This is a genomic window from Streptomyces sp. NPDC059092, from assembly GCF_042756365.1.
Lineage (GTDB): Bacteria > Actinomycetota > Actinomycetes > Streptomycetales > Streptomycetaceae > Streptomyces.
On sequence record NZ_JBHZEJ010000001.1, the window covers coordinates 121239 to 235046 of the forward strand.

The 113808-nt window shown below is 71.8% G+C and carries 96 protein-coding genes, 4 tRNA genes and 2 pseudogenes (1 of these 102 cut by a window edge); 56 read left to right on the plus strand and 46 right to left on the minus strand.

What is annotated here, in order from left to right; translation table 11 throughout:
• Positions 1 to 48 precede the first annotated feature (48 nt).
• The 6 genes from ACFXPL_RS00490 to ACFXPL_RS00515 form a co-directional block, all read right to left on the minus strand.
• The gene (locus ACFXPL_RS00490) at positions 49 to 414 is read right to left on the minus strand and encodes a hypothetical protein (protein WP_384910627.1); all 366 of its coding nucleotides are present in this window, start codon (positions 412 to 414) and stop codon (positions 49 to 51) included.
• 273 nt (positions 415 to 687) lie between these two features.
• Entirely contained in the window at positions 688 to 4626 is a 3939-nt protein-coding gene (locus ACFXPL_RS00495) for an ABC transporter ATP-binding protein (RefSeq protein ID WP_384910090.1), read from the minus strand.
• Positions 4627 to 4869: 243 nt separating this feature from the next.
• A complete protein-coding gene (locus ACFXPL_RS00500; protein ID WP_384910093.1) occupies positions 4870 to 5862 on the minus strand; it encodes a serine hydrolase in 993 nt (330 codons plus the stop codon).
• Positions 5863 to 5978: 116 nt separating this feature from the next.
• Positions 5979 to 7661, minus strand: coding sequence for a thiamine pyrophosphate-binding protein (locus ACFXPL_RS00505; protein ID WP_384910630.1), 1683 nt, complete (start codon positions 7659 to 7661; stop codon positions 5979 to 5981).
• Positions 7658 to 8725: an agmatinase gene (gene speB, locus ACFXPL_RS00510; protein ID WP_384910096.1), complete on the minus strand. Its 1068-nt coding sequence runs from the start codon at positions 8723 to 8725 to the stop codon at positions 7658 to 7660. Before speB ends, ACFXPL_RS00505 begins: the two co-directional genes overlap by 4 nt.
• Positions 8726 to 8921: 196 nt before the next feature.
• Positions 8922 to 10400 carry a sodium:solute symporter gene (locus ACFXPL_RS00515; protein ID WP_384910099.1) on the minus strand — a complete coding sequence of 493 codons (1479 nt, stop codon included), beginning with the start codon at positions 10398 to 10400 and terminating at the stop codon, positions 8922 to 8924.
• Between the two features lie 174 nt (positions 10401 to 10574).
• Between ACFXPL_RS00515 and ACFXPL_RS00520 the strand changes: the two genes are divergently transcribed.
• Positions 10575 to 12080 (plus strand): PucR family transcriptional regulator ligand-binding domain-containing protein, encoded by a 1506-nt coding sequence (locus ACFXPL_RS00520; RefSeq protein ID WP_384910102.1) that lies wholly within the window; start codon positions 10575 to 10577, stop codon positions 12078 to 12080.
• A 334-nt stretch (positions 12081 to 12414) separates the two neighbouring features.
• Positions 12415 to 14016 (plus strand): hypothetical protein, encoded by a 1602-nt coding sequence (locus ACFXPL_RS00525; protein WP_384910104.1) that lies wholly within the window; start codon positions 12415 to 12417, stop codon positions 14014 to 14016.
• A 141-nt stretch (positions 14017 to 14157) separates the two neighbouring features.
• On the opposite strand, the gene ACFXPL_RS00530 is transcribed toward ACFXPL_RS00525, so the two are convergent.
• Positions 14158 to 15372, minus strand: a complete 1215-nt coding sequence (locus tag ACFXPL_RS00530; RefSeq protein WP_384910107.1) for an amidohydrolase family protein — start codon at positions 15370 to 15372, stop codon at positions 14158 to 14160.
• 102 nt (positions 15373 to 15474) lie between these two features.
• Between ACFXPL_RS00530 and ACFXPL_RS00535 the strand changes: the two genes are divergently transcribed.
• A complete protein-coding gene (locus ACFXPL_RS00535; RefSeq protein ID WP_384910110.1) occupies positions 15475 to 15942 on the plus strand; it encodes a MarR family winged helix-turn-helix transcriptional regulator in 468 nt (155 codons plus the stop codon).
• Positions 15943 to 15984: 42 nt separating this feature from the next.
• On the opposite strand, the gene ACFXPL_RS00540 is transcribed toward ACFXPL_RS00535, so the two are convergent.
• Positions 15985 to 16320, minus strand: coding sequence for a hypothetical protein (locus ACFXPL_RS00540; RefSeq protein ID WP_384910113.1), 336 nt, complete (start codon positions 16318 to 16320; stop codon positions 15985 to 15987).
• 139 nt (positions 16321 to 16459) lie between these two features.
• On the opposite strand from ACFXPL_RS00540, the gene ACFXPL_RS00545 reads away from it, so the two are divergent.
• Together ACFXPL_RS00545 and ACFXPL_RS00550 are read left to right on the plus strand one after the other, a co-directional pair.
• Entirely contained in the window at positions 16460 to 17269 is an 810-nt protein-coding gene (locus tag ACFXPL_RS00545) for a helix-turn-helix domain-containing protein (RefSeq protein ID WP_384910116.1), read from the plus strand.
• On the plus strand, positions 17247 to 17486 hold the full coding sequence (locus ACFXPL_RS00550; protein WP_384910119.1) for a DUF397 domain-containing protein: 240 nt from the start codon (positions 17247 to 17249) through the stop codon (positions 17484 to 17486). The genes ACFXPL_RS00545 and ACFXPL_RS00550 overlap by 23 nt, the downstream gene beginning before the upstream one ends.
• On the opposite strand, the gene ACFXPL_RS00555 is transcribed toward ACFXPL_RS00550, so the two are convergent.
• Positions 17443 to 18456, minus strand: coding sequence for a GNAT family N-acetyltransferase (locus ACFXPL_RS00555; RefSeq protein ID WP_384910122.1), 1014 nt, complete (start codon positions 18454 to 18456; stop codon positions 17443 to 17445). The two genes, ACFXPL_RS00550 and ACFXPL_RS00555, sit on opposite strands and share 44 nt — an antisense overlap.
• Positions 18457 to 18517: 61 nt before the next feature.
• Entirely contained in the window at positions 18518 to 19084 is a 567-nt protein-coding gene (locus ACFXPL_RS00560; protein ID WP_384910124.1) for a TetR/AcrR family transcriptional regulator, read from the minus strand.
• Between the two features lie 151 nt (positions 19085 to 19235).
• Here ACFXPL_RS00560 and ACFXPL_RS00565 point away from each other — a divergent pair, with 151 nt between their 5' ends.
• The 3 genes from ACFXPL_RS00565 to tesB all read left to right on the plus strand — a co-directional run bounded on the left by ACFXPL_RS00565 (position 19236) and on the right by tesB (position 22454).
• Positions 19236 to 20174 carry an NmrA/HSCARG family protein gene (locus ACFXPL_RS00565; protein ID WP_384910127.1) on the plus strand — a complete coding sequence of 313 codons (939 nt, stop codon included), beginning with the start codon at positions 19236 to 19238 and terminating at the stop codon, positions 20172 to 20174.
• A gap of 168 nt (positions 20175 to 20342) precedes the next feature.
• Positions 20343 to 21500: an acyl-CoA dehydrogenase family protein gene (locus ACFXPL_RS00570; protein WP_384910130.1), complete on the plus strand. Its 1158-nt coding sequence runs from the start codon at positions 20343 to 20345 to the stop codon at positions 21498 to 21500.
• A gap of 9 nt (positions 21501 to 21509) precedes the next feature.
• A complete protein-coding gene (gene tesB, locus ACFXPL_RS00575) occupies positions 21510 to 22454 on the plus strand; it encodes an acyl-CoA thioesterase II (RefSeq protein ID WP_384910133.1) in 945 nt (314 codons plus the stop codon).
• A 30-nt stretch (positions 22455 to 22484) separates the two neighbouring features.
• Here tesB and ACFXPL_RS00580 read toward each other — a convergent pair whose 3' ends face one another.
• Entirely contained in the window at positions 22485 to 23264 is a 780-nt protein-coding gene (locus ACFXPL_RS00580; RefSeq protein WP_384910135.1) for a phosphatase, read from the minus strand.
• A 244-nt stretch (positions 23265 to 23508) separates the two neighbouring features.
• On the opposite strand from ACFXPL_RS00580, the gene ACFXPL_RS00585 reads away from it, so the two are divergent.
• A complete protein-coding gene (locus ACFXPL_RS00585) occupies positions 23509 to 23994 on the plus strand; it encodes a peroxiredoxin (protein WP_384910138.1) in 486 nt (161 codons plus the stop codon).
• Here the strand turns inward: ACFXPL_RS00585 and ACFXPL_RS00590 are convergent.
• Positions 23981 to 24643 carry a TetR/AcrR family transcriptional regulator gene (locus ACFXPL_RS00590; protein ID WP_384910141.1) on the minus strand — a complete coding sequence of 221 codons (663 nt, stop codon included), beginning with the start codon at positions 24641 to 24643 and terminating at the stop codon, positions 23981 to 23983. The two genes, ACFXPL_RS00585 and ACFXPL_RS00590, sit on opposite strands and share 14 nt — an antisense overlap.
• 265 nt (positions 24644 to 24908) lie before the next feature.
• Between ACFXPL_RS00590 and ACFXPL_RS00595 the strand changes: the two genes are divergently transcribed.
• The 12 genes and pseudogenes from ACFXPL_RS00595 (at position 24909) to glmS (ending at position 41007) form a co-directional block, all read left to right on the plus strand.
• On the plus strand, positions 24909 to 26510 hold the full coding sequence (locus tag ACFXPL_RS00595; RefSeq protein ID WP_384910632.1) for a carboxyl transferase domain-containing protein: 1602 nt from the start codon (positions 24909 to 24911) through the stop codon (positions 26508 to 26510).
• A gap of 28 nt (positions 26511 to 26538) precedes the next feature.
• The gene (locus tag ACFXPL_RS00600) at positions 26539 to 28740 is read left to right on the plus strand and encodes a biotin carboxylase N-terminal domain-containing protein (protein ID WP_384910144.1); all 2202 of its coding nucleotides are present in this window, start codon (positions 26539 to 26541) and stop codon (positions 28738 to 28740) included.
• Entirely contained in the window at positions 28737 to 29783 is a 1047-nt protein-coding gene (locus tag ACFXPL_RS00605) for a hydroxymethylglutaryl-CoA lyase (protein WP_384910147.1), read from the plus strand. The genes ACFXPL_RS00600 and ACFXPL_RS00605 overlap by 4 nt, the downstream gene beginning before the upstream one ends.
• A gap of 4 nt (positions 29784 to 29787) precedes the next feature.
• Entirely contained in the window at positions 29788 to 30948 is a 1161-nt protein-coding gene (locus tag ACFXPL_RS00610; protein ID WP_384910150.1) for an acyl-CoA dehydrogenase family protein, read from the plus strand.
• A gap of 247 nt (positions 30949 to 31195) precedes the next feature.
• The gene (locus tag ACFXPL_RS00615) at positions 31196 to 32116 is read left to right on the plus strand and encodes a siderophore-interacting protein (RefSeq protein WP_384910153.1); all 921 of its coding nucleotides are present in this window, start codon (positions 31196 to 31198) and stop codon (positions 32114 to 32116) included.
• 241 nt (positions 32117 to 32357) lie between these two features.
• Positions 32358 to 33800, plus strand: coding sequence for a pyridoxal phosphate-dependent decarboxylase family protein (locus tag ACFXPL_RS00620; protein WP_384910156.1), 1443 nt, complete (start codon positions 32358 to 32360; stop codon positions 33798 to 33800).
• Positions 33784 to 35079: a lysine N(6)-hydroxylase/L-ornithine N(5)-oxygenase family protein gene (locus ACFXPL_RS00625; protein ID WP_384910159.1), complete on the plus strand. Its 1296-nt coding sequence runs from the start codon at positions 33784 to 33786 to the stop codon at positions 35077 to 35079. Before ACFXPL_RS00620 ends, ACFXPL_RS00625 begins: the two co-directional genes overlap by 17 nt.
• Positions 35076 to 35669 (plus strand): annotated as a pseudogene (locus ACFXPL_RS00630) (GNAT family N-acetyltransferase); the annotation flags it as partial. The gene ACFXPL_RS00625 and the pseudogene ACFXPL_RS00630, both read left to right, overlap by 4 nt.
• Before the next feature lie 200 nt (positions 35670 to 35869).
• Positions 35870 to 37681, plus strand: coding sequence for an IucA/IucC family protein (locus tag ACFXPL_RS00635; protein WP_384910162.1), 1812 nt, complete (start codon positions 35870 to 35872; stop codon positions 37679 to 37681).
• Positions 37682 to 37790: 109 nt separating this feature from the next.
• Positions 37791 to 38690, plus strand: coding sequence for a DUF4429 domain-containing protein (locus tag ACFXPL_RS00640; protein ID WP_384910164.1), 900 nt, complete (start codon positions 37791 to 37793; stop codon positions 38688 to 38690).
• Positions 38691 to 38826: 136 nt separating this feature from the next.
• A complete protein-coding gene (locus tag ACFXPL_RS00645) occupies positions 38827 to 39102 on the plus strand; it encodes a hypothetical protein (protein WP_384910167.1) in 276 nt (91 codons plus the stop codon).
• Between the two features lie 75 nt (positions 39103 to 39177).
• Positions 39178 to 41007: a glutamine--fructose-6-phosphate transaminase (isomerizing) gene (gene glmS, locus ACFXPL_RS00650; protein WP_384910170.1), complete on the plus strand. Its 1830-nt coding sequence runs from the start codon at positions 39178 to 39180 to the stop codon at positions 41005 to 41007.
• Between the two features lie 201 nt (positions 41008 to 41208).
• Here the strand turns inward: glmS and ACFXPL_RS00655 are convergent, their stop codons facing one another.
• Both ACFXPL_RS00655 and ACFXPL_RS00660 read right to left on the minus strand, forming a co-directional pair.
• Positions 41209 to 41340 carry a hypothetical protein gene (locus ACFXPL_RS00655; RefSeq protein WP_384910173.1) on the minus strand — a complete coding sequence of 44 codons (132 nt, stop codon included), beginning with the start codon at positions 41338 to 41340 and terminating at the stop codon, positions 41209 to 41211.
• Positions 41341 to 41592: 252 nt separating this feature from the next.
• Positions 41593 to 42114 (minus strand): universal stress protein, encoded by a 522-nt coding sequence (locus ACFXPL_RS00660; RefSeq protein WP_030354999.1) that lies wholly within the window; start codon positions 42112 to 42114, stop codon positions 41593 to 41595.
• Positions 42115 to 43182: 1068 nt separating this feature from the next.
• Between ACFXPL_RS00660 and ACFXPL_RS00665 the strand changes: the two genes are divergently transcribed.
• From ACFXPL_RS00665 to ACFXPL_RS00675, 3 genes are all read left to right on the plus strand, one after another.
• Positions 43183 to 44403, plus strand: a complete 1221-nt coding sequence (locus ACFXPL_RS00665) for a GlxA family transcriptional regulator (protein ID WP_384910175.1) — start codon at positions 43183 to 43185, stop codon at positions 44401 to 44403.
• A gap of 10 nt (positions 44404 to 44413) precedes the next feature.
• Positions 44414 to 45016, plus strand: a complete 603-nt coding sequence (orn, locus tag ACFXPL_RS00670) for an oligoribonuclease (protein WP_384910178.1) — start codon at positions 44414 to 44416, stop codon at positions 45014 to 45016.
• Positions 45017 to 45113: 97 nt separating this feature from the next.
• Positions 45114 to 45186 (plus strand) — tRNA-His (locus ACFXPL_RS00675).
• 117 nt (positions 45187 to 45303) lie between these two features.
• Here the strand turns inward: ACFXPL_RS00675 and ACFXPL_RS00680 are convergent.
• From ACFXPL_RS00680 to ACFXPL_RS00695, 4 genes are all read right to left on the minus strand, one after another.
• Positions 45304 to 46050, minus strand: a complete 747-nt coding sequence (locus ACFXPL_RS00680; protein WP_384910180.1) for a sulfite exporter TauE/SafE family protein — start codon at positions 46048 to 46050, stop codon at positions 45304 to 45306.
• Between the two features lie 250 nt (positions 46051 to 46300).
• Complete coding sequence (locus ACFXPL_RS00685) at positions 46301 to 47665, minus strand: rhodanese-like domain-containing protein (RefSeq protein ID WP_384910182.1); 1365 nt, start codon at positions 47663 to 47665, stop codon at positions 46301 to 46303.
• A gap of 226 nt (positions 47666 to 47891) precedes the next feature.
• A complete protein-coding gene (locus ACFXPL_RS00690) occupies positions 47892 to 48566 on the minus strand; it encodes a rhodanese-like domain-containing protein (RefSeq protein WP_384910185.1) in 675 nt (224 codons plus the stop codon).
• A 191-nt stretch (positions 48567 to 48757) separates the two neighbouring features.
• On the minus strand, positions 48758 to 49822 hold the full coding sequence (locus ACFXPL_RS00695) for a LacI family DNA-binding transcriptional regulator (protein ID WP_384910188.1): 1065 nt from the start codon (positions 49820 to 49822) through the stop codon (positions 48758 to 48760).
• Between the two features lie 419 nt (positions 49823 to 50241).
• On the opposite strand from ACFXPL_RS00695, the gene ACFXPL_RS00700 reads away from it, so the two are divergent.
• The 4 genes from ACFXPL_RS00700 (at position 50242) to ACFXPL_RS00715 (ending at position 55169) form a co-directional block, all read left to right on the plus strand.
• The gene (locus ACFXPL_RS00700; RefSeq protein WP_384910191.1) at positions 50242 to 51576 is read left to right on the plus strand and encodes an extracellular solute-binding protein; all 1335 of its coding nucleotides are present in this window, start codon (positions 50242 to 50244) and stop codon (positions 51574 to 51576) included.
• A 3-nt stretch (positions 51577 to 51579) separates the two neighbouring features.
• The gene (locus ACFXPL_RS00705) at positions 51580 to 52647 is read left to right on the plus strand and encodes a carbohydrate ABC transporter permease (protein WP_384910194.1); all 1068 of its coding nucleotides are present in this window, start codon (positions 51580 to 51582) and stop codon (positions 52645 to 52647) included.
• A gap of 18 nt (positions 52648 to 52665) precedes the next feature.
• Positions 52666 to 53676, plus strand: coding sequence for a carbohydrate ABC transporter permease (locus ACFXPL_RS00710; RefSeq protein ID WP_384910197.1), 1011 nt, complete (start codon positions 52666 to 52668; stop codon positions 53674 to 53676).
• 83 nt (positions 53677 to 53759) lie between these two features.
• On the plus strand, positions 53760 to 55169 hold the full coding sequence (locus ACFXPL_RS00715; protein WP_384910199.1) for a GH1 family beta-glucosidase: 1410 nt from the start codon (positions 53760 to 53762) through the stop codon (positions 55167 to 55169).
• A 122-nt stretch (positions 55170 to 55291) separates the two neighbouring features.
• On the opposite strand, the gene ACFXPL_RS00720 is transcribed toward ACFXPL_RS00715, so the two are convergent.
• Together ACFXPL_RS00720 and ACFXPL_RS00725 are read right to left on the minus strand one after the other, a co-directional pair.
• Positions 55292 to 56731 carry an ATP-binding protein gene (locus ACFXPL_RS00720; RefSeq protein ID WP_384910202.1) on the minus strand — a complete coding sequence of 480 codons (1440 nt, stop codon included), beginning with the start codon at positions 56729 to 56731 and terminating at the stop codon, positions 55292 to 55294.
• On the minus strand, positions 56728 to 57441 hold the full coding sequence (locus ACFXPL_RS00725) for a response regulator transcription factor (protein WP_384910205.1): 714 nt from the start codon (positions 57439 to 57441) through the stop codon (positions 56728 to 56730). The genes ACFXPL_RS00720 and ACFXPL_RS00725 overlap by 4 nt, the downstream gene beginning before the upstream one ends.
• 113 nt (positions 57442 to 57554) lie before the next feature.
• On the opposite strand from ACFXPL_RS00725, the gene ACFXPL_RS00730 reads away from it, so the two are divergent.
• Complete coding sequence (locus ACFXPL_RS00730; protein ID WP_384910208.1) at positions 57555 to 58175, plus strand: hypothetical protein; 621 nt, start codon at positions 57555 to 57557, stop codon at positions 58173 to 58175.
• Positions 58176 to 58288: 113 nt separating this feature from the next.
• On the opposite strand, the gene ACFXPL_RS00735 is transcribed toward ACFXPL_RS00730, so the two are convergent.
• Positions 58289 to 59146, minus strand: coding sequence for a spermidine synthase (locus ACFXPL_RS00735; protein WP_384910211.1), 858 nt, complete (start codon positions 59144 to 59146; stop codon positions 58289 to 58291).
• Between the two features lie 171 nt (positions 59147 to 59317).
• Positions 59318 to 59758 carry a hypothetical protein gene (locus tag ACFXPL_RS00740; protein WP_384910635.1) on the minus strand — a complete coding sequence of 147 codons (441 nt, stop codon included), beginning with the start codon at positions 59756 to 59758 and terminating at the stop codon, positions 59318 to 59320.
• A gap of 311 nt (positions 59759 to 60069) precedes the next feature.
• On the opposite strand from ACFXPL_RS00740, the gene ACFXPL_RS00745 reads away from it, so the two are divergent.
• Complete coding sequence (locus tag ACFXPL_RS00745) at positions 60070 to 61494, plus strand: tetratricopeptide repeat protein (RefSeq protein ID WP_384910213.1); 1425 nt, start codon at positions 60070 to 60072, stop codon at positions 61492 to 61494.
• Between the two features lie 52 nt (positions 61495 to 61546).
• On the opposite strand, the gene ACFXPL_RS00750 is transcribed toward ACFXPL_RS00745, so the two are convergent.
• Positions 61547 to 62143 carry a histidine phosphatase family protein gene (locus ACFXPL_RS00750; RefSeq protein WP_384910216.1) on the minus strand — a complete coding sequence of 199 codons (597 nt, stop codon included), beginning with the start codon at positions 62141 to 62143 and terminating at the stop codon, positions 61547 to 61549.
• 215 nt (positions 62144 to 62358) lie between these two features.
• On the opposite strand from ACFXPL_RS00750, the gene ACFXPL_RS00755 reads away from it, so the two are divergent.
• From ACFXPL_RS00755 to ACFXPL_RS00770, 4 genes are all read left to right on the plus strand, one after another.
• Positions 62359 to 63396, plus strand: coding sequence for a phosphatase PAP2 family protein (locus tag ACFXPL_RS00755; protein WP_384910638.1), 1038 nt, complete (start codon positions 62359 to 62361; stop codon positions 63394 to 63396).
• Positions 63317 to 64522: a hypothetical protein gene (locus ACFXPL_RS00760; RefSeq protein WP_384910219.1), complete on the plus strand. Its 1206-nt coding sequence runs from the start codon at positions 63317 to 63319 to the stop codon at positions 64520 to 64522. The genes ACFXPL_RS00755 and ACFXPL_RS00760 overlap by 80 nt, the downstream gene beginning before the upstream one ends.
• The gene (locus tag ACFXPL_RS00765) at positions 64513 to 66177 is read left to right on the plus strand and encodes a hypothetical protein (protein WP_384910222.1); all 1665 of its coding nucleotides are present in this window, start codon (positions 64513 to 64515) and stop codon (positions 66175 to 66177) included. Before ACFXPL_RS00760 ends, ACFXPL_RS00765 begins: the two co-directional genes overlap by 10 nt.
• Before the next feature lie 136 nt (positions 66178 to 66313).
• The gene (locus ACFXPL_RS00770) at positions 66314 to 67654 is read left to right on the plus strand and encodes an AAA domain-containing protein (RefSeq protein WP_384910224.1); all 1341 of its coding nucleotides are present in this window, start codon (positions 66314 to 66316) and stop codon (positions 67652 to 67654) included.
• Between the two features lie 54 nt (positions 67655 to 67708).
• Here ACFXPL_RS00770 and ACFXPL_RS00775 read toward each other — a convergent pair whose 3' ends face one another.
• Complete coding sequence (locus ACFXPL_RS00775) at positions 67709 to 68848, minus strand: winged helix DNA-binding domain-containing protein (RefSeq protein WP_384910227.1); 1140 nt, start codon at positions 68846 to 68848, stop codon at positions 67709 to 67711.
• A gap of 157 nt (positions 68849 to 69005) precedes the next feature.
• Here ACFXPL_RS00775 and ACFXPL_RS00780 point away from each other — a divergent pair, with 157 nt between their 5' ends.
• From ACFXPL_RS00780 to ACFXPL_RS00790, 3 genes and pseudogenes are all read left to right on the plus strand, one after another.
• Positions 69006 to 69353 carry a hypothetical protein gene (locus ACFXPL_RS00780; protein ID WP_384910230.1) on the plus strand — a complete coding sequence of 116 codons (348 nt, stop codon included), beginning with the start codon at positions 69006 to 69008 and terminating at the stop codon, positions 69351 to 69353.
• Positions 69354 to 69464: 111 nt separating this feature from the next.
• Positions 69465 to 70174: pseudogene (locus tag ACFXPL_RS00785) on the plus strand (hypothetical protein).
• Positions 70165 to 70238: transfer RNA gene (locus ACFXPL_RS00790), tRNA-Lys, on the plus strand. Before ACFXPL_RS00785 ends, ACFXPL_RS00790 begins: the two are co-directional and overlap by 10 nt.
• A 64-nt stretch (positions 70239 to 70302) precedes the next feature.
• Here the strand turns inward: ACFXPL_RS00790 and ACFXPL_RS00795 are convergent.
• Complete coding sequence (locus ACFXPL_RS00795; RefSeq protein WP_384910233.1) at positions 70303 to 71547, minus strand: M6 family metalloprotease domain-containing protein; 1245 nt, start codon at positions 71545 to 71547, stop codon at positions 70303 to 70305.
• 362 nt (positions 71548 to 71909) lie between these two features.
• Between ACFXPL_RS00795 and ACFXPL_RS00800 the strand changes: the two genes are divergently transcribed.
• Positions 71910 to 74054 (plus strand): putative bifunctional diguanylate cyclase/phosphodiesterase, encoded by a 2145-nt coding sequence (locus ACFXPL_RS00800; RefSeq protein ID WP_384910235.1) that lies wholly within the window; start codon positions 71910 to 71912, stop codon positions 74052 to 74054.
• Between the two features lie 125 nt (positions 74055 to 74179).
• Here the strand turns inward: ACFXPL_RS00800 and ACFXPL_RS00805 are convergent, their stop codons facing one another.
• From ACFXPL_RS00805 to ACFXPL_RS00820, 4 genes are all read right to left on the minus strand, one after another.
• Complete coding sequence (locus ACFXPL_RS00805; protein WP_384910238.1) at positions 74180 to 75358, minus strand: serine hydrolase domain-containing protein; 1179 nt, start codon at positions 75356 to 75358, stop codon at positions 74180 to 74182.
• A 206-nt stretch (positions 75359 to 75564) separates the two neighbouring features.
• Entirely contained in the window at positions 75565 to 76662 is a 1098-nt protein-coding gene (locus ACFXPL_RS00810) for an LLM class flavin-dependent oxidoreductase (protein ID WP_384910641.1), read from the minus strand.
• Positions 76663 to 76966: 304 nt separating this feature from the next.
• The gene (locus ACFXPL_RS00815; protein ID WP_384910241.1) at positions 76967 to 77686 is read right to left on the minus strand and encodes a decarboxylase; all 720 of its coding nucleotides are present in this window, start codon (positions 77684 to 77686) and stop codon (positions 76967 to 76969) included.
• Complete coding sequence (locus ACFXPL_RS00820; protein WP_384910244.1) at positions 77683 to 78720, minus strand: aspartate/glutamate racemase family protein; 1038 nt, start codon at positions 78718 to 78720, stop codon at positions 77683 to 77685. The genes ACFXPL_RS00815 and ACFXPL_RS00820 overlap by 4 nt, the downstream gene beginning before the upstream one ends.
• A gap of 187 nt (positions 78721 to 78907) precedes the next feature.
• Between ACFXPL_RS00820 and ACFXPL_RS00825 the strand changes: the two genes are divergently transcribed.
• Positions 78908 to 79858, plus strand: a complete 951-nt coding sequence (locus ACFXPL_RS00825) for a D-2-hydroxyacid dehydrogenase (RefSeq protein WP_384910247.1) — start codon at positions 78908 to 78910, stop codon at positions 79856 to 79858.
• A gap of 16 nt (positions 79859 to 79874) precedes the next feature.
• Entirely contained in the window at positions 79875 to 81323 is a 1449-nt protein-coding gene (locus tag ACFXPL_RS00830; protein ID WP_384910644.1) for an amidase, read from the plus strand.
• Positions 81324 to 81448: 125 nt separating this feature from the next.
• On the opposite strand, the gene ACFXPL_RS00835 is transcribed toward ACFXPL_RS00830, so the two are convergent.
• Positions 81449 to 81946, minus strand: a complete 498-nt coding sequence (locus ACFXPL_RS00835; protein WP_384910249.1) for a DUF3830 family protein — start codon at positions 81944 to 81946, stop codon at positions 81449 to 81451.
• 107 nt (positions 81947 to 82053) lie between these two features.
• On the opposite strand from ACFXPL_RS00835, the gene ehuB reads away from it, so the two are divergent.
• The 6 genes from ehuB to ACFXPL_RS00865 all read left to right on the plus strand — a co-directional run bounded on the left by ehuB (position 82054) and on the right by ACFXPL_RS00865 (position 86224).
• Complete coding sequence (gene ehuB, locus ACFXPL_RS00840; RefSeq protein WP_384910253.1) at positions 82054 to 82956, plus strand: ectoine/hydroxyectoine ABC transporter substrate-binding protein EhuB; 903 nt, start codon at positions 82054 to 82056, stop codon at positions 82954 to 82956.
• Positions 82953 to 83645 carry an ectoine/hydroxyectoine ABC transporter permease subunit EhuC gene (gene ehuC / locus ACFXPL_RS00845; RefSeq protein WP_384910256.1) on the plus strand — a complete coding sequence of 231 codons (693 nt, stop codon included), beginning with the start codon at positions 82953 to 82955 and terminating at the stop codon, positions 83643 to 83645. The genes ehuB and ehuC overlap by 4 nt, the downstream gene beginning before the upstream one ends.
• Positions 83642 to 84295 carry an ectoine/hydroxyectoine ABC transporter permease subunit EhuD gene (gene ehuD, locus ACFXPL_RS00850; RefSeq protein ID WP_384910259.1) on the plus strand — a complete coding sequence of 218 codons (654 nt, stop codon included), beginning with the start codon at positions 83642 to 83644 and terminating at the stop codon, positions 84293 to 84295. The genes ehuC and ehuD overlap by 4 nt, the downstream gene beginning before the upstream one ends.
• Entirely contained in the window at positions 84285 to 85067 is a 783-nt protein-coding gene (gene ehuA / locus ACFXPL_RS00855) for an ectoine/hydroxyectoine ABC transporter ATP-binding protein EhuA (RefSeq protein WP_384910262.1), read from the plus strand. Before ehuD ends, ehuA begins: the two co-directional genes overlap by 11 nt.
• Before the next feature lie 220 nt (positions 85068 to 85287).
• Positions 85288 to 86046, plus strand: coding sequence for an IclR family transcriptional regulator (locus tag ACFXPL_RS00860; protein WP_384910265.1), 759 nt, complete (start codon positions 85288 to 85290; stop codon positions 86044 to 86046).
• A gap of 104 nt (positions 86047 to 86150) precedes the next feature.
• Positions 86151 to 86224 (plus strand) — tRNA-Lys (locus tag ACFXPL_RS00865).
• Between the two features lie 154 nt (positions 86225 to 86378).
• Here ACFXPL_RS00865 and ACFXPL_RS00870 read toward each other — a convergent pair.
• The 4 genes from ACFXPL_RS00870 to ACFXPL_RS00885 all read right to left on the minus strand — a co-directional run bounded on the left by ACFXPL_RS00870 (position 86379) and on the right by ACFXPL_RS00885 (position 91140).
• Complete coding sequence (locus tag ACFXPL_RS00870) at positions 86379 to 86870, minus strand: phospholipase (protein ID WP_384910268.1); 492 nt, start codon at positions 86868 to 86870, stop codon at positions 86379 to 86381.
• Between the two features lie 272 nt (positions 86871 to 87142).
• A complete protein-coding gene (locus ACFXPL_RS00875; RefSeq protein WP_384910271.1) occupies positions 87143 to 87733 on the minus strand; it encodes a lytic polysaccharide monooxygenase in 591 nt (196 codons plus the stop codon).
• Between the two features lie 165 nt (positions 87734 to 87898).
• Positions 87899 to 89179 (minus strand): SPFH domain-containing protein, encoded by a 1281-nt coding sequence (locus ACFXPL_RS00880; RefSeq protein ID WP_384910274.1) that lies wholly within the window; start codon positions 89177 to 89179, stop codon positions 87899 to 87901.
• 587 nt (positions 89180 to 89766) lie between these two features.
• The gene (locus ACFXPL_RS00885) at positions 89767 to 91140 is read right to left on the minus strand and encodes a peptidoglycan-binding protein (protein ID WP_384910277.1); all 1374 of its coding nucleotides are present in this window, start codon (positions 91138 to 91140) and stop codon (positions 89767 to 89769) included.
• A gap of 251 nt (positions 91141 to 91391) precedes the next feature.
• Between ACFXPL_RS00885 and ACFXPL_RS00890 the strand changes: the two genes are divergently transcribed.
• From ACFXPL_RS00890 to ACFXPL_RS00900, 3 genes are all read left to right on the plus strand, one after another.
• A tRNA-Lys gene (locus ACFXPL_RS00890) sits at positions 91392 to 91465 on the plus strand.
• Between the two features lie 479 nt (positions 91466 to 91944).
• On the plus strand, positions 91945 to 93978 hold the full coding sequence (locus ACFXPL_RS00895) for a glycosyltransferase family 2 protein (protein ID WP_384910280.1): 2034 nt from the start codon (positions 91945 to 91947) through the stop codon (positions 93976 to 93978).
• Positions 93975 to 95933, plus strand: a complete 1959-nt coding sequence (locus ACFXPL_RS00900; RefSeq protein ID WP_384910284.1) for a galactose oxidase-like domain-containing protein — start codon at positions 93975 to 93977, stop codon at positions 95931 to 95933. Before ACFXPL_RS00895 ends, ACFXPL_RS00900 begins: the two co-directional genes overlap by 4 nt.
• Positions 95934 to 96010: 77 nt before the next feature.
• Here ACFXPL_RS00900 and ACFXPL_RS00905 read toward each other — a convergent pair whose 3' ends face one another.
• From ACFXPL_RS00905 to ACFXPL_RS00935, 7 genes are all read right to left on the minus strand, one after another.
• On the minus strand, positions 96011 to 96676 hold the full coding sequence (locus tag ACFXPL_RS00905; protein ID WP_384910287.1) for a nucleoside/nucleotide kinase family protein: 666 nt from the start codon (positions 96674 to 96676) through the stop codon (positions 96011 to 96013).
• Between the two features lie 200 nt (positions 96677 to 96876).
• A complete protein-coding gene (locus ACFXPL_RS00910) occupies positions 96877 to 97956 on the minus strand; it encodes a glycoside hydrolase family 6 protein (RefSeq protein WP_384910290.1) in 1080 nt (359 codons plus the stop codon).
• A gap of 138 nt (positions 97957 to 98094) precedes the next feature.
• Positions 98095 to 98799 carry a class F sortase gene (locus tag ACFXPL_RS00915; protein WP_384910293.1) on the minus strand — a complete coding sequence of 235 codons (705 nt, stop codon included), beginning with the start codon at positions 98797 to 98799 and terminating at the stop codon, positions 98095 to 98097.
• 82 nt (positions 98800 to 98881) lie between these two features.
• Positions 98882 to 99697 carry a hypothetical protein gene (locus ACFXPL_RS00920; RefSeq protein WP_384910296.1) on the minus strand — a complete coding sequence of 272 codons (816 nt, stop codon included), beginning with the start codon at positions 99695 to 99697 and terminating at the stop codon, positions 98882 to 98884.
• A gap of 93 nt (positions 99698 to 99790) precedes the next feature.
• Positions 99791 to 100570 carry an HAD-IIA family hydrolase gene (locus tag ACFXPL_RS00925; RefSeq protein ID WP_384910299.1) on the minus strand — a complete coding sequence of 260 codons (780 nt, stop codon included), beginning with the start codon at positions 100568 to 100570 and terminating at the stop codon, positions 99791 to 99793.
• A 156-nt stretch (positions 100571 to 100726) separates the two neighbouring features.
• Complete coding sequence (locus ACFXPL_RS00930; RefSeq protein ID WP_384910302.1) at positions 100727 to 101770, minus strand: hypothetical protein; 1044 nt, start codon at positions 101768 to 101770, stop codon at positions 100727 to 100729.
• Between the two features lie 187 nt (positions 101771 to 101957).
• A complete protein-coding gene (locus tag ACFXPL_RS00935) occupies positions 101958 to 103250 on the minus strand; it encodes an ROK family protein (RefSeq protein WP_384910305.1) in 1293 nt (430 codons plus the stop codon).
• A 147-nt stretch (positions 103251 to 103397) separates the two neighbouring features.
• Between ACFXPL_RS00935 and ACFXPL_RS00940 the strand changes: the two genes are divergently transcribed.
• Together ACFXPL_RS00940 and ACFXPL_RS00945 are read left to right on the plus strand one after the other, a co-directional pair.
• Positions 103398 to 104498, plus strand: coding sequence for a Gfo/Idh/MocA family oxidoreductase (locus ACFXPL_RS00940; protein WP_384910308.1), 1101 nt, complete (start codon positions 103398 to 103400; stop codon positions 104496 to 104498).
• Complete coding sequence (locus tag ACFXPL_RS00945) at positions 104495 to 105001, plus strand: heme-degrading domain-containing protein (RefSeq protein WP_384910312.1); 507 nt, start codon at positions 104495 to 104497, stop codon at positions 104999 to 105001. The genes ACFXPL_RS00940 and ACFXPL_RS00945 overlap by 4 nt, the downstream gene beginning before the upstream one ends.
• A 236-nt stretch (positions 105002 to 105237) precedes the next feature.
• On the opposite strand, the gene ACFXPL_RS00950 is transcribed toward ACFXPL_RS00945, so the two are convergent.
• From ACFXPL_RS00950 to ACFXPL_RS00965, 4 genes are all read right to left on the minus strand, one after another.
• Positions 105238 to 106098 (minus strand): fumarylacetoacetate hydrolase family protein, encoded by an 861-nt coding sequence (locus ACFXPL_RS00950; protein WP_384910315.1) that lies wholly within the window; start codon positions 106096 to 106098, stop codon positions 105238 to 105240.
• Between the two features lie 104 nt (positions 106099 to 106202).
• The gene (locus tag ACFXPL_RS00955) at positions 106203 to 106982 is read right to left on the minus strand and encodes a YidC/Oxa1 family membrane protein insertase (RefSeq protein WP_384910318.1); all 780 of its coding nucleotides are present in this window, start codon (positions 106980 to 106982) and stop codon (positions 106203 to 106205) included.
• Between the two features lie 165 nt (positions 106983 to 107147).
• A complete protein-coding gene (locus ACFXPL_RS00960; RefSeq protein WP_384910321.1) occupies positions 107148 to 107468 on the minus strand; it encodes a DUF6412 domain-containing protein in 321 nt (106 codons plus the stop codon).
• Between the two features lie 140 nt (positions 107469 to 107608).
• Positions 107609 to 108364 (minus strand): TetR/AcrR family transcriptional regulator, encoded by a 756-nt coding sequence (locus ACFXPL_RS00965; protein ID WP_384910324.1) that lies wholly within the window; start codon positions 108362 to 108364, stop codon positions 107609 to 107611.
• Between the two features lie 71 nt (positions 108365 to 108435).
• On the opposite strand from ACFXPL_RS00965, the gene ACFXPL_RS00970 reads away from it, so the two are divergent.
• The 5 genes from ACFXPL_RS00970 (at position 108436) to ACFXPL_RS00990 (ending at position 113134) form a co-directional block, all read left to right on the plus strand.
• On the plus strand, positions 108436 to 109086 hold the full coding sequence (locus ACFXPL_RS00970) for an O-methyltransferase (protein WP_384910328.1): 651 nt from the start codon (positions 108436 to 108438) through the stop codon (positions 109084 to 109086).
• Between the two features lie 147 nt (positions 109087 to 109233).
• Positions 109234 to 110235, plus strand: coding sequence for a tetratricopeptide repeat protein (locus ACFXPL_RS00975; protein ID WP_384910331.1), 1002 nt, complete (start codon positions 109234 to 109236; stop codon positions 110233 to 110235).
• A 169-nt stretch (positions 110236 to 110404) separates the two neighbouring features.
• Positions 110405 to 110794 carry a very short patch repair endonuclease gene (locus ACFXPL_RS00980; protein WP_384910334.1) on the plus strand — a complete coding sequence of 130 codons (390 nt, stop codon included), beginning with the start codon at positions 110405 to 110407 and terminating at the stop codon, positions 110792 to 110794.
• A gap of 19 nt (positions 110795 to 110813) precedes the next feature.
• Positions 110814 to 111821 carry a DNA cytosine methyltransferase gene (locus tag ACFXPL_RS00985; protein ID WP_384910337.1) on the plus strand — a complete coding sequence of 336 codons (1008 nt, stop codon included), beginning with the start codon at positions 110814 to 110816 and terminating at the stop codon, positions 111819 to 111821.
• Positions 111818 to 113134 carry a DNA cytosine methyltransferase gene (locus ACFXPL_RS00990; RefSeq protein ID WP_384910340.1) on the plus strand — a complete coding sequence of 439 codons (1317 nt, stop codon included), beginning with the start codon at positions 111818 to 111820 and terminating at the stop codon, positions 113132 to 113134. Before ACFXPL_RS00985 ends, ACFXPL_RS00990 begins: the two co-directional genes overlap by 4 nt.
• Here ACFXPL_RS00990 and ACFXPL_RS00995 read toward each other — a convergent pair.
• Positions 113103 to 113808, minus strand: partial view of a DUF6339 family protein gene (locus ACFXPL_RS00995; protein ID WP_384910343.1) — the 3' portion only. Its footprint extends 182 nt past the window's final position; only the last 706 of its 888 coding nucleotides appear in the window; its start codon lies beyond the right edge, outside the window; it ends in the stop codon at positions 113103 to 113105. The two genes, ACFXPL_RS00990 and ACFXPL_RS00995, sit on opposite strands and share 32 nt — an antisense overlap.

Genomic DNA, 113808 nt, shown 5'->3' on the forward strand with positions numbered 1-113808 from the left:
GCCCGACCCGCCAGACCCGCACCCCGAACTACCGGCTGGCACCCGCGATCAGCAGAGGATCCACCCCGTGGATGCCTTCTTCCCGGAGACCACGCCGGAGGCCCGTACGCAGCGGTTCAGCGCGTGCACCGTGACCGGCCCCGCCTGGCGCGTGAAACTCCCGCTGTCCACCACCGGGTTTCCGCCGCGCGGCTGGAGGCTGACCGACATGGAGCGCTTCTTGCCCGGGTTCTTGGCGACGGTGATCGCGCAGGCGTAACCGCGTGCCTTGTAGACGCGCAGCTCGCCGGTGGCGAACGGCACGGTCTTCTCCGGCCGCCCCGAGCAGACGGACACCGCCTCGGCGCGCGGCGAGCCCGGGGCGCCCACCACGAGGGCACCGGTGGCGGCCAGCGTCACCAGGCAGTGCAGCAGGACCCTGTCCGCCCGCGCGGCACCGCCCGCCGCCTCTCTGCCGACTCTGTCGCCGGCGTCCCTGCGGCCAGCAAATGCGAACACACGCGCCCCCTGGGGTATTCGGGTGTACATATGTACGACGCCCGACGGGGCCCGGACGGTTGCGCACGGCGCGGTACGCAGGCGCGGAGATACAGAGGTAAGGAGCGCTCCGCAGCGCTGCGTATGACGCTCCGCAGCGCTGCGTATGACGCTCCCCGCCGCACTATGTATGACGCTCCGCCGCGCGGCTCATGAGACGACCGCGGGCTCTTCCTCCCCGATGAAGCTCCGCCACAGCCGCGTGTACCGGCCGTCCAGCGCGAGCAGTTCCTCGTGCGTCCCGTCCTCGACCACCCGTCCGTGGTCCATCACGACCACCCGGTCCGCGCGCGCCGCCGTGGTCAGCCGGTGCGCGACGATCAGGGTGGTGCGGCTCGACGGAGCGTCGTCGCCGGGCGTACGGCGTCCCGCGAGCCGGTCGGTCGCCTGGTTGACCAGGGCCTCGCTGGCGAGGTCCAGCGCGGCGGTCGCCTCGTCCAGCAGCAGGACGTCCGGGTCGACCAGTTCGGCGCGGGCCAGCGCGACGAGCTGGCGCTGCCCGGCCGAGAGGTTACGGCCGCGCTCGGCGACCTCGTGCAGGTAGCCGCCGTCCAGCGTGGCGATCATCTCGTGCGCGCCGACCGCGCGCGCCGCGGCCTCCACCTCCGCGTCGGTCGCCTCGGGGCGCCCGTACGCGATGGCGTCCCGGACCGTACCGGCGAAGAGGTACGCCTCCTGCGGGACGACGCCGAGCCTGCGGCGGTAGGCCGTCAGGTCCAGGTCGCGCAGGTCCGTACCGTCCGCGGTGACCCGGCCGCCGGTCGGGTCGTAGAACCGCGCGACCAGCTTGACGAGCGTCGACTTGCCCGCGCCGGTCTCCCCGACGAAGGCGACGGTCTGCCCGGCCGGGATGTGCAGGTTCACGCCCTTGAGCGCGGTCTCCCCCACCTCACCCGCACCGGCGTCCGGAGAGCCGTCCGCCCCACCGTCCGCCCCGCTGTCCGTCCCACCGTCCGAACCGGCGTCCGTCCCACCGTCCGCTCCGCTGTACGCGAAGTCGACGTCCTCGAAGGCGATCTCCCCGCGCAGCGACAGCACGTCGAGGGCCTTCCGCGGCGCCTCCGTCGACGTCCGCTCCCGCAGCAGCTCCTGGATCCGGCCGAGCGAGACGGTCGCCTGCTGGTAGCCGTCGAAGACCTGCGAGAGCTGCTGCACGGGTGCGAAGAACAGGTCGATGTAGAGGAGGTACGCGACCAGCGCGCCCGTCGTCAGCGTCCCGGCCTCCACCCGCCCCGCGCCCACGATCAGCACGGCCGCCGCGGCCACCGACGACAGGAGCTGGACGAAGGGGAAGTAGACGGATATCAGCCACTGGCCGCGCACGCGCGCCGCGCGGTAGTGGTCGCTGCGGGCGGCGAAGCGCTCGCCGCTGTCGCCCTCGCGCCGGAACGCCTGGACGATGCGCAGCCCGGACACGGACTCCTGGAGGTCGGCGTTGACGACGCTGATGCGCTCGCGCGCCAGCTCGTACGCCTGGACGCTCTTGCGGCGGAAGAAGACCGTACCGATGATCAGCACGGGCAGTGTCGCGAAGACGACGAGCGCCAGCTCCACGTCGATCACCAGCAGCACCACGAGGATGCCGGCGAAGGTGACGACGGAGACGAACGCGGTGACCAGCCCGGTCTGGAGGAACGTCGACAGCGCGTCGACGTCGGTGGTCATCCGGGTCATGATGCGGCCGGTCAGCTCGCGCTCGTAGTAGTCGAGTCCGAGCCGCTGGAGCTGCGCGAAGATCTTGAGGCGCAGGGAGTAGAGAATCCTTTCGCCAGTGCGTCCGGTCTTCCGGGTCTCGCCGATCTGCGCCGCCCACTGGACCAGTACGGTCAGCAGGCCGAGCGAGGCGGCCACCCAGACCGCGCCGAGCGCGAGCTGTTCGACGCCCTGGTCGATGCCGTGCCGGATGAGGACCGGCAGCAGCAGCCCCATCCCGGCGTCCACGGCGACCAGCGCCAGGCTGACCAGCAGCGCCGGCCAGAAGCCGCGCAGCAGCCTGCGCAGTCCGTACGACTCCTCGGCGGCGACGGCGCGTGCCTCGTCGATCTCGGGGACGTCGGTGGCCGGGGGCAGCGCCTCGACCTGGGCGAGCAGTTCGGGGGTGGCACCGGCGGCCGTCGTGTCACCGGCGGCGGTGTCGTCCCGTACCCACAGGGCGGAGGTGACCCCGCGCTCCGCGTCGAACTCGGCGTCGATCTCCTGCTGGACCTGGTCGACCTCCGGCTGGAGCGGCTGGGCCGACTGGGCCTGCCGGCGGGTGAGGTCGTCCGCCGGGCAGTCGTCCGTCACCGGACATCCGTCCTGCGTACGCGCCTCCGCCGCGACGGAGCCGCGCGTACCGCCCGGCGAGGTGCCGGCCAGTTCGTCGGGCTCGGTCAGCAGCCGCCGGTAGAGCGCGGAGCGCCGCTGAAGCTCCTCGTGGGTGCCGACGTCGGAGAGCCGCCCGCCGTCCAGGACGGCGATACGGTCGGCAAGGCCGAGGGTGGAGCGGCGGTGGGCGATGAGCAGGGTCGTGCGCCCGGCCATCACCGCGCGCAGCGCCTCGTGGATCTCGTGCTCCACACGGGAGTCGACGGCGGAGGTGGCGTCGTCCAGGACGAGCAGCCGGGGGTCGGTGAGGATCGCGCGGGCGAGGGCGATGCGCTGGCGCTGGCCGCCGGAGAGGGTGAGGCCCTGTTCGCCCACCGCGGTGTCGTAGCCGCGGGGCAGCTCGCTGATGAAGCCGTGGGCCTGGGCGGCGCGCGTGGCCCGGAAGATCTCCTCGTCGGTGGCGTCGGGTTTGCCGTACGCGAGGTTGGCGCGAATGGTGTCGGAGAAGAGGAAGCTGTCCTCCGGTACGAGGCCGATCGCGGAGCGCAGCGAGGCGAGGGTGAGTTCGCGGACGTCGTGGCCGCCGACGAGGACGGCGCCATGGGTCACGTCGTAGAAGCGGGGCAGCAGGAGCGAGAGGGTGGACTTGCCGCTGCCGGAGGCGCCGACGACGGCGACGGTCTCGCCGGGGGCCAGCTCCAGCGAGAAGCCGTCGAGGACGGGGCGGCCGTCCTCGTACGCGAAGGACACGTCGTCGAACTCGACCGACGCCTCGGCGGTCGCGGCCAGCTCCTTCGTCCCGTCCTGGAGGGTGGGCTCGGTGTCGATCAGCTCCAGTACGCGTTCGACGCCGGCCCGTGCCTGCTGGCCGACGGTCAGGACCATGGCGAGCATCCTGACGGGTCCGACGAGCTGGGCCAGATAGGTGGAGAAGGCGACGAAGGTGCCGAGGGTGATCTGGCCCCGGGTGGCCAGCCAGCCGCCGAGCGCGAGCATCGCGACCTGCCCGAGCGCGGGGACCGCCTGGAGGGCGGGGGTGTAGCGGGAGTTGAACCGGATGGTCCGCAGCCGGCCCGCGAACAGTTTCCGTCCGGCCTCGCGGAGCTTCCCCGTCTCCTGGTCCTCCTGGCCGAAGCCCTTGACGACCCGGACACCGGTGACGGCGCCGTCCACGACCCCGGCGACGGCACCGGCCTGTGCCTGCGCGTACCAGGTGGCGGGGTGCAGTTTGGTACGGCTGCGGCGGGCGATGAACCAGAGGGCGGGCGCGACGGCCAGGGCTATCAGGGTGAGCGGCGGCGACAGCCACGCCATGATCACCAGGGACATCAGGAAGAGCAGGACGTTGCCGATCGTCATCGGCAGCATGAAGAGCAGCCCTTGGATCAGCTGGAGGTCGCTGGTGGCGCGGCCGATGACCTGCCCGGTGGAGAGGGTGTCCTGACGGCGTCCGTCGAGCCGGGCGATCGTGGCGTACATCTCCGTACGGAGATCGTGCTGGACGTCGAGCGCGAGCCGTCCGCCGTAGTACCGGCGGACGTAGGTGGCCGCGTAGACGATGAGCGCGGCCCCGACGAGCAGTCCGGTCCAGACGAGGAGCGAGCGGTGTCCCGCCCCGATCACATCGTCGATGACGACCTTGGTGATCAGCGGGACGAGGGCCATCACCGCCATGCCGACGAGTGACGATCCGAGCGCGAGCACCACGTTGCGCCGGTACCGCCACGCGTACCCGGACAGCCGCCGTGCCCAGCCCTGTCCTGCCGACGCCTCCGCCACCATGTGCCTCCGTCATCCCGCTGAACCGATCGCCGATCCGATCGTCACGCTGATCTGATCGTCATGCTGATCGTCCTGATCTGCCGGAAGGCACCAACGCGGGGAACAGCGGATTTCATCCCTCCGCAACAAAGACGGGTCCCGGGACCTAGGACCCGGGACCCGCACATTCGTTCGATCATCAGCGGAACGCCCCGGCGCGTGGCTCCGCGGCGCGGCTCCATGGCGCCGCTCCGGGACGTCGCCTCAGCGCGTGGCGGGGACTGCCTCCCTGGCGGCCTTCTCCGGGGTCGCCGGGACGGCCTCGTACGGTGTCGCGGGTACGGAGTGGACGGCGGCCCCGGCCGTCTTCACCGCCGGGTTCAGGTCCTTGTGGACGGCCTTCGCCACGGCCTGGACGGTGTTGACGCCGTCGTTCATCGTCTTGTTGTCGTGGGTGAGCACGCTGATCGTGTAGTCGTGCCCCTTGCCGGTGAACGCGCCGACGCTGTGCACGCGCCAGCCGTGGGTGGAGCGGGAGAGCCAGCCGCTCTTGAGCTGGACGGTGGCGGTCGCCGGGGCTCCGGCGGGCACACCCCAGCGCTGGGACGTGACGACCTTGCGCATCCGCTCCAGGAGGAAGGCGCGCGCGTTGTCGCTGAGCACGGTGTTCTTCGCGGTGGCGAGGGCCAGCAGCTTCTGCTCGTCCTGAGCCGTGATCTGGGTGAGGCCCCAGTAACCATCGGCGCCGGGAACGGTCTGGGTCATACCCGCGGCCTTGATGAACCCCTTGATCTTCGTCAGGCCGAGCTGCTTCCACAGGGTGGTGGTCGCGGCGTTGTCCGACTTGGTGATCATGGCCGTGGAGAGATCGATCTCGCGCTGCGTCAGGTAGCGGTTCGTCTTCTTCGCGTCCCAGAGCAGGGTGGCGAGGACGGTCACCTTGACCACGCTGGCGGAGTCGAACTTCTGCGTCGCCCGCAGGGTGCAGCTCGTTCTGGTCGTACGGTCCAGGACGGCGACGGCGGTCGTGGACTTCCTGTTCTTGAGCGACGCGGTGATGTCCTTGGTGAGCTGGGCGGCGAGCCCCGCCTTGCCCGAGGTGCAGACGACGGCGGGCGCGGCGGCAGCGGCGGGCGCGGCTCCCGCGACGGCGGCGACCGGGACGAGCACACCCGCGGCGAGCGCCACGGAGAGCGCGCCACGGGCCCGCCGGGAGGGACGCCCCGCTATGTGCGCCGGTATCTGCTGGTGAGTCATGTCGGCTTCCCGCCCCTTGGTGTCGGTGGGTGCGCCCCCGCGACACACCCACCGGTATGACACACCGGCGTCAGGGAACGGTTGTACGGGACAAGGTCACGCTTCCGTACTGAACGTCATCGAGCGTCCAGATGGGTCGGGGCGAACATCCGCAGCAGCGCGGGGAGTACCACGACGGAAGGGCCCGGCTCCGCGAGCGCCTTCGCCAGGTCCTCGCGCAAGGACTCGGGTGCCGTACGGACCGCCGGGACGCCGAAGGACTCCGCCAGGGCCACGAAGTCCGGCCGGGACAGCTCCGTTCCCGCCGGCTCGCCGAAGGCGTCCGTCATGTACTCGCGCAGGATGCCGTAGCCGCCGTCGTCCACGATCAGCCACGTGACCGGCAGGTCGTACTGGCGGGCGGTGGCCAGCTCCGCGATCGAGTACATCGCGCCGCCGTCGCCCGACACCGCCAGCACCGGTCGCGTACGGTCGGCCACCGCCGCGCCGAGCGCGGCGGGGAAGCCGTAGCCGAGACCGCCCGCGCCCTGACCCGAGTGCATCGGGCCCGGCCAGGCGGACCACGCCCAGTAGGCCAGGATCGTCATGTCCCAGAAGCTGGGGGACGCGGCGGGCAGGGCCTCGCGGACCGCGGCCAGCACCCGCCGCTCCAGCGTGAGGTCCTGGGCCGCGATCCGCTCCCGTACCCGCTCCAGGACGGCGGCCACGGCCGCGGCGGCGGCCGGGTCCTCACGGGCGCCGACCGACTCCAGCAGCGCGGCCAGCGCGTTCCTGGCGTCGGCGTGGATGCCGAGCGCCGGGTGGTTGGACTCCAGCTTGCCGAGGTCCGCCTCGATCTGGATCACCCGGCCGCGCGGGCGGAACGTGTGGTAGTTCGAGGACAGCTCGCCCAGCCCCGAGCCGACCACCAGCACCACGTCCGCGTCCTCCAGGAAGTCCGTGGTGTGCCGGTCCTCCATCCAGGACTGGAGGGACAGCGGGTGCTCCCAGGGGAACGCGCCCTTGCCCCCGGCCGTCGTGACGACCGGCGCGTCCAGCTTCTCGGCGAGCGCCCGCAGCTTGCCGGACGCGTCCCCCCGGACCACCCCGCCACCGGCGATGATCACCGGCCGTACCGCGTGCGACAGCGCGTGCGCGGCGACGGCGGTCAGCTCGGGGCGCGGGTGCAGCTCACGCGGGGTGGCGTCCATCGCCGTGACGAGGGGCAGCGAGACCTCCGCGAGCAGCACGTCCTGCGGGATCTCCACCCAGACCGGGCCGTGCGGTGCGGTGAGCGCGGACTCCCAGGCTGCGGCGATCGCGGACGGGATCTGCGAGGGCGTACGGACGGGGTGCACGGACTTCACGATGTCGCGGAAGGACGCCTGCTGGTCGCGCAGCTCGTGCAGATACCCGTGGCGCCCGCCGCCCAGACCCGCCGCCGGGATCTGGCTGGAGATCGCCAGCACGGGCGCCGAGGCCGCCGCCGCCTCCTGGAGCGCGGGGAGCGCGGTCAGCGCGCCGGGGCCGGTGGAGAGCAGCAGCGGGGCGACCTCGCCGGTGACCCGGCCGTACGCGTCGGCGGCGAACCCCGCGTTGTTCTCCACGCGCAGCCCGATGTACCGGAGCGAGGAGCGGCGCAGCGCGTCGAACATGCCGAGGGCGTGCTGCCCCGGCAGGCCGAAGACGGTCGTGGCGCCGAGGCCGTACAGCGTCTCGACGACGAGATCGCCGCCGCGCCGGCCGGACGGCGGGGCGAGGGCCGCGGCGGTCTGTTCGGGGGTGAGACGTGCGGGTTCGTGGTCGTGGTCGTGCATCAGCGCGCCTCCGCCGCGGAGCCTTCGGCGGCCTCGGCGGCCCGAGCAACCTCGGCGGCCTCGGCGACCGCCGAGCCCTGTGCCGCCCCGGAAGCCCGGGCGATCTGGCGGGACATGACCGTCGTCAGTTCGTACGCCGTGTGGGAGGCGGCGACGGCGGTGATCTCCGCGTGGTCGTACGCGGGCGCGACCTCCACCACGTCCGCGGAGACGAGCCGGCAGGAGGCCAGCCCCCGGATGATCTCCAGGAGCTCCCGCGAGGTCAGCCCGCCCGCCTCGGGGGTGCCGGTGCCCGGGGCGTGCGCCGGGTCCAGGACGTCGATGTCGACGGAGATGTACAGCGGCCGGTCCCCGATGCGCTGCCGGAGCTGGTCGGCGATCTCGTCCACGCCCCGGCGCATCACATCGGCGGACGTGACGATCCCGAACCCCATCCTGGCGTCCTCGTCCAGGTCCCGCTTCCCGTACAGGGGGCCGCGCGTACCGACGTGGGACAGCGCCTCCGTGTCGAGAATGCCCTCCTCGACGGCCCGGCGGAACGGGGTGCCGTGCGTGTACTCCGCACCGAAGTAGGTGTCCCAGGTGTCGAGATGGGCGTCGAAGTGGAGCAGCGCGACCGGTCCGTGCCGCTTCGCGACCGAGCGGAGCAGCGGGAGCGCGATCGTGTGGTCACCGCCGAGGGTCATCAGCCGCGCACCGGTCCCGAGCAGATCGTCGGCCGCCGCCTCGATCGTGTCGACCGCCTCGTTGATGTCGAACGGGTTGGCCGCGATGTCCCCGGCGTCCGCGACCTGCGCGAGCGCGAACGGCGAGGCGTCCTGCGCCGGGTTGTACGGACGCAGCAGCCGCGACGCCTCCCGTATCGCGTTGCCGCCGAAGCGGGCGCCGGGCCGGTAGGAGACCCCGGTGTCGAAGGGGACGCCGACGACGGCGACATCGGCCGTACCGACCTCGTCCAGCCGGGGCAGCCGGGCGAACGTGGCCGGTCCCGCGTACCTCGGGACACGGGACGAGTCGACGGGCCCGCGCGGGCCGTTCCGGTGTCCGTGGTGTCCGTTGCTGCTCATCGTCGGGCCTCTCCGAAAATCGTCGTACCGCTGTATCGGTGTATCGCTGTATTGGTGTGTCACCGCGTCGCTTGCGTCGCCGCGTCGCGTCGTGCGGCCCCGCACCGCGTGACCCGCTGACGCACCGACGCACCGACGCACCGACGCACCGACGCACTATGACCGTTCTGCGGCACTCTGCCGCAAGTGCTCCGTCTCAAGAATGGACCAGCCCACTGACAGTGGACTCCCCGGCCTCCTCCGGCGTCTCCCCGGCGAGCCGGGCGCGCCAGGCCGCGAGAACCGCCTCGTCCGTCGGTGGCGTCGCCAGGCTGACGATCACGTACGAGGCGAGCGAGGCCAGCAGGCCGTAGTAGATGGGCTGGTTGGCGAGGATCCCGTACGCCGCCATCAGCCCCACGACCGTGCCCCCGCCGACGACCACGGCGGTCAGCGCGCCGTACACCGTGCCGCGCCGCCACAGCAGCCCGCCCAGGATCGGTACGAGCAGTCCGCCGACGAGCAGGTTGTACGCGACGGTCAGGGCCTCGACCACGTTGTTCAGCGCGATGGCGACGCCGATCACACCGACGCCCATGACCAGGATGAACAGCCGGTTGCCCCGCACCTCGTCCACCTCGCCGCGCTCGTCCCCGCCCCGCCCGACGGCTCCGCGCAGCCGCGCCCAGATGTCGTTGTTGGCCACGGTCGCGCAGGCGATCAGCGCGCCGGAGGAGGTCGACATCACGGCGGCCAGGGCGGCGGCCAGCACCAGCCCGCGCACGCCCACGGGCAGTTCGTCCTTGACGATGGTCGCGAACGCGTCGTCCGCGCTGCCCAGGTTCGGGTAGAGCACCTTGGCGGCCGTGCCGATGACCGCGCCGGCCAGCGCGTACAGCAGACAGTACGTACCGGCGACGGTGCCGCCCCAGCGCGCGACCTTGTCGCCGCGCGCGGTGAACACCCGCTGCCAGATGTCCTGTCCGATCAGCATGCCGAAGGTGTAGATCAGGACGTACGTGAAGATCGTCTCGCCGCCGATGCCGAACGGCGAGAAGTACTCGGAGGGCAGCCGCTCCTTCATCTCTGCGAAGCCACCGGCCTTGACGACCGCTATGGGCAGCAGGAGCAGCAGCACCCCGATGGTCTTCACGACGAACTGCACCATGTCCGTCAGCGTGATGGACCACATGCCGCCGAGCGTCGAGTACGCGACCACGACGGCCCCGCCCAGGATGATCGCGACGGTGCGGTTCAGGTCGAAGAGGACGTCGAAGATCGTGGCGTACGCGATGGTCGAGGTGACGGCGAGCATCAGGGTGTACGCCCACATCACGATGCCCGAGATGAGCCCGGCCCGGCCGCCGTACCGCAGGTCGAGCATCTCGGAGACGGTGTAGACCTTCAGCCGGGCGATCCGCGCGGAGAAGAAGACGGAGAGGGCGAGCAGCCCGAGGCCGATGGCGAAGACCATCCAGGCACCGGAGAGGCCGTGGCGGTAGCCGAGGCCGACCCCGCCGATGGTCGAGGCGCCGCCCAGGACGATGGCGGCCATGGTGCCGGAGTACATCCAGGGGCCGAGCCTGCGGCCCGCCACCAGGAACTCGCTCTTGGACTTGGCGCGGCGCATGCCCCACCAGCCCATGGCGAGCATGCCGGCCAGATAGACGACGATCACCGCGTAGTCGACAGCCATGGGCTTCCTCCGTCTCGTCTCACACCTGAGGGGGCTCGTGTCCGTACGCGTACGCGGAGAAGTGGGCGTACGCGGCGGTGGCCGAGCGTGTGGGTCATGACGGTAGGTGGCCGGAAAGCGGCGCTGAAGTGTACGTTTCATCCATTCTTTCCGCCGAAGATGGATGGACCATCCATGCCGGACACCACCGCCACCCCCTCCACCGCCTCGTCCTCCCCGCCCACTCCCCCGGTCCCGCTCGCCGATCTGCTGGCGGACCGGACGCTGGGTCTGCGCCGGATCGCGGGCCCGCCGGACGACGGTTCCCAGGTGGTGCACTGGGCGCACACCTCCGAAATGGCGGACCCGTACCCGTATCTGCTCGGCGGCGAGCTGCTGCTGACCGCGGGCGTCCAGCTCACCGACGCGTACGCGGACGCCTACGTGGCGCGCGTGGTCGAGGCGGGCGCGGCGGCGCTCGGCTTCGGGGTGACACCGGTGTACGACACGGTGCCGCCCGCCCTGATCGACGCCTGCGACCGGCACGGCCTGCCACTGCTGGAGGTGCCGCCCCCTACCCGGTTCACGGCGGTGGCACGCGCGGTGTGGCGGCTGATGGCGGAGGCACGCCACCGCGAGCTGCGCCGGGTGACCCGGGCCCAGCAGGGTCTGGCCGCAGCGGCGGCCAGACAGGACCCGGTGCCCGCGGTGCTGCACCAGCTCGCCGTGGGGCTCGGGGGCCGCGCGGTCCTGTTCGCCCCGGACGGCGCGGAGCTGCACTCGACGGGCCGCACCCCGACCCCCGGCGCCCGTACGGCGCTCGCCCGCCTGGCCAGGGTGGTCAACCCGGCCTCCACCCCGTCCCCCTCGTCGGCCACGGACACGACCCAGGGCGCGCATCTCGCCGCGTACGCGCTCGGCGGCGGCCAGGGCCTGGTGCTCGGTGTGGCGGCCGAACGGCGCGAACCCGGCGACCACACCGTCGCGGGCGTCGCCGTCGTCCTGCTCTCCCTGTTGACCGCGCCCCATCAGGGCGCGGCGGAGGCGGGCCGCTCGGCCGCGCTGGTACGGCTGCTGCTCGGCGCCACCCCCGCCGAGGTGGCGCCGCTGCTCGGCCCCGGGCCCTGGCGGGTGGTCCAGGGACGCGGCGGCGCCACCCCCTTCGCGGCGGGCGCGCTGGCCGCGGCCCTCGGCAGCGCGCTGGCCGACACGGACGGCACGACGGTCCGCGTCCTCACCGACCGCGAGGTCACGGCCCGGCCCGGCTGGACCCTCGGCGTCAGCGACCCGGTCCCCCCGCAGGAACTGGCCGCCGCCGACACCCGCGCGCTGCGCGCACTGGGCCGCGCGGAAGCCACCGGTACCCCCCTCGTACGCCACGACCCGGCCGGCCCGGCGGCCGGCCTCGCCGCCCTGATCCCCCCGGAGGAGGCCGCGTCCCACGCCCGCACCCTCCTGGCCCCGCTCCTGGCGGCCCCGGGCGCCCCTGCCCTGACGGAGACGCTGCGCGCCTGGCTCTCGCTGCACGGAAGCTGGGACCGTACGGCGGTGGCGCTGACCGTGCACCGCAACACGGTCCGCCACCGCATCACCCGCTGCGCGGCCCTGCTGGACCGGGACCTGGACGACCCCGACGTACGGATGGAGCTGTGGTTCGCGCTGCGGGAGCCGCCCGCGGCCGACGGCGCCCCGTCCCGGTAGTGCCGGGTCCCCCGTCACGAGCCTTCCGGGCGGACACACGTATGCGCCGACACGCGTTCCCCTTTCCACGGATTCGGCCCCGCCCCGACGGTGTTCACCTTGCCGCAGCACCCGCTTCACCTGGCCTTTCACCGTCCGACACCGCAGGACCCAAAGGGTCCGCGCAGCCTGGCGAATTGGGGTCCTGACTGGGTCCCGGGGCCCAAGCCGTCGCAGTTCCCCGCTCCGTAGCGTTCGGTCAGGACCGAATCGTCAGCGGGGGATGAGAGGCAAGGACATGCGGAGGAACGGTTGGAGACGCCCCTCATTCTCCCGGGCCGGTGGGCAGACATCGGTGGAATATCTCGGTCTGCTCGGCATCGTGGTGAGCCTGGTGCTGACCCTGGCGCTCACGCCGGTCGGAACCCAGGTGACCGGTGGACTCCACCGTGCGATATGCCAGTTGGTCGACAAAGGCCCTTGCCCGTCGGGCCCGGGTTCCGAGAACGGCGGGGACAGCGCGCTGCCGGATCCGGACGGCACCGGCTCCGGGGACGACGGAGTGTCGACGCTGCCGGGGCCGGGTGACGGGGACGACAAGACGAAGGCCGAAGATGTGGCGTTCGAGCCCGACAAATGCATCCTGGCGTCGGAGACCGACAAGCAGAAGACCGTGATGCGCATTCTGTTCATCAAGATCAGTTCCAGCAGTGAAATGAAGGTCACCCAGTGGTCCGACGGGTCGGTCACCCTCGATTCCACGGGAACGGTGCAGGGCGGGGTGGAGGGCGGGATCGACTTCCCCGGGCTCAAGAAGTGGGGCGGCAGCGCCTCGCTGAGCGGTAGCTACACCAAGGGCGGTGGTGGCGGCGGGCGATGGCTGTTCGACGGGCACCAGAGCGACGACCCGCAGAAGGACCTGGAGAACAACTACAACGACGCCAAGCAGTTCGCGGAGTACCTGAAGGGCGCCGCGAAGTGCAACAGCGGTCCGCCCCGGGCGTACGGCACCGAACTGGGCATGATCTGCAACCACTCGAACGAGAAAAAGCTCCCGAAGTTGGAGCCCGACCGGCAGCCCGACCTCGACATCACCAAGACGACCAGCGAGAAGTCCGGTGACGTCAAGTTCGGCAAGAGCCTCAGGACGGGCAAGGAGAACAAGAGCGTCGGCCAGCTCACCGGCAAGGGCGCCCAGGGCACCTGGATGAACGACACCCTCGTCATGCGCGGCAACGGCGAGATCACCTTCGTCTACACGATGGAGATCAACGGCCGGATCGGCAACGCCTATCAGGGCGAGGGCAGCCACATGCAGCAGTTCTACGTGACGTACAACGCGGAGGACTACGACAAGGAGGAGAAGGAGGGCAAGGCACACCGCCCGACCAGGCTCAGGATCTCCACGGCCGAGCGCGGCATGAGCGGCAACCCGGGCGTCGACATACGCGGTTCGGTACCGGCGGGACCGTTCACCATGCATGTCGAGGGCGGCGGCGGAAAGACCGACACCGAGGTGCACACCGAGGTGGCGGAGCTGGACCTGAAGGACCCCAAGGACAGCGAGACCGTCGAGAACTACCTGCGCAACGGGGAGGACGGCGGCGACAGCGGGATCAAGCAGATCCACAACGCGGGCATCCCCTCCCCGCACTCCGCCTCCGAGCCGCTGGACTCCGACGCGACCCCCTTCGAGACGCTGCTGCACGACAAGGGCAAGCTCAGCAGCCTCGACTACAAGGTCAACATCGACTGGTGGAAGGCCGGCTTCGCGCTCAGCCTGGGCACGTCCCTCCACAAGCTGAGCACGGGCTTCAAGCTCTTCGGCCTGGAGACCAGCCACGAGCACGAGGAGCAGAAACTGATCGGCGACCCGACCTACGCGGGCGCGCCCCGCGAGGACGGAAACCGCCCCTGGCTCCCGTTCAAGAAGTGCAGCTCGGTCAAGCCGGTCTGACTCCCGCCGGACACACGGGCGGCATCCACCTGTTCGAATGCCGGGCATGCCCGGACAGGCCCTTCGAGTACCGCTCCGACTGCTCCTGAACACGGGGCCTGGTCGAGTGGATGGGGGGCGGGATCCGGGGAGGGACCTCGGTCATGCCGCCAGGCGGCTGCCGCGCCGCCAGACGGCACGGGTGTTGAGGGTGTCGCCGATGTTGCTGGTCGGGTCGCCGTCGACCAGCAGGAGGTCGGCCCGGAGGCCCTCGGCGATGCGGCCCCGGTCGCTGAGGCGGAAGCGGCGGGCCGTGGTCGCCGTGGCCGCGCGCAGGGCTCGTGCGGGTGTGAGGCCGGCCGCCACCAGGTACTGCAATTCGTGGTGCAGGCTCGCCCCGTGCGCCAGGCCCCCGAAGAACGTCTCGGGCATGGAGACGTCGGTGCCGGCCAGTACGTCGACACCGGCGGCGTCCAGCGCGCGCACGGTGTCGTACACGTCGTGGAGCTTGCCCTGCGGGAAGCGGTTGTAGCTGGAGCGCAGGGTCCGGTCCCAGTCGGCGTCGAGACGTGCGGCGACCCGGGGGTCGTCGGCGAGTTCGCTGCCGTCGATCCCCATCATCGAAGCGTTGAGAGTGACGCAGGGGATGACGAACATGCCCGCGTCCTTGATCAGGGCGATGATCTCGGCGGTGTGCGGCTGGTCCATGAACACGTGGGTGACGCCGTCGACGCCGGCTTCGGCGGCCGTCCTGGTGGCCTCCACGGTGAGCGCGTGGGCCACGGTCAGGGCGCCGTACTTCTTGGCCTCGGCGACACCGGCGTGCACAGTGGCCCGGTCGAGCACGGGCAGCCCGGGGTGTCCCTCCACGCTGCCGTCGTCGATCATGAACTTGATGAAGTCGGAGCCCCGGGCGAGGAGTTGCGGCACGAAGGCGGCGGCCTCCTCGGGCGTGGTGGAGAACGGCATCAGGGGCATCACCGGGGGAAGGTCCCACTTGGGCCGGAACCCCTCGGGCATCAGCTCGCTCGGGTGTCCGCCGGGCGGTGTGATGGCGAATCCGGAGGAGCGCACGTCGGCCTGTGTGTCGTCGTCGGTGATGGCCCCCCGGTTCTCCCGGGTGTTCATCCCCTGCATCTCCAGTTCGGTCGTCACCCCGAACCGCAGGGCGAGCGCCAGGGAGCCCGGGGCGGAGTGCACATGGGCGTCGATGAGTCCCGGCAGCAGTGTGGCACCACTGCCGTCGACGATCTCGCTGCCCTGCGGAGCCTCGCCACCGACACGGGCGATCCTCCCGCCGTCGATGACCACGGTCCGCACGCCGACCGACCTCTCCCCGTCGAAGATCTGCGCGTTGGTGATCGCGGTGAGCGCCATGACGGTCCGCCTCATTTCGTGGTTCGTTCAAGATTTACATACCCAATGCTATGCACTTGTTGAATGGTATGCAAATGTGCCGGCCGGGCCTAGACTCGGCACATGAGCAGCACGCCCCTCTCCGAGCAGCCCCCCGACGACCCGGCGCTGGATCAGATCGGCCCGTCACTGTCCCGTCTGCGGCGACGCGCACCGGCATCGGGCAAGGACCTCTCCCGCAACCTCGTGCTCAACGTCATCGCCGACGCGCCGGGCGAGACGACCGTCGGCGGGCTCGCCGCCGAGATGGGCGTCGCGCAGCCGGTGGCCAGCCGGACCGTCGCGGCCTGCATAGCGGACGGGCTGCTGCGGCGGGCGGCATCCCAGTCCGACGGACGCCGCACCGTGCTCGAACTCACCGAGCACGGCGAGGCCGAACGCAACCGCTTCGCCGCCGAACAGCGAAAGGCGTTCCTGGAGATCACCGTCGCCTGGTCACCGGAGGAGCGGACCCAGTTCGCACGACTCCTGACCCGGTACGGAGCCGACGCCACCGCCTGGTCCAGGAGACAGGCCGCACACCGCGATTGAACGAGCAGCGCCCCGCAGGGCCGACCGACCGGCAGCCGGGGGTCACCCCTCGGAGTCCTCCGCATCGGGACACGGAGGCTCCGGAATACGGGCACCCCTGCTCTCCGCCACCCGGCAGACATCGCGCAACGCCTCGGACATGCGGGCCGCGAGGAAGCGGAGCTGTACCGAGGTGGTCCTGGAGTCGGCGAGCATGTCGGCCGCGTGGCCCAGGATTTCAGCAGCCATGTCGAGCTGCGCATCCTCCATCTCGTCGGCCATCCGGGAGATGTAACCGTTCCCGCCACCGGCGAGATAGCACGGCTTGCCATCCTCACCGGACCACGGAAGCAGGCGCAACGCCTCCCCCGAGCCATTGAGGGCAGACACACTGAACACGTCGTCAACTCCTGTTGCTTGAAGGGCACGCCCCACAGGAATGCCCTGTGTAGCGATTCCCTCACACAGTGCGACCGCGCTCGCTAGGCTCGCCAGAGGATTGCAGGTGACACCGCGTCTGTCGCAAGGGAGTCGGCACATGGGAAGCATCTACGGCGATTGGCTCAAGGAACAGCGAGTAGCGGCGGGGCTGACGCAACAGGAACTGGCGGACGCCGCGATCATGACTCGTTCGCACATCTCGCACATCGAGGCCGGGCGCCGTGTCCCGTCCAAAGAGGACGCGCAGCGGCTCGACAGGGCCCTGAATACGGGGAATGTGCTGCGCAGCTTTCTGCCACGAGACGACTCGGTTGTCGCCGATCGATTCGAGGTCGCACGACAACTCGAACAACAAGCCACCACAATCCGTGAGTTCGCGCTGTCCCTCGTGCCTGGAATTCTTCAGACCGAACGCTATATGCGCGCGGTTCTCGACACGGCTTCGCCGCCTTGGAGCAAGGAGGAGTGCGACAGGATCGTCGTCACGCGGCTGGGGCGGGCCAAAATCCTCGACTCCCCGGTAACCCCCGTAGTGTGTGCCCTGCTTGACGAATCGGTGCTACGTCGTGCAGTCGGCGGGCCGGAGGTCATGGCAGAGCAGATGAACCACATCGTGCACTTGGCGGAGGTTCGACGCGTACGGATTCACGTGCTGCCGCACAGCCTGGGGGCCCACCCGCTCCAGCAGAGCATGCTGTCGCTGATGTGGTTCGAGGATCAACCGCCCGTGGCGTACTCCGAAGCCATTTACATGGCCAAGCTTCACGATGACCCCACCATGGTCGAACGGATCCAAGCGGCCTACGCTCTAGCGCTGGGCGACGCGCTGCCCACAAGGGAATCGCTTGCCCTGCTCAGGGCAGCAGCAGAGGAATACGGACACAATGACCGAGATGACCGCCCCTGACGCCACCGGCACAAACCGCTGGCGCAAGTCGTCCTACAGCGGAAACGACGCGGACAGTTGCCTCGAAGTACTCGACAACCACCCCTCCGGTGTCCCCGTCCGCGACTCCAAGACCCCGCACGCCCCCGCCCTCCTCTTCCCCCAGGCGCCCTGGATCTCCTTCGTGGCCGCCGTCAAGAGCGAGGCGTTCCCCGGCCGAGCGGGCGCGCGTACGTGACGGCTTCGCGGGTCGCCGCGAAGCCTGACCTCTCGTACATGCCCAGCGCTCCCGACGGGTTGTCCGTGTCGACGGTCAGCGACACCGTGTCGTAACCGGCGTCGCCCGCCGTGCGCAGGACGTCCGTCAGCAGTGCCTGCGCCGCGCCCCGGCCGCGCCAGGAGCGGCGTGTTCCGAGGTAGCCGACGTGGCAGTCGCGGCTGCCCGTCGCGGCCGTCTCCGCCTCGCTCTCCTCCGCGAGGAGGTACGCCACGACCTCGTCGCCCGCGATCAGCAGCCGGGACATCGCGGGCCGGAACGAACCGGCGCCGGTGACCCAGGTGCGCCAGTCGGTGGCGTCGAACGGGGTGAAGTTCCAGTGGTCGCGGAACGCGTCGTTGTGGGCCAGCCGGGTGGCCTCGTCGTACGCCGCCTCGAACGCGGCCAGAAGGGTGCCCTCCGGGGCGGGCCGGGGCTCCGGGCGGTTGTCGCCGGTGGTCGCCGGCTGCTTCATGTCGAACCACCAGCGGCACGGCCGGAAGCCGTGCCGCTGGGCGAGTCTCAGCAGCCCCGGGTCCCCGGCCAGCCCGTCCAGCAGCAGTTCGCCGCGTAGGGCTGAGAGCTGGGCGTCCTCCTGGAGGCGGGCTTGCGCGCGGGTCTCCAGCCAGTCGACCAGCCGGGTTCCGATGCCGTGCCGCCGCCGGTCGGGGTGGACCGCCGCGTCACCCTGGAAACGGGCCACCTCCGGTGCGCCGTGCGGTGTGTGCAGGACCGCGTACGCGACGAGGCGCGACCCGCTCCACAGGCCCAGGCTGTCCCGGGCCGGGTCGAGCTTGGGGTCCTCCAGCACCTCGACGAGGTCTTCGGCGCTGACGTGCTCGCCGGTCCGGTCGACGCTCTCGATCTCCGCGCGGAGTGCCTGCCAGACGGCGACGGAGCCCTGGTCCAGGGGGCGGGCCTCCAGGTCGTCCGCGATGTGCTGTCGCGCCATGTCCATGGTCCTTTCGCGGATCTTCGCCGCCCCGGTTTCACCGTATTTCACGCGCGCGCCCTCAGCTCTTCGGGCTGAGTCCCGCCACCGTCAGGCCCAGCAGCCGGTGCGCCTCGGCGGCGGGGTCCTGGTGGTGTTCCGTGGCCCAGACGATGCCGGCGATCAGGGTGAGCAGGTCGGCGACGGTCAGGCCGGGCGCCACCGCCCCGTCCCGTTCGGCGCGGCGCAGGAGCGGGTCGAGCGCCTCGGTGAACTTCGCCGCGCAGGCGTTCAGGTGCGCGGCGTCGGCGGAGATCGGCGCGTCGGGGGTCAGGGCGACGGCCAGGCCCCGGGCCGAGGCGGCGTACGCGGTGACGGCGGTCAGCCACTCCAGGAGCGCGGCGCGGGCGTCGGGCGAGCCGGACAGTTCGTGGGCGCGGACGCACAGGGCGTCGAGCCGTTCGTGGAAGACCGCGTCCAGGAGGGCGCGGCGGCTGGGGAAGTGCCGGCGCACGGTGGCGGATCCGACGCCCGCGACGCGCGCGATCTGCTCCAGGGAGGCGTCGGCGCCGTGCTCGGCGACCTCAGCCTCGGCCACGGCGAGGATCCGCGCGTAGTTGCGCCGGGCGTCCGCGCGCTGGACGGGCATGGCGTCATCTCCGGGGTCGTCGAGTGGGGTCGCTCAGCGGGAGTTGCTAAGTGGCGGGGCCCTCCGTATCTTACCGAAGAAGAAACGGCGGGCCCCGCCGTTTAGCATCGGCGCCGGTCACGCGCCGGCCGCCCCCTGCCCGAGGAGTGCCATGTCCGCAGATGCCGTACCCACCGGATCCACTCCCGTCCTGGTCACCGGCGCCACCGGCCGGCAGGGCGGCGCCACCGCCCGCGCGCTGCTCGCGGCGGGCGTCCCCGTCCGGGCGCTGGTCCGCGACCCGGCGACCGCGCGGGCGAAGGCCGTCGAGGCGCTCGGGGCCGAGCTGGTCACCGGTGACCTCCTCGACCGCGCCTCCGTGACGAGGGCGGCCGAAGGGGCCCGCGCCGTCTTCTCCGTACAGATGCCCGCGATGAGCGAGGACGGCATCGACTTCGAAGACGAGCTGACCCAGGGCGTCAACCTGATCGAGGGCGCGAAGGCCGCCGGGGTGGAGCAGTTCGTGCACACCTCCGTCTCCGGCGCCGGGCAGCACACCGAGGCCCCCGGCTGGGCCGAGGGCCGCTGGGCGGCGATGGAGCCGTACTACACCACCAAGTCCGGGCTCCAGGACCGGGTGCGCGAGGCGGGCTTCGCACACTGGACGCTCATCAAGCCGGGCTTCTTCATGGACAACTTCCTGCCCTCCATGGCGTTCCTGTTCCCGCGCGGCGTCGCGGGCGGCCTGGTGAGCGTCGTGAAGCCGGGGACCCGCCTGTCGCTCGTCGCGGTCGGCGACATCGGCCGGGCGGCAGCCGCCGCCGTCGCCGAGCCGGAGCGGTTCGACGGGGTGGAGCTGGAGCTGGCGAGCGACTACCTGACGATGACGGACATCGCGGCGGTCCTCTCCCGGGTCCTGGGTACGGAGCTGACCGCGCCCGACATGACCGAGGAGCAGGCGCTCGCGGCCGGGATGCCGGCGATGGGCGCCGGGCACGAGTTCATGAACGTGGCAGGCCAGCCGGCCCGCCCGGAGTTCGCGCGGGCCCTCGGCATCCCGCTCACCCCCTTCGAGAAGTGGGCGCGGGACCACATGCGGGCCACCGCGTGACCGGTGGACGCCATCTCCGCCTCTGGACACCCGAACGAACCCCCGGGTAACTTGGGCCTGAGCAACCGCTTAGATTCGTGAACCGTAACCACCCATTGAGCAACCCCGACGGCGAGCAACCGCGTCCGCGAGAGCGGCGGCGGTTTAGCCGCAAAGGAGGGCTTTCCCGTGCGCCGTACCGTTTACAACGAGGACCACGAGGCGTTCCGGGAGACCATACGGGCCTTCGTCGAGGCCGAGGTCGTCCCGGTGTACGACGAGTGGTACGCGGCGGGGCAGGCGCCCCGCGACTTCTACTACACCCTCGGTGAGCTGGGCATCTTCGGGATCGAGGTGCCCGAGGAGTACGGCGGCGCCGGCGAGGAGTCCTTCAAGTTCCAGGCCGTCATCACCGAGGAGTGCGCGCGGGCCGGGGTCTCCTTCGGGGGGTCGGGCGTGCATGTCGCGCTCTGTCTGCCGTATCTGAAGGCGTACGCCACCGAGGAGCAGAAGAAGCGGTGGCTGCCCGACTTCGTCAGCGGCCGGACGATGTACGCGATCGCCATGACCGAGCCCGGCACCGGCTCGGACCTGGCCGGGATGAAGACGACGGCCAAGCTCTCCGAGGACGGTACGCACTACGTCCTCAACGGCGCGAAGACGTTCATCACCGGCGGTGTCCACGCGGACCGCGTCATCGTCTGCGCGCGGACCGCCGCGCCGACGCCCGAGGACCGGCGGTACGGGATCTCGCTGCTGGTCGTGGACACGAAGGCGGAGGGGTACGCGGTCGGCCGCAAGCTCGACAAGCTGGGCCTGAGGACCTCCGACACCGCCGAGTTGTCCTTCACCGATGTGAAGGTGCCGGTCGGGGATCTCCTCGGGGAGGAGAACAAGGGCTTCTCCTACCTCGGCCAGAACCTGCCGCAGGAGCGCCTGGGCATCGCCATGGGGGCGTACGCACAGGCCGCTGCGGCGGTCCGGTTCGCACAGGCGTACGTGCAGGACCGTACGGTCTTCGGCAAGAGCGTCGCGTCCTTCCAGAACACCAAGTTCGAGCTGGCCGCCTGCAAGGCGGAGGTGGACGCGGCGGAGGCCGTCGTGGACCGCGCGCTGGAGGCGCACGACCTGGGCGAGCTGTCCGCCGCCGAGGCCGCCTCGGCGAAGCTCTTCACCACCGAGGTCGCGCACCGCGTGATCGACAAGTGCCTCCAGCTCCACGGCGGCTACGGCTACATGAACGAGTACCCGATCGCCCGCCTGTACGCGGACAACCGCGTCAACCGGATCTACGGCGGCACCAGCGAGGTCATGAAGATGATCATCGCCAAGTCGATGGGGCTGTAAGCCACACCGATGAACGACGTCCCCGGCTCTCCGGACGCTCCGACCACACCGGACGCCCCGGCGGCTCCGGACGCTCCGGACGCCCTGTCCGCGCTGCTCGATCTGCTCGACCTGGAGCGGATCGAGCAGGACATCTTCCGCGGACGCGGCTCCTCCGCGTCCGCGGTCGTCCCGCGCGTCTTCGGCGGGCAGGTCGCCGCCCAGGCGCTGGTGGCCGCGGGCCGTACGGTCCCCGCCGACCGTACGGCCCACTCCCTGCACGCGTACTTCCTGCGGCCCGGCGACCCCGGCGCGCCGATCGTCTACACCGTCGACCGGATCAGGGACGGGCGCTCCTTCACCACGCGGCGAGTCGTCGCCGTCCAGCACGGCCGGCCCGTTTTCCATCTCTCGGCGTCCTTCCAGACGTACGAGGAGGGGCTCGATCACCAGTCGGAGATGCCGGGGGCGCCGGATCCGGAGACGCTGCCGACGGGCGCGGAGCTGCTGCCCCGGTACGCCGACCGGTTCGTCCACCCGGGCGTGGTGGACCGGCTGCTGGAGGCGCGCGCGGCGGTCGATCTGCGCTATGTGGACGCGCCGCCGTACGCCGGGGTGGGGGAGCCGCGCGAGCCGCGCTCCCAGGTGTGGTTCCGTACGGCGGGGAAGCTGAGCGACGATCCCCTGCTGCACGTCTGTCTGGCGACGTACGTCTCCGACATGACGCTGCTCGACTCGGTGCTGCTGGCCCACGGGCGGGGAGGCTGGACGGTCGGGGACGTGGTGGGGGCGAGTCTGGACCACGCGATGTGGTTCCACCGGCCGTTCCGGGCGGACGAGTGGCTGCTGTACGACCAGCAGTCCCCGTCGTCCTCGGGCGGGCGCGGGCTGGGGCAGGCGCGGATCTTCACCCGGGACGGCAGGCTGGCGATCTCGGTGATCCAGGAGGGTCTGATCCGGGTACCGCGCGACTGAACCGGCCGTCCCGCCCCGGGGGCGGCGCCGTCAGAGCAGCCCCGCCGCGTCGAGCAGGTAGGCCGTCATCGGGTCGTAGAAACGCGGGTCCGTCACATGGTCGTCCAGCGGGACCGTCACGCTGAGCGTGCCCTCCGCCTCGCCGAGGAAGAGCGCGGGGTCGTTGCAGTCCGCGTACCCCATCGAGTCGAGCCCGCGCTGTCCCGCGCACCCCGCCCAGCCGTGGTCGGCGACCACCAGATCGGGCTGTGGTCTGCCGTCGCGCTCCAGGCCGTCGAGGATCGCCCGCATCGGCTCCGGGGAGTGCGTGTGCCACAGGGTGGCACCGCGCTCCAGCACCGCGACATCGGCGAACTGGAAGACCATGCCCTCGTCCGCCGTGAGCCCGGCGGGGATCGTGACGATCTCGCACCCCGCGGCCCGCAGGGCGTCGGCGGTCTGCCGGTGCACGTCGAGCAGCCCGCCCGGGTGGCCGGTCGCGAAGAGGACGCGCTCCTTGGCGGCGGCGGCCTTGCGCAGCCGGGCGGCCATCCGCTCCAGGGCGTCGACGGTCAGCTCGGGGTCGATGGTGTCCTGGCCGGCGCGGTGCTCCGGGTCGTCGCTCACGCCGCAGCGTTCGGCCATCACGGCGAGCACGTCCTGCTCGTCGGTCCAGCGGTCGCCCAGCTCCAGGCCCAGCCAGTAGTGGCGGTCGCCGTTGGCGAGCTTGCGGTAGTGGCGGAGGTTGTTGTCGCGGGGCGTGGCGACATTGCCCGCGATGTGCGTACGGACGAGGTGGTCGACGAGGGCGGGGCGGCTCGGTATCGGCATGTGCCCATTGTGCCGTCAGGTCCGCTGCGCCGTCAGGTCCGCTGTGCCGTCAGGACCGCTGTGCCGTCAGGACCGCACGGCGCGCCGGGGGCCCGCGCCCCGGGGGCCGGCCTCCCCGGCAATCCGGCGGGACCCCGGCGCCGAATGCCCTGCGGGTAGTGGTCCACTGTCCGTAGCTCCGTCCGTACATCTGTACGTCCGTCCCACCTCAACGCTCGACCCAACCCTCAACCGGGAGTGTTCTGTGGCAGCTTCACCCGATCTCGGCCGTCCCGTAGAGCCCTTCACGCTGCCGGGCGGCGTGTTCGACGGCGACACCTTCGTACGGCGGGAGTACCGGCTCGAAGAGCGTCAGGGGCATCCGCTGGTCCTCGCCTTCTACCCCGGGGACGACACCACCGTCTGCACCAAGCAGCTCTGCTCCTACTCCAGCGGCCTGGAGACGTTCACGGACCTGGGGGCCGAGGTCTGGGGCGTCAGCCCGCAGGACGTCGACAGCCATGAAGCCTTCGCACGTAAGTACGATCTGCGGATTCCGCTGCTCGCCGACACCGACCGGTCGGTCGCGAAGGCGTTCGGGGTGGCCGCTCCCGGGATCGGGGTGCGCCGGTCGGTGTTCCTGATCGCGCCGGACGGCTCGCTGCACTGGAAGCACGTCGCGCTGCTCGGGGTGACCTTCCAGCCCGTGGAGACCCTGGCCAGGGAGCTGTCGGGGCTCAAGGCCGTCTGAAGCGCTCCGCCTCGTCACCGACGGCGCCCTCGTCGCCCAGTGCGGCGAAGGCGCCGTGGGCCAGGCGTCGCAGCAGCGCCTCCGTCTTGGCGCGGCCGGGCAGGCCGCCACCGTACGAGCCGAGGTGCGGCGTCGAGTTGAGCAGCCCGAAGACGGCGTGCACGGCGCCGCGCGCCTGCGCCTCCGGTACGCGTGGGTACAGCTCCCGCACGACCGTGACCCACAGCTCCACGTACTGCCGCTGGAGCTGACGCACCAGCTTGCGGTCGCTGTCCCTGAGCCGGTCCAGCTCGCGGTCGTGGAGGGTGATCAGCGGGCGGTCGTCCAGCGCGAAGTCGATGTGCCCGTCGATCAGCGACGCCAGCAGCGCGGCCGGATCCCGGCCCTCCCCCGTAACCCCCGCGGCTCCGTCCGCCTCCCTGACCCGCAGCCGCCCGCCGTCCAGCAGCCGGCCGCTGATGCCGACCAGCAACTCGGCGAGCATGGCGTCCTTGCCCGCGAAATGGCGGTACAGACCCGGTCCGCTGATACCGACGGCCGCCCCTATCTCGTCGACGCCCACGCCATGGAAACCACGCTCGGCGAAGAGGCGCGCGGCCTGCTTGAGGATCTGTTCGCGGCGGGTCGGCGCGGCGGTCCGGGTGCTCATGGGAAATCATTCTAGACAGGGCCGTTAGCGATCGTTAACCTGGGTGACGTGAGGTTAACGCTCACTAACGTCTGGGCAGGTACACGTGGGCGGACACGTGGGCAGGTACACGTGGGCAGCGACCTGCGCGGACGGCAGGGGCGGTACGGGCGGAAACACGCGGGCCGGAGCGAGGGAGCTACCAGCGATGCAGCAGCCGACGAGGCGGGTGACCGGGCGGGCGGCGGTGCGGGAGGCCGCACGGCCGGCGGCGCAGCGGGCCCCCGTGCTGACCAGTTCCGCCGACCCGGCGTCCGCGGTCTGGAAGGCCAACGAGGTGGCGCACGGCGCGCTGGCCGACGCGCTGCGCGCCCGGCTCGGCGCGGCCCGGCTGGGCGGCGGCGAGAAGGCCCGCGCCCGGCACACCGCGCGCGGGAAGCTGCTGCCGCGCGACCGGGTGGACGCGCTCCTCGACCCCGGTTCGCCCTTCCTGGAGCTGGCGCCGCTGGCCGCGGAGGGGATGTACGGAGGGGCCGCCCCGGCCGCCGGGGTGATCGCCGGGATCGGCCGGGTCAGCGGCCGTGAGGTGGTGATCGTCGCCAATGACGCGACGGTCAAGGGCGGCACGTACTACCCCATGACGGTGAAGAAGCATCTGCGCGCCCAGGAGGTGGCCCTGGAGAACCGGCTGCCGTGCCTGTATCTCGTCGACTCGGGCGGCGCCTTCCTGCCGCTCCAGGACGAGGTCTTCCCGGACCGGGACCACTTCGGGCGGATCTTCTACAACCAGGCCAGGATGTCGGGCGCCGGCATCCCGCAGATCGCCGCCGTCCTCGGCTCCTGCACGGCGGGCGGGGCGTACGTCCCGGCGATGAGCGACGAGGCGGTGATCGTGCGCGGGCAGGGCACGATCTTCCTGGGCGGGCCGCCACTGGTGAAGGCGGCGACGGGCGAGGTGGTCACGGCGGAGGAGCTGGGCGGCGGCGAGGTCCACTCCCGTACGTCCGGGGTGACCGACCATCTCGCGGAGGACGACGCGCACGCGCTGCGGATCGTGCGCACCATCGTCTCGACGCTGCCCGCGCGCGGGGCGCTGCCCTGGTCGGTGGAGCCGGTCGAGGAGCCCGCGGTGGATCCGGCGGGGCTGTACGGCGCGGTGCCGGTGGACTCCCGTACGCCCTACGACGTGCGCGAGGTGATCGCGCGGGTGGTGGACGGCTCGCGGTTCGCCGAGTTCAAGGCCGAGTTCGGTACGACGCTGGTGACGGGGTTCGCGCACGTCCACGGCCATCCGGTCGGGATCGTCGCCAACAACGGCATCCTCTTCTCCGAGTCCGCCCAGAAGGGGGCGCACTTCATCGAGCTGTGCGACCAGCGCGGCATCCCGCTGCTCTTCCTCCAGAACATCTCGGGCTTCATGGTCGGCCGGGACTACGAGGCGGGCGGGATCGCCAAGCACGGCGCCAAGATGGTGACGGCTGTCGCGTGCGCGCGGGTGCCGAAGCTGACGGTCGTGGTCGGCGGTTCTTACGGAGCGGGCAACTACTCGATGTGCGGCCGGGCCTACTCCCCCCGCTTCCTGTGGATGTGGCCCAACGCCAAGATCTCCGTCATGGGCGGCGAGCAGGCCGCCTCCGTCCTCGCGACGGTCAAACGGGACCAGATCGAGGCGCGCGGCGAGGAGTGGGGCTCCGAGGACGAGGAGGCGTTCAAGGACCCGATCCGCGCGCAGTACGAGACCCAGGGCAACGCCTACTACGCGACGGCGCGCCTGTGGGACGACGGCGTGATCGACCCGCTGGAGACCCGCCAGGTGGTAGGTCTCGCCCTGACCGCGTGTGCCAACGCCCCGCTGGGTGAAGCGGGCTTCGGCGTCTTCCGGATGTGAGAGGGCGATGGTGAGGGTGGGAGCAGGAATGTTCGACACGGTCCTGGTGGCCAATCGCGGCGAGATCGCGGTCCGCGTGATCCGTACGCTGCGCGCCCTCGGCGTGCGGTCGGTCGCGGTGTTCAGCGACGCGGACGCGGACGCCCGCCATGTGCGCGAGGCGGACACGGCGGTACGGATCGGGCCCGCGGCGGCGTCGGAGAGCTATCTCCGCGCCGACCGGCTGCTCGAAGCGGCGGCGCGTACGGGCGCGGAGGCGGTCCACCCGGGGTACGGCTTCCTCTCGGAGAACGCGGCGTTCGCGCGGGCCTGCGCGGAGGCGGGGCTGGTCTTCATCGGGCCGCCCGCCGCCGCGATCGAGCTGATGGGCGACAAGATCCGGGCGAAGGAGACCGTACGGGCGGCGGGCGTCCCGGTGGTCCCCGGCTCCTCGGGCAGCGGGCTGACGGACGCCCAGCTGACCGAGGCGGCGGCCGGGATCGGGATGCCGGTGCTGCTGAAGCCGTCGGCGGGCGGCGGCGGCAAGGGCATGCGGCTGGTGCGCGCGGAGGCGGCGCTCGCCGAGGAGATCGCCGCGGCGCGGCGCGAGGCGCGCTCCTCCTTCGGGGACGACACGCTGCTGCTGGAGCGGTGGGTGGACCGGCCGCGCCATATCGAGATCCAGGTCCTCGGCGACACGTACGGGAACGTGGTGCATCTCGGCGAGCGCGAGTGCTCGCTCCAGCGCCGCCACCAGAAGGTGATCGAGGAGGCCCCGTCCGTCCTGCTGGACGCGGCGACGCGCGCGGCGATGGGCGCGGCGGCGGTGCGGGCGGCGCGCTCGTGCGGCTACACGGGGGCGGGGACGGTCGAGTTCATCGTCCCGGGCGACGACCCCGCGTCGTACTTCTTCATGGAGATGAACACCCGCCTCCAGGTCGAGCATCCGGTCACGGAGCTGATCACCGGCCTCGACCTGGTGGAGTGGCAGCTCCGGGTGGCCGCCGGGGAGGAACTCCCCCTCGCCCAGGAGGACATCACCTTCACCGGCCACGCGGTGGAGGCCCGGATCTACGCGGAGACGGTGTCCGTGAAGGAGGGCAGCCGGGGCTTCCTGCCCTCCGGGGGTACGGTGCTGGCGCTGCGCGAGCCGCAGGGCGGCGGAGTACGGACGGACTCGGGCCTGGCGGTCGGCACGGAGGTCGGCAGTACGTACGACCCGATGCTGTCGAAGGTCGTCGCCCACGGCCCGGACCGCGCCACGGCGCTGCGCACCCTGCGGGCGGCCCTCGCGGACACGGTCACGCTCGGCGTCCCGACGAACGCCGGGTTCCTGCGCCGGCTGCTGGCCCATCCGTCGGTGGTCGCGGGCGAGCTGGACACGGGGCTGGTGGAGCGCGAGATGGCCGGCCTGGTCCCCGACGGGGTGGCGCCGGAGGTGTACGCGGCGGCGGCGGCCGTCCGCCAGGCGGAGCTGGAGCCGGGCGCGGCCTCGGGAGCGGCCACGGGGTGGGTGGATCCCTTCTCCGTACCGAACGGCTGGCGGCTGGGCGGCGCGCCCGTGCCCGTACGGCACGCGCTGCGTGTCGCGGGACATGAACCCGTTACCCAGGAGGTGTCGTCCTCGGACGTGTTCCGGGTGGAGCCCGGCCTCGTCACCGTCACCCTGGACGGCGTGACCCACACCTTCCACCGGGCGGGGCACTGGCTCGGCAGGGACGGCGAGAGCTGGCACGTACAGGACTTCGATCCGGTGGAGGCGGCGCTGCGGGGCGCCGGGGCGGCGGGCGGCGTGGACGCGCTGACCGCGCCCATGCCGGGGACGGTCACCGTCGTGAAGGTGGGCGTCGGGGACGCGGTCGTGGCGGGGCAGAGCCTGCTGGTCGTGGAGGCGATGAAGATGGAGCACGTCATCTCCGCCCCGCACGACGGGACGGTCGCCGAACTGGAGGTCGCCCCCGGCGCCACGGTCGCCATGGACCAGGTGCTGGCCGTCGTCACCCCGGCCGGGCCACCCCGGGAGCCGGTCACCGAACCGGCCGACCCGCCGGTGCCCGACCTACCGGCGTCCGACCCACCGGTGTCCGCCGTACCGACTTCCGGCGCGGAGGCGTCCGGGGCGTCCGGGTCCGGCGCGGAGGCGTTCGGCGCATCCGTCTCCGGGGCATCCGGGGCATCCGGGGCATCCGGGGCATCCGGGGCATCCGGGGCATCCGGGGCATCCGGGGCCGGCGTACAGGAGGGGCCATGACCGACGGGCTGCCCATGGCCGTTCCCGCGCAGGGGCTGCCGCCCCGGGTGCGTATCCACGAGGTGGGCGCGCGGGACGGGCTCCAGAACGAGAAGGCCGTCGTACCGACCGAGGTGAAGGCCGAGTTCATCCACCGGCTCGCGCACGCCGGGCTGACCACCATCGAGGCCACCAGCTTCGTCCACCCGAAGTGGGTGCCCCAACTGGCCGACGCGGAGGCGCTCTTCCCGCTGGTGGCGGATCTCCAGGGCGAGGTGGCGCTCCCGGTCCTCGTGCCGAACGGGCGGGGTCTGGACCGTGCGCTGGCGCTCGGGGTCCGCCGGATCGCCGTGTTCGCCAGCGCCACCGAGTCCTTCGCCAAGGCCAACCTGAACCGGACCGTGGACGAATCACTCGCGATGTTCGCGCCGGTCGTCGCCCGCGCCCGTGACGAGGGGATGCGGGTCCGGGGCTATCTCTCCATGTGCTTCGGCGATCCGTGGGAGGGGCCGGTCCCGGTCCACCAGGTCGTCGGCGTCGCCAAGGCGCTCAGGGACCTCGGGTGCGACGAGCTGAGCCTCGGCGACACCATCGGGGTCGCCACCCCCGGCCATGTCCAGTCCCTGCTCGCCGAGTTGAACGAGGAGGGCGTGCCCACCAGCGCCCTCGCCGTGCACTTCCACGACACCTACGGCCAGGCGCTCGCCAACACCCTCGCCGCGCTCCAGCACGGCGTGACGACGGTGGACGCGTCGGCGGGCGGTCTGGGCGGCTGCCCGTTCGCCAGGAGCGCCACCGGGAACCTCGCCACCGAGGACCTGGTGTGGATGCTCGAAGGTCTCGGTGTGGAGACCGGTGTCGATCTCGGCCGGCTCACCGCCACCAGCGTCTGGCTGGCCGGGGAGCTGGGCCGCCCCAGTCCCTCCCGTACCGTCCGCGCGCTGGCGGGCCGGACGGCGTCCGCCACGGTCCAGTCCCCCACCTCCCAGTCCCCCACCTCCCAGTCCCCCACCTTCCAATCCCCCACGGCCCGGTCCGCCACGGCCAGGTCCCCCAAGGAGTGACCCGATGCCCCTGGACCACCGCCTCTCCGTCGAACACGAAGAACTGCGCCGCACCGTGGAGGAGTTCGCCCGCGAGGTGGTCGCGCCCAAGATCGGCGACTTCTACGAGCGGCACGAGTTCCCGTACGAGATCGTCCGCGAGATGGGGCGGATGGGGCTGTTCGGGCTGCCGTTCCCGGAGGAGTACGGCGGCATGGGCGGCGACTATCTCGCGCTCGGGATCGCGCTGGAGGAGCTGGCGCGCGTCGACTCGTCGGTGGCGATCACCCTGGAGGCCGGGGTCTCGCTGGGCGCCATGCCCGTGTACCGGTTCGGCACGGAGGAACAGAAGCTCGCGTGGCTGCCCCGGCTCTGCTCGGGCGAGATGCTGGGCGCGTTCGGGCTGACCGAGCCCGACTGCGGTTCCGACGCGGGCGGTACGCGCACCACGGCCGTGCGTGAGGGCGACCAGTGGGTGATCAACGGCACCAAGTGCTTCATCACCAACTCGGGGACGGACGTCACGGGCCTGGTGACCGTCACCGCCGTCACCGGCCGCAAGGCGGACGGGCGTCCGGAGATCTCCGCGATCATCGTCCCGTCCGGCACCCCCGGCTTCACGGTCGCCGCCCCGTACTCGAAGGTCGGGTGGAACGCGTCGGACACCCGGGAGCTGTCCTTCTCCGACGTACGGGTCCCACTGGCGAACCTGCTCGGCGAGGAGGGCCGCGGATACGCCCAGTTCCTGCGGATCCTGGACGAGGGCAGGATCGCGATCTCCGCGCTGGCGACGGGACTCGCACAGGGGTGTGTGGACGAGTCGGTGACGTACGCCCGGGAGCGGCACGCCTTCGGCCGGCCGATCGGCGCCAACCAGGCGATCCAGTTCAAGATCGCGGACATGGAGACGCGCGCGCACATGGCGCGGATCGGCTGGCGGGACGCTGCCTCGCGGCTGACGCACGGGGAGCCGTTCAAGAAGGAGGCGGCGATCGCGAAGCTGTACTCGTCGACGGTCGCCGTGGACAACGCCCGTGACGCCACCCAGATCCACGGCGGCTACGGCTTCATGAACGAGTACCCGGTGGCCCGGATGTGGCGCGACTCCAAGATCCTGGAGATCGGCGAGGGGACCAGCGAGGTCCAGCGGATGCTCATCGCCCGGGAGTTGGGCCTGCCGGACTAGGGCGTGTTTCGAAAGTCCCGCCTGGCCCGCGACGCTCGGTGGGGGCCGGCCGAGCGGCGCCCTGATCTTCCGCGTCCGGGTGACGGACGCACCCTGGGATACTCGGTGAGGTTAGGCTAACCTACCTCCGAATGAGCAACCTGGCCGTGACAGGCCGTACCCGCCGCCCAGGGAGGGAAACCGTCATGCCCACAGACTCCGGTCCGGCCCAGGCAACCGAAACCGCGAGGAAGGTCGGCTGACCCCCATGAAGACGGCTGAGACAGCCCCGTTCCGTTTCTTCTCCCTCCAGGTCGTACGGACGCGGCGCCTCGGTCCGTCCCTGGTCCGCGTCACCTTCGGCGGCCGGAACGGCGGCGATCTCGCCGAGTTCTCCGCCGGGGGCCGCGACCAGAGCCTGTCGCTCTTCCTCCCGCACCCGGGCCAGACCGCGCCCGTCGTGCCGGTCGAGGAGGGGGAGGGCTGGTGGACGGCCTGGCGGGCGCTGCCCGACGACGTACGGGCCGTGATGCGCTCATACACCCTGCGGGAGCAGCGCCGCGGCCCGGACGAGGTCGACATCGACTTCGCGCTGCACGCCGACGGCGGCCCCGCGTGCCGCTGGGCGGGCCGGGCGTCGCCCGGTGACCAGGTGCTGGTGCTGGGGCCGGCGGTGGCGGACAACACGGCGGTACGGTTCCGGCCGCCGGCCGACGCCGACTCCGTACTGATCTGGGCCGACGAGACGGCGCTGCCCGCCGCGTCGGCCATTCTGGAGTGGCTGCCCGCGGGCCTGAAGGCCGACGTCTGGATCGACGTGCCGCACACCGCGGACCGGCAGCCGCTGCCCACCGCCGCCGACGCCAGGATCACCTGGCTGGTGCGGGACGAGGGCGCGCCGTCCGCGCTGGAGGCCGTACGCGCCTTCGAGCCGCGCGGGAGCGCCCCGTACGCGTGGATCGCCGGAGAGTCGGGCACGGTCAAGGCGTTGCGCCGCCACCTCGTGCACGAGCGGGGCGTCGACCGGCGCCGGGTGACCTTCGTCGGCTACTGGCGGCTCGGGCTGAGCGAGGAGCAACTGCGCGAGGCGGCGGGCGAGTCGGCCAGAGCAGCCGCCAGGGACGCCGCCGAGAAGGCGGCCGGGGAGAGGGGCGCGCGGGTCGCCGAGGCCGCGCGGGCCGCCGCGTAGCTCCGTACGCCTACAGCCGCACGTGCGGCTACGCGCCGCCGTTGCCGTACTCGCACACGTCCCAACGCACCACAGGTACACCCTCGTCGCACCGATGGCGGGCGGGGCCGGTTCGATGCGGGATTGAAATGTGAAGTTAGGTTAGGCTAACCTAACTACGCCTCATCACGCCCTACCCCGTACCCCGTGAACCCCCGTACCCCCTGAACCCCCGCACCCCCACATCCGGGAGGACCCCAGCATGCGTGCGCACCTGCTCAATGGCGCGACGGCGGACCGCTATCGGCGCTCCGTGACCGAAGGAGTCGAGCGGGTGGCGAACCGACTCGCCACAACGGAGAGGCCGTTCAGCGGCATCACCCCCGACGCACTGGCCCCGGTGGTCGCCGCGGTCGACCTGGACCGGCCGCTCGGAGATGCCTCGGCCGCGCTCGACGAGCTGGAGAGCGTCTATCTGCGGGACGCCGTCTACTTCCACCACCCGCGGTATCTCGCGCACCTCAACTGCCCGGTCGTGATACCCGCCGTGCTCGGCGAGGCCGTGCTCTCCGCCGTCAACTCCTCCCTGGACACCTGGGACCAGAGCGCGGGCGGCACCCTGATCGAGCGCCGGCTCATCGACTGGACCGCGCAGCGCATCGGGCTCGGCGCCGGTGCCGACGGCGTCTTCACCAGCGGCGGTACCCAGTCCAACCTCCAGGCGCTGCTCTTCGCCCGCGAGGAGGCCAAAACCGACGAGCCGACGAAACTGCGCGTCTTCGCCTCCGAGTGCAGCCACTTCAGCGTGCAGAAGTCGGCCACCCTGCTCGGGCTCGGCCCGAACGCCGTGGTCTCCATCCCCTGCGACCGCGAGAAGCGCATGCAAACCGTGGTCCTCGCCGCCGAGCTGGAGCGCTGCCGCGCCGAGGGGCTGACCCCGATGGCCGTCGTCGCGACCGCGGGCACCACCGACTTCGGCTCCATCGACCCGCTGCCGGAGATCGCCGCGCTCTGCGAGGAGTACGACACCTGGATGCACGTCGACGCCGCGTACGGCTGCGGGCTGCTGGCCTCCCTCACCCGGCGTCCGCTCCTGGACGGCATCGAGCACGCCGACTCGGTCACCGTCGACTACCACAAGTCCTTCTTCCAGCCGGTGAGTTCGTCGGCCGTGCTGGTACGGGACGGCGCCACCCTGCGCCACGCCACGTACCACGCCGACTATCTGAACCCGCGCCGGACGGTCGAGGAGCGCATCCCCAACCAGGTCGACAAGTCCCTACAGACCACGCGCCGCTTCGACGCCCTCAAACTGTGGATGACCCTGCGCGTCATGGGCGCCGACGGCATCGGGGAACTCTTCGACGAGGTCTGCGACCTGGCGGCCGAGGGGTGGCAGCTCCTCGCCGCCGACCCGCGCTACGACGTCGTCGTGGAGCCCCAGCTCTCCACGCTCGTCTTCCGCTACATCCCCGAGCACGTCGCCGGCCCCACCGAGATCGACCGCGCCAACCTGCACGCCCGCAAGGCGCTGTTCGCCTCCGGTGAGGCCGTGGTCGCCGGGACGACCGTGGACGGCCGTCAGTACCTGAAGTTCACCCTGCTCAACCCCGAGACCACCGTGCTCGACATCGCCGCCGTCCTCGATCTGATCTCCGGCCACGCCGAGCAGTACCTGGGAGAGAACCTTGTCCACGCTTCCTGAGCGCAGCGCGCCGTACGACTTCGTCGGCATCGGGCTCGGCCCCTTCAACCTGGGACTCGCCTGCCTGACCGAGCCGATCGACGAACTCGACGGCGTCTTCCTGGAGTCGAAACCCGACTTCGAATGGCACTCGGGGATGTTCCTCGAAGGCGCCCACCTCCAGACGCCGTTCCTCTCGGACCTGGTCACCCTGGCCGACCCGACCTCGCCGTACTCCTTCCTCAACTACCTGAAGGAGTCCGGGCGGCTGTACTCGTTCTACATCCGCGAGAACTTCTATCCGCTGCGGACCGAGTACAACGACTACTGCCGCTGGGCCGCCGCCAAACTCTCCAGCGTGCGCTTCAACCGTACGGTGACCTCCGTCTCGTACGAGGAGGAGAGCGAGCTGTACGTGGTCCGCACCGCTGACGAGACCTACCGCGCCCGGCGCCTGGTGCTCGGCACCGGGACCCCGCCGTACGTCCCGGAGTCCTGCCAGGGGCTCGGCGGTGACTTCCTGCACAACTCCCGCTATCTGCAAGGGAAGGCGGAACTCCAGAAGAAGGAGTCCATCACCCTCGTCGGCAGCGGGCAGAGCGCCGCGGAGATCTACCACGACCTGCTCTCCGACATCGACGCGCACGGCTACCAGCTCAACTGGATCACCCGGTCGCCGCGCTTCTTCCCGCTCGAATACACCAAGCTGACGCTGGAGATGACCTCCCCGGAGTACATCGACTACTTCCACGCGCTGCCGGAGGCCACCCGCTACCGGCTGGAGTCGGGGCAGAAGGGGCTGTTCAAGGGCATCGACTCGGATCTCATCAACGAGATCTTCGACCTGCTCTACCAGAAGAACCTGAGGGGCCCGGTCCGCACCCGGCTGCTCGCCAACACCGCGCTGACCTCGGCATCGTACGAGCACGGGACCTACACGCTGGGGCTGCGCCAGGAGGAGCAGGAGCGGGACTTCTCGCTCGCCTCCCAGGGCCTGGTCCTCGCCACCGGCTACAAATACGTCGCCCCCGCCTTCCTGGAGCCGGTCGCCGACCGGATCAGGCTGGACGGCCACGGCCGGTACGACGTCGCCCGCAACTACAGCATCGACACGACCGGGCGCGGGATCTTCCTCCAGAACGCCGCCGTGCACACGCACAGCATCACCTCGCCCGACCTGGGCATGGGCCCGTACCGCAACGCGTACATCATCGGTGAGCTGCTGGGGCGGGAGTACTACCCGGTCGAGCAGGCCATCGCGTTCCAGGAGTTCGCCGCACCGGAAGGCACCGTCCGATGACCGGGCGCACGGAACACCCCGGGCACGCGGCGGGACCGGAAATCCTGTTCTCCCGTACGGACGAACGGCTGGGCCTCTTCGAGGTGCGCGCCGTCGACCCGTTCGCCGACGTCGAGCTGCTGCACGGCTGGGTCACGCACCCCAAAGCGGCCTTCTGGCTGATGCAGGGCGCCACGCTGCCGGACGTCGAGCGCGAGTACATGGGCATCGCCGCCGCCACGAACCACGACGCGTTCATCGGGCTGCACCACGGCGTCCCCGCCTTCCTGATCGAGCGGTACGACCCGGCCGAGGTGGAGCTGAAAGGCCTGTACGACGCCGAGCCCGGCGACATCGGGATGCACTTCCTGGTCGCCCCGGTCGACGGCGCGCGGCGGCTGCACGGCTTCACCCGCGCCGTGATCACGACGGTGATGGCGCTGCTCTTCGACGACCCGTCCGTACGGCGTGTGGTCGTCGAGCCCGACGTGCGCAACACCGCTGTCCACGCACTCAACGAGGCGGTCGGCTTCCGGATCGAGGAGAAACTCGAAAAGCCGGAGAAGGACGCCTATCTGAGCATCTGCACGCGCGAGATGTTCCACGCCGCGCTCGCCGCACAGGCCGAGCGGACCGACGAGGCCGAGCGGACCGCACGGGCCGCGGAGGCCGCAGAGGCCGAGCAGGCCGCCCCGACCGCACCGACCGCCCCGGCCGAGCAGAGCGCTCAAGCAGCACGAGGAGTCACCCGATGAGCAGCCCGACCGCTTCCCCCGGCAAAGCACCGGCGAAAGCACCCTTGAATGCACCCGTGAATGCACCCGCCCACGCCGGCGCCCCGGCGAAAACCACGGCCAGCGTCGCCCACCTCACCCCGGCCCTCTGGGAGCAGGCCGGCCGGCTGCTCCTCCGCAAAGCCCTCGCGGAGTTCTCCCACGAGCGCATCCTGACGCCCGAATCCCTCGGCGGGGACCGCTACCGGGTACGGAGCGACGACGACGCGACCGAGTACCACTTCACCGCGCGCCGGTTCGCCCTCGACCACTGGCAGATACCCGCCGACTCCGTACGGCGCCACCGTGACGGCGCCGAACTGCCGCTCGACGCGCTCGACTTCTTCATCGAGCTGCGCGAGACGCTGGGGCTCTCCGCCGCGATCCTCCCGGTCTACCTGGAGGAGATCTCCTCCACCCTCGCGGGCACGGCGTACAAACTGACCAAGAAGCCGGTGACCTCGGCGGAGCTGACCACCGCCGGATTCCAGGAGATCGAGACGGGGATGACCGAGGGGCATCCCTGCTTCGTCGCCAACAACGGCCGGCTCGGCTTCGGCGTGGACGAGTACCGCGCGTACGCCCCCGAGGCCGCGAGCCCGATCCGGCTCGTCTGGCTCGCCGCGCGCCGCGACCGGGCCACCTTCACGGCGGGCGCCGGGCTCGACTACTCCTCCCTGATCCGCGAGGAGCTGTCCGCCGGGACCCTGGAGCGGTTCGACGGGATCCTGCGTGCCCAGGGGCTCGACCCGGACGGCTACTTCCTGATCCCCGTGCACCCCTGGCAGTGGTGGAACAAACTCTCCGTCACCTTCGCCGCCGAGCTGGCACAGCGCCATCTCGTCTGCCTCGGTGAGGGCGAGGACGACTACCTGGCCCAGCAGTCGATCCGTACCTTCTTCAACACGAGCGACCCGGCCAAGCACTACGTCAAAACGGCGCTGTCCGTCCTCAACATGGGCTTCATGCGCGGCCTCTCCGCCGCGTACATGGAGGCCACGCCCGCGATCAACGACTGGCTCGCCGGTCTGATCGAGAGCGACGGCACCCTGCGCGCGGCCCGCTTCTCGATCATCCGCGAGCGCGCGGCGATCGGCTACCACCACCGGCAGTACGAGGCCGCCACCGCCAAGGGCTCCCCGTACCTGAAGATGCTGGCGGCGCTCTGGCGCGAGAGCCCCGTGCCGTCGCTGCGGGGCGGGGAGCGGCTCGCCACGATGGCGTCGCTCCTCCACACCGACCGGGAGGGCTCGTCCTTCGCGGGCGCGCTGATCGCCGCGTCGGGGCTGGCGCCGGCCGACTGGCTGCGCCGCTACCTGGACGCGTACCTGGTGCCGGTGCTGCACTCCTTCTACGCGTACGACCTGGTGTTCATGCCGCACGGCGAGAACGTCATCCTGGTCATCGAGGACGGTGTCGTCCAGCGCGCGATCTTCAAGGACATCGCCGAGGAGATCGCGGTGATGGACCCGGACGCGGTGCTGCCGCCGGCGGTCGAGCGGATCCGCGCAGACGTCCCCGAGGACATGAAGGTCCTGTCCCTCTTCACCGATGTCTTCGACTGCTTCTTCCGCTTCCTGAGCGCGGACCTCGTCTCGGACGGCACACTGCCGGACGAGGACACGTTCTGGCGTACGGTCGCGGAGTGCGTCCGGGGGTACCAGGAGTCGCTGCCGCACCTCGCGGACAAATTCCGCCAGTACGACCTGTTCGACGCGGAGTTCGCGCTGTCCTGCCTCAACCGGCTCCAGCTCCGCAACAACGAGCAGATGGTCGACATCGCGGACCCGGCGGGCGCCCTCCAGCTCGTCGGTACGCTGCCCAACCCGCTGGCCCGGTTCGCGAATTAGCCGGACGGGACAGAGGGACCGACATGACCAGGGCGCCGGAGATTTGGCAGAATCTCCGGCGCCCGTTTCCGTCTCGCCCTTCCGCCACGCCTGATGGAAGAATCCCGGCATGGCGGAAATCATCCAGAAGGACGGCACCTGGACCTTCGACGGGAACACGGTCCGCATCGTGCCCGGCAAGGACAAGGGGGTGAGCCTGCTCCGCAGGACGCTCGGCGAGACGGCCGTGCCGCTGGAGGCACTGGCGGGGATCTCCTTCGAGGAGGGGCGCAAGTCCGGGCGGCTGCGGCTGCGCCTGCGGGACGGCGCCGATCCGCTGCTGCGGATCGCCGGCGGGCGGCTGGACGACGACTCCGAGCCGTACCGGCTGACGGTCGAGAAGGACCGTTTCGGCGTGGCCGAGTACCTGGTGGACGAGGTACGCAACGCGCTCCTGCTCGACCAGGTGGACCCCGGGCCCGTCGGCCGCTACCTGCTGCCGGGCCCCGCCCTGCCGATCACGGTGGGCGCGGGCGACGCGACCGTCTCCTTCGACGGGGAGCGGATCCGGCTGGAGTGGAACTGGAAGACCGAGGATTCAAAGTCCTCCGGCGGCCCCCGGACGCTCACCCTGGACGACGTGGCGGCGGTGGAGTGGCAGCCGAGCCGGGGACTGGAGAACGGCTGTCTGCGCTTCCTGGTGACGCGGATGCCGGCCTCGACCCCGGCCAAGTACGACCCGCACGCGGTGGATCTGTACGGGTTCCGGAAGGACCCGCTGATGGCGCTGGTGGGCGCTGCGGTGGTGGCCCGGCTGCCGCACCCGCTGGCGGCTCCGTCCCCGGACGGTGATCTTCCGGGCGCCAGGCCGGTGGAGGTCCCCGTCACCGCCACCGAGGCGGCCGGGGGCGGCGACGATCATGACGCCCTGCTGCGGCGGCTGCGGGAGCTGGGCGAGCTGCATCAGTCGGGGATACTCACCGCCGAGGAGTTCGCCACCGCCAAGAAGGCCGTCCTCGGACGCCTCTGACCGGACGGCCGGAGCGCCCCGTCTCCCCCGGTTTCCCCCTCCGCCCTTCCCTCATTCAGCTCTCACTTTCAGCGGATCCTGCCCGATTCCGGGCAGGAATGTTGCAAACACCCCCTCGCGCCCGCAATATCGACGAGTGCTCGAACGCCGACCGTCGTACGACGACCTCATCGACCATCTCGTGCGCTCCACCGCGCTCCAGCGCGGTGAGGCCGCCCGTGTGGTGCTCGACGTGCTGGCGTACTTCGACGAGACGGCCGAGGAGTTCGTACGCCGCCGCCACCGGGAACTGCAGTCCGGCGGGGCCGCCAACGCGGAGATCTTCGAGCGGATCGCGGCCGAACTGCCGCACCGCGCGGTGGCGCCCCCGGAGCTGTCGCTCCGGCAACTGCGCCGCATCGTCTACGGCTGACGCGGCCGCGGCCCTCACGGACCGCCGCCGCGTCCGGGCACACACCGTGAGAACTTCAGGAGGGGCAGAGACCGTATGTGCGGAATCGTCGGATACATCGGCAAGCGTGATGTGGCACCACTGCTGCTGGAGGGCCTGCAGCGACTGGAGTACCGCGGGTACGACTCCGCGGGCATCGTCATCACCGGCAAGCCGGCCGCGGGCAAGGCCGCCACGCTGAAGATGGTCAAGGCCAAGGGCCGCGTCCGCGAGCTGGAGGCCCGCGTCCCCAAGCGCTTCGCCGGCACCAGCGGTATCGCGCACACCCGGTGGGCCACGCACGGCGCCCCGAGCGACGAGAACGCGCATCCGCACATGGACGCCGAGGGCAAGGTGGCCCTCGTCCACAACGGCATCATCGACAACGCCTCCGAGCTGCGCGTGAAGCTGGCGGCGGACGGGGTCGTCTTCCTCTCCGAGACCGACACCGAGGTGGTCACCCACCTCATCTCCCGCTCCCAGGCCGACACCCTGGAGGAGAAGGTGCGCCAGGCGCTCCAGCTCGTCGAGGGCACGTACGGCATCGCCGTCATGCACGCCGACTTCCCGGACCGTATCGTCGTCGCCCGCAACGGCTCCCCCGTGGTGCTGGGCATCGGCGAGAAGGAGATGTTCGTCGCCTCCGACGTGGCGGCGCTGGTCTCGCACACCCGCCAGGTCGTGACGCTGGACGACGGCGAGATGGCCACCCTCAAGGCCGACGACTTCCGTACGTACACCACGGAGGGGTCGTCCACCTCGGCCACGCCGACCACGGTGGAGTGGGAGGCCGAGTCGTACGACATGGGCGGCCACGACACGTACATGCACAAGGAGATCTCGGAGCAGGCCGACGCCGTGGACCGCGTGCTGCGCGGCCGGATCGACGACCGCTTCTCCACCGTGCACCTCGGCGGGCTGAACCTGGACGCCCGCGAGGCGCGCGGGGTGCGCCGGATCAAGATCCTCGGCTGCGGCACCTCGTACCACGCGGGTCTGATCGGGGCGCAGCTCATCGAGGAGCTGGCCCGGATCCCCGCCGACGCCGAGCCGGCCTCCGAGTTCCGCTACCGCAACCCGGTCGTGGACCCCGACACGCTGTACGTGGCGGTCTCGCAGTCCGGTGAGACGTACGACGTGCTGGCGGCGGTGCAGGAGCTGAAGCGCAAGGGCGCCCGGGTGCTGGGCGTGGTCAATGTCGTGGGTTCCGCGATCGCCCGGGAGACGGACGGCGGGGTGTACGTGCACGCCGGCCCCGAGGTCTGCGTGGTCTCCACCAAGTGCTTCACCAACACCGTGGTCTCGTTCGCGCTGCTGGCGCTGCACCTGGGCCGGATCCGCGACCTGTCCGTGGCGGACGGCAAGCGGATCATCGCGGGGCTGCGCAGGCTGCCCGAGCAGATCTCGGAGATCCTGGCGACGGAGAACGAGATCGAGAAGCTGGCCGCCGACTACGCGCAGGCGAGTTCGATGATGTTCATCGGGCGGGTACGGGGCTACCCGGTGGCGCTGGAGGCGTCGCTGAAGCTGAAGGAGATCTCGTACATCCACGCCGAGGCGTACCCGGCGTCCGAGCTGAAGCACGGTCCGCTCGCGCTGATCGAGCCGGCGCTGCCGACGGTCGCGATCGTGCCGGACGACGAGCTGCTGGAGAAGAACCGGGCGGCGCTGGAGGAGATCAAGGCGCGCAGCGGTCCGATCCTGGCGGTGGCGCACCAGGAGCAGGAGAAGGCCGACCACACCATCGTGGTGCCGAAGAACGAGACGGAGCTGGACCCGATCCTGATGGGGATCCCGCTGCAGTTGCTGGCGTACCACACGGCGCTGGCGCTGGGCCGGGACATCGACAAGCCGCGTAACCTCGCGAAGTCGGTCACGGTCGAGTAGCAGCCGGTCACGGTCGAGCGGGCGGGCGCCGCGGCCAACCCAGCCAACCCGGTCGGCCCGGCCAACTCACTCGGCCCGGCCGGCCCGGTCGCGGTGAGAGCGCCCCCAGCGCGTGCCACCCATCACGCTGAGGGCGCTCTCCGAAGGGGCCGGCGCTTGCCCGGGCGCCGGCCCGCGGCCTTGGGGCCTGTGGCCTGTGTCCTAGCGGGTGGCTGTGACGCGGTCCACGACGCCGCTCAGGCCGATGCCGCAGGCGAGCGGGACGGGGCCGGGAGCAAGTTGGCCGAGAATGGAAGCGGAATTGGTGCTTCCCGCAGAGATGTCGTTGTCCACGGCGGGCTCCCTTCACGGCGTGCGGGCGCGCTGAGTCCCAGCGACCGTTATGTACCCTGCACGAGCGCGCGACGCACCTCTACGCGTGAGTAAATTCACGCTGCGGCCAAGAGAGTTGACGGCGTCTCGGAGCCGACCGGCCGCCCTCCGGGAATCGGCCTCCTGACGGGACGTCTCCTGAGGGGGACGTCTCCCGAAGGGGCCGTCCGCCGAGGGGGCCGTCCGCCGAGGGGGCCGTCCGCCGAGGGGCCGTTACGGGATGACGACGACGGGGCGCTGTGCGCGGCGGGCGAGCCGCCCGGCGACGGAGCCGAAGATCCGCCCGACGATGCCGTGGGTGGAGCCGACGACGATCGCGTCGGCGGAGTACTCCTGACCGACCTCTTCCAGTTCGTGGCAGATGTCGCCGCCGCGCTCGACCAGGATCCACGGCACCTCGGCGAGGTAGTCCGCGCAGGCCAGTTCCAGCCCGAGCACCTCGGTGCGGTGGTCGGGCACGTCCACGAAGACGGGGGGTTCGCACCCCGCCCAGACCGTGGTCGGGAGCCGGTTGGCGACATGGACGATGATCAGGCCGGAGCCGAGGCGCCGGGCCATGCCGATGGCGTACGCGAGCGCGCGCTCACTGGACATCGAGCCGTCGAAGCCGACGACCACTCCGTGCCGGAAGGCCGGATCGCAGGAGGCGCGTGTCTGTTCCGCCGCTTGCAGGTCCGACAGGGGGTCGGCTACCTGCTCGCGGTCTGCGGGTTCTGGGATTTCGTGACCGGCCATGGATGTCTCGGCGAAAGAAGTCCTCTTGAGAAGGAGCAACGAGTGGCGGGGCGGACGGAGCTGTGTCCGGGAATCATCTTCCCAACCCCATACCCCAAAGGGTACGGCGACACTCCTCTCATGCCCAGAGCCCGCCGCGTCACACGCGGCGTTCCAGGGAGCATGCACGAGGCGGTCCCGGATCGCAATGCCGGATGGCCCCTACAGGCTTCCCACGCGATGCCCCGGCAGCCCTGAGGAGATCCAGGATCACCCCCACGGGTGACCGGACGGTTCCGCTCCCCGTCGGCCGTCGGCCACGCCGCCGCCCCCGGGGAACCCCCGCGCCCGCACCACCCGGCACCCGCCCCTCACGGGCGCCACGCGCCACGGTGCGCGCGGCCGCCACGAAGGGGCCCCAGGCCCGCCCCCAGGCCCCTCCCGGGGTCCGGGAGGCCGGGTCGGCACGGAATACTGGGAGCGGTCCCACGGGCCTCCGGCAGGCCCGCCAGGGCCCGCCACGGGGGCCGCACGGATTCGCGCCAACCGGAGCAGGCCCCCGTCGGACACGGTGGCGTCGTACGTAAGGATGTACGGAACGTACGGACCGTCCGGAAGCCATCAGTCGTGGAGGGTTCAACCAGATGGACAGGGGGCGCGGGAGGTCTCACGCGCGTACGAGGGTGGTGCGCCGGGAGATTGAGCGCATCGCACAGACGCACCCATCACTTTTCAGCCAACTTCGCACTTGGGCCCAACCTTTGATGAAATGGCCTGCCAACCCCCTTGCCACCAGGGAAGAAAGGACCGCTACGGCCCTCCGCACCCTACGGGGATGGGCCATGCACGCGAGGCCCACTTCCACTCTCGGCTCGCGAGTGGAACGCTTCGTGATCGAATGCTTCGCGCCAAGTTGCCTTGTCGACATAGCGCCGGTTGGAGAACTTGTCACGCCGGCACCACGGAACACAGTAGATTCGATCATGAGGATCGACGGCTGGGGACCCGTGCAAAACCGAGGGGAATCGTGCAGGAGCGAAAGGCCCGACAAGAACGGGGAGACGAGAACACCGAGGGGGGCTTAGCGCCATGAGCCAGGACTCCACCGCCGTACCGGAGTCAGTACGGAAGCTTTCCGGGCGTCGACGCCGGGAAGTCGTCGCCGTGCTGCTCTTCAGCGGCGGCCCCATCTTCGAGAGCTCCATTCCGCTCTCGGTGTTCGGAATCGACCGCCAGGACGCCGGAGTTCCCCGTTACCGCCTGCTCGTCTGCGGTGGGGAGGACGGCCCGCTGCGCACCACCGGCGGGCTCGAACTGACCGCGCCGTACGGCCTGGAGGCGATCAGCAGGGCAGGCACCGTGGTCGTGCCGGCATGGCGGTCGATCACATCACCGCCACCACCCGAGGCACTGGACGCACTGCGCCGTGCCCATGAGGAGGGCGCCAGAATCGTCGGACTGTGCACCGGCGCGTTCGTACTCGCTGCGGCCGGACTGCTGGACGGCCGCCCGGCCACCACGCACTGGATGTACGCCCCGACGCTCGCCAAACGCTATCCGTCCGTCCATGTGGACCCGCGGGAGCTGTTCGTCGACGACGGAGACGTACTCACCTCCGCCGGAACGGCGGCCGGAATCGATCTGTGCCTGCATATCGTCAGGACGGACCACGGCGCGGAGGCAGCGGGGGCCCTGGCCCGCCGGCTGGTCGTACCGCCGCGCCGCAGTGGTGGGCAGGAGCGCTATCTGGACAGGTCTTTACCAGAGGAAATCGGCTCCGACCCGCTCGCCGAGGTCGTGGCCTGGGCGCTGGAACATCTCCACGAGCAGTTCGACGTGGAGACCCTCGCCGCCCGCGCGTACATGAGCCGCCGCACCTTCGACCGGCGGTTCCGTTCGCTCACCGGAAGCGCGCCGCTCCAGTGGCTGATCACCCAGCGGGTGCTTCAGGCACAGCGGCTCCTGGAGACCTCCGACTACTCGGTCGACGAGGTCGCCGGCCGCTGCGGCTTCCGCTCCCCTGTGGCGCTGCGCGGGCACTTCCGGCGGCAGCTCGGCTCCTCCCCCGCGGCATACCGGTCCGCCTACCGGGCCAGGCGCCCGCAGGCCGATCCCATGCCACCGGGGGTCATGGAGTCGATGGTGCCCGCCCAGGCGTCCGCGCACTCCAGGCGGGCGGCGGCGGCCTCCAGCGCACCGGGGCATCCGGCGGCGTCGGCGGCGCTGCCGGACCACGGAAAGGCCGGTCCCGACATGTACGCGACAGGCCCGGCCCGTCCGAGTCTGCCCGGCCAGCGGAGCGCCCCGTAGGGTAAGGCGTATGAACGATCGAATGGTGTGGATCGACTGCGAGATGACCGGGCTCTCGCTGACGGAGGACGCACTCATCGAGGTGGCCGCGCTGGTCACCGACTCGGAGCTGAACGTGCTCGGCGAAGGGGTGGACATCGTGATCCGCCCGCCGGACGCTGCGCTGGAGACCATGCCCGAGGTGGTGCGGCAGATGCACACCACCTCGGGGCTCCTCGACGAGCTGGCGGGCGGCACCACGCTCGCCGCCGCCGAGGAGCAGGTCCTGGCGTACGTACGCGAGCACGTGAAGGAGCCCCGGAAGGCGCCGCTGTGCGGAAACACGGTCGGCACCGACCGCGGTTTCCTGCTCCGCGACATGGCGACGCTGGAGGGCTACCTCCACTACCGCATCGTCGATGTCTCCTCGGTCAAGGAACTGGCCCGCCGCTGGTACCCGCGGGCCTATTTCAACAGCCCCGAGAAGAGCGGCAACCACCGCGCGCTGGCGGACATCCGCGAATCCATCGCGGAGCTGCGCTACTACCGGGAGGCGGTCTTCGTACCCCAGCCGGGGCCGGACTCCGACCGGGCCAAGCAGATCGCCGCGAAGCACGTCCTGCGTGCGGAGTAGGACCCCGTTCCACGCCCGGAACAACGCGGGTGCGAGCACCCTCGCGGACCCTGTACACTTTTTCTCGGCCGGTCAGTGAAGGAAAAGACCGGTCGTGGTGGGTATAGCTCAGATGGTAGAGCACCTGGTTGTGGTCCAGGATGTCGCGGGTTCAAGTCCCGTTACTCACCCTTGAGAGATCGCCCCCGGAGCCTGTATGCCAGGCACCGGGGGCGATCTTCGTTTCCGGGCCGGGGCCCGGGGAGTTGTCGCCGGCCTGAGCTGCCATCACGTCATGCCCTGCCACGTCATGCCACGGCGTCGGCCAGCATGAAGGCGGCCACGGCCAGCAGGACCACCGCGAAAACGCGCCGCAGACGGGGCCCGGAGACCTTCGCGGCCATGCGCCTGCCGTCCCGGGCGCCCAGGATCGCGGCTCCGATGAACGGGCCGACCACCGCCCAGTCGAGCGAGGCGGCGCCGGAGCGAGTGGTCAGGGAAGCCAGCGAGTTGGCCGTGATGACCAGCAGGCTGGTGCCGATCGCGGCCTCCATCTCGAAGGCCAGGACGGTGACCAGGGCGGGGACGGCGAGAAAGCCGCCGCCCACACCGAGCAGTCCGGTCAGCGCGCCCAGGCCGGCCCCGGCCCCGGCCGCCTTGACCGGCCGTACGTCGCCGCCGCTGGGCCGGGCGGCGTCAGCGGGCCGGAGCATTCCGACGGCGGCGAGGATCGCCACAGCGGCGAAGGAGACGGTGAGGACGGCTTGGGGGATGCGGGCGGCGGCGGCACCGGCGGCCGCGGCCGGGAGGATCCCGGCCGCCGCGAACGCGGCTCCGGCCTTCCACCGCACCTGCCCGGCCCTGGCGCGCGCGTACAGGGCGGTCAGGGATGTGGCGGTGACGATGATCAGGCCGGCGGTGGTGGCCGCGGCGGGGGTGAAGCCGAGCAGGTAGATCAGCGCGGGCACCGCGAGGACGCTGCCGCCGCCACCGAGGGCGCCGAGCGCCAGGCCGACGACGGCTCCCGCGGTCAGGGCCAGGATCAGGGCGCTCACGCTATGCGCCCACGGCTCGGGTCCGGGTAGGCCGGCGGCAGCGGCAGGCGCACGGCACCGGGCGCGTGTCCGGCCCGCCGCCCGGGGGCCTGGCGCACGGCCGGCGGCACGGTGACGCGGGGGCGGGTCCGTTCGGGGCCGAGGCGGCCAGGACGGCCGGAATGGCCGGGACGGCCAGGGCGGCCGGAACGGCCGGAGCCGTGGCGGGAGAGGAACATCACGTGCCTTCTGTGCGGGTGGCGGAGGGGGTTCAGGGCCGGGTGACGCTCAGGCCCGCTTCGGCGGCGGCCTCGAAGCCGTCGTCGACGGCGACGACCTTCCGCCCGGTCGCGTCCAGGAGGGAAGCGGCGATCGCCGCGCGCATCCCGCCCGCGCAGTGCACCCACACCGTGCCGTCCGGCACCTCGCCGGCCCGGCCGTGCAGCTCGTGGAGCGGAATGTGCACCGAACCCGCGATGAAGCCGTCTCCGCGCTCGGAATCCCGGCGCACATCCAGCACCACCACGTCCTCGCCGCGCTCGTGGGCATCGGCGAGGCCGGCGAAGCGGGCGCGGGGGAAGGAGGCGAGCTGTTCCCCCTCACGGACCCAGGTGGCCGGATCTCCGGTGGCGGCGGCGGCCGGGCGGTCGATGCCGACCCGGGTCAGCTCCCGCTGCGCGTCGGCGACCCCCGCCGGGGTGTCGGCGAGCAGGGTGACCGGCTTGCCCCACGGGATCAGCCAGGCCAGATAGGTGGCCACCTTGCCGGTGCCCTCGAAGTTGAACGATCCGGCCACATGGCCGTCGGCGAAGGCGACCCGGCTGCGCAGGTCCACCACCCACTCGCCCGCCGCCAGCCGTTGGGCGATCCGTGCGGCGTCGGCGGGCTCGGGCGGGGTCAGGTCGACGGGCGCGGGCCCGGCGGCGTTGGCCGGCCCCATGTGCGCGTAATAGGCGGGTACGTCGTCCAGCCCGGCCAGGACCCGCTGCACGAAGGTGTCCACGTCCAGGGTGAGAGCGTCGTTGCTGACGCGTTCCCTGCCGATCGTGGTCGCATCGCCCTCGGCCTGGGAGGAGGAGCAGAAACTGCCGAAGCCGTGCGTGGGCAGCACGGGCACCTCGTCGTCGAGCGTTGCCGCCAGCCGGTGGGCGGAGGAGTGCTGCGCGCGGGCCAGGCGCTCGGTCAGCCGCGGGTCCACCAGGTCCGGACGCCCCACGGTGCCGATCAGGAGCGAGCCGCCGGTGAAGACCGCCACCGCGCGGCCGTCCTCCTCCAGCGCGTACGAGGTGTGGTGCGGGGTGTGCCCCGGGGTGGCGATCGCCCGCAGCACCAGGTGCTCGTCCACCTCGGACAGGTCGCCGTCCATGACGGGGGTGCGGGGGAAGGCGACGTCGGCGTCGGCCGGGACCAGATAGCGGGCGCCGGTGAGACGGGCCAGCTCCAGCCCTCCGGTGACGTAGTCGTTGTGCACGTGCGTCTCCGCCACGCAGGCGATGCGCACCCCACGCCGGGCGGCGGCGGCGATCATCTGATCGACGTCCCGCGGCGGATCGACCACGATCGCCGCTCTCGGACCGCCGGCCAGGTAACTGCGATTACCCAGACCCTCGAACTCCAGGGTGTCGACGAAAAACACGGTGTGGCTCCTTTCAGGAAATGGTGTACCCGGGGAATTCCCGTCCCGGGAGACCGCCGCCACAGCTCCGGAACACTCGCGCCGCCCAGAGCCGCGCGTGATATCCGCGGCCCTCATGTCATGACCCGTTTCACGAACGGTCAGCGTCTGAAAGGGCGGTGGGAAATGTCCCGAAGGGCGCGAGGCGGACGGCGTGGGCGACGGTGGTTCGCCGGTTCCGCTGTCGTCAGTCCTCGCGTACCGCGGTCTCGGTACGGCCGCCGTTGTCCGCCGCGTCCTCGCGGTCGGGGCGGGTGACCGGCAGCCCCGCCGCTTCCCATGCCTCAAGGCCGCCTGCCACGCTGTGGACGGGGGACCGGCCCGCGCGGATCGCCTGCGCGCCGCCCCGCACGCTGCGCGTGCCCGTACGGCAGACGAAGGCCAGTGGCCCTTCGGGCAGGTCCGGCAGCGAGGCCGGCAACGTGCTGAGCGCGGCGTGGACGGCGCCGGCCGGGTGTCGCAGCGCCCATTCGTCGTCTTCACGGACATCGACGAGCGTGAGGTTCCCGTCCACGACGCGGCGGTGCGCCTCGGCGGGAGACAGGTCCGCGGGCGTGCGGCCGCCGCCGCCCAGGGGCTGCTCCGTGGTGGGCAGGACCGTCCGGATCGCCTCGTAGTTCGAGGCATGGGCGACGGCCAGCCGCTGCCCCATCATCGGGCAGACGTTCATCGCCTCTTCCCAGTGAGAGGTGGACTCCCATTCCGCCACATTGACGAGAGAGAACGCACTCCCCGGAACGATCGCGCGGAACATGTACGTCCGAATGAAACCGGGCTGAGCGGCCATCACTTCCGCGGCGTCCTGCCAGGCGTCGAGATACGCGCTTTCCTTCTCCTCGTCGATCTCGATCGGAATGATCACGACATGGCGATTTTCCATCTGCTGCCTCCGGCTTCGCGTGGTGAGCCAACGCTTTCCGGACGCAGCCTGCGCGCACGTATCCCGGAGCGGCAAATGTGTTTGCCGAACCGGCAAGCCGGACCTGACGAGCGAGTTGCCCGTTCGGCGCGTGTCCCGGTCACACCCCTACGGGCCGCGCCGGCGCCGGGGCGTCAGGACGAGTCGCGTACGACCAGTTCCGTCGGGAGGATGATCTGCCGGGGCCCCGGCCCCGCCCGGCGCGTTCCCGCGCCGTTGCCGCGGGCCGCGATCTCCGCGAGGACCAGGCGCGCCATCGCCCGTCCCATCTCCTCGATCGGCTGGCGGACGCTGGTCAGCGGCGGGTCCATCAGGCGCGCTGTCGCCGAGTCGTCGAAGCCGACCAGGGCCACGTCGTCCGGTGTCCTGCGGCCCGCCGCGCGCAGGACCTGGCGGGCGCCCGCCGCCATGACGTCCGAGGCCGCGAAGACCGCGTCCAGGTCCGGGCGGCGGGCGAGCAGTTCGGTCATCGCCCGGCGGCCGCCCTCCTCGGTGAAGTCGGCCACGGCGACCAGACCCTCGTCGGGCGCGTGGCCCGCCTCCGCGAGGGCCCGGCGGTAGCCGTCCAGGCGGCAGGCCGCGCCGTACACCGCCAGCCGGCCGGTGATCGTCGCGATGGTGCGGCGGCCCCGGGAGAGCAGGTGCGTCACGGCCGTACGGGCGCCCTCCACGTTGTCGGAGTCGACCGAGGGCAGCGGCTCGGCCTCGGACCTGCGGCCGCTGATGACGGTCGGGATGGGGATCCTGGCCAGCAGCTCGGGCAGCGGGTCGTCCGCGCGCACGGAGACCAGCAGGACGCCGTCGGCGCGGTGCGCGGCCAGGTACTGGGCGAGGCGGCGTCGCTCCCTGGCGCCGCCCGCGAAGGTGAGCAGGAGCTGCATCCCGGTCTCGGACAGGGCCTCGCCGACCCCGCTGACGATGTCCGAGAAGTACGGCTCGGCGAAGAACCGCGCCTCCGGCTCCGGTACGACCAGGGCGATCGCGTCGGCGCGGTTGGCGGCGAGCGCACGGGCCGCCCGGTTGGGCACGTACCCCAGCTCACCGATGGCGCGCTCGACGGCGGCCCTGGTCCGGGCGCTCACCTTGGGGGATCCGTTGATCACCCGGGAGACCGTGCCCCGGCCGACCCCGGCGCGCGCCGCCACCTCTTCGAGCGTGGGCAGCTTGCCGCCCCGCGGCCGGTACATCCGAGACGTCATCCGTGCCTCCCCTGGATTCGACGAAACCCGCACCCGCCCACCCTCGCCCGAACCTGCCGGCCCGCGCCCGGACCTGCCCGTCCGAAGCTGCCCGCCCGCGCCCGCCCGCGCCCGGACCTGCCCGCTCGCGCCCGCGCCCGCCCCGGACGGGTCGTCCCGTACGCCCGGTCGGGCCGTCGAGACCGTCCGTCCGAGGAATCCGTCCCGAGTCCAGCCCGGTCCCTTGACACCCCTACGGGGACCCGAGACCCTTCAACACATCACATGTGGGAGCGCTCCCACCGTACCTGACCCATACATGCCCCGCACGTGGCCCGACCGCGCCGGATCCCCCCTCGCACCGCGGACAGCGGCACACAGCACCAGCGCGCACGCGGTTGGCCGGAGGCCGGCAACGTCGGTGGCACTAGGAGGACGTCATGCGTACACGTACTCGTTCGTCCCGTCGGCTCGCGGCCCTCGCCGCCGCCGCGGCCCTGGCCGCGGGCACCCTGGCCGGCTGCGCCGCCGACGACGAACCCTCCGGCGGCGCCGCGAGCGGAGGCGACGGCGGAGGCAAGGGGAAGACCACGATCACCGTGGGTGTCTTCGGTGCCTTCGGCCTCAAGGAGGCCGGGCTCTACGACCAGTACATGAAGCTCCACCCCGATGTCCTGATCAAGCAGACCTCCATCGAGCGCAACGAGAACTACTACCCGCAGCTCCTCACACACCTGGGCTCCGGCAGCGGACTCGCGGACATCCAGGCCGTCGAGGTCGCCAACATCGCCGAGGTCACCGCCACCCAGAGCGACAAACTGGTCGACCTGGGCAAGGCGCCCGGCGTCCAGAAGGACAGCTTCGTGCCGTGGAAGTGGGAGCAGGCCACCAACAAGGCGGGCCGGACCATAGGGCTCGGTACGGACATCGGCCCCGAGGCCATCTGCTACCGCAAGGACCTCTTCGCGCGGGCGGGGCTGCCCACGGACCGCGCCGAGGTCGGCAAGCTATGGGCGGGCGACTGGCAGAAGTACCTGGACGCCGGGAAGAAGTTCAAGGCCAAGGCCCCCAAGGGGACGGCCTTCGTGGACTCGGCGAGCGGGGTGATGGCCGCCGTCATGGGCAGCTCCGCCGAGCGCTTCTACGACGCGGACGGCAAGGTCGTCTACAAGACCAACCCGGCGGTGAAGGCCGCCTGGGACGAGGCCGCCGCGTTCGCCGGGAACGGACTGACCGCCAAACTCCAGCAGTTCACGCCCTCCTGGGACCAGGGCTTCTCCAACAACGCCTTCGCCACGGTCTCCTGCCCGCCCTGGATGCTCGGCTACATCCAGGACAAGGCCGGGGACGCGGGCAAGGACAAGTGGGACGTGGCCGCCGCGCCCAAGCCCGGCAACTGGGGCGGTTCGTTCCTCACCGTGCCCGAGGCGGGCAAGAACAAGGAGGCCGCCACCCGGCTCGCCGCCTGGCTGACCGCGCCCGAACAGCAGGCCACGCTCTTCGAGAAGCGCGGCAGCTTCCCCAGCTCGCAGGCCGCGTACGCGCTGCCCGCGGTCTCCGGCGCGAAGCACGCCTACTTCGGCAACGCGCCGATCGGGGAGGTCTTCGTCCAGGCGGCCAAGGGCGTGCCGGTGCAGGTCCTCGGCCCGAAGGACGGGATCATCGCGCAGAACCTGGCCGATGTCGGCATGCTCCAGGTCGACCAGAAGGGAACCTCGCCGAAGGACGGCTGGAACGCGGCCGTGAAGGCGATCGACAACGCACTGGACCAGTGACCGATGGCCAGTGACGCACCCGCCGCCGCGCCCTCCGAGGAGGAGGGCGCGGCCCCGGCCCCCGGTACCACCGCTCCCGGCGGCCGGCGCGCGCGGACCCGTCCCGGCGAGGGGGACGGCGAGAGGGACGGTGAGAGGCACGCGCAGGACGAGCGGCGCAGGGAGCGGCGCAGCCGCTGGTACCGCCGCGACGTGCGGTGGAGTCCGTACGCCTTCGTCGCGCCCTTCTTCGTCTTCTTCCTGGCCTTCGGCCTCTTCCCGCTCCTCTACACCGGCTGGGCCTCGCTCCACCGGGTGGAGCTGACCGCGCCCGGCGACATGGAGTGGGTGGGGCTGCGGAACTTCTCCCGGCTGCTGGGCGACGAGTTCTTCTGGAACGCTCTGAAGAACACGCTCACCATCGGGGTCCTGTCGACCGTTCCGCAGCTCCTGATCGCGCTGGGCATCGCCCATCTGCTCAACTACCGCCTGCGCGGCTCGATGTTCTTCCGGGTCGCCGTGCTCACCCCGTACGCCACCTCGGTGGCCGCCGCGACGCTCGTCTTCGTGCTGCTCTTCGGCCGCGACTACGGGATGATCAACTGGGCGCTGGGGATGGCCGGGATCGATCCGGTCGACTGGCAGAACGGCGCGTGGACCTCGCAGCTCGCGGTCTCCACGATCGTCATCTGGCGCTGGACCGGCTACAACGCGCTGATCTATCTGGCGGCGATGCAGTCGATCCCCGACGATCTCTACGAGTCGGCGGCGCTGGACGGGGCCTCGCGCTGGCAGCAGTTCATCCATGTGACCGTGCCGTCGTTGCGGCCGACCATTCTGTTCACGGTCGTGGTCTCGACGATAGGGGCGACCCAGCTCTTCGGCGAGCCGCTGCTGTTCAACGGCGCCGGAGGCGCGAACGGCGGGGCCGACCATCAGTTCCAGACGCTCGGGCTCTATCTGTACGAGCAGGGCTGGGTGAACCTGCACCTCGGCCGGGCCTCGGCGATCGCCTGGACGATGTTCCTGATCCTGCTGGTCGTCGGCGCGGTGAACTGGCTGATCAGCCGTCGTCTGCGCAAGAGCTCGTAGGGCCGGTGAGGGAGACGCATGTCCACGACGACACAGTCACAGTCATCAGAGTCGAAGCCGGAGCCGGAGCCAGGGGCGGGCTCGGGCTCGGGCTCGGGCTCGGGGTCGGGGTCGGGGTCGGGCTCGGAGAGGGAGTCCCCGGCGGGGGCCCGGGTACCGGGACCGCCGTCCGAGGGAGCCGGGCGTCCGGGCGGGCGCGGCGCGGGGCGGCAGCTCCACGGTGGCCGGATCACGTACGCCGTGCTGATCGTGTTCACCGTCGGCTCGCTGTTCCCGCTGGTGTGGACGGCGATCGCGGCGTCCCGTAACAACACCCGGCTCGCGCAGACGCCGCCGCCGTTCTGGTTCGGCGGGAACCTGTTCAAGAATCTGGAGATCGCCTGGACCGACGCCAACATGGGGACGGCCCTGCTCAACACGACGGTGGTCGCCGGTTCGATCGCCGCAGGTACGGTGCTCTTCTCCACGCTCGCCGGATTCGCCTTCGCCAAACTCCGCTTCCGGTTCAAGAACCTGCTGCTCCTGCTGGTCATCGGCACGATGATGGTGCCGCCGCAGCTCAGCGTGGTCCCCCTGTACATGCTGATCGCCGAGCTGTCCTGGACCGACCGGCTCCAGTCCGTCATCCTGCCCACCCTGGTCAGCGCCTTCGGCGTGTTCTTCATGCGCCAGTACCTGATCGGGGCGCTGCCCACCGAGCTGATCGAGGCGGCCCGGGTGGACGGCGCGGCCAGTTGGCGGGTGGTCTGGCACGTCGTGTTCCCCGCCGCGCGGCCCGCGATGGCCGTCCTCGGGATGCTGACGTTCGTGATGGCCTGGAACGACTTCTTCTGGCCGATCATCGCGCTGACCCAGAACGGCAGCCCCACCGTGCAGGTGGCGCTGACCGGGCTCGGCCGCGGCTACATCCCCGACCAGTCGGTGATCATGGCGGGCGCGCTGCTGGGCACGCTGCCGCTGCTGATCGCCTTCGTCCTGTTCGGCAAGCACATCGTCGGCGGCATCATGCAGGGCGCGGTCAAGGGCTGACCCCGCGCCCCCGCCCGCCGGGTTTCACCGCATCTCACCCCCCACCCACACCCCCCATCCCTACGGTCAATGGGAGCTGCACCATGTCCGAAACCTTCCCGCCGGGCTTTCTCTGGGGCACCGCCACCGCCGCGTACCAGATCGAGGGCGCGCCCCAGGAGAACGGCCGTACGCCCTCCATCTGGGACGTCTTCAGCCATACACCCGGCAAGACGCTGAACGGCGCCACCGGCGACGTCGCCGTCGACCACTTCCACCGCCGGGCCGAGGACGTCAGGATGATGGCGGACCTCGGCGTGAACGCGTACCGCTTCTCGGTCTCCTGGCCGCGCGTGCAGCCCACCGGGCGCGGTCCCGCCGTCCAGCGCGGCCTGGACTTCTACCGCGAGCTGGTCGACGATCTGCTCGCCCACGGCATCGAGCCCGTCCTCACCCTCTACCACTGGGACCTCCCGCAGGAGCTGGAGGCGGCGGGCGGCTGGCCGGAGCGCGAGACGGCGTACCGCTTCGCGGAGTACGCGCGGTACGTCGGCGAGGCACTGGGCGACCGGGTGGAGCGCTGGACGACCCTCAACGAGCCCTGGTGCAGCGCGTTCCTCGGGTACGCCTCCGGGGTGCACGCCCCGGGCCGTACGGACCCGGTCGCCGCCCTGCGCGCGGCGCACCACCTCAACCTCGGCCACGGTCTCGCCACGCAGGCGCTGCGCTCGGTGCTCCCGGCGCGGGCGCAGGTCTCGGTGAGCCTCAACCCGTCCTGTGTACGGGCCCGTACGCAGGCGCCCGAGGACCTGAACGCCCGGCGCCGGATCGACGCCCTCGCCAACCGGATCTTCACCGGGCCGATGCTCGCGGGCGCGTACCCGGACGATCTCTTCGCCGATACGGCGCGGCTCACCGACTGGTCGTTCGTCCACGCGGGCGACGCGGCGGTGGCCCGGCAGCCGCTGGACTCGCTGGGCGTCAACTACTACGCGCCCGCCGTCGTCTCGGCCGCCGCCGGCGCCGGTCAGGAGCGGCACGACGGTCACGGCGAGAGCGACCACTCCCCCTGGCCGGGCGCGGACGACATCGCCTTCCACCAGCCGCCCGGCGAACTGACCGACATGGGCTGGTCGGTGGATCCGAGCGGGCTGTACGACCTGCTGATGCGCTATTCGCGCGAGGCGCCGGGGCTCCCCCTGATGATCACGGAGAACGGCGCGGCGTACGAGGACAAGCCGGCCGCCGACGGCGCGGTCCACGACCCCGACCGGATCCGCTATCTGCACGGCCACCTGTCGGCGGTGCGGCGCGCGATCGGGGACGGGGCCGATGTACGCGGCTACTTCCTCTGGTCGCTGCTGGACAACTTCGAGTGGGCGTACGGGTACGAGAAGCGGTTCGGCGCGGTCCACGTGGACTACGAGACGCAGCGCCGTACGCCGAAGTCGAGCGCGCGGTGGTACGCGAAGGTGGCGGCGACCGGTGAGCTGCCGGAGCCGCCGCTCGGCTGAGCGGGGCGGGAGACGCCGGCGGGGGCTGGGGCGGGAGTAGCCAGGACGGGGCGGGAGGCGCCGGGGGCGGGGCGGGAGGCGCCCCCGTCCCCGGCGGCCGGTTCATGCCTCGTGCCGCCGGTTCACGCCTCCGCGCCTTCGGACGTGCGCGTTCCCCGGCCGGGCCGCCCCGGCCACCTGCCGCCGCGCCCGCGCCCCCGTCCGCGCAGCCGGTGGCCGCGCCCCTCGTCCGGGGAGCGCCAGCCGTCGAGGCCGATCCAGATCCGTATCTCCGTACCGCCGAGCACCGAGCGGCCGATCCGTACGTCGCCGCCCGTCGACTCCGCGACCCGGCGCACGATGTCGAGCCCGAGACCGGTGGAGCCCTCGCGGGCCCCGCTGTTGCCCCGGGTGAGCGCCGCCTCGGGGTCGGCGATGCCGGAGCCCGCGTCCGAGACGAGGACGATCACCGCGTCCTCGCCGTTGTGCACGTCGACGGAGAAGGCCGTGCCCTCCGGGGTGTGCCGGAAGACATTGCCGAGCAACGCGTCGAGGGCGGCGGCCAGTTCGGTCCGTACGACCGGGGCGCGCACCGGGCGGCCGATGCCGGCGACCCGTACCGTACGGTCCTCGTCCTCGGCGAGCGCGGACCAGAAGTCCATGCGTTCCCGCACCACTTCGGAGATGTCGCAGCCGCCGGCCGGTCCCGCGGCGACCGTCTGCGGCTTGGACTCGCGGGCCGTCCTGATGATCGTGTCGACCTCGCGTTCCAACTGCGCGACCGCCGACCGGGTCTGGTCGGCGGCCGGGCCCTCGCCGAGCGACGCGGCGTTGAGGCGGAGCACGGTGAGCGGGGTACGGAGCCGGTGCGAGAGGTCGGCGGCGAGTTCGCGCTCGTTGGCGAGGAGCTGGACGACCTGGTCGGCCATGGAGTTGAACGCGACGGCGGCGGAGTGGAGTTCGGCCGGCCCCTCCTCGGGGACGCGCGCCCCGAGCTTGCCCTCGCCGAGGGCGTGCGCGGCGCCCGCGAGGCGCCGCGCGGGTTCGACCATCCGTACGCCGAGCCGGTCCGCCACGGCGACCGAACCGATGATCAGGGCGACGCCGACGCCCGCGAGGACCAGCCAGGCGGTGGTGACGCCGTTGGTGACCTCGTCCTGGGGGACGTAGATCTCGACGATCGCGATCCGGCCCGCGCCGAGGGCGGTCGGCTGGAGCAGCACCGAGCCGCCCGCGACCTCGGCCATGGCGGCGCGCGGGGCGCGCCGTACGGTCTCCAGGTCCGCCGGGCCGGCCCGGCGGGTGCCGATCTCCACGGCCGCCGCCTGCTTCTCCCCGGCCGCCGGGACGTGGACGGCCATCCGCCCGTCGGCGCCCGCCTGTGTGGAGGCGACGGCGCGTTCCAGTTCGGCGCGGTCGGTGGTGATGGAGAGGGTGGGGCCGATGGCGGCGGCCTGCCGCTCGGCGTTGGTGAAGGCGCGGTCCCTGGCCATCTCCTTGATGACCAGGCCGAGCGGTACGGCGAAGGCGACGACGACCATCACGGTGACGGCCAGCGAGACCTTGACCAGGGCCCATCTCACCGGCGCGGCTCCCCCGGGGACGCCACGGGCGGCTCCAGCTTCACGCCGACGCCGCGCAGGGTGTGCAGATAGCGGGGCCTGGCCGCCGTCTCGCCCAGTTTCCGCCGCAGCCAGGAGAGATGGACGTCGATGGTCTGGTCGTCGCCGTACGACTGCTGCCACACCTCGGCGAGCAGTTCCTTGCGCGGTACGACGACCCCGGGGCGCCCGGCGAGGAAGGTCAGCAGATCGAACTCGCGGCGGGTGAGGTCCAGCGGCCTGCCGTCCAGCTCGGCCTGGCGGCGCAGCGGATCGATGGCCAGCCCGCCCACCCGCAGGACGTTCGGGGCCGGCGCGTCGCCCCCGGCGGCGCGGGAGCGGCGCAGGACGGCCGCGATCCTCGCCGAGAGGTGCGCCACGGAGAACGGCTTGGTGAGGTAGTCGTCGGCGCCGTCGTTGAGCAGCCGGACGATCTCGGTCTCGTCGTCCCGGGCCGTCGCGATGATCACGGGGACGTCGGTGATGCCGCGCAGCATCTTCAGCGCCTCGGACCCGTCGAGGTCGGGCAGTCCGAGATCGAGGATGACCACGTCGAACCGGAAATGGGCCACTTCACGCAGCGCCTCCAGGGCGGTGCCGACGCTCCGTACGGTGTGGGAAGCCTCGGTCAAGTGCCTGATGAGGGCGGAGCGTACGAACTGGTCGTCCTCGACCACGAGCACACTGGGCATGGGCGGCACCGTACGCCATCGGGAAGACGCGGGGAGACTGGTCCACCGGGTCGGGCGCCGAACTGTGGTGACCGGCGGGACAGCGGTGTCGTACGTGGTGCACTATGGCCCCGATGCGCAGAGGACTCGTACACGCGATCGCCTGGCTGCTCGCCACCGGCGCGGCGACCACGCTGACCTGGTGGGGCGTCCACACGGTCATGGCGGGGACGGCGTACGACCCGCCGCGCGCGCTCCTGTTGCCGGTGAGCGGCTCGAAGGAGGTGTCCGCCGCCTCGCGCGCGCCGCTGGACTCCTCGACGCGGCGGCCCCGCACTCAGTCGGCGCGGCCGCCGGCTCCCTCGCCCCCGGCACCGGAGGCCGCGGAGCGCGACCGGACCGCGTCGCCCTCCGCGGCCCCGGAGCCCGGGGCGAGCCAGGAAGCGGGCCCCGGGGCGAGTCCGGAACCGTCCGCGTCCACCGGGTCCGGATCCGGGTCCGGCTCCGGGTCCGGCTCCGGGTCCGGCTCCGGTGGCCGGGTGGAGAGCTATGCGGTCGACGGCGGCCGGGTCGTTCTGGAACTGGGCGCCTCTTCGGCCGAGTTGGTCTCCGCCACGCCGAACGCGGGGTGGCAGGTGCAGGCGTGGACGGAGGAGTACTGGATCCGGGTGACGTTCACGCGGGACGGCCGGGAGGTGTCGGTGTTCTGCACCTGGCACGACCATCCGCCGACGGTGGAGTTCGACGACCGCTGAGACTCCCGTGCCCGCCGGGGCCGCTTCAAACGTCCAGGCGCTCAGGCGCTCAGGCGCTCAGGCGCTCAGGCGCTCAGGCGCTCAGGCGCTCAGGCGCTCAGGCGCTCAGGCGCTCAGGACGCGAACGTACCCGGCGGGGGCAGCGGCGACGCCTTCGCGCCCGTGTCCGTCACGACGGCCGCCCCGCCGCTGAAGTCGGCCAGCGCGCGCCCGTGTTCGACGCGTCCGGGGTGCGGATCGCTCGCGACCCTGCGGGTCAGTTCCGCGACGGGCAGTTCCCGGTCCGAGGCGAGCAGGACCGCGTTGCCGAAGCGTCGTCCGCGCAGCACGGCCGGGTCGGCGGCGAGCGCCAGCCGCTCGAACTCGCCCGCGGCGGTGGCGATCTGGCCCCGGAGGTGGGTGAGCGGCGGGCCGTCCGCGATGTTCGCGGCGTACCAGCCGTCCGGCTTCAGGGCCCGCCGTACGTCGGCCAGGAACTCGGCGCTGGTGAGGTGGGCGGGGGTGCGCGTTCCGCCGAACACGTCGGCGATCACCAGGTCCGCCCAGCCGTCGGGCACCTTGGCGAGCGCGGCGCGGGCGTCGGTGGAGCGGACGCGGATCCGGGCGGCGGGGTCCAGCGGCAGGTGCTTCCGTACGAACTGGACGAGGGCCGCGTCCACTTCGGCGACCTGCTGGGTGGAGCGGGGCCGGGTGGCGGCCGTGTAGCGGGCGAGGGTGAAGGCGCCGCCGCCGAGGTGCACGACGTGCAGGGGCCGTTGGGCGGGGGCCACGAGGTCGATGGCGTGGCCGAGCCTGCGCTGGTACGCGAAGGAGAGGTACGCGGGGTCGTCGAGGTCGACGTGGGACTGCGGGGCGCCGTCGATCAGCAGTGTCCAGGCGCGGGCGCGCTCGCGGTCGGGGGTCAGCTCGGCCACACCGGCGTCGACGCTCTCGACGACGGCGTCCGCCCGGTCCCGCCTGCCGCGTGCCACGCCCCCATTATCGGGGAGGCGGGGGCGGGGCGGAAACGCGGGTCCGCGCCGGGGCGGAAACTCCCGCGCGGGAGCGCCCGTTCAGAAGCGCCTGGGGAGCGCCCGGAGACAGCACGTGGGAGCGGGACCCGTTCAGGAGCGCCTGTGGGTGGACGCTGGAGGGCCGCCCGTTCAGGAGCAACGGTCCGCGGCCTCGATCAGCCGCGCCGCCTCCCCCAGCGCCGCCCGCAGCACCACCGGATCCGTGACCGGGCCCGTCGCATCGGGTGGCAGCAGCCAGCCCGATCCGGTGACCGGCGGCTCCGACGGGATCCGCAGGCCCCGGCCGAAGGTCTGCGTACAGGCACTGCCCGGCAGGTCCCAGCCGGCCGCCGTGCCGGGCGGCACGAGGAAGCCGAGCGTGTCGCAGGAGCCGTCGTGCAGCACCGGCCCCACCCGGGGGGCGGCGCCCGCCGGGGCCGGGCCGCGGCGCAGGATGTCCACCGCCTCCAGCCCCTGGCGCGCCGGGACGGTCACCAGGTCGCACGGCTCCCCGGCGTCGTAGGGGCGCGCGCTGGACTCCTGGTGATGTGCGTGCTGAGCAGTCGTGCGTGAGCCACCGCTGGCCTTCATACCGACCTCCCACTCCCACTCCCACTCCAACAAGGCAAGCCCTCCTCGTCGAACGCAGACACGTTGAGCGTCTCCGTCAGGTTCAACGCGACGCGGTGTCAACGGCTACGGCGAAACGCCGCCGCAAAGGATGGCAGTTCATGGCGGATCGTGGGCGAGAAATCCGATTTGTGGGCAAACGCTGCGTATAAGCACCGTCACGGACGGTACGTTCGTGCTCTGCCGGGACCAACAGCCGCACACCGGCCGTATCCGGCGGTACCCCGGCCGCACTCCGGCTGTCCATCGGCTGCACCAGGAGAGGCTCGGCCATGACGTCGTCCCGGGCAGTTCCCAACCTCGTCTTCCGCCGGCTGCGCGGACAGCGCTCGCCGGGGGAGTTCGCCGCCGCCGTGCGCAGGGCCGCGCGGGAGATCGGTGAACACGTCGCGTGCGACGCACGTTATATCGGACGGGTGGAGGCCGGCGAGATCCGCTGCCCCAACTACGCGTACGAGCGGGTCTTCCTGCACATGTTCCCCGGGCTGACCCTGCGGGAGCTGGGCTTCTCGTCGCGCGAGGACGTACGCGGCAGAGCCGCGCGGGTCACGGCCCAGCGCCGCCCCCCGTCCGTCCCTCCCCCCGCTCCTTCCCCCGCCCCTTCCCCCGCCCCCACGCCCGTACCGACCTGGACCCCCGTATCCGTGACCCCGACGAACCACCCCAGCGACACCAGCGAGGAGAGCGACGTGCTGCGTCGCGCATTCATGACGTCCGGCCCCGCCACGGTGATGGCCGCCTCCCTCGGGCTCGGCGGTACGGCCGTCGCCTCCGTCCCCGCACCCCGGCGGGTCGGCGAGGCCGAGGTGCACGCCGTCGAGGAGGCCGTACGGCGGATCCGGCTGCTCGACGACCGGCACGGCGCCGACGGTCTCTACCGGAGCGCCGCCCAGCCGCTGCGCGCCGCGTACACCCTGCTCGACGCGGGTACGACGACCCGGCGCGCCACCGCCGACCGGCTCTACTCGGGCGCGGGCGAGCTGTCGATCTCGGTGGGCTGGCTCGCCCACGACTCCGGCCGCTTCGACGAGGCGCGCTCGCACTACGCGGAGGCGCTGGCCACGGCGCGGATCGCGGGCGATCACGCCCTGGAGGCGCACGCCTTCTGCAACACGTCGTTCCTGGCCAGGGACGCGGGCCAGTACCGGGAGGCCGTACGCGCCGCACAGGCGGGCCGGCGGGCGGCGGGGCGGCTCTCCTCGCAGCGGCTGCTGTCGCTGCTCGCGCTGCGGGAGGCGGGCGGCCGGGCCTGGCTCCGGGACCGTACCGGGTGCGAGCAGGCGCTGTCCCAGGCCCACGGCTACTTCGAGCGCGGGCCCGCGGACTCCGATCCGGAGTGGATGTCGTTCTTCGGCGAGCCGGAGCTGGAGGCGCAGGAGGCGCTGTGCCACGCGGCGCTGGGCGACTGGGCGCGGGCCGCGCGCCACGCGTACCGCGCGACGGTCCTTCAGCAGCCGCACTTCGCCCGCAACCTCGCCCTCTACCGCGCGGAGCTGGCCACGGACCTGGCCCGCGCGGGCGCGCCGGACGAGGCGGCGGCGGCCGGGCACCAGGTGCTCGACCTGCTGGACGACGTCCAGTCGTCGCGCATCCTGACGAAGCTGGCCGCGACGGCGCGGGTGCTGCTGCCGCACCGGCGGGTGCCGGAGGTGGGCGCGTTCCTGGAGCGCCACGCGTCGCTCGACGCACGCCGGTAGGCCGCCGGGCGGCCCCCGGAGCACGGCCGCCGGACCCCGGCCCCCGGACCCGTCAGGCGGCGAGGTGGCCCGTGTCGTTCCAGACCTGGATCGCGGGCAGGTCGTACGCCCAGCTCAGCACCGATATCGACGTCGGGTCGAGCCGGATACGGGCCGCGAACGCGATGTCCTCGCCCAGCCAGCGCGCCCCTATGGCACGCAGGATGTGGCCGTGCGCGAAGACCAGGACGTCGCGGTCGGCCGAGCGCGCCCAGGCGACGACCTCGTCCGCGCGGGCGGCGACCTGCGCCAGGCTCTCGCCGTCCGGGACCCCGTCGCGCCAGATCAGCCACTCCGGGCGGTCCGCCTTGATCTGCGCCGGGGTCATCCCCTCGTACGCGCCGTAGTCGAACTCCATCAGCGCGTCCCAGGGCTCCGCGCGCTCCCCGAACCCCGCCAGCGCGCAGGTCTCGCTCGCGCGGGCCAGCGGGCTGGTGCGTATCTCCGCGTCCGCCAGCCCCGACCAGGGCTCGCGGTGCAGCCGCTCGCCGAGCAGCTTGGCGCCCCGGCGGCCTTCTTCGAGCAGGGGGACGTCCGTCCGGCCCGTGTGTTGTCCGGACAGCGACCAGGCGGTCTGGCCGTGCCGGGCGAGCAGGATGCGCGGTGCCATGGAAATGCTCCCTGAGGTTCACATTGGTGCCGTTCCATCATCGCGCACCTGAACGAACGGCGACTTCCAGGGGGCAACCTCCCGACGCGTACGGGCGTCCCACACTCCGTCGGGGGTGATGTTGTCGAACACGGATTCCCGGGTACACCCGGCCGAAGGCGCGCACCGCCTACACCGTACGGTTGAACGTCGGCCGAAGGCCGCATGAAAACATGATGGAGACCGCCCGGATGCCGTACCGCGCCAGCGCCAGCGCCACCCGTGCCGCCCGTGAAGACACGGAAGCGACGCACCGCCCGCGCCCCCGCTGGTGGACCGAGCTGGCACTGCTGGTCGTGGTCTACGCCGCGTACTCGGCGGGACGGCTGCTGGCGCGCGGAGACGTGACGACGGCGGTCGACCACGGCCTCGCGATCCTCCGAATAGAGAAGGCGCTGCTCCTCAACGCCGAGCATCCCCTCAACCGCCTCTTCACCAGCACCCCGGCGATCGGGATACCCGCCGACTTCGTCTACGCCTCGCTGCACTACCTCGTGACCCCGGCGGTCCTCGTCTGGCTCTTCCGCCGCCGCCCGGCCCGCTACCGGGCCGCCCGTACCTGGCTGATGGTCTCCACCGTCCTCGGACTGGTCGGCTTCACGCTTCTGCCCACCTGCCCGCCCCGGCTGCTGGACGCGGGGTACGGCTTCGTCGACACCATGGCGCAGTACAGCTCGTACGGCTGGTGGGGTACGGAGGCCAGCGCGCCACGCGGGCTCGGCGGGATGACCAACCAGTACGCGGCGATGCCGAGCCTCCACGTGGGCTGGGCGGTGTGGTGCGGGGTGCTGCTGTGGAAGCACGCGCGCACCCCGCTGGTGCGATGGCTGGGGCTCGCCTATCCGCTGGTCATCACCGTGGTGGTGATGGGCACGGCGAACCACTACTTCCTGGACGCGGTCGCGGGCGCCGCGGTGATGGGCGCGGGGGCGCTGCTGACGCGGCCGGTGACGCGCGCCGTGCAGCGCGTAAGGACCCGGCTGATGCCGGGGACGGTTCCCCTTCCGTCGCAGGCACCCTCCCCGTCGCAGGTGTCGTCCACGTCGCAGGCGCCTTCCCCGTCGCAGGTGTCGTCCCCGGCCCGTTCCGCCCGCTCAGCCCCGATTGTCAGCGGTGGATGCGAGACTTCGGCGGGTGAGCGATTCCCTGGGCAGCGGACCCGCAGCAGCACCAGCACCTCCTCCGCAGACGACACTCCGGCGACGGCTCGCTGAGCTGCGCGGCCCCACCGTCGCGCCGCATCCGCTCGACGCCCGCGCGCTGGCCGCCCTCGCGGCCAACCCCGGCTGCCGGCGCCGTGCGCTGCTCGACGGCGCGGGCGTCGACAAGGCGGCGCTCGCGACGGCGCTGGGCTCACCCGCGCCGTTCGGGCAGTCGCAGTTCGCGTTCATGCGCGGCAACGCCTTCGAGGCCAAGGTCAAGGCCGACGGCGGTACGGAGCTGATGCGGCTGGTCGCGGAGCGCCTCGGCGGTGCGGCGCCACCGCCCGGCGCGGGCGAGGTCCTCGTGCCTGACCTGTCGGCGGCCGGTCCCGAGGGCCGCGTGGCCCGTACGGCGCTGGCGCTGCGCGAGGCGACGGAGGCGGCGGCGTGGGCGCTGTTGGACCATCCGCTCCTGGCCCTGGAGGTCGCGGGCTCCCCGGCGTATCTGGAACCGGACGCGGTGGTGGTGCGGCCCGACGGCCGGTGGACGGTCGTGGAGATCAAGTCCTTCCCGATGATCGACGGTTCTGCGGACGCCGCCAAGGTCGGCGCGGCGGCCCGGCAGGCGGCGGTGTACGCGCTCGCGCTGGAACGGGTCGCCGCGGTCACCGAGGGCGCCGAGGTGGGCCACCGGGTGCTGCTGGTCTGCCCCAAGGACTTCTCCAACCTGCCGACCGCGTCCGTCGTCGACATACGCAAACAGCTCTCGGTGACGCGCCGCCAGCTCGCGCGGCTCACCAGGATCGAGGAGATCGCCGAGGCGCTCCCCGAGGGCACCACCTTCGATGTGGAGCGCTGCTCGGGCGCGGAGCTGACGACCGCCGTCGAAGCGGTCTCCGCGGCGTACGCACCCGAGTGCCTGGCCGCCTGCGAGCTGGCCTTCCACTGCCGTTCGGCGGCGCGCGTGGACGGCGCGGTGGAGGCGCTGGGCCGTGGCGTACGGGGAGAGCTGGGCGGGCTGACGACGGTCCCCGCCGTGCTGGCGGCGGCGCGCGGGGAGGCGGGCGACCCGGCGGACCCGACGGTCGCGACGCTCCGGCGGGCGGCGGCGCTGCGGGCGGAGGCCCTGGCGGAGGGGCGGCGACGCGCCTGTGCGAGCGCGACGGAAGATGTCCTGGAGGAGGTCCCGTGTCGCTGATCGGTACGCTCGCCCGGCTGGAGGCCACGGAGAGCGGGCGCGCCCAGCCGCTGACGACCGTCCGGCACCGCCGGATCTCCGACCGGCCGCTCGTGCTGGTCCCACTGACCACGGCGGGCGAGGCGGGCGCACCGCTCGGCGCGCTCGTCGGGACGGACCGGGACGCGCCCCGGCTGCTGACCGTGGCGCAGCCGCGCGACCGCGATCTGCGGTTCGCGTTCCTCGGCGAGCTGGCCGAGGCGGTCCTGCCGTACCTGGACGCGTACGCCGATGTGATCGAGCCCGCCGAGCGGAACGAGACCGACCCGGAGACCGGGAAGCGGGTCAAGGTCGAGGTCGAGCTGTGCGTGGACGCGCCGCAGCTGATCGTGCCGAACAGGCCCGGCACCGACTTCGTCCGGCTGCTGGGCCGGTCGATGCGGTTCCGGCGGACGGCGGAGGACGACCCGGACGCGCCGTACCCGGCGCCGCCTCGGGTGCCGCTGCTCGGCCGCTGGCTGACGCATTACGGCGAGCGGGCCCGGGTGCCCGGCTCCTCGCTGCTGCTCGCGACGACGGATCTGCTGAACCGCCACTGGGCGACGGGCCAGTCCAACCTGGAGGACCAGCACCTGGGCGCGCTGCTCGCCTGGCTCGATCCGCCGGACGGCGCCCCGGGCGCGGAGGCGGCGCTCCGGGCGGAGCTGGCGCGGGACGGGGAGGGGCAGTTGGAGTGTCCGCCGGCCGGTCCCGCGACGGACCCGGCGTTCGACAACCGGCTGCTGGCGCCCGCGATCGAGGCGTACGACCGGGCGCGCGGCGCGCTCGCGGCGGCGGAGGACGGGCCCGGCGCGGAGGAGCAGCTGGCGAGGCTGACCGCGGCCGAGCGGCGGATCCGCGCGCTGCTGGAGTCCGTCATGCGGCCCACGTGGGACGCGGTCTGGCAGGGCCTCGACCTGCTGCGCGCGCTGCCGGAGGGGGAGCGCGTGGGCGAGCGCTGGACGCGTGACCGCTGGTCCTTCACCGGCCACCGCGACCGGGTGCGCGCCGGGGAGCCGCCGCAGCCCCGCAGGGACGACGCGGTGACGGCGGCCCAGAAGCTCGCCTCGCGGGAGACGGCCCAGGGCCAACTGGAGGCGCAGGAGGCGCTGGACGACCCGCTGGTGCTGGCGGGGCGGCGGCTCGCCGGGGAGGCGTTCCTCGGGGAGGTGACGGAGGTGGAGATGGCGTACAGCGAGAGCAAACGGCCGAGCCCGCGCCCCCTGGTCACGCTCCGCACCGACGACCGGCCGCAGCTCGGCGCGGGGGTGAAGGTGTTCCGCTCGCTGGACGGCAAACCGCAGTCGGCGGAGTTCGTGCGGTACGAGGAGTCCGCACCGCACGAGGAGGACGGCGCGGCGCGGGGCCCGGCGGAGGACGGAAGCGGCGTGCTGGTGGTGCGGCTGACCGACCGCATGGGCCGGAGCAAGGAGCCCGCGCCGGGCTCCGTCCCCGCCAAGGGCGACCGGATCGTCTGGACGCTCTTCGAGCACGCCCAGCGCGGCGGCCCGAAGCTGCCGGACCCGGAGCACACGCCGTGGACCCACGGCGGCCCGCCGGCGGGCCCGGAGGGGACGCTCGACGGCACGGGCCCCGCGCCGGTGCCTGACCCGGTGACCGAGGAGGACTTCCTGTGAGCCCCGCCAGGACCGGCCGCCACGACGGCCGTCTTCCGTGCCACCCGTCCCGCACGCGATCCCGCACGCCCACCTCGCCCCGTACCCTCACCCCACCCCGCTCCCGCATCCGATCCCGATCTCCGGAGCCCCGCCGATGAACCAGCCCACCGCCCTGGATCCGGGTGCCGCCGCGACCCGGGCCACCGACGCGATCCTGCGCGACACGCTCCACGGCGCGCACCGCGGTGTCGTCGTCGACTCCCCGCCCGGCGCGGGCAAGTCGACGCTCGTGGTGCGGGCCGCGCTGGAACTGGCCGCGGCGGGACGCCCGCTGATGGTCGTCGCGCAGACGAACGCGCAGGTGGACGATCTGGTCGCCCGGCTCGCCGAGAAGAACCCCGAGTTGCCCGTCGGCCGGCTGCACAGCAACGACCCCGACCCGTACGACAAGGCGCTGGACGAGCTGGCCAACGTACGGAAGTCGGCGAAGGCCGCCGACCTCGCCGGTCTTGACATCGTCATCTCGACGGCCGCGAAGTGGGCGCACGTCCAGGGCGTCGAGCCCTGGCGGCACGCCATCGTCGACGAGGCGTACCAGATGCGTTCGGACGCGCTGCTCGCCGTCGCCGGGCTCTTCGAGCACGCGCTGTTCGTCGGGGACCCTGGCCAGCTCGACCCGTTCAGCGTGGTGGGCGCGGACCAGTGGGCGGGGCTCTCGTACGACCCGTCGGCGAGCGCCGTCTCCACGCTCCTCGCGCACAACCCCGAGCTGCCGCAGCACCGGCTGCCGGTCTCATGGCGGCTGCCCGCCTCGGCGGCGCCGCTGGTCTCGGACGCGTTCTACCCGTACACGCCGTTCCGCAGCGGTACGGACCACGGCGACCGGCGGCTCGCGTTCGGCGTCGCGTCCGACGGGTCGGGGCCCGACCGGGTGCTGGACGAGGCCGCCGCGTCGGGGTGGGGGCTGCTGGAGCTGCCCGCGCGGCGCACGCCCCGTACGGATCCCGAGGCGGTAAGGGCCGTGGCTCTGGTGGTGCGCAGGCTGCTCGACCGGGGGGCGGCGGCCACCAGCGAGCGCGCTCCCGGCCCGGTGCCCGTGACGGCGGACCGGATCGCGGTCGGCACGGCCCACCGCGACCAGGCGGCGGCGATCCGGGCGGCGCTGGCGGAGCTGGGGGTGAGCGGCGTCGCCGTGGACACGGCGAACCGGCTCCAGGGCCGTGAGTTCGACGTCACGGTCGTCCTGCACCCGCTCTCGGGCCGCCCGGACGCCACCGCCTTCCACCTGGAGACGGGCCGGCTCTGCGTCCTGGCCTCGCGCCACCGCCACGCCTGCGTCGTGGTCTGCCGGGCGGGCGTCGCGGAACTCCTGGACGAGCACCCGTCCACCGAACCGGTCCAGCTCGGGGTGACGGTGAAATTCCCGGACGGCTGGGAAGCCATGCAGTCGACCTGGGCACAGTGGTCCAACCACCGCGTCCCGTGGCGCCCCTGAGGCCGGCGCAGCCGCCCGGACCGGCGGACAGGGCCGGGCGCGGCCGACGGGCCGTCAGCCCTTGACGATCCGGGTCTCGACACCGGGGAACCCCTTGTCCCACCAGTGTCCGTAGCGCCCGTAGACGGCCGGGTCGCGGTCGGCGAGAAACGCGGACAGTCTCTGCGCCTCCTCGGTCAGCCCGCGCCACGCGGCCTTGCCGAGGGTGCGGAAGGCGGTCAGCTCCAGCCCGCCGCCGCTCGCGCGCCACACCCCGGCGACCTGCCCGTCGACGAGCAGGCAGGGCAGCATGTCGCCGTTGCGCCGGACGACCAGCGGCCGGTACTCCGGGGGCATGAGCCGCCCGGGGAGGGCGTGGGCCAGCAGTGTGCTGTCCCACATCGGCAGCAGCCGCGGCGGCACCGGGGTGTCCTCGGCGGGCACGGCCGCCCCCGCCAGGTCGAACAGGGCGGCGCGGCCGGGCCCCGCGACCGGCACCACCCGGTCCTCCAGCTCCTTCAGCGCCCGCGTGATCACCTGGCGTCCCAGCAGGGTGAACCGGGCGATGTCCTGGGCGGTGGCGGGCCCGAACGCGCGCAGGTGGGCGAGGATCAGCCGGAGCGCCCCCGACGCCGCGTCCGGCGGCCCGTCCCCGGGCGCCGGGGGCGAGGCGAGATAGGCGTTGCGCTGCGTGAACGACCACGGGCCGCCGGTCGGTGCGTGATGTATCGGCGCGTACGTCCGCAGCGCCCACCACATGAGGTGCGCGTGCGCGCCGAACCGCCCCGTGACCTCCCGCTCCACCTCGGCGCCGGTGCGTGGCCGCGCCAGGAATCCGGCCAGCTCCGGCAGGAGCGCGTCGGCGTCTTCCAGGGTCAGCCCCGTCGAGGTGAAGCGGCGGTCGTGGAGGCGGGCCGCGCGCAGGGTGCTCTCCATGGCGGCGTGGTACGGCGCGTAGTCCTCGGCGTGGACGGCGTGCAGCGTGCCCCGCAGGAGGGTCGCCTTCACGACCCGGCGGTCCGCGAACGCCGCGTCGAGATCCCCGGGTGCGAAGTCCTGGACACGGTTCCACAGGGCCAGGTACGGCGACGCCGGTGTCTGCGCCTGCACGGCGCAGATCCGGCGCACCGCCTCGGCCACCTCGATACGGCGGCGTTCGAGCAGGAGCTGACGGTCCAGGGTGGACAGCAGAAGCTGTCGCGCGGTAAGGCTCATGGCCGGATTATGCCGACCGGCGCTGACATCGGTGCCGGACCCGGTCCGTACCGCCGCCCGACGTCCCGGCCCCCCTCGGCCCGAGGCCCCCTTGCGGCGGGCGGGACAATGGACCGTGGCCCGAGGGCCCGGTACACGCACGAGCAGGAGGAGAGACATGGCGGATCCCGAGCGGAGCGAGCGGCGGCTGCGGCCCGCGCCGTTGCTCTTCGAGCCCTCCGAGGCGGCCACCGACCCCGAACACTTCTTCGATCTCGAATCGATGGAGGACCCCGGCGAGCTGCTCGCCCGGGCGACGGAGCTGGCCCTGGCGTTCCGTGCGGCGACGGACCGGGCGGTCGAGTTCCAGGCGGTCGCCGCCGCGCAGCTCGCCGATCCGCGCCGCTTCGACCGGCTCACGACCGCGGACATCGCCGAGCGCGCGGAGTGGACCGAGGACTACGCGAAGAGGATGGTCGAGTTCGGCAGGGGCCTGCTGGCCGGGGATGTACAGCCGGGTCAGTGACCGGGATCCGTGGCATATGCCGGGGTGCAGGTTACGCCCCTCTGCGGAGCCTGTCCCGGTTTCCGGGAACTCTGGGAAACCGACTCGTTACTCCCGGTAGATCTGACTCCCATGAGTGCATGGGTACGAGATGAATCCCCGCTGAGCCCCGGCACAGGCGACGACGAGCGACGCACCGACATCTTCGGCCTCCTCCATGACGAGGACCGCCACCAGGCGGCCCAGGTGACCCCGGCCGGCGCGGACTGGCTCGCCTCCGCCGGCCCCTACCCCCGGTCCACCCTGTCCCTGTGGGCCGCCCGCCCGGCCGCCCCCGGCGTACTGCCCTGCGGCTCGGCCTTCGACGTGGTGAGCGTGGAGTCGATGTTCGGGCGCCGCATGCTCGACCGGTTGTGGTGCGACGGCCCCGGCTCGGGTCCGGTCGCCGCGCACCGGGGCCGCACCCTGCTGTTCGCGGCGCCCGGCACCGCCCAGCGGCTGCCGTCGCTGCTCGCCTGGGAGGAGTGGGGCCGCCGGGGGCCCGACGGGCGGGACGCCGAGCCGCCGCCGCTGCTCTGCCACGGCGCGGGCGACGCCGTGACCGTACCGGCGCTCACCCCCGGCGCCCGGTCCGGGCCGCGCTGGGTGGTCGCGCCGGACACCCGCCATCCGTGGCTGCCGGGGCCCGATGTGCTGCTGTGGGCGTGCGTCCGGGCGGCCCGTACGGCGGCGCGCACGACTCTCGGCCGCCTGCGCTGACCTCCGCGAACGCCTCCGCACGATCGATTTTTCTTCGTGCCGATCCGGGTGCTAAGGTCTACGACGTCAGCAGGCGCCGCTAGCTCAGTTGGTTAGAGCAGCTGACTCTTAATCAGCGGGTCCGGGGTTCGAGTCCCTGGCGGCGCACCGACGGGAAAGGCCCCTCGCTCCGGCGAGGGGCCTTTTCGTATGCCGTCATCCACCGGTGCTGTCAGCCGTCCGGTGTGATCTTGACGGTGAAGGCGCCCGAGGACGTACGGTCGGCCACCTGCACCCGGGTCCGCTCCCCCGGCACCGTGAACGTCTCGCCGACCTCCAGCGGCGCGTCCGCCAGCGGCGGGTAGACCGACCGCTCCCAGCACGCGTCGCTGTCCGGGTGCGTGTCCACCACCTCGACCGGGCCGCCGCCCGACGCCTTCCCGCTCCGCACCCGGTAGATCAGCACCCCCTCCGTACAGGTGTGCAGGTCGTTGCCGGTGGCGGCGCGCGCCTCGATCGCCAGGGCCGAGTCCGCGCCGGTCCGCACCACCGCGAGCCGGGTACCCGCACCGCCGCCGAAGGAGGGCTCGGCGGCGACCGGATCGAGGGTGAGCAGGGTCGTACCGGTGGGTGGGACACAGCTCACCTGCCGCCGGTCGAGCCAGCCCAGCTTCCACTTGTGCCAGGCGAAGAAGTCCGGCGCGAGACCGAACTGGCTGCCCATCACGTCCCAGTCACCGACGTAGGTGTCCCAGTCACCCTTGTCGTTCGTCGGCCGGTGGTAGAGGTCGGCCAGGTCGAAGACGTGACCGGTCTCGTGGGCCAGCACGTTGCGGTCGGGGGGATGCCGTTCGAAGACGGTGACGACGCGTTTGATGTCCGTCCCGTCGGCGCGCATCGGCTCGTCGAAGTTGACCACCTTCGTGGCGTCGGAGTCGACGCCCGGCGCGTCCGGGTCGGCGACGAAATAGACCACGTCGTAGCGGGAGAAGTCGATCTCCGGGTCGGCGACGGCCAGCGCGTCCCGCAGATAGGCGGTGCGCCGCGCCGGCTCCCAGTCGCGCCGTATCCCGTAGGAGGTGGAGGGGCGCGGCATCGCGAACCAGCGGAGCTGCGGGTGCGCGCGGAGCGTGAACCTGCCGTACGAGGCCCGCTCGTAGAACCGGCTGGTGGCCGGGAAGTGGTCGGCCACCAGGGCATCGGTGGTGGCGAGCGGCCGGGAGTCCGGGAAGGAGAGGAAGATCATGACCGCGTCGAGGGAGCGGGCGGGGCGCGGATAGGCGTCGTTCCAGGTGTCCAGGCCGAGGGAGTGGTGCGCGGCGGTACGGGGCAGGGCGCACGGCCCCTGCGCGGTCGCGGTCGCGGCGGGCCCGGCCACCAGGGAGGTGGCGGCGACCGCCATGAGGGAGGTGAAGGCCGCAGCGGCCCTGCGCAGCCGGGGCCTTTCCACTGCCTCGGGTGGCTGCGGACGCTCCACATCGACCTCCGGCTGCGGATGGGGACACGGCGGTACGGCAGGTACGGCGACGCGGGGACACGTCGCACTCCACCTTGTGATGTTTTGTCGGTTTACGCCCTGTTGGGCTGCCCCACGCGGGTGAGCGCGGCCCGACACCCCGGGCGCGGCGGCGAAGTCACAGCCGGTCACCGCGGCGTGGCCCGGTGCCACAGCCGTGCAGAAACGATCGCGCGATGGTGAGGGAACTCCTCTTCGGGGCCGTCTCCGGTACGGGGGAGCTGGAATGGCCACCCGGCCTACCTCTATGATCGGCACACTTTCTCTGGCTGACCCGTCTCCACCACCCCCTGTACAACACGACTGCACCGCGGGAGCGAGCCGTGAGCGGAACCTCCGAAGGGCCGCGTCCAGCGGCGGTCGCGGCGGCGGGCGGCGGGCACCCGCCGAACACGGAGCGTGCGCACCGTGCGGAGCGCACGGACCGTACAGAGCGCGCGGACCGTGCGGACCTCGCGGGACGTGCGGAAGCTACGGCGCGTGCGGAACCTACGGTGCGTCAGGCCGTGGGCCGGGCCGTCCCCGACGACGACACCGAACGGCACGACCGGACCACCGCCGAGCAGACCGAGCGCACCGAGCAGCGCGCGCCGCACCGGGCGAGTGACGCGCACGACTACCGCGCCGCGTTCCACGTCTCCCGGCTCGCCATGGCCCTGCTCGACCGCGAGGGCACCGTCCTCGACGCGAACGACGCGCTCGGCGCGCTCCTCGGCACCGGGGCCGACGCGCTGCCCGACCAGGCCGCCGCCGACCTCCTCGACCTGGCCTCGGACGCCCGCACCTGGCACGCGTACCGCGACGCCCTCGCCAGCCTGCGCGCCCGCTTCCGCTGCACCCGGCGGCTCAAGCACCCCGACGGGCGGACTTTGTGGGCCGAGGTCACGGTGGCCCCCGTACCGGACACCGAACGCGTGCTGCTGTCGGTCACGGACATCAGCGACCGGCGCGAACTCCAGGCGCGGTTGCGCCATCTCCAGCAGCACGACCCGGTGACCCGGCTGCCCAACCGCACGCTCTTCTTCGAACGGCTCACCTCTGCACTGGAGGCGTCGGCGTACCACGCCGGAGCGTTCGAGGGCGGGACGTACGGCAGCAGGACCTACACCACGGGCGCGGCGGCGTACGGCACGGGCGTCGCGTACGGGGTGTCGGCCTCGTACGCCGCGCGTGGGCACCACCGCGGAACGGGAAACGGGAGAGGGGATGGCAGAACAGGGCGGATCGGTCTCTGCTACCTCGATCTCGACGGTTTCAAGGCCGTCAACGACACCCTCGGCCACCGCACCGGCGACCGGCTGCTGGCCGCCGTCGCCGGCCGGCTCACCGAGTGCGCCGACCACGGCGGGTACACGCGCAGCGGCGGCCACCTCGTGGCCCGGCTCGGCGGCGACGAGTTCGCGATCCTCGTCGAGGACTCCACCGGTACGGAACAGCTCGCCGATCTCGCCCGTTCCGTGCTCGCCGCGCTCCAGCGCCCCTTCGACCTCGCCGGGCAGCGGCTCTCGGTGTCGGCGTCGATCGGGGTCGTGGAGCGCGCCGCGGAAGGCACCACCCCGACCGGTCTGATGCAGGCCGCCGACACCACGCTGTACTGGGCGAAGGCCGACGGCAAGGCCCGCTGGACCCTCTTCGACCCGGAGCGCAACGCCCACCGCATGACCCGGCAGGCGCTCACCTCCGCGCTGCGCCCGGCCGTCGAGCGCGAGGAGTTCGTCCTCCAGTACCAGCCGCTCGTCGGGATGGCCGACGGGATCGTCCGGGGTGTGGAGGCTCTGGTCCGCTGGAACCACCCGCAGTTCGGGACCCTGTCGCCGAATCGGTTCATCGGTATCGCGGAGGAGGACGGCTCGATCGTCCAGCTCGGCGGGTGGGTGCTCCGTACGGCCTGCCGACAGGCGCGGCGCTGGCAGCTCGACCACCCGCACGCCCAGCCGCTGTTCGTCAGCGTCAATGTGGCGGTACGTCAGGTGTGGGACTCCGATCTGGTCGGGGACGTGGCCGGGATCCTGGCGGAGACCGGGCTCTCGCCGCACCTGCTGCAACTGGAGCTGACGGAGTCCGCGGTGATGGGCTCGGCGGGCCGCCCCCTTCAGGCGCTCCAGGCGCTGAGCGACATGGGCGTGCGGATCGCGATCGACGACTTCGGCACCGGCTACTCCAACCTCGCCTATCTGAGCCGGCTGCCGGTCTCGGTCCTCAAACTGGACGGTTCGTTCGTCCGGGGGTTCCGGTACGACGAGGGCGTGCACCCGAGCCCGGCGGACGAGACGATCGTCGAGGCGCTGATCCAGCTCGCCCACCGGCTGGGGCTGACGGTCACGGCCGAGTGCGTGGAGACCTCGGGGCAGGCGGCGCGGCTCCAGCGGATCGGCTGCGACACGGGGCAGGGGTGGCTGTTCTCGCGTCCGGTGGCGCCGGAGCGGATCGCGGAGATGATCGCGGCGGTGAGCCCGAACGGCGTGTGACGGGCCGTGGGGTCCGTGAAGGTCCGCCCGGTGCGGGCCGGGCCGATGGGCCGGCCCGCACCGGACCGCCGAGGGCCGTCGAGGCCCGTCGACATCGAGGCCTGTAGGCGGTCCCGGCCCCTCCCTCAGCTCGTCAGGGCCGCCGCTATGCGCTCCACCATCCGCGACTGCTCGGCGTCGCGCCGTACCGGCGTGTAGGACCAGACCAGCCGCAGTCGCCGGTCCAGGGTCCCGAACGCGCCCGAGTGGTATCCGTAGCGCTCGCCGGTCTTGCCCCAGAACGTGACGCCGTTGACGGTGACCGTCTGGAGCCCGGCCGAGTAGCGGGCCGGGGCGCCGTCGACCATCCGTACCTCCGGCGGCGGCAGGGTGAACATGTGCTCCAGGAGGTGCGGTGGCAGCAGTTGGCCCGCGAAGAGGGCGGCCAGGAACGTCTCCACGTCGCGGGTGGTGGAGACCATCTCTCCGCTGCCGTAGGCGGCCGACTGGTTGTAGACGGTGGCGTCCTCCAGTCTGCCGTCGCTCATCTCCTGGTAGCCGTGGACGTGAGGGCCGTGCAGATAGGGATCGTCGCTCGCCGGTACGGACGTGCCGGTCAGCCCCAGTGGCCGGGCGATCCGGCGGTGGACCTCCGTACCGTACGACCGGCCGGTGACCCGCTCGACGACCATCGCCAGCAGGACGAAGTTGATCCCCCGGTACTCCTGTGCCGTGCCCGGGTCGAACTTCATCCGCTTCGTACGCGTGACCCGCGCGACCAGGCGCGGCGGCGTCCAGCGGTCGTACCGGTGGGCGAGGATCAGCTCGGGCGTGCTCCGGTCCGGCAGGTCGGGGCCGCTCTCGTCGGGCAGGCCGCTGGTGTGGTTCAGCAGGTGCGAGAGCCGGATCTCCGGATACTCGACGGGCAGCAGATCCGGCAGGTACCGCTGGACGGGAGCTTCCAGGCGCAGCCGCCGCTCACCCGCCAGTTGGAGCACGACGGTCGCGATGAAGGCCTTGGAGATGCTGCCGGCCCGCACCTGGTCCCCGGTCCTCGCCGCCCGCCCGCTGCGCAGATCGGCGACGCCCGACGTGCCGTACCAACGACCGGCCGCGCCACCCACGCGGAGCTGCGCGCCGGTGGCCCTCGGGTGCTCCAGATCGTCGATGGCGGCCTGTAGGGCCTTGGTGTCGAGGGACGGGTGCGACGGAGCGGCAGGGTACCCGGCAGGCCGCGCGGACGCCCGCGCGGGAACCGCCGCGGCGAGCGCGGCGGTCACCGCGCCGGCGACGACGACCCGGCGGGAGACCGGACGCGCGGACACCGGTGAGGCAGGTGACACCGGTGACGCGGGGGACGTGGGCGACGGAGGACGTAAGGAGGATTCGGTCATGTCTCCAGACTGAGGCTCCGCCCACCCCGCCGGATCCGGGCAGTCCCTGATCCCACCCCGACGTTCCACCCGCCACCCCCCAGGTGACACCCCTGAGACGAAGGGGCGTCACTGTGGTCGGAGGCGAGGTCGGAGGATCAGGCCGACCCCGGCAAGCCGTACCCGTCCGCGATCAGTTCGTAACTGCGCAGCCGCGCCTCGCCGCCGTGCGCGTTGGCCGTGATCATCAACTCGTCGGCGCCCGTGCGCTTCTGAAGGTCGTTCAGCCCGGCGATCACCGCGTCCTTCGTGCCGTGCACGATGTTGGTGAGCCAGCCGTTGACGAACTCCTCCTCCATCGGGCTGAACCGGTACGCCTCGGCCTCCTCCGGCGTGGGGACGAGCCCCGGCCGGCCCGTCCGCAGCCGCACCATCGAGAGCGCGCCGCTCAGCACCTGACGGCGGGCCTCGCGCTCGTCGTCGCTCGCCAGGGCCGCGACGCCGATCAGGGCGTACGGCGCGTCGAGGAGGGCGGACGGCTTGAACGACTCGCGGTAGAGGTCGAGCGCCGGGATGGTGTTCTGCGCCGAGAAGTGGTGGGCGAAGGCGAACGGCAGCCCCAGCATCCCGGCCAGCCGGGCGCTGAAGCCCGACGAGCCCAGCAGCCAGATCGGCGGGCGGCCCGTCGGGCCCTGGACCGGTCCCGGCACGGCGTGGATACGGGAGTACGGATGCCCGTCGGGGAAGTCGTCGTCCAGGAAGCGGGTCAGCTCGGCGAGCTGCTTCGGGAAGTCGTCGGCGCCCTCGTTCAGCCGCTCGGAGCGGCGCAGCGCGGCGGCCGTCGCGCCGTCGGTGCCGGGTGCGCGGCCCAGCCCGAGGTCGACGCGGCCGGGGGCGAACGCCTCCAGGGTGCCGAACTGCTCCGCGATCACCAGCGGCGCGTGGTTGGGCAGCATGACGCCGCCCGAGCCGAGCCTGATGCGCTCGGTGTGGGCGGCGAGATGCGCGAGGATCACGGCGGGCGAGGTGGACGCGACGCCCGGCATGGAGTGGTGTTCCGCGACCCAGTGCCGGTGGAAGCCCCGGCGCTCGGCGAGCCGGGCCAGCGCCACGCTCGTACGGAGCGCTTCGGTGGCGGTGGAGCCGCTGCCCACGGTGACCAGGTCCAGCACGGACAGCGCCACGGGCGCGGTGCCCCGCACGGCCCCGCGGATGGGGTCGGCACCGTCCCGGATCGCGCCGGCGTCGTCCCGGATCGGGTCGGCACCGTCCGGGGTCCGGCCGTCGGCGGCACCCGCGGTCCGGCCGTCGGCGGCGTCCGGAGTCCGGCCGGCGGTCCCCCGGCTCGTATCGCCGGTCGCCCGCCCCGTCCCCGTCGCGTCCGTCGCGTCCGTCCTGTCCGTCGCGCCTCGATCCGTAGCGCCTCGGCTCGCCTCGTCCACCGGTCAGACCCTCCTGCTGTGCGTACGTGAAGTCACTGCTCCGCGATCAACAGGAGGGTATCTCCGTTTATTCCCGCGCCGGTGCCGCGCCGGTCGCGAGCCGGTCCCGCGCCGGCGGCTACCCCCGGCTCGCGAAGAGCGTGCCCAGCTTCGGCGCCCACGCCGTGCGCTCCGCCAGCCGCAGCCCTTCCCAGACGCTGACCTGGTTCGCCGTGAGCACCGGCTTGCCGAGCGCCTCCTCCAGCTCCGGCAGGTACGCCGCCGTGTGCAGGGCCGTGTCCGGGAGCAGGACGACCTCCGCGTCCGGGTGGTCGCCCGCGCGGGCCAGCTCCAGCACCTGGTCCCGCTCCCACGTGCCGACCTCGGCGGCCGTGATGATCCCGCTCGCCCGGTCGGCCACCACCTCGATGCCCGCCGACTTGAGGAAGACCCCGAAGTACTCCGTGACGTCCTGCGGGTAGGTCGCCGCGACGGCGACGCGTTCCGCGCCCAGCGCCCGTACCGCGTGGGCGAACGCGAACGACGTGCTCGACGCCGGCAGCCCGGCCGCCAGGGCCAGGGCGCGCGTCTGTTCGTGCGCGCCCTCCCACCCGTAGACGAAGCTGCCGCTGGTGCAGGCCCAGACCACGGACTCGGCCCCGGCCAGCCTCAGCTCCTCCACCCCGGCCGCCAGCCGGTCCCCCGCGCCCATCTCCAGCAGCGCGTCGACGCGGTGGGCGTCCTCCCCGATGTCGGTGTGGACGACCGGCAGTCTGATGTCGCCGCCGAGCAGCATCTCGAAGCGCGGGTAGTCGTCCTCGGCGGAGTGGCCGGGATAGAGGAATCCGACGGTGGTCATGTCCATCCTTCCGTATCGTCCGACAGGGGCGGCGGAACGGGCCCGCCTGGGCCTGCCGGTGCGCCGGGTGGCGCCGGGGCGACCGATTCCGCCGTAGGCACGGACTCCGCCGCCGGCAGGCCCTCAACGGGCGGGGCGGGCGAAGCCGGCGCCGGGACCGGGACCGGCGCCACCGACTGGGCGGGCACGGCCGGAGAGATCGGCGTGACCGGAGAGATCGGCCGGGCCGGCGGAATCGAGGTCATCGGCGAGATCGGCGTGATCGGTGCGATCGTCGTCATCGGCGGGGCCGCCTGCACCGGCGGGTCGAGCAGCAGCGCCTGGTACGGGCCGACCGCGTGGGCGCCGAGCCTGCGCAGCGCGGCCCACATGGTGACCTGGTTGGCGGAGAGCACCGGTATGCCCAGTTCGGCCTCCAACTGCGGAATCACGTCGTACGTCGGCAGATTCGTGCAACTGATGAACAGCGCGTCGGCCGCTCCGACGACCGCCTGTCGCGCCATGTCCATCACCGACCGGTACGGAACCTTCCAGATGTCCCGTGTCAGTCCGAGAAAGGCGCGACCCGTCACGGCTACCCCCACCTCCGCCAGATACTCCTCCAGCGACCGCGTGACGGACTCCGTATAGGGCGTGACCAGCGCGATCCTGCTCGCGCCCAGTTCCTCCAGCGCCTCGACGAGGGCGCCGGTGGTGGTGAGCGACGGCACCTCCGCGGCCCTGGTCATCGCTTCGCACATGGCCCGTTCTCCGGCCGGGCCGCCGACGAAACTGCCCGACGTGCAGGCGTACGCGACGACCTCGGGCTCGGAGACGCCGAGCGCCCGGACCGCCTCCCCCAGAGTCTCGTGCTCACTGACCAGCCTGGCCAGGTCGAGGGAGACCTCGACCGGCACATAAGGCGTCCTGGTCAGACGCAACGAGATGTTGTCGGGCACCCACCGCCACAGTTCTCGGTCGAGTGCGAAATCGAACGGAGCGACCACACCCACACCACGCTGTGGTTGTGGTCCGCCCAGAAAGGAGACATCCATTGCCGGCCCCCTTGCTCACGCCCGCGCTGACAGGGTTCAGCTCTTGTTGACGACGGTAGGAGCGAGATGCGAGCGTGGTCAATCGGTACATCTCAGACGTTGCACGGAATTTTCCAACGGGAAACTCCGCTCGGCCCGCGCCCGGCATCCGCCGGGTGTACCGGCACCGGCAGAAGGGCTGCTCCCCATGCCCCCACCCACCCTCCTCGTCCTGACGGCGGACCCGCCGCCGCGCCTCGGCCGGCTCACCGGACGGGCCAGGATCACGTCGGTCGGAGCGGACGGTCTCGCCGCGCGACTCCCGCACGCCGACGCCCTGCTGGTCTGGGACTTCACCTCGGACGCGGTACGGGAAGCCTGGCCGGGTCCGGGCCCCCGGCCCCGCTGGGTGCACACCGCGAGCGCCGGGGTGGACCGGCTGCTCTTCCCCGAACTGATCGCCTCGGAGACCGTCGTCACCAACGCGCGGGGCATCTTCGAGGAGCCGATCGCCGAGTACGTGGCGGGGCTCGTCCTGGCCATGGCCAAGGATCTTCCCGGCACGCTGGAGCTCCAGAGCCGGCGCCGCTGGCACCACCGCGAGGGGCTGCGGGTCGCGGAGAGCCGGGCCGTGGTGGTCGGCGCGGGCCCGATCGGCCGGGCCGTGGCCCGTACCTTGCGGGCGCTCGGCGTGACGGTGGCCGTCACGGGCCGGACGGCGCGCCCCGGCGTGTACGGCGCCGACCAGCTCGACCGGCTGCTGACCCGGGCGGACTGGGTGATCGGCGCGGCGCCGCTGACGGACGCGACGCGCGGCATGTTCGACGCCCGGCTGTTCGGTCTGATGCAGCCGTCCGCGCGGTTCATCAATGTGGGCCGGGGGCAGCTCGTCGTGGAGGACGACCTGGTCGCCGCGGTCTCCAAGCGGTGGATCGCGGGCGCGGCGCTCGACGTCTTCGAGCGGGAGCCGCTGGATCCCGGGAGCCCGCTGTGGGACGTCCCCGGGCTGATCGTCTCCCCGCACATGAGCGGCGACACGGTCGGCTGGCGGGACCGGCTGGGCGCGCAGTTCGTCGATCTCTACGAACTGTGGGTGGCCGGAAAGCCTCTTCCCAACGTGGTGGACAAGAAACGTGGGTACGTCCCCATGCATGACTGATCGCATCGGAGGCCACATGACGAACAGCGGCGCCAGGGATCACACGGCTACGGATCGCACCTTCCTCACCGACCTCACCGCGGACGCGTTGCTGACGGGGTACGCGCGGCGCGACTTCTCCCCCGTCGAGGTGACCCGCGCCGTACTGGACCGGATCGAGGCGGTGCAGCCATTGGTCAACGCGTTCGTACGGGTGGACTCCGAGGCGGCGCTCGCGCAGGCGGCGGCCTCGGCCGAGCGCTGGCGCAGGCAGGAGCCGCAGGGGCTGCTCGACGGGGTGCCGGTCTCGGTGAAGGACCTGTTCCTCCAGCGTGGCGGGCCCACCCTGCGCGGCTCCCGGGCCGTACGGCCGGGGGGCGCGTGGGACGAGGACGCCCCGGCGGTCGCGCGACTGCGGGAGCACGGCGCGGTCCTGGTCGGGAAGACGACGACCCCCGAGTTCGGCTGGAAGGGCGTCACGGACTCGCCGCTGAACGGGGTGACCCGTAACCCGTACGACCTCTCCCGCACCTCCGGCGGGTCGAGCGGCGGCAGCGCGGTGGCGGTGGCGCTGGGCGCGGCGCCGCTCTCCGTCGGTACGGACGGCGGCGGCTCGGTCCGTATCCCGGCGTCCTTCTGCGGGATCTTCGGCCTCAAACCGACGTACGGGCGCGTACCGCTCTATCCGTCCAGCCCCTTCGGCACGCTGGCGCACGCCGGGCCGATGGCCAGGGACGCGGCGGACGCCGCGCTGCTGCTGGACGTGATCAGCGGCGCGGACTCGCGGGACTGGTCGCAGCTCGCCCCGGCGCCGGCCGCGCGCGAGGCGCTGAGCGCGGGCGTGGACGGGGTGAAGGGGCTGCGCGTCGCGTACTCCCCGTCCTTCGGCGGGCAGGTCGCGGTGCGCCCGGCGGTGGCCTCGGCGGTACGGGCGGCGGTGAGCCGGCTCGCGGAGCTGGGCGCGTACATCGAGGAGGCCGATCCGGACATCAGCGATCCGGTGGAGGCGTTCCACACCCTGTGGTTCACGGGGGCGGCCCGGCTGGTGGCACCGTTCGGGAAGAAGCAGCGCGAAGGGCTCGACCCGGGGCTGCGGGAGATCATCGCGGCCGGTGAGCGGCGGAGCGCGCTGGACTATCTGGCGGCGGTGGACGCGCGGATGGAGCTGGGGCGGCGGCTGGGCCGGTTCCACACGTCGTACGACCTGCTGGTCACGCCGACGCTGCCGATCACCGCGTTCGAGGCGGGCGTGGAGACCCCGAGGGGCTCGGGGCAGCGGCGCTGGACGGCGTGGACGCCGTTCACGTACCCGTTCAACCTGACGCAGCAGCCCGCCGCCACGGTGCCGTGCGGGGTGGACGCGGACGGGCTGCCGATCGGGGTGCAGATCGTCGCGGCGCGCCACGCGGACGAGCTGGTGCTGCGCGCGGCGCACGCGCTGTACGAGTCGGGCGCGGCCCGGATCCCGGCGCCCGCCGGGGCCTGAGCACGGGGGCCTGACCACGGGGGCCTGACCACGACGGCGGGGCGCTCCGGTAGCCCGCGCGCCGGGGCCCTCGCTCCGGAGCCCGCGCCTCGGGCCTCGCGCCCCGGCACGCGCCTCCTCGCGCCCTACTCGCGCCGGAAGCTGAGCGTCTCGCCGATGGCCCCCGCCCGCCAGAGGTCCTGGCAGGCGTCGGCCATCCGGTCGAGGCCGTCGACCACCGTGCCCCAGACGATGCCGGGGATCCACCCCATGTCGCCGTTGATCAGCAGGTTGTTGCGCTCGTAGAAGAGGGCGAGATCCACGACCGTGCGGCGGCCCGCGGTGGCCTTCTCCTCGTATCCGTACGACGACGTGCCCAGCTCCGTGTCGGAGAAGGTGAAGTAGCACAGATCTCCGGGGATCGGAGTCACGGTCGGATTTTCGAGGGGTGGCTCCTCGGCGGCGAAGGCCGGAAACAGTGCGTAGATCTCGTTGCGCGCGTACTTCGCGTGGTACACGTCCGAGCCGAGCGGCAGCGCCTCCCACACCGCCGCGCAGGTGACCGGGGCGCGGTCGTCCAGCAGTTTCGCGGTGCAGTGCACGCCGCGCTTGTCCAATGACACGGTGACAAATCGATCGGTCATGTCTTCATCGTCCTCGTCCGGTCCGTCGAGTCAAGGGCACACCAGGTGGGCAAGATCGGCTCAAATTGATATGCATAACCCGGATGGAGTCGGGTAGCCGCGCGCCCATGGCTTCACCACCTGAGAACACCACGGAAAGAGCACCAAATCGGTCCATACGCAGACGCTCCTTGCTTCTGGGTACGGCCGTGCTGGGCGCCGCGGGGGCGCTCGGCGCCGCCGGATGCAGCCGGGTTCCGACAGGAGACACGCTCGCCCGGCTGAAGTCGCAGCGCACGGTGCGGCTCGGTATCGCGGGCGAGGCACCGTACGGGTACGTCAACGACGAGGGTGAATTCACCGGCGAGGCGGTGGAGCTCGCGAAGGTCATCTTCAAGCGGCTCGGCATCGGCTCCGTACAGCCCGTCGCGACCGACTTCTCCTCACTGATACCCGGTCTCAACTCGCAGCAGTTCGATGTCGTTTCGGCCGGAATGTACATCAATGCGGACCGGTGCAAGCAGGTCATCTTCGCCGATCCCGAGTATCAGATGCTGGATTCCTTCATCGTGCGCAAGGGAAATCCGAAGCAACTGCTCTCCTATCAGGACGTGGTGCGCGGCAAGGCGAAACTCGCCACGGGAACCGGCTACGCGGAGATCGATTACGCGATATCCGCCGGTATACCCGAGAAGGAGATCGTCATTCTCCAGGACCCGGTCGCGGGTCTGAACGCCGTCGAATCAGGCCGGGTCGACGTCTTCGCCGGTACGGCGCTGACCGGGCGCGAAGTGGTGAAGAACAGCCGCAAGGCCGAGGCGACCAAGCCGTTCGCGCCGGTCGTGGACGGCGAGAAGAAGGTCGACGGCGGCGGTTTCGCCTTCCGCCCCACCGATTCCGGTCTGCGGGACGCCTTCAACGTCGAGATCCACAAGATGAAGAAGAGCGGCGAACTGTTCCGCATTCTCAAGCCGTTCGGCTTCGCCGAGTCGGAGATGACCACCATGACGGCAGAGGAGCTGTGCGCATGACAGCCGGCCTCTGGACCCACTGGGTGCTTCCCGGTATCTGGATCACCGTTCAGCTCACCCTGTACAGCGCGGCGCTGGCCACCTTCGTGGCATTCGCCGTGGGAATGGCCCGTACGCACCGTTCGCGTACCGTCCGCTTCCTCGCGGGCTTCTACACGGAGATCTTCCGCGGCACCTCGGCGCTGGTGCTGATGTTCTGGCTGTTCTTCGTGATGCCGAGCCTGTTCGGCTGGGCCCTCGTCCCGATGTGGGCGGCGGTGCTGGCCCTGGGCCTGTCGTACGGGGCGTACGGCGCCGAGGTCGTGCGCGGCGCGCTGAACTCCGTGGTGCCCGCGCAGCGCGAGGCGGGTATCGCCCTCAACTTCACGCCGTGGCAGCGCATGCGGCTGATCCTGCTGCCGCAGGCGATACCGGAGATGATCCCGCCGTTCGGCAATCTCCTCGTCGAACTGCTGAAGGGCACGGCGCTGGTGTCGCTGCTCGGAGTGGCCGATGTGTCGTTCGCCGCCTATCTGGTGCGGCTGGCCACGCAGGAGAGCGCGCAGATCTACTCGGTCACCCTGGTCATCTATTTCGTGCTCGCGTTCGTCCTCACACGCGGCATGAAGACGCTTGAGCGGAAGACGAAGGCCGGAATCGGCATCACCATGACACCGGGTACGCCGGGAACACCGGGAGGCACCCGATGAACAGTTGGGACTGGTCCGCCGTCGCGGACTTCATGCCACGTTTCTGGGACGGGCTGCTCCTCACCCTTCAGGTGCTCGTCGTGGGCTCGCTCCTCTCCTTCACCCTCGGTCTGGTCTGGGCGATCGGATTCCGGGCGCCGACGCGTCTCATCCGGTGGCCGGTGCATGTCTTCACCGAATTCATCCGGAACACCCCGCTGCTCGTGCAGCTCTTCTTCTTCTTCTTCGTCCTGCCCGAGTGGGGCGTGCAGTTCTCCGGGCTGACGACCGGCACGCTCGCGATCGGGCTGCATTACTCGACGTACACCGCGCAGGTCTACCGGGCCGGGATCGACGCCGTGCCCGCCGGGCAGTGGGAGGCGGCCACCGCGCTCAGTCTGCCCGTCGGCCGGACGTGGATCTCGGTGATCCTGCCGCAGGCGATCCGGCGCATCGTGCCGGCGCTGGGCAATTACGTCATCTCGATGCTGAAGGACACCCCGCTGCTCGCCGGGATCAGTGTGCTGGAAATGCTCCAGCAGTCCCGGCTGGAGAGCGCTGCCACCTTCCAGTACACCGAGCCGCTGACCGTGGTCGGTGTCGCCTTCATTCTCATCGCCTATCCGGCTTCTCTTCTCCTGCGCACCCTGGAGCGTCGTCTTGTCCGCTGACAGCAACCCCCCGAGCACCGAGGAAACCGCCGCGGACACCGAACTGATCCGCTTCGAGAACGTCACGAAGAGATTCGGGACGAACACCGTCCTGGACGACCTCTGTTTCTCCGTACAGCCGGGAAAACACGTCACCCTGGTCGGCCCTTCCGGATCGGGCAAGACGACGATCCTGCGACTGCTGATGACCCTGGTCAAGCCTGACGAGGGCACCATCACCGTCAACGGCGACAAGCTGTTCCCCGCGAACCAGAAGCACGTGCGCGAGGTGCGGAAGAACATCGGCATGGTCTTCCAGCAGTTCAATCTCTTCCCCAACATGAACGTCCTGCGCAACATCACCGAGGCGCCCGTACGGGTGCTCGGGCTCGGCAAGGACGAGGCCGAGGAGCGCGGCCGTGAACTGCTCGATCTCGTCGGGCTCGGTGACCGCTGCGAGGCGAAGCCGACCCAGCTCTCGGGCGGGCAGCAGCAGCGCGTGGCCATCGCCCGCGCGCTGGCGATGCGGCCGCGGATCCTGCTGCTGGACGAGGTCACCTCGGCGCTCGACCCGGAACTGGTCGCCGGGGTCCTGGACGTGCTGCGGGACATCGCCCGCACCACGGACATCACGATGCTCTGTGTGACGCACGAGATGAACTTCGCCCGGGACATCTCCGACGACGTGATGATGTTCGACGCCGGGAAGGTCATCGAGTCGGGTCCGCCGGAGAAGATCTTCACGGACCCGGAGCACGAGCGTACGCGCGAGTTCCTCGGCGCGGTGCTCTGATTGCGCCCGGCGCACATCCGGACCGCGTCCGGCACGCCCTGACCTGCGCGGCAACCTCACATTCTGTTGAAAACTATCCCTCTGGCATATGCCAGAGTGGCGCGGCCCAGTACAGAGACCTGGGCCGCGCCGAATTCGGTGGTCAACCGCGGCCCTTTTCCCCACCCTTGACGGTTATCGTGGTGGTGAGCTTGCGGTAACAACCTGCCAAGGGGGGACCGTGGTGCTGAAGCCGGAGCCGACCGCGCCGTTCCATTCGGTGCGGTACGTCCTGCGTGTGCTGGAGTCGGTGTCCCGGCACGGCGGCGGCGTGACAGCGGCGCGCATAGCCAGCGAGAGCGGGCTGCCGGCCGGACATCTCGCGCCGCTGCTCGCCATGTTGCGCCGCGAGGGCTACGTGGAGCAGGCGGCGGACGGTGCCTACGTGATCGGCGACTCGCTGACCCTGCTCGGCTCCGGCGCCGACCGGGCACAGGTCCTCGAAACACGGCTCCAGGACACCCTCACCGAGCTGCGCGACGCGATCGGCGCGGCCATTTACGTCAGCCGCTACGTCGACGGCGAGATCAAGATCACCCAGGTCTCCGAAGGCCCCCTCACCCCCGCGGTCAACGAGTACGTGGACTTCCGCACGACGGCTCACGCGAGCGCGATCGGCAAGTGCCTGATGAGCCAGCTCGACCACGGGAGCCGCAAGGAACACCTCGCCCGCCACAAGATCGCGCGGTTCACCTCCCGCACGATCACCAGTGAGCGGCTGCTCCTCTCCCGGCTGGACGGCCATCCGGCCACCGTCCCCGTACTGGACCTCCAGGAGTACGCGGTCGGCACGGTCTGCGCGGCCGTCCCGCTGACGGCCGGCTCCGCGGTCGGGTGCCTCGCCCTCTCCCTCCCGCTCGAACACGCCCACCGGCTGCGCGCGGCGGCGGAGTCGCTGAACCGCGGGGCGACCCCGGTGGCGCTGGCCCTGACGATCTAGGGTCTTCGGTTCGGATCCGGCCGGGCTCGCGTGGCGCCGTACCGCCGGTGGACGCGCTGGTTCCGAGCACCCCCGGGCACCGGGTATTATTTTCGAGTCAGCAGGCGCCGCTAGCTCAGTTGGTTAGAGCAGCTGACTCTTAATCAGCGGGTCCGGGGTTCGAGTCCCTGGCGGCGCACCGACACAGGAAGGCCCCTCGCGCGAGCGGGGGGCCTTCCTCGCGTCCGGATGTGGGGATCAGGCCGCGCGGGACCAGGCTGTCCCGGGATCGGTCCGGGCCGGGATCAGGCCGTCCCAGGATCGGTCCGGGCCGGGATCAGGCCGTCCCGGGATCAGGCCGCGCTCTTCGCGCCTCCGCCCTTCTGTCCGTCCACGCCGAAGATGTCGACCGCGTGGTAGTACGTCCACGCCGTGCCGTCGCAGGACGCCTTCTGCGCGCCCGAGTACGCCGCGCACACCCGCTTCAGGTCCGCGTAGAACGCGGAGTCGAGCCGGGCCTTGTTGGGCTCGAACTGCCCGGCGGCCTTGTAGTTGCGGTAGCCGAAGTCATGGCGGGCGCAGGAGGTCTGGAAGGGGAAGCCGAACGGGTTGTCGGGCGAGGACGAGCAGTAGTCGGTGGACCAGTCGAAGGCGTACGACGACCAGGCGCCCTGGTTGCCGCGGGCGGCGACCCAGGAGTTGTAGCTCGCCGCGCTCTCCTGGGTCCAGCCGCTGAGCACCTGCGGCTTGTCGGCCGGTGCGGCAGTGGCCTGGGTGGCTGTCAGGAGTGCGGTGGGGAGGGCGAGTACGGCTGCTGCGAGCGGAAGTGCCAGACGTCTGCGCATGACGGAAAACCTCCGGGCATATGGGGGGAAGCGCTCCCTGACCGGGGTGACAAGGAGCGCCCACAGCGTGAACTCCGCGGCTGTCGCACGGGTCTACGCGCGATGACCGATGCGGGAATGGTCCCCCAATTCCAGCCATCGGCAAACCCCTTGGGCGCCCTCACATGCCTTGGGAGCGGCGCGAGTTGACGGCCCGTCCGCGCGTGCCCCGCTCAATTCCGGGCCGGCGGCGCCGTACTCCCAAGGCTGTGACGAGGTGACGTTCCGTCAGATCAGAACTGGACGTCGGAGCAGGCGTAGAACGCGTTCGCCGTGTCCGCGACCGTCCAGACCGCCAGGATCATGTGGCGCCCCGACTTCGAGGGGAGCGTGCCCGCGTGCGAAAGCGTGGCGGGCGGCTGCTGGTTGTTGTACGGCACGGTCAGGAACGGCTGGGTGTCCAGCGCCGCGCGGGTGAGCGGCTGTGAAGGGTTCCAGCCGTTCTTGGTGATGTAGTAGCGGAAGTCGGTCGTCGCGTGCCGGGCCGTGAACTGCCAGCGGAAGGTGTGGCTGCTGCCGCTCGTCAGCTTGGTGGTGGGCCACCCCGTACCGCCGCGCGGGTCGTCGAGCTGCGCGAACTGGCTGTTGCCGCCCGAACAGATCTTGCCGTCGGCGGGACCGGCCGCCGGGAAGCCCTTGAGCCCCTCGACGCTCTGCGGTTCCCACTGGATGTTGCCGCAGTTGGCGACGGTCGCGTTGGCGCAGAGCTTCTGGCGGCTGATCGGGGAGTCGGTGTAGCCATGGCTGCTGGCGCTGCCGGTGGCGAGCAGGGAGACGGCGGTGACGGCGAGGCCGACAACGGCCGCGCCCATCTTCTTTCGCATGCTTCGCTCCAGAGAACGTGGGGGAGTTCGGTGAGCCGTACCGCACGCGCGCGCAGTCAAGAACGACTGTTGGTCTGGACCAAGTCCCAGAGTATGGAGGAATTTTGACCGTGTCCATATCAACTCACCAGGCGGTCCAGACCACTTGGGCGGCCCCCGGGGCGCTCACAGCCGCTCCCCGACCCCCTGCCGGCCCGTGTAGAACGCGACGGTGAGGTCCTTCACCAGCGCCTTGCGCTCGTAGTCGTCCAGTTCGACCAGGCCGCGCGTCGTCAGCCGGTGCACCGTGTCGTCCACCGCGTCCACCACCGACGTCAGTACGGAGTCCCGGTGCCTGGCGTCGATCGCGGCGATCCGGCTGCGCTGCATCGCCGCGGCGATCTCCGGCGCGTACTCGATCCGCGTCGGCTGCGCCGAGAAGACCTCGACACCGACGGGCCGGCCTTCCGCCGACAGCATCCGGGTCAGCGCGTTCCCGACCGCCTCCGCGTTGCGCAGGGTCGGCGCCTCTTCGTGGAACGCGTCGGCGGGAAGCTGCGAGAGCACCCGCGCCATCGCCGCCTCGACCTGCTCCCGCAGATACTCCTCGTGGTCCTGGACGCCGAGGGCCGCCCGTACGGTGTCCCGCACCCGCCAGACGACGAGGACGACGACGCGCAGCGCCGTACCGTTCGCGTCGACGGCGGGCATCGGCTCGCTGCGCCAGTGCCGCAGCCGTACGTCCACCCGGCGGCGCAGCAGCAGCGGGCTCACCCAGAGCAGTCCCGTACGGCGCACGCTCCCCCGGTAGTCGCCGAAGAGCGTCAGCACCCACGCCTGGCCGGCCCGGCCGCGGCCGAGCCCGCCGAAGGCGAAGAGCGCGACCGTCACACCGAGCCCGAACAGCGCCCACTCCTCCGCCCTGATGCCGTCGTACGGGAACGGGGGCAGCCGCAGCGCCTCCGTCACCGCGGACGGCAGGACCCCGGCCCACCAGGCCAGGGCCGCGCACCCGAGCAGCGCGGCGAGGCCGATGAGCACGGCGGACCAGCCGGGCAGGGCGGGGCCCGGCCGCTCGGTGAGGTGCGGATCGCCGGACGGCGCTCCCCGTACGGGAACGACGGGCGCGGGCGCCGGAGCGGGCCGGATCCGGCGCTGCTCGCCGGTCCCGAGCCGGCGCCCGACGACGGTGGGCCTGACCGGTCCCCCGGGGGCCGGTGGCGCCTCGGCCTCGTCGCGGAAGAGGAGGTGGACGGGGATCTCGTGGGTGGCCTCGCCGACGATGAGCGGGCTCCAGCGGGGACGGTCGCCGGGGTGCGCGGGGCGCGCGGACCGTACGGAGACCCCGTGGCCCCGGCCGAAGGCGCCGGGCTCCAGGTCGAGCACGGGACGCCCGGCGGGCGGAGCGGCGTCCGCCGGAAGGGACCAGGGCAGGTCGGCGGCGCGGGGCGGGGCAGGCGGGGCCATGGGGGGCGTCGGGGGCGCAGGGGCTGTCGGGGCTGCTGGGGTCGCTGGGGTCGCGTGGGTCTCCGGCGCCGTCGGGGCTGCTGAGGTCATTGGGGTTGCGTGGACCTCCGGAGCCGTCGGTGCTGTCGGGGTCGCTGGGGTTTCCGGTACCTCCAGGGCCGCTGGGGCTGCCGGGACTCCCGGGGGCACGGCGTCCACCGTGCCGGGGGCGGCCTCCACCGCCTCGGAGCCGACGGCGCCCTTGAGCCTCTCCGGCTTCTCGGACTTCTCGAACCTCTCAGGCCCCTCAAGCCTCTCGGGGGCGGGTCCGGGTTCGGGTCCGTCCGCAGCCTCCCCGGAGATCTCCGCCGGCGCGGGAGCCAGCGCATCCGGGCCGCGCTCCTCCCGTACCGGCGCGGGCAGCGGCTCGGATTCGGACGAGGGGGCGGGCGCGGGGTCGGGCGAGGGGGCAGGTGAGGGTTCGGGCGCGGACACGGGCTGAGTCCGGGGCTCGGGACGTACCGTGAACAGCCCTCGCAGGCCGTCCTCGTCGTCGTTCGGTTGCGGGGTGGTCGTCGTCGTCATCGTCACCGTCATCCTCGTGTCCGTCATGCGAAGAGTCGCCGCCAGGTCGCCGGGCCCGGGTAGCCGTCCGCCTCGGCGCCGCGCCAGCCCTGGGCCCGCTGGAACGCCTCGACATTGCGCCGGTCGGCCTCCGTCCACCGCGCCCCGGGGCCCGTGGTGTAGTGCCGGCCGAAGCCCCGCTTCACGAGCTGTTTGCCGAGCCGCAGCACGTACGGGTTGGTCGCGCCGGGCCGGAAGTACGCGCTCCCGGGGAACGCCGTCGCGTGCGGCGCGGTCGGCCGCGCGGGACCGGCCGGCCCGCCCCCGCCCCCGGCCGGGCTCTGACCGCTGGTACCGCCCTTGGCCGGCGCGGGCGGGATGTTCTTCCCGAGGCCCTTCAGCAGATATCGCCAGGTCCCCGCCCCCGGCAGCCCGTCCGCCTCCGCTCCGCGCCAGCCCTGCGCGAGCTGGAACGCCTGGGTGGCCCGCCGGTCCGCCTCGCCCCACTGGGGGCCGGGCCCCTGGCCGTAGAAGCGCTTGCCGCCGCGCTTCACCAGCATCCGGCCGAGCTGGGTGACGTGCTCGTTGTTGGCCCTGGGGCCGAAGGCGCCCGTCCCGGGGTACCCGCCGGACGCGCCGCCCGTGGTCCCCGTACCCGCTGCGTGGCCCTTGCCGTCGGGGCTCTCGATCACGCCCTTGTAGCGGTACGGGATGTAGCGGCCGGAGTTGCTCCAGTACGCCGTGGGCGTGGACCGCAGCCGGGCGTTCGGCTTGGTCTGCTCGTACGCCATGTAGTGGGTGTGCGTGTAGTCGGTCCAGCCGCCGAAGAGCGTGACGTGCGACCCCTTGTTCGGGTCGGCCGGGTTGTGGAAGAGCAGCATGTCGCCCGGTTGCAGTTCTTCGCGCTCGATCCGTACGCCGAACTCCGCGAGGCTGCCCGTCCATTCGTTGCCGGTGAGGTTCCAGGCCATCGAGACGTAGCCGGAGCAGTCCTGGCGGTACCCGTCCGACCAGTACTTCTCCATGCTGTACGGCACCTTGGCGGCCACCCACAGTTTGGCGCGGTTGATGATCTCGGCGCGGGTGGACGTACGCGGCTCCACCGGCGGCCGGCTGGAACCGGGGCCGGGCAGGGGCCGCCCGTGGAGCGGTCCGCTGCCTCCTTGCGGCGTCTCGGGTTCGGGGTCGAAGGCCGCCTGGGCGGCCGTGCCCACGGCGCGCGCCGGCTCCACACCCGCCGCGCCGAGCGCGACCCCGGCGGCGGTCATCAGGACCAGCGCCCGCCGGGCGCCGTGCGCGGCCGGGTGGCCGCCGGACCGTACGGGCAGGCCTTTGGCCAGATCACGCCGCCGCTCGGCGCAACCGGCGCAGGGACAGTCGAGAGCGGGTTCGTACTCCTCGAAGACCGGGACGGTCATGCGATCCCCTCCACACTCATCCTCATCAAGAAACTCTTCGAACTTTTCGGGACTCTTCGGACTCTTCGCACTCACCGAGCCCATCGTTCAAGATCTTTCAGCCCCGTCGCAGGGGCGTCACCATGTCAACTGTCCGGACAAATCGCATTTTGACGGATCGAAGGTAAGAAAAGACAATCCGACAGGCCGCAACAGCCATCAAATGGTCGGAGCCACTCCCCCTCGTCCGGTAGAGTTCTCCAGGTCAGCAGGCGCCGCTAGCTCAGTTGGTTAGAGCAGCTGACTCTTAATCAGCGGGTCCGGGGTTCGAGTCCCTGGCGGCGCACGCACAGTGAAGCCCCCTCACTCCACGTGAGGGGGCTTCACTCATTCCCGCATCGAGCGGCGACTCGCAGAACCCGCCAAACTTGGCGACTGTTCGCCATCGCATCCGTCACACCGAACATATAAATCGCCTGAATGAGCAGCAATCAGCTCTTCTCTGCCTTGCGATCCGGACGATGGTCGGACAACCTATCCTCAACTCATCGCCATCAAAGGAACACGCGATCCGCACAGTTGTGCGTGGCGCGTCGAGTTGTTCCAGCGATGGCGGTGCGGCGGGGCGGGGGCCCGTAGGGATACGGCTTGCGCGGTGCCGCCGGCGACATCACGCAACCGGATCGGCCGCTTTTCCGGTCAAAAGGAGACAGAGGCCGCGATTCACACGTCCGGAGCGACGGCCAGGGGCCCGCTGCGGACGGAACATCCGGACGGAACAACTCGATCCATCACGCAGTACGCGTGCGTGCGGGGGGATGACTCATGACGTCGACGCCAGACGGGCCGGACGGCGACCGGCAGGAGACGGCCGCGTCCCGGACCACCCAGCTCCGCATACCCTCGCACCTCAGAAGGGCCGGACAGCAGCGGCCCCGGCCCGCGAAGAACGTCCTGCCGAAGTACGACTACGAGCACTACAGCCGGCTCGCCGGGCCGCTGACCAGGCCCGACGCGGACAAGCCGTACACCGTGCAGTACCGCTCGCTGCTCTCCCAGGAGACGCACCGCATCCGGGCCGCCCTGCTGCTCGGCGCGGCGCCGCTCCTCTCGCTCGGCCTCTTCGCCTGGCTGATGCAGCCGCAGCACTGGACCGAGCGCGACCCCAACCTCAAGAACGACACGCTCCTCGTTCTCGACATCGTGATGCTCGTCTCGATCGGACTGATCGAGCTGTTCCGCACCATGAATGTCATCTCGAACGCGCACGCGACGCTGGTGGCCCGTGACCCGGTCCCCGTCGTGCCCGAGAGCGGGACGCGCGTGGCCTTCCTCACCTCCTTCGTGCCGGGCAAGGAGCCCCTGGAGATGGTGACGAAGACGCTGGAGGCCGCCGTCCGCATCCGGCACCGCGGCGTGATGCACGTCTGGCTGCTCGACGAGGGCGACGACCCGGCGGTCAAGGAGGTCTGCGCCCGGCTCGGCGTGCACCACTTCTCCCGCAAGGGCGTCGCGAAGTGGAACCAGCCCAAGGGCGCGCACCGCGCCAAGACGAAGCACGGCAACTACAACGCCTGGCTGGACGCGCACGGCGACGACTACGAGTACTTCGCCTCCGTCGACACCGACCACGTACCGATGCCCAACTATCTGGAGCGGATGCTCGGTTACTTCCGCGACCCGGACGTCGGCTTCGTCATCGGCCCGCAGGTGTACGGGAACTACGACTCGTTCGTCACGAAGGCCGCCGAGTCGCAGCAGTTCCTCTTCCACGCGCTGATCCAGCGCGCGGGCAACCGCTACGGCGCCCCCATGTTCGTCGGTACGAGCAACGCCGTCCGGATCAGCGCGCTCAAGCAGATCGGCGGCCTGTACGACTCCATCACGGAGGACATGGCGACCGGCTTCGAGATGCACCGCCACCGCAACCCCGGGTCCGGCAACAAGTGGCGCTCGGTCTACACCCCCGACGTACTGGCCGTGGGCGAGGGCCCGTCCGCGTGGACGGACTTCTTCACCCAGCAGCTCCGCTGGTCGCGCGGTACGTACGAGACGATCCTCAAGCAGTACTGGAAGGGCTTCTCGTCGCTGCCCCCCGGCAAGCTCTTCAACTACACGATGATGATCATCTTCTACCCGATGTCGGCCCTCAACTGGATTCTGGCCGCGCTGAGTTGCGCGCTCTTCCTGGGCATGGGCGCCTCGGGTGTCCAGATCGACCCGGCGATCTGGATGATGCTGTACGGGAACGCGTCGGCCCTCCAGATCGGCCTCTACATCTGGAACCGGCGCCACAACGTCTCGCCGCACGAGCCGGAGGGCTCCGGCGGGCTCGCCGGAATGGCGATGTCGGCCATGTCGGCGCCGCTGTACGCCCGTTCGCTGATGGACGCCGTACTGCGCCGTAAGAGCAGCTTCGTGGTGACGCCGAAGGGCGACTCGTCCAGCCCGGACACGCTCTTCGGCACGTTCCGGGTGCACTTCTTCTTCATCCTGGTCTTCGGCGGTTCGGTGATCGCGTCGTTCGTCTTCGGGCACGACCATCCGGCGATGCTGACGTGGGCGACGCTGGCGATGCTGATCACGGCGGCGCCGGTCTTCATCTGGTGGTGGTCCCTGCGCCAGGAGAAGCGCGCGAAGCGCAGGCGCGGCGCGCATCGTGGCAGGCGTGGTCCCGGCGGCCCGGGTGCGCCCGCGGGCCCGGACCAGGCCCTCCCACCGCTGGACCGTACGGCGCCACTTGACCGTACGGCGCCACTCCCGCAGATGCCGCACCACGGGGCGCCGGCCCAGGCCCCGGCGCCCGCAGAACCCACCGCACAGACCGCACGGATTTCCCTTGGGGGACGTAAGAAATGAGCGCGATTCCCGTCCGGCAGAACCACCGCAGGAACCGGGCCAGGCGTATCGCGATCGGCGCCGCGGTCGTCGTCGCCGTGGCCGGGTTCAACGGACCCGCGCTCTACCGCTTCGGCTCGGAGCAGTACCACGAGTACAAGATCAACCGCCCGGACTACAAGGCGGCGAACGGCCATTGGGACTTCCTGGACGTCCCTGCCAAGTTCAGGATCAACTCGATCCACGCCTCGCTGCTGCACACCGGCAAGGTGCTGCTGATCGCCGGCTCGGGGAACAACCAGAAGAACTTCGACGCGGGCACGTTCGAGTCGGTCCTCTGGGACCCGGCGACCGACGCGTACAAGAAGATCCCCACCCCCAAGGACCTGTTCTGCTCCGGGCACAGCCAGTTGCCCGACGGGAAGCTGCTCATAGCCGGCGGCACGAAGCGGTACGAGAAGCTCAAGGGCGACGTCACCAAGGCGGGCGGCCTGATGGTCATCCACAACGAGGATCCGGACAAGCCGATTACGCTGCCGGCGGGCACGGTGTTCACCGGCAAGGAGAACGGCAAGACCTTCGTCTCCAAGGACCCGGTCCTGGTGGAGAAGGCCACGAAGGTCTTCGACGACGAGACCGGCGCGTATCTGCGCAACGACGCCGGTCTGGGCCGGGTCTACGTCGAGGCCCGCGAGTCCGGCGTGAAGTACGAGACCGGCGCCGAGGACAACTACCGGGTGCACGGCATGAAGGGCTCCGACGCCCGCAACGTGTACGGCATCGGGCAGAAGATGGCGCTCGACAAGAAGGACTTCCAGGGAATCAGGGAAGCGTACGAGTTCGACCCGGTCGCCGAGAAGTACATCAGCGTCGACCCGATGAACGAGGCCCGCTGGTACCCGACGCTGACCACGCTCCAGGACGGCAAGGTCCTCGCGCTCTCGGGGCTCGACGAGATCGGCCAGCTCGTCCCCGGCAAGAACGAGATCTACGACCCGAAGACGCGGACCTGGAAGTACACCGGGGACATCCAGAAGTTCCCCACGTACCCCGCCGTCTTCCTGATGGACAACGGGAAGCTCTTCTACAGCGGCTCCAACTCCGGTTACGGGCCCGCCGATGTCGGCCGTGACCCGGGGATCTGGGACCTGAAGACCAACAAGTTCGACAAGATCCCCGGCCTGAGCGACCCGGACCAGATGGAGACCTCCGCGACGGTGATGCTGCCGCCCGCCCAGGACCAGAGGTTCATGGTGATCGGCGGCGGCGGGGTCGGCGAGTCGGAGAAGTCCAGCGACAAGTCCCGGCTGGTCGACCTGAAGGAGGCCGACCCGCGCTTCAAGGACGGCCCGACGCTGGAGCGGGGCACCCGCTACCCGAGCGCGTCCCTGCTGCCCGACGACAGCGTGCTGGTCACGGGCGGCGCGGAGGACTACCGGGGACGCGGCGCCTCGAACGTGCTCCAGGCGCGGAGGTACGACCCGGCGTCGGACTCGTACACGCGGATGGCCGACCCACGCGTGGGCCGCAACTACCACTCCGGGTCCCTGCTGCTGCCGGACGGCCGCGTCATGATCTTCGGCTCGGACTCGCTCTACGCGGACAAGGCCAACACCAAGCCGGGCGTCTTCGAGCAGCGCATCGAGATCTACACACCGCCGTACCTCTACCGGGACGCGGAGACGCGGCCGGAGGTCACGGAGGGGCCGAAGACGGTGGAGCGCGGCGGTTCCGCGGTCTTCAAGGTGAAGGACCCGGGCGCGGTCACGACGGCGAAGCTGATGCGGCCGAGCGCGGTCACGCACGTCACCGACGTCGAACAGCGCACGGTGGCGCTGGACGTCGAGAAGACGGCGGACGGCGTCAAGGTCACGGTGCCGAAGAACAGCGCGCTGGTGCCCGCGGGTTGGTACATGCTCTTCGTCACGGACGGGGAGGGCACACCGTCGAAGGCGGTGTGGGTGGACGTGCGGTAGCGGGACCGGCCGCGCACCGGCGTGGGCGAGGGGACGGCGTGGGCGAGGGGGACGGCGTGGGCGCGCGCCGTCGGACGTCAGCGGCTCGGGAGTCGTACGACGAGGTCGGCGTGGGCGCGCGTGGCCTCGATGACCGCGGCGTTCTTCTGGTCGGTGCCGTGCGCCCAGGCGTGGGCTTCCTCCGGGTTCTTGCCGAACTCCACGTGCCGGGCCACCAGTCGGCGCAGCCGCAGGGCCTCGTCCGGGTCGACGTACCAGGTCTCGTCCAGCAGTGGCCGTACCCCGGCCCAGGGGCCTTCCGGGAGCAGCAGGTAGTTGCCCTCGGTGATGACGAGCCGGGCCTCGGGGGCGATGGCGATCTCCCCGGCGACGGACTCCTCGATCTCCCGGTGGAACCGGGGCGCGTAGACCGTCCCGGCGCGGGTGCCGGTACCGGCCTGACCGGTCCCCGCCGGGCCGGCCGCGTCCCGTAGGCGGCGCAGGAGGGCGACGTACCCCTCGGCGTCGAAGGTGTCGGGGGCGCCCTTGCGGTCCCGGCGGCCGAGGGCGAGGAGTACGGAGTTGGCGAGGTGGTAGCCGTCCATCGGCACCAGGCAGGCGGCCGGGCCCAGCTCGCGGACGAGCAGTTCGGCCAGGGTGCTCTTGCCGGCGGCCGGGGCGCCGACGATGCCGAGGACCGTACGGCCGGGGCGCTCCAGGAGTCCGCGGGCCCGGTCGAGGAGAGCGGCGGGACCGGTCTCCACGGGAGGCTCCGTAGGGGACTCCACTGGGGGCTCCGCCTGAGGCTTCACTGGAGGCTCCATGGGGAGTCCGGGTGTCGAGGGATCGGTGGTCGGAGGGTGGTGCACCGGGGATCTCCAGTAGGGGTGAGGGCGGGACGGCCGCGTACCGAAGGCCCTGCCCCGGGAGGGCGAATTCCCGGGGCAGGGCCTTCGGTACCTGTCTACTTCGCGTTGCGCGCCAGGTCCAGGGCGTACTTCGCGTACCACTCCCCCGCCTTGGGGCCGCCCTTGCAGTCGCCGTCGGACTCGCCCGGGCGCTTGATCCACAGGTACGCCTTGACCAGCGGGTCACCGGTCCGGACGGTCGGCCGCTCGCCGAGGGCGCGGCCCGGGGGGTTGCACCACTTCTCGTCCGAATCGCCTTCTGTGTAAGGCCCGTTGCCGTTGCGGCTGGTGTCGACGACGAAGGGCTTGTTCCCGACCTTCGCGGAGAGCCGCTTGCCGAAGTCCACGCTCGCGTCGGTCGCGTAGAAGTTGGAGACGTTGACCGAGAAGCCGTCGGCGGCGCCGATGCCCGCCCACTGGAGCGGTTCGAAGAGCGCGTCGGGGCTCTGCCAGCCCGCGTTGCCGGCGTCCAGGTAGACCGAGGTGGCGGGCTGCCGCTTGAGCCGTTCGATCGCGCCCTTGAGCAGGTGGTACCGCTCCTCGTGGAACTCCTCCGGCGTGCAGCCGTCCACCAGGTGCAGTACGGCGTCGGGCTCCAGGACCACCGTCGCCCTGCGGTCCCCGATGCCACGGGCGACCTGGTCGACCCAGGCCCGGTAGGAGTCGCCGTCCGGGGCGCCGCCCTTGGAGAACTGGCCGCAGTCGCGGTGCGGGATGTTGTAGAGGACGAGCAGGGCGTCCCGGTCGGCCTTGGCCGCCGCTTCGGTGAACCCCTTGGTCTGCGCCTCCGCGTTGTCGGGGAGGATCCACTCGGCGGCCGGATGCTCCGCGATCTTCCTGATCAGGGCGGCGCTCGTGGTGTCGCCCTTGGCGGTGTACGCGTCCGACTGGCGGGCGGCGCCGCCGTCGGGGTTGACCCAGTACGGGTCCTCCGCCTTGGGGCGCTGGCTCACCGGCGGCCCCTTCCTGTCGCCGTCGCCGCCGTCGCCACCGTCGCCGGAGGTGCAGCCCGCGAGCAGCAGCGCCGTCACCCCCGCGACGGCGACCGCCGCGACCGCGCCGCCCCGCCGCGGCTCCGGCCCCGTCCGGACGCCCTCCGTGCCTCGGTGTCCGCGACGGGTATAACTGCCGTACATCCGCTCCCCCTTGGTGCGCTGCCCCGATGATCGCCGCTTCGCGGGCCCCCTCCCCGGTTCCTCGTCCGGGGCCGCCAATCCTGGCATACCGGTTCCGGCGTCCGGCGCGTTACGCCGGTGGCGCACACCGCCGTGCGGTCAGCTCACTCCGGTCAGATAGGCCGAGACCACCACGTTCGCCGTATAGGCCTGTGTCGCACGGTCGAAGGTGCCGCCGCAGGTGATGAGGCGCAGTTCGGCGCGGGACTTCTCGTGGGAGCCGTAGACCTTCTTCGCGTCGAACCGGTCCCGTTCGACGACCTGTACGTCGTCGATGGTGAACTCGGCGGTCTTCCCGTCGGCCCGGGTGACGCGGACCTTCCCGCCCGGCTTGGCGGAGCTGAGCCCGTAGAAGACGGCCGGTTCGGTCTTGGTGTCGACGTGGCCGACGAGGATCGCGGCACCCTCCGCGCCCGGCCGGGCCCCGGCGCCGTACCAGCCGACCGTGTCCGGTGTCGTGTACGGCGGTGGGTCGACCGCCCCGGCGGCATCGAGGCCGCGGGCGACGATCGGCCCCTCGATACCGAGGGACGGGATCTCGATCCGGCGCGGGGTCCCCGCGGCGGCCGTGGAGTTCAGCGGCGTACGGGACGGCGGCAGCGGTACGCCCAGCGGGCGGCCGACCGCGGCCACGTCGCCGGTGGCGGGGGCCGGGACGGCGCCGGGTACCTGGCCGTCCCGCCCCCAGATCCACAGGCTGAGCAGGAGTACGGCCCAGGCCACGCCGGTCAGCATCCGGCCCGACCCGTAGCCGTACCCGTAGGCGCCGCGGTGCCAGCGGCGCCCCCAGGAGCAGTGGCCCATGGAACAGTGTCCGGGCGAACAGTGCCCGGGGGAGCAGTGCCCTATGAGGCGTCGGTCTGACGAACGGTGTGCTGAAAACATGTCAGTCCGAGTCCCGCCCTGCCGCCGTACGCTGCCTGCGTACGCTCCTGAAGGCCACGGCGACCGCCGCGACCCCGGCCAGGACCAGGCCGATCACGGCGTGCGAGGTGCCGGGGCCGACCGTTCCGGCGGACTCGGGCTTCTCCGCCTGGCCCGCGGGCCTTGCCTCCGCGGCGAGTTGTGCCGTACCGCCGCCGCCGGCCCTGACGGGGCCCCACGGGTCCCGGTGGTGGCCGGGCCTGTCGCGGTCCCAGCGGCCCTCGTCCCGGCGGTCGTTGTCCCGGCGGCCCTCGTCCCGGCGGCCGTCGTCCCCGCGGCCCTGGTCACCGCGGTCGTTGTCCCCGCGGCCCTGGTCACCGCGGTCGTGGTCGGGCCTGCCGTCGCGGGGCGGATCGGGCCTGCTCTTGGGGACGACGTCGAAGCTTCCCGAGTCGGCGTGGCTGTGCCCGTCGCATCTGATGTCGATCTCGTACCGTCCCCCGGTGGCGGAGGCCTTCACCCGCGCGTGGCCGGTGAGCGGCACGGGCTTCTCCGGGTTCCTGGCCGCCTCGGCCTGGTCCCGGTTGTAGTCCTCGCCGAAGGCGCTGCGGGTCAGCTTCGCGTCGTTGGTGAAGATCCGGGAGACGGCCACGGCCTCGTGGCTCTTGCAGCCCTCGGCGCGGATCTCCACCTCCTCGCCGGGGGCGGCGGTGGACGGGATGACGGTGACGCGGACGGCGTCGTGGGCCTGGGCGGTGGTGGCGGTGCCGAGGACGGGTGCGGCCACCAGGACGGTGACCACACCCGTGGCACGGAGAGCGAGCAGAGCTGTACGCATCGTGAACCTCCTGGTACTGGCCAGGTTCACCCGTGCGCGGGAATTCCGCATCCTCAACGGCGCGGCATCACCCCGTACACCGCTCTGACGTGCTCAGACGCGGTCGACGAGATCGGCGATCGAGTCAACGACCGTCGAGGGGCGGAACGGGTACCGGTCGACGTCGGGCGGAGTGGTGACCCCGGTCAGCACGAGGAAGGTCTCCATCCCCGCCTCCAGACCGGCCAGCACGTCGGTGTCCATCCGGTCGCCGATCATCGCGCTGGTCTCGGAGTGCGCGCCGATGGCGTTGAGCCCGGTCCGCATCATCAGCGGGTTCGGCTTGCCCGCGAAGTACGGGTCCTTGCCGGTGGCCTTGGTGATCAGCGCGGCGACGGCGCCGGTGGCGGGCAGCGGGCCCTCGGTGGACGGGCCGGTCTCGTCGGGGTTGGTGCAGATGAACCGCGCCCCGCCGTTGATCAGCCGGATCGCCCTGGTCAGGGCCTCGAAGCTGTACGTACGGGTCTCGCCGAGGACGACGTAGTCCGGCTCGTGGTCGGTGAGGATGTACCCGATGTCGTGCAGCGCGGTGGTCAGTCCCGCCTCACCGATGACGTACGCCGTACCGCCGGGCCGCTGGTCCTCCAGGAACTTGGCGGTGGCGAGCGCCGAGGTCCAGATGTTCTCCACGGGCACGTCCAGCCCCATCCGGGCGAGCCGGGCCTGGAGGTCGCGCGGGGTGTAGATCGAGTTGTTGGTGAGGACGAGGAACGGCTTGCCCGAGTCCCGCAGCCGCTTGATGAACTCGGCGGCGCCGGGGATCGGAACGCCCTCGTGGATGAGGACGCCATCCATGTCGGTGAGCCAGGACTCGATCGGCTTGCGCTCTGCCACTGGACTGTTCTCCGCTCTGCGGGGCCGAATATCTGTGGGCCGGATGGCCGGATACGTGCCGTCCACGCGTCCCAGCCTAACCAGGGCGCTCCTGGGACGGTAGGGACGGTGAGGCGCGCGGCCCGCGCAGGTCGGAGGCGGTCGGGGCCGGGACGGTCAGGGCCGCTGGTCGCGCAGGCGGCGGACGCCGAGGGCGAGGACGGTGCCGGCGGTGAGCAGGGCGAGGACGGCGACGATACGGCCGACGAGGTCGCCGCGGGCCCCGGTCATTCCGGTCATCTGGCCGGCTCCGGTGGTCCCTGCTCCGGTGGTCCCTGCTCCGGTGGTCCCTGCTCCGGTGGTCCCTGCTCCGGTGGTTCCTGTTCCGGTGGTTCCGGTCTCGGTGGTTCCGGTCTCGGTGGTTCCTGGGCGTGGCACCGGCGCGGCGTCACCGCTCGAAGCGCCGGTTGTCGTACCGGCCGAAGCCCCGGCCGCCGAAGTACCCACCGCCGAAGTGCCGCTCGGCGTAGGGGAGTCGGCCGTACGGTGCGCCACCGCGGCGGAGGCGGAGGGCGGCGCGGAGGCGGAGACCGGGGCGGCGGGGGCGGTGCCCCGCGCCCGGCCGCCGGGCGCGGCGACGGCGAAGCGGTAGGTGTTGGACGCGCCGACCCAGTTTCCGCCGTCCCCCCGGCGCTGCACCGTCGCGGCGGTGGCGGAGATCTCGTTCGGGCGGGCGGTCGCCGTGAAGGCCAGCCGGGCGCGGACGGTGACGGTCCTGTGCGGCGGCACGGTGAAGCCGGGCGACCCGTCGTCCGGTACGGCGACGATCTCGTCCTGGTCGGTCCGCTCCAGCGGCAGGGCGCGCATGCGCCCCTGGTCGTCGGCCATCTCCAGCTTCACGTGCGCGACGTCGAGCGCCCGGTCACGGTCGTAGAGGACCACGACGGGGTGGAGGTGGCGGCACTCCGCGCCGGTGGTGTTGGTCAGGTCGAGCGACCACTCCCCGGCCGCGCCGCCGGCCCGGTACGCGGCGGGGCCGCCGCGCAGTTCGGTCCTGATCGGGAAGTCGGGGTCGGCCACCCTGCCGCAGGTCCGCCCCGGATCGGTGGCGGCCAGGTCGGCGGCGGTCGAGGCCAGGGGGAGCGTGACGAGCACCGCGACGAGTGCGACGATCGCGGCGGCCACGGCGGCTCCGGCGGCGAGGAGAGGGAGCGGTCGCACGGGGCGCATGGCAGACACGGCCTTCGCTGGTCGCTGGGCGGTCGGGCGTCCTGACGCTGCCATGCGGCCAGGTCCCGCCGGGCGCGCCACACCCCCGGGTAAGTCGGAAAGTCACACAACAACACCTCATCGGCCCAGCAAGACCGCCCCCGTCACCCCGTGCCCCGGCTGCCCCGTCACCTCCGCGTCACGCCGGCCGCACCGTCACCTCAGCACCCCCGGCCGACCCCGGCACCTCCGTCACCCCGGCCGCCCCCGGCACCCCCGTGCCGGTCCCCCGCCGTCGGCCGAAGACCGGCGCGAGCACCAGCTGCGCCGCGCCCTCCGCGACCGCGTGCGCGCCTCCCCCGGCCGGTTCCACCGGGATCCCCACGCCCCCGGCGCGCTCGGCGATCACGGCGCGTACGCCCCGTACGAAGCACTCCTCGTGCGCGGCGATCGTCCGGCCGCCCAGCAGGACGCGGTCGATGTCGAGGAGCGCGACGAGGTTCGCCGCGCCCGCGCCGAGGACCCGCGCCGCCTCCGCCAGGTCGCCGCGTGCGACGGCTGCCAGGCAGAGCACCTCGACGCAGCCGCGGTTGCCGCAGTCGCACCGGGGCCCGTCGAGCTGGATGACCTGGTGCCCGAACTCGCCCGCGCCGGTACGCGCGCCCCGGTGCAGTACGCCGTCGAGGACGATCCCCGAGCCCAGCCCCGTACCGAGATGGAGATACGCGAACGACCCCCCGCCGCCCCCGATGCCCCCGCCTCCACCGACTGCGTCGGCGCTCCCGGGCCCGCGCAGGGCGAGTCCGAGTGCTGCGGCGTTGGTGTCCTTGTCGAGGACGACGGGCAGCCGGAGCCGGGCCGCGAGGGCGTCGCGCAGCGGAAAGCCCTCCCAGCGCGGGACGCCGGTGACCCGGCCCGGTACGCCGGTGGTGTGGTCGAGCGGCCCCGGCATCGCGACTCCGACACCCAGCGGCTCACCGTCGCCCCCGGGGCCGCCCACGCCGGCCTCGCACGCGTCCGCCCGTACCGTGTCGGCCCGTACCGCACCCGCCCGTACCGCGTCGGCGCGTACCGCTTCGACCTGTGCCACCGCCGTCCCGACGACCCGTTCCGCGCCCGCTCCCAGGTCGAACGGGACCTTCCGTACGGCGACGGGCGCGCCGGCCAGGTCCACCAGCACCGCCGTCAGCTCGTCCCGGTCGAGGTGCACCCCCACGGCGTACGCGGCCGAGGGCACCAGCCGCAGTACGGTCCTGGGCTTGCCGCCCGTTGAGGCGCGGCGCCCGGCCTCCGCCGCGAGGCCTTCCGCGCGGAGCCTGGCGGTGATCTTGCTGACCGCCTGCGGGGTGAGCCCGGTGCGCTCGGCCAGTTCCAGCCGGCTGATGCCGCCCGCGCCCGCCGTACGGAGCAGGTCGAGCACGAGCGCGGCGTTGTAGCCGCGCAGCACCGGCAGATTCGCCCCGGAACCGCCCGTGCCCGCCCTCGCCCTCATACCCGCTCCCTCACCGTCCGCGTCGCCGGCCCGATTCCCCGTCCCGTCGCCCTGCCCGTACCCGCGCCGGTCCCCTTCGTTCCTCTGCTCACCCCGCTATTGTCCACCGGCCTTGCACTTTGGAAACGCCGTTGCTTAAGTGGATGCATGACTGGTACCGGCACCCCTCCCCGCGTCGGGCTCGTGGGCTACGGCCTCGCGGGCTCCGTCTTCCACGCCCCGCTGATCGCCGCCACCGAAGGACTCGTCCTCGACACGGTGGTGACCGCCGCCCAGGTGCGCCGGGCGCAGGCGCGCGCCGAGTTCCCTGACGTGCGGTTCGCGGCGACGCCGGAAGAGCTGTGGCAGCGGGCGGACGAGCTGGACCTGATCGTCATCGCCTCCCCCAACCGCACGCACGTCCCGATCGCGACGGCGGCGCTCAAGGCCGGTCTGCCGGTCGTCGTGGACAAGCCCCTCGCGGGCACCGCCGCCGAGGCGCGCGGACTGGCGGCGCTGGCCGAGGAGCGCGGGCTGCTGCTCTCCGTCTTCCAGAACCGCCGCTGGGACAACGACTTCCTCACCCTCACGCGCCTCCTCGGCACCGGCCGGCTCGGTGACGTACAGCGCTTCGAGTCCCGCTTCGAGCGGTGGCGTCCCCAGCTCAAGGGCGGCTGGCGCGAGTCGGGCGCCCCGGAGGAGATCGGCGGGCTGCTGTACGACCTGGGCAGCCATGTGGTCGACCAGGCGCTGGTGCTCTTCGGTCCGGTGGTACGGGTCTACGCGGAGGCGGACGTACGGCGTCCCGGCGCCGAGACGGACGACGACACGTTCATCGCGCTCACGCACGCGAACGGTGTCCGCTCGCATCTGTACGCCAGTGCCACCACGGCCCAACTCGGCCCGCGCTTCCGGGTGCTGGGCTCGAAGGCGGGCTATGTGAAGTACGGTCTCGACCCGCAGGAGGCCGATCTGCGCGCCGGCCGGCGGCCGGGCGGTGGCCGGGCGGCCGGCTGGGGTCTGGAGCCGGAGTCGCTGTGGGGCCGGCTCGGCGCGGGCGATTCGCCGCTGACCGGCGGCGGCCACCCGGTGGAGACCGAACCGGGCGACTACCCGGCGTACTACGAGGCGATCGCCACCGCGCTGCGCGAGGGCACCGCACCGCCGGTGACGGCGCACGAGGCGGCGGCGACGCTCGACGTCCTGGAAGCGGCGGTGCGCTCGGCGCGCGAGTCCACCGCGATCACCCTGGAGGCCCCCCGCTCATGAACACCCCCGCGAACACCACTCCTTCGGCCCCCGCCCCTTCCGCCGCCGCTCCCACGGTGGCCGAACTGGAGGCCCAGGAAGCCCGCCTGACGCTGACGCGCTTCACCCACGAGACGGCCTGGACGCTCGGCACCCTGCTGGTCGAGCTGGCACGCGCCAGGAACGCGCCGGTGGCGATCGACATCCGCCGGGGCACGCAGCAGCTCTTCCACTGCGCGCTGCCCGGCTCGACGGCGGACAACGACGCGTGGATCGACCGCAAGCGCCGGGTCGTGGAGCGGTACGGAGCCGCCTCGCTCCTGGTCGGCGCCCGCTGCCGCGCCAAGGGCACGACGTTCGAGGAGTCCTCGCGGCTGGATCCGGACCGGTACGCGGCGCACGGCGGCTCGTTCCCCCTCACGGTGGAGGGCGCGGGCATCATCGGCACGGTGACGGTCTCGGGCCTGCCGCAGGTCGAGGACCACGCGCTGGTGGTGGAGGCGCTGGAGAAGCTGCGCGGCTGAGGAGCGTCCGGGGGCCGGGGCGGGCGCGCGTACGGGTACGGCGCGCCCCGTGCCCGTACCGGCGCGTCCGTGCCGGTACCGGCGCGTCCGTACGCGTACCGGCACCTCCGCCCGTGCGCGCACCCGCGCTCCCACCGGCACCCGCACCCGCGTGCGGCCCAGGACCCGGTACGCGTAGACCCTGCGCGTACGGTCCCGGTCCCGGACCCTGTGGTCCCGGTCCCGATCCGGTCCCGTCAGGCGTCCTTCAGCTCCTGCCGCTGCCGCCCGAGCCCGTCGATCTCCAGCTCCACCACATCGCCCGCCCGCAGATACGGCTTCGGCTCCGGCCGGCCCATGGCCACGCCCGCCGGGGTCCCGGTGTTGATCACGTCGCCGGGGTACAGGGTCATGAACTGGCTGACGTACCGCACGACCTCCCCGACCCCGAAGATCTGCTCGGCGGTCGTCCCGTCCTGCTTCAGCTCCCCGTTCACCCAGAGCCTGAGCCCCAGCGCCTGCGGGTCCGCCACCTCGTCGGAGGTCACCAGCCAGGGCCCGAGCGGGTTGAACGTCTCGCAGTTCTTGCCCTTGTCCCACGTACCGCCGCGCTCGATCTGGAACGCGCGCTCCGACACGTCGTGCGCGACGGCGTACCCGCCGACGTGCGCGAGCCCGTCCTCCGCCGAGTCGAGATAGCGGGCGGTGCGCCCGATGACGACGGCGAGTTCGACCTCCCAGTCGGTCTTCAGGCTGCCCCGGGGGACGAGGACCGTGTCGTCAGGTCCGACCACTGTGTCCGGCGCCTTGAAGAAGATGATCGGTTCCGCGGGGATCGCGGCACCGGTCTCGGCGGCGTGGTCGTGGTAGTTCAGCCCGATGCACACGATCTTGCCGATCCGCCCGAGCGGCGGTCCGACCCGCGTCCCGGCGCCGTCGAGCACGGGCAGCTCGCCGGCGGCGGCTGCCTGCCGGATCCGTTCCAGCGCGGCTCCGTCGGCGAGGAGCGCCCCGTCGATGTCCTGGACAAGCCCGGACAGGTCCCGGAGGGTCGTCCCGTCCTGGTCGAGCAGCGCCGGGCGCTCGGCCCCCGGCGTACCGACACGCAGCAGCTTCATGGTCCTGGTCTCCCTCTGGTCGGCCGGATCTGCGATACATCCGACCATTACGCGGGGGCCGGGGCAAGACCCCGATCAGTCCGTGGACGCCCGGCCGCCCGCGCTCACATCACGGTGCCGGGGGCGAGCGCGCCCGCGGCGGGCGCGTCCCGGTAGAGGAAGTACCGCTCGGCCGCTGTCCAGGTCGTACTGGTGACGACGTACAGCGCGGCGGCCAGCGGCACGACGGCGACGGTGAAGAGCGTCGCGAAGGACATCAGCGGCATCATCTTCGTCATGGCGCTCATCGCCCCGGCGCCGGGGGCCTGCTGCCCGTCCGGGCCCGCCGGCAGGGCGGGCGCGTTCGCCATCTGGATCTTCGTACGCCGGTAGTTGAAGGTGGCGACGGCGGCGACGATCGCGAAGAGCCCCAGGTACACCACTCCGGCGCCGCCGAGGAGACCGCCGTCCGCGAGCGCGTGCGTCCAGCGGTCGCCGAGGGCCGCGGCGAAGAGGGAGTGGCCGAGGAGTTCGTTGGCCTCGCCGCCGATCTCGCGGCTGGAGAAGAGGTGGTACATCAGGAAGAACGCGGGCATCTGCGCCAGGCTCGGCAGGCAGCCGGAGAGCGGCGAGACCTTCTCCTTGGTGTGCAGCTCCATGAGCGCCTTCTGCATGCGCTCGGGGTTCTTGCCGTGCTTCTTGCGCAGTTCGGCGATCTGCGGCGCCAGCTTCGTACGCGCCTTCTGGCCCCGGGCGGCGGCCCGCGACAGGGGGTGGACCGCGAGCCGTACGCACGCGGTGAACAGGATGATCGCCGCGGCGGCGGCGCCCGCGTGGAACAGCGGCTGGAGCAGATCGGCAAGCTGCCCGACCAGGTGGGCGAATACGGACATGAACGCGGACAAGGTGAGCCCTCCGAGGGGTCTCGTCGTGCCGGACGAATGGCGCTGCGGCTCAGCTCGGCCCGGCATCGGGGCGCGGAGGCTCCGGTGGTGCCGAGGCGGCGGGGCAGCGGGACGTGGCGGCCGGCGCGGGGTGCCCGGGGAGGGAACGGTGAGGGGGGCGTACCCCTACGCGAAGGCCGTCGGCAGCGAACGGCCGGGGGCTCGGGGCCTGATGCGGCCCGAGGCGTCGGGATCGCGCTGGGGCAGGAAGGCGGTGCGCTGCTCGCGGTCGCGGATGGCCGTCCGTACCCGGTGCGGCGGGTGGGCGGGCACGGAGCGCGCGGTGATCACGGCGCAGACGACGAGGGCGGAGCCCGCGGCGGCGGTGGCGGTCGCGGCGAGCGCGACGGCGGCGGAGAGGCTGCTCGCGTCGAGGAGAACGAACTCGGCGAGGAGGAAGATGAGGAGCGCGACGGGACGCAGCGGGCGCGGCGCACTGCGGATCATGGGCCTGCCTCCTCCGCTGTCCGCTCCGTCCATCACTTCCTCTTCGTTATACACGATGGGCCGCGGGCCCCGGATCGTACAGAAGAACGACAGAGCCGGTACGGGCGCCGGAGGGCGGCGCGTACCGGCGCCGGGCGCGGTCAGCCGGCGGGGGCGGCCGGCGGGGTCAGGCCGTGCCTGCGGAGGAACGCCTCGACGAGCCCGTCGGTGAATCCGCGTCCGACCGGCTCGTCGGTCACCAGCACGCGGTAGTAGAGGGGGCCCACGAGCTGGTCCGTCTCGGCCGCCAGGTCGAGGCCGGCCGGGAGCTGTCCCCGGTGTACGGCGCGTTCCAGCGGCAGGCGGTCGCGGCGGCGCTGCGCGTCGAGGCAGCGGGACCGGAAGTCCTGGGCGAACGCCGGGTCGTGCTGCGCCTGGGCGATCAGTGCCCTGAAGACGGCACCGGGGTCGGACTCGCCGAGGAACCACGCCAGCCGGGGCAGGTAGTCCCGCAGGTCGAGGGCGATGTCGCCGGAGTCGGAGGGCGTCAGGTCCTCGGCCGCGTCCTGGAGGAAGGCGTCCGTGAGGATCTCGGTCTTGGTGCTCCACCAGCGGTAGATGGTCTGCTTGGCCACCCCGGCCCGTACGGCGATGCCCTCCATCGTGACGCCGGCGAAGCCCTTCTCTACGAGCAGGCCGTCGGCCGCCTCCAGAACCGCCAGCCGGGCCTGCTCACTGCGCCCGTGCCGGTTCCCGTGGTGGCGCCGCCCCGATCCGCCCGTACCACTGGCGTCGCCCGTACCTCCTGTACGACGCGTACCGCTGGTGCCGCCAGTACCGCTCGTACCGCCTGCACTGCTCGTACCGCCTGTACCGCCGTGGTCGCTCGCCTCGGCGGCGTGTGCCGCGGGTGTCATCTCGCATCGCCTCCCCGCGCTCAGACTATTCCCTCTAGACGTGACGCAACGTCGCGTCTACTCTAGCCACCATGACACACACCGACACACTCACCGATCCCCGCGTCAAGACGGCCCTCGGCCGGATGTTCGGACGGTCCGAGCAGGACGAGACCACCGCCGCCCGCCTGCCCGGCGGATTCGCGACGCTGTCCCCCCAGGAACAGGCCGACGCCGCGGCGGGCATCTACATGCCGGTCTCCGCCGCGGGCGGCGAACTGCTCTACAGCCTGGTCCGGGCCGTCCGCCCGGCCACGGTCGTCGAGTTCGGCACGTCCTACGGAATCTCCACGCTGTACCTGGCCGCGGCCGTACGGGACAACGGAACCGGACGCGTCATCACCACGGAACTCAGCGAGGACAAGATCGCCGCGGCCCGCCGCACCTTCGCCGAGACCGGCCTGGACGACCTGATCACCGTCCTGGAGGGAGACGCCCGCACCACCCTCGGCGCCCTCGACGGCCCCCCGGACTTCGTCCTGCTGGACGGCTGGAAGGACCTGTGCCTGCCCGTACTGCGGCTCCTCGAACCGCACCTGCGGCCCGGCACGCTCGTCGTGGCCGACGACATCGACCTGCCCGACCTCGCGCCGTACCTCGCTTACGTACGCGGCCCCGAGAACGGCTACCGGAGTGTGTCCTTCCCCGTCGAGGACGGCATGGAGATCAGTTGCCGCCTCTGACGGACCGGACCGGCTGACCCGGACCGGCCAGAACGAGGAGGACGGGACGGGTGCGGGAGCGGCCGGCACGGCGCCCCCCGCACCCCCGCCCTTCCCCCCTCCCCCTTCCCCTCCACCCCCGCGCGGTACGGCAGTACGGTGTGGACCATGCGCCCCGACATGCTGCCTGCCGACCACACCACGGAAGCCGAGCGCCTGCTGCGCACCGCGGCCCGGTACCCCGAGGACCACGAGCCCCTGCTCCTGCGCGCGGCGGCCCATCTGGAACTGGCCGGCGACCGCGACCGTGCCACCGGCCTCTACGACTCCGTCCTCGCGGCGTCCCCCGACCACCCGCACCTCGTGAAGGCGCTCCAGGCCGCCAACCTCTGGGAGTACGGCCACGAGGCGGAGGCCCGCGCGATCATCGAGGGACTGCGCGCCGCGGCCCCGCTGGACCCGGCGCCGTGGGAGATCGTGGCGGAGACCCTGGAGTCCCACGACGAGCTGGAAGCGGCCCACGCCTCGTTCACCACGGCCCTGGAACTCCTCCTCGCCCCGGACGAGGAGGTCCCGTACCCCACCCAGTCCCTCCTCATCGGCCGCCACCGCGTCCGCCGCCTGCTCGGCCTGGACCACGACTCCTGGGACGCCCTGGCCGACCGCGTCAACCCGGCCGCCATCTCCCTGGACGAACTCCACGACCCGAAGCGCCTCTGGGCCCTGGGCTCCGACAACCCGGCCGAACTCCAGGCCGAGATCGACCGCCTCCGCGCCGAACTGGGCTCCTACCGCACCGCCCTGTCCCGCCCGTTCCCGGTGGCACTCCTGCACTGGCCGGCCGGGGAACTGACCGAACTCCTGGCCGCGTACCCCTCCCTCGCCGCCGAGTACCCCTCGCACGCGGCACACCTGTCCCAGGTCGAATCCGCCCTCCGCGACCTCGCCGCGGCGGGCACCCCCAACCTGGGCATCGTCACGGCCACGGTCCCCTCGTACGAAGCCTTCGCCGCCTCGGAACAGTCCTCCCCCACCGAGCCCGCCCTGCTCCCCCTGTACGCCACCACCCTGGCCGCCCGAGGCCGAGCCACCCCGTGGCCGCCTTCCCGCAACGCCGCTTGCTGGTGCGGCTCGACAAAGGCTTACCGGGACTGCCACGGGGGCGCGTAACCACGCCTGAACGACGCGGAACATCTTGAGTCTCCGGGACGTGACGACCGACGCCCCCACCGAACGTCGCTCAACGTGACTCTCTCATCATGGGCCGAAACAACGCCGAAAATGGGACACTGAGCTTATGCACGCCGCACTCCCGTCCAGCCCTGGCGTCTCGGTCCGGATGAGCAAGCAGACCAACCAGGACACCGGTGCCGAACGGGCGGTGCGGCAACTTCTCCATGCCTCCGGATACCGCTACCGGACCCACTATCCGGTGCCGGGCATGCGCAGACGGAAGATCGACATCGCGTTCACCCGTGCCAGGTTGGCTGTCCTCATCGACGGCTGCTTCTGGCACGGCTGCCCGGAGCACGCCACCAGCCCCAAGGCGAACGCGGAGTGGTGGCGACGGAAGCTCGATCGCAACATCGAGCGGGACCAGGAGACAAACGAGCAGTTGTGGTCGGAGGGGTGGACGGTTCTGCGTTTTTGGGAACACGAGCCACCGGAGGCCGTGATGCGTCAGGTGGCCGCGGCTATCGAAAAGGAGAAGGCCGACAGGCGGAAATGATCCACGGAGGGCGGGGCCGGTGAGTGGACTGCGATTCGTCGACGTGTGCGCGGGCGCGGGGGGATTGGCTTTGGGGCTGGAGCACGCGGGCTTCGAACCCGTACTGCTCCTGGACAAGAACCCTGTGGCCTGCGCCACCCTGCGCGGGAACCGCCCGGCATGGCAGGTTCTGGAGACGGACCTGCTGGACTTCTCCCCTTCGAGGTATCAGGAGATCTACGACGTGGATCTCCTATCGGCCGGGCCGCCCCGGGTGAGGTCGAGTGCGACCGTCGCGCTCCCCGAGACCGAGGCCGAACTGCGCTTGCTGGAAGCGACCGTCTACCTGGCGCATGCCGTCCAGCCTCGCGCTCTGGTCATCGAGAACGTACCGGGGCTGCTGAGCGCGCCCGGCTTCGCGCCGATACGCGACCTCATCGGCAACGAGCTGAGTCATCTCGGCTACCGGTTCCGGTGGCTCCTCCTGAACGCGGCCGACTTCGGAGTGCCCCAGAACCGGAAACAAGGAGTGCTCGTGGCGCTCAGGAAACAGTATTTCGACGCGTTCCGCCCACCGGAGCCGACGGTGCACAAGCATCTGTCCGTAGGTCGAGCCCTCCGCCGCTCCATGGCCACGGGCGGTTGGCGGGACGCCGACCGATGGGCGGCCCAGGCACTCAGTGTGGCGCCGACCTTGGTGGGCGGGTCGGACAGGCGGGGTGGCGCGGACCTCGGACCGACCGGGACGAGGAAGGCCTGGGCCCGGATGGGGGTGGACGGGAGCAGCGTGGCCGACAACATTCCCGACGCGGACTTCACCTGGGCGCCTGAAGCCGGGCGGCGCGGGATGGTGCGGATCACGACGGACCAGGCCGCACTCCTGCAGGGGTTCCCGTCCGAGTGGAGGTTCGCCGGGAGGAAGACGGCTCGTTACCGACAGATCGGGCATGCCTCCCCACCCCCCGTGGCCAAGGCACTCGGGCTGGCGATCCGAGCCGCATTGGTGTCACCTGTAACTCCCGTCTCCCGTTACACTCAAACCCCATGAACAGCCCGGAACCAAAGGTTCACCACCTCGACGAAATCCGGATTCTGGACCTTTTCGCAGGTCCTGGTGGCCTCGATGTGGCCGCGCATTTTCTGGGCTTCAAGAGCATCGGGATCGAGTGGGACCGGAACGCGTGCGAGACCCGCTATGCCGCAGGCCTGCCGACGCTTCACGCCGATGTGAGCGTGATGCGCACGAGTCGCTTCGACGAGATTCCGAAATCAGTCGACGTGCTGGCCGGTGGACCGCCCTGTCAGTCCTTCTCCGTCGCGGGCAAGGGCAAGGGACGGCGCGCGCTGGACAAGGTGCAGGAGTTCATCCACCGCCTTGTGGACGGGGACGACGAGGCGAAAATCGACGAGGACTTGCGCGCCCTCGACGACTCGCGCACCGCCTTGGTCCTGGAGCCCCTTCGCTGGCTCCTCAAGGCGATCGAAACGGACGGACGCGATCCGTACAAGGTGATCGTTCTGGAGCAGGTGCCCGCGGCCCTGCCCCTCTGGGAGGTCTACGCGAAACTTCTGCGCAGCGGCGAAGGGCGGCTTAATGGCGTCAAGTACGAGGCGGAATGCTGGCAGTTGAAGACAGAGCAGTTCGGGGTCCCGCAGACACGCACACGAGCCGTACTCGTCGCCCGGCGCCCGGGGCATGGCGCCGTCGAACCGCTTGAAGCCACCCATCTCCCCTTCGGCCTGCATCGTGGGAAGCGCGATGCCGCTCAGCCGGACCTGTTCTCGGCCGATTCCGACATCTCGGGGGGCACTCGGCGCTGGGTATCCATGGCGGAGGCTCTCGACGAGGCGAGCAAACTGAAGGGTTCGCCTCTGGACGTGTCCCGGCTCCGGACGGAAGGCCGAATGAAGTTTTTCGTCGTCTCGAACTACGGCTCCGGGGGCGACCCGAAGAATCGGGGCCGGCGTCTGTCCTCCGAGCCTGCCTTCACGGTCACAGGGAAAATCTCCCGGAACAAGGTGTACAGGTCAGCGGAGGAGTACGAGGCGGCCAGGTCCGATCGGTTCACCATTCCCGAGTCGGGGGTTCTGCAGACCTTCCCGCACAACTTCCCGTGGTCGGGCAAGGACCAGGCGCAGCAAGTGGGGAACGCAGTGCCGCCCCGGCTGGGCATGCACGTACTCAGCCGGGCGCTGCGCGGGAACGCTCCCTCCGACGGGGAGTTGGCGGCCTCCGTCACCTGGCCCGATGTGCCCCCGGCCACTACGGCCGAGCTGCGCGCCATCGGTTGCGGCGATCAGGGACGATGCCCACCTGACTCACACAAGGTCACTCGTTCTCATCAGGAGCCCGCCCCCTGACCGGTGCGTCCGCGAAAAGGTCCTCGAAGAGGGCGACCAGCCGCTGCACCGCCTCTTCCGGGACGCACTCCTCCTCCGGGCCTTCAGGAAGGCTGTTACGGGGAGACGGACCGGCGGACTCGGCCCCCGCGATCCAGTCCCGCAGGGAGTTGCCGTCGTGCTCCAGGTCCGGGGCGATGACGTCGTACATCAGAGTGGCCGCAGCGGCATTGACCGCAGGCGTCAGTGCGTTGACCTCGCGACCGGTGCGCACGACCCCTTTCTCGATGAGCCTGACAAGGGCGAGAGCGGTGGGGCGGTGATCGATGATGTCCAGCCTGAGAGCCGAGTTGAGCATGTCCTGACTACCGCAGGCCACGACGGCGGGGCGGTAGTCCGAGCCATCGCGGAAGAGCTCGGCCGCCCACCAGAGGCGCCCGAACGCCTGCTTGTAGTGCGGGCCGAGGAACTTGTCCCGGGCTACTCGTCCGGGCGTGCCGTCGGCCTTCGGCTCGGACAGATGCCGCCAGACGACATAGTCCGGAGCCACCCCGAGGGCCAGATACGTCCAGATTCCCTTCTCGGCCGCCTCCCGGCGCGTCAACCGCAGAGTCTCGTGCAACCGCGGGGCCAGCCATGCATCGGCCGCCGTGGGACGCTCGCCCCGGAACTTCGCCAGGGCGTGGTCGATCAGA

What these genes read in the sequence shown, in the direction of transcription:
- ACFXPL_RS00815 (WP_384910241.1), bottom strand. Translation starts at nt 77,686, where the DNA reads ATGACCACCGTCGGATTCCTCTATCCCGGCCACTCCGCCGAGGACGAC.
- ACFXPL_RS00965 (WP_384910324.1), bottom strand. Translation starts at nt 108,364, where the DNA reads ATGACACCCGCGGCACACGCCGCCGAGGCGAGCGACCACGGCGGTACA.
- ACFXPL_RS00950 (WP_384910315.1), bottom strand. Translation starts at nt 106,098, where the DNA reads ATGAAGCTGCTGCGTGTCGGTACGCCGGGGGCCGAGCGCCCGGCGCTG.
- ACFXPL_RS00755 (WP_384910638.1), top strand. Translation starts at nt 62,359, where the DNA reads ATGGAGACCGCCCGGATGCCGTACCGCGCCAGCGCCAGCGCCACCCGT.
- ACFXPL_RS00915 (WP_384910293.1), bottom strand. Translation starts at nt 98,799, where the DNA reads ATGGGCCACTGCTCCTGGGGGCGCCGCTGGCACCGCGGCGCCTACGGG.
- ACFXPL_RS00640 (WP_384910164.1), top strand. Translation starts at nt 37,791, where the DNA reads ATGGCGGAAATCATCCAGAAGGACGGCACCTGGACCTTCGACGGGAAC.
- ACFXPL_RS00945 (WP_384910312.1), top strand. Translation starts at nt 104,495, where the DNA reads ATGAACACCCCCGCGAACACCACTCCTTCGGCCCCCGCCCCTTCCGCC.
- ACFXPL_RS00935 (WP_384910305.1), bottom strand. Translation starts at nt 103,250, where the DNA reads ATGAGGGCGAGGGCGGGCACGGGCGGTTCCGGGGCGAATCTGCCGGTG.
- ACFXPL_RS00780 (WP_384910230.1), top strand. Translation starts at nt 69,006, where the DNA reads ATGGCGGATCCCGAGCGGAGCGAGCGGCGGCTGCGGCCCGCGCCGTTG.
- ACFXPL_RS00745 (WP_384910213.1), top strand. Translation starts at nt 60,070, where the DNA reads ATGACGTCGTCCCGGGCAGTTCCCAACCTCGTCTTCCGCCGGCTGCGC.
- ehuC (WP_384910256.1), top strand. Translation starts at nt 82,953, where the DNA reads ATGACAGCCGGCCTCTGGACCCACTGGGTGCTTCCCGGTATCTGGATC.
- ACFXPL_RS00615 (WP_384910153.1), top strand. Translation starts at nt 31,196, where the DNA reads ATGAAGACGGCTGAGACAGCCCCGTTCCGTTTCTTCTCCCTCCAGGTC.
- ACFXPL_RS00775 (WP_384910227.1), bottom strand. Translation starts at nt 68,848, where the DNA reads ATGAGCCTTACCGCGCGACAGCTTCTGCTGTCCACCCTGGACCGTCAG.
- ehuD (WP_384910259.1), top strand. Translation starts at nt 83,642, where the DNA reads ATGAACAGTTGGGACTGGTCCGCCGTCGCGGACTTCATGCCACGTTTC.
- ACFXPL_RS00895 (WP_384910280.1), top strand. Translation starts at nt 91,945, where the DNA reads ATGACGTCGACGCCAGACGGGCCGGACGGCGACCGGCAGGAGACGGCC.
- speB (WP_384910096.1), bottom strand. Translation starts at nt 8,725, where the DNA reads ATGAGCAGCAACGGACACCACGGACACCGGAACGGCCCGCGCGGGCCC.
- ACFXPL_RS00835 (WP_384910249.1), bottom strand. Translation starts at nt 81,946, where the DNA reads ATGACCGATCGATTTGTCACCGTGTCATTGGACAAGCGCGGCGTGCAC.
- orn (WP_384910178.1), top strand. Translation starts at nt 44,414, where the DNA reads ATGAACGATCGAATGGTGTGGATCGACTGCGAGATGACCGGGCTCTCG.
- ACFXPL_RS00600 (WP_384910144.1), top strand. Translation starts at nt 26,539, where the DNA reads ATGTTCGACACGGTCCTGGTGGCCAATCGCGGCGAGATCGCGGTCCGC.
- ACFXPL_RS00515 (WP_384910099.1), bottom strand. Translation starts at nt 10,400, where the DNA reads ATGGCTGTCGACTACGCGGTGATCGTCGTCTATCTGGCCGGCATGCTC.
- ACFXPL_RS00980 (WP_384910334.1), top strand. Translation starts at nt 110,405, where the DNA reads ATGAGCAAGCAGACCAACCAGGACACCGGTGCCGAACGGGCGGTGCGG.
- ACFXPL_RS00725 (WP_384910205.1), bottom strand. Translation starts at nt 57,441, where the DNA reads ATGCCCAGTGTGCTCGTGGTCGAGGACGACCAGTTCGTACGCTCCGCC.
- ACFXPL_RS00970 (WP_384910328.1), top strand. Translation starts at nt 108,436, where the DNA reads ATGACACACACCGACACACTCACCGATCCCCGCGTCAAGACGGCCCTC.
- ACFXPL_RS00700 (WP_384910191.1), top strand. Translation starts at nt 50,242, where the DNA reads ATGCGTACACGTACTCGTTCGTCCCGTCGGCTCGCGGCCCTCGCCGCC.
- ACFXPL_RS00565 (WP_384910127.1), top strand. Translation starts at nt 19,236, where the DNA reads ATGTCCGCAGATGCCGTACCCACCGGATCCACTCCCGTCCTGGTCACC.
- ACFXPL_RS00830 (WP_384910644.1), top strand. Translation starts at nt 79,875, where the DNA reads ATGACGAACAGCGGCGCCAGGGATCACACGGCTACGGATCGCACCTTC.
- ACFXPL_RS00550 (WP_384910119.1), top strand. Translation starts at nt 17,247, where the DNA reads ATGACCGAGATGACCGCCCCTGACGCCACCGGCACAAACCGCTGGCGC.
- ACFXPL_RS00910 (WP_384910290.1), bottom strand. Translation starts at nt 97,956, where the DNA reads ATGTACGGCAGTTATACCCGTCGCGGACACCGAGGCACGGAGGGCGTC.
- ACFXPL_RS00530 (WP_384910107.1), bottom strand. Translation starts at nt 15,372, where the DNA reads ATGGCGCTCACCGCGATCACCAACGCGCAGATCTTCGACGGGGAGAGG.
- ACFXPL_RS00520 (WP_384910102.1), top strand. Translation starts at nt 10,575, where the DNA reads ATGCCGGACACCACCGCCACCCCCTCCACCGCCTCGTCCTCCCCGCCC.
- ACFXPL_RS00920 (WP_384910296.1), bottom strand. Translation starts at nt 99,697, where the DNA reads ATGCGTACAGCTCTGCTCGCTCTCCGTGCCACGGGTGTGGTCACCGTC.
- ACFXPL_RS00820 (WP_384910244.1), bottom strand. Translation starts at nt 78,720, where the DNA reads ATGGATGTCTCCTTTCTGGGCGGACCACAACCACAGCGTGGTGTGGGT.
- ACFXPL_RS00535 (WP_384910110.1), top strand. Translation starts at nt 15,475, where the DNA reads ATGAGCAGCACGCCCCTCTCCGAGCAGCCCCCCGACGACCCGGCGCTG.
- ACFXPL_RS00940 (WP_384910308.1), top strand. Translation starts at nt 103,398, where the DNA reads ATGACTGGTACCGGCACCCCTCCCCGCGTCGGGCTCGTGGGCTACGGC.
- ACFXPL_RS00730 (WP_384910208.1), top strand. Translation starts at nt 57,555, where the DNA reads ATGCGCAGAGGACTCGTACACGCGATCGCCTGGCTGCTCGCCACCGGC.
- tesB (WP_384910133.1), top strand. Translation starts at nt 21,510, where the DNA reads ATGAACGACGTCCCCGGCTCTCCGGACGCTCCGACCACACCGGACGCC.
- ACFXPL_RS00715 (WP_384910199.1), top strand. Translation starts at nt 53,760, where the DNA reads ATGTCCGAAACCTTCCCGCCGGGCTTTCTCTGGGGCACCGCCACCGCC.
- glmS (WP_384910170.1), top strand. Translation starts at nt 39,178, where the DNA reads ATGTGCGGAATCGTCGGATACATCGGCAAGCGTGATGTGGCACCACTG.
- ACFXPL_RS00705 (WP_384910194.1), top strand. Translation starts at nt 51,580, where the DNA reads ATGGCCAGTGACGCACCCGCCGCCGCGCCCTCCGAGGAGGAGGGCGCG.
- ehuB (WP_384910253.1), top strand. Translation starts at nt 82,054, where the DNA reads ATGGCTTCACCACCTGAGAACACCACGGAAAGAGCACCAAATCGGTCC.
- ACFXPL_RS00870 (WP_384910268.1), bottom strand. Translation starts at nt 86,870, where the DNA reads ATGCGCAGACGTCTGGCACTTCCGCTCGCAGCAGCCGTACTCGCCCTC.
- ACFXPL_RS00885 (WP_384910277.1), bottom strand. Translation starts at nt 91,140, where the DNA reads ATGACCGTCCCGGTCTTCGAGGAGTACGAACCCGCTCTCGACTGTCCC.
- ACFXPL_RS00560 (WP_384910124.1), bottom strand. Translation starts at nt 19,084, where the DNA reads ATGCCCGTCCAGCGCGCGGACGCCCGGCGCAACTACGCGCGGATCCTC.
- ACFXPL_RS00555 (WP_384910122.1), bottom strand. Translation starts at nt 18,456, where the DNA reads ATGGCGCGACAGCACATCGCGGACGACCTGGAGGCCCGCCCCCTGGAC.
- ACFXPL_RS00990 (WP_384910340.1), top strand. Translation starts at nt 111,818, where the DNA reads ATGAACAGCCCGGAACCAAAGGTTCACCACCTCGACGAAATCCGGATT.
- ACFXPL_RS00495 (WP_384910090.1), bottom strand. Translation starts at nt 4,626, where the DNA reads ATGGTGGCGGAGGCGTCGGCAGGACAGGGCTGGGCACGGCGGCTGTCC.
- ACFXPL_RS00740 (WP_384910635.1), bottom strand. Translation starts at nt 59,758, where the DNA reads ATGAAGGCCAGCGGTGGCTCACGCACGACTGCTCAGCACGCACATCAC.
- ACFXPL_RS00900 (WP_384910284.1), top strand. Translation starts at nt 93,975, where the DNA reads ATGAGCGCGATTCCCGTCCGGCAGAACCACCGCAGGAACCGGGCCAGG.
- ACFXPL_RS00580 (WP_384910135.1), bottom strand. Translation starts at nt 23,264, where the DNA reads ATGCCGATACCGAGCCGCCCCGCCCTCGTCGACCACCTCGTCCGTACG.
- ACFXPL_RS00880 (WP_384910274.1), bottom strand. Translation starts at nt 89,179, where the DNA reads ATGGCCCCGCCTGCCCCGCCCCGCGCCGCCGACCTGCCCTGGTCCCTT.
- ACFXPL_RS00750 (WP_384910216.1), bottom strand. Translation starts at nt 62,143, where the DNA reads ATGGCACCGCGCATCCTGCTCGCCCGGCACGGCCAGACCGCCTGGTCG.
- ACFXPL_RS00770 (WP_384910224.1), top strand. Translation starts at nt 66,314, where the DNA reads ATGAACCAGCCCACCGCCCTGGATCCGGGTGCCGCCGCGACCCGGGCC.
- ACFXPL_RS00620 (WP_384910156.1), top strand. Translation starts at nt 32,358, where the DNA reads ATGCGTGCGCACCTGCTCAATGGCGCGACGGCGGACCGCTATCGGCGC.
- ACFXPL_RS00610 (WP_384910150.1), top strand. Translation starts at nt 29,788, where the DNA reads ATGCCCCTGGACCACCGCCTCTCCGTCGAACACGAAGAACTGCGCCGC.
- ACFXPL_RS00960 (WP_384910321.1), bottom strand. Translation starts at nt 107,468, where the DNA reads ATGATCCGCAGTGCGCCGCGCCCGCTGCGTCCCGTCGCGCTCCTCATC.
- ACFXPL_RS00710 (WP_384910197.1), top strand. Translation starts at nt 52,666, where the DNA reads ATGTCCACGACGACACAGTCACAGTCATCAGAGTCGAAGCCGGAGCCG.
- ACFXPL_RS00500 (WP_384910093.1), bottom strand. Translation starts at nt 5,862, where the DNA reads ATGACTCACCAGCAGATACCGGCGCACATAGCGGGGCGTCCCTCCCGG.
- ACFXPL_RS00590 (WP_384910141.1), bottom strand. Translation starts at nt 24,643, where the DNA reads ATGAGCACCCGGACCGCCGCGCCGACCCGCCGCGAACAGATCCTCAAG.
- ACFXPL_RS00825 (WP_384910247.1), top strand. Translation starts at nt 78,908, where the DNA reads ATGCCCCCACCCACCCTCCTCGTCCTGACGGCGGACCCGCCGCCGCGC.
- ACFXPL_RS00660 (WP_030354999.1), bottom strand. Translation starts at nt 42,114, where the DNA reads ATGGCCGGTCACGAAATCCCAGAACCCGCAGACCGCGAGCAGGTAGCC.
- ACFXPL_RS00605 (WP_384910147.1), top strand. Translation starts at nt 28,737, where the DNA reads ATGACCGACGGGCTGCCCATGGCCGTTCCCGCGCAGGGGCTGCCGCCC.
- ACFXPL_RS00665 (WP_384910175.1), top strand. Translation starts at nt 43,183, where the DNA reads ATGAGCCAGGACTCCACCGCCGTACCGGAGTCAGTACGGAAGCTTTCC.
- ACFXPL_RS00545 (WP_384910116.1), top strand. Translation starts at nt 16,460, where the DNA reads ATGGGAAGCATCTACGGCGATTGGCTCAAGGAACAGCGAGTAGCGGCG.
- ACFXPL_RS00695 (WP_384910188.1), bottom strand. Translation starts at nt 49,822, where the DNA reads ATGACGTCTCGGATGTACCGGCCGCGGGGCGGCAAGCTGCCCACGCTC.
- ACFXPL_RS00975 (WP_384910331.1), top strand. Translation starts at nt 109,234, where the DNA reads ATGCGCCCCGACATGCTGCCTGCCGACCACACCACGGAAGCCGAGCGC.
- ACFXPL_RS00875 (WP_384910271.1), bottom strand. Translation starts at nt 87,733, where the DNA reads ATGCGAAAGAAGATGGGCGCGGCCGTTGTCGGCCTCGCCGTCACCGCC.